This window comes from Streptomyces sp. NPDC008137, assembly GCF_042957035.1.
Classification (GTDB): Bacteria; Actinomycetota; Actinomycetes; order Streptomycetales; family Streptomycetaceae; genus Streptomyces.
On sequence record NZ_JBIBHN010000032.1, the window covers coordinates 1 to 90,280 of the forward strand.

General features: G+C 71.3%; 71 protein-coding genes and 5 pseudogenes. 28 read left to right on the forward strand and 48 right to left on the reverse strand.

All coding sequences use genetic code 11. The annotated features are described in order from the left end of the window. From ACFZBT_RS33995 to ACFZBT_RS34005, 3 genes and pseudogenes are all read left to right on the forward strand, one after another. Positions 1 to 79: pseudogene (locus tag ACFZBT_RS33995) on the forward strand (IS5/IS1182 family transposase); the annotation flags it as partial. A 127-nt stretch (positions 80 to 206) separates the two neighbouring features. Next, positions 207 to 866: a hypothetical protein gene (locus tag ACFZBT_RS34000; RefSeq protein WP_391112013.1), complete on the forward strand. Its 660-nt coding sequence runs from the start codon at positions 207 to 209 to the stop codon at positions 864 to 866. A 369-nt stretch (positions 867 to 1,235) separates the two neighbouring features. Then, positions 1,236 to 1,619: a peptidoglycan-binding protein gene (locus ACFZBT_RS34005; RefSeq protein ID WP_391112015.1), complete on the forward strand. Its 384-nt coding sequence runs from the start codon at positions 1,236 to 1,238 to the stop codon at positions 1,617 to 1,619. Positions 1,620 to 1,672: 53 nt separating this feature from the next. Here ACFZBT_RS34005 and ACFZBT_RS34010 read toward each other — a convergent pair whose 3' ends face one another. After that, positions 1,673 to 2,374 (reverse strand): restriction endonuclease, encoded by a 702-nt coding sequence (locus tag ACFZBT_RS34010; RefSeq protein ID WP_391112018.1) that lies wholly within the window; start codon positions 2,372 to 2,374, stop codon positions 1,673 to 1,675. Positions 2,375 to 3,324: 950 nt separating this feature from the next. Between ACFZBT_RS34010 and ACFZBT_RS34015 the strand changes: the two genes are divergently transcribed. The 3 genes and pseudogenes from ACFZBT_RS34015 (at position 3,325) to ACFZBT_RS34025 (ending at position 5,527) form a co-directional block, all read left to right on the forward strand. Next, a complete protein-coding gene (locus ACFZBT_RS34015; protein WP_391112021.1) occupies positions 3,325 to 4,218 on the forward strand; it encodes a DUF6192 family protein in 894 nt (297 codons plus the stop codon). A 3-nt stretch (positions 4,219 to 4,221) separates the two neighbouring features. Beyond that, the gene (locus tag ACFZBT_RS34020) at positions 4,222 to 4,632 is read left to right on the forward strand and encodes a hypothetical protein (RefSeq protein ID WP_391112024.1); all 411 of its coding nucleotides are present in this window, start codon (positions 4,222 to 4,224) and stop codon (positions 4,630 to 4,632) included. Positions 4,633 to 4,670: 38 nt separating this feature from the next. Next, a pseudogene (locus ACFZBT_RS34025) lies at positions 4,671 to 5,527 on the forward strand (IS5 family transposase). Positions 5,528 to 5,536: 9 nt separating this feature from the next. On the opposite strand, the gene ACFZBT_RS34030 reads toward ACFZBT_RS34025, so the two are convergent. The 3 genes from ACFZBT_RS34030 to ACFZBT_RS34040 all read right to left on the reverse strand — a co-directional run bounded on the left by ACFZBT_RS34030 (position 5,537) and on the right by ACFZBT_RS34040 (position 7,788). Further along, positions 5,537 to 6,256 (reverse strand): class I SAM-dependent methyltransferase, encoded by a 720-nt coding sequence (locus tag ACFZBT_RS34030; RefSeq protein WP_391112027.1) that lies wholly within the window; start codon positions 6,254 to 6,256, stop codon positions 5,537 to 5,539. 91 nt (positions 6,257 to 6,347) lie between these two features. Further along, entirely contained in the window at positions 6,348 to 6,806 is a 459-nt protein-coding gene (locus ACFZBT_RS34035) for an SMI1/KNR4 family protein (protein ID WP_391112030.1), read from the reverse strand. A 131-nt stretch (positions 6,807 to 6,937) separates the two neighbouring features. Then, a protein-coding gene (locus ACFZBT_RS34040) for an IS5 family transposase (protein WP_391112186.1) occupies positions 6,938 to 7,788 on the reverse strand; the annotation gives its coding sequence in 2 pieces (ribosomal slippage) (positions 6,938 to 7,423 and positions 7,426 to 7,788; 849 coding nt in all). A gap of 101 nt (positions 7,789 to 7,889) precedes the next feature. Here ACFZBT_RS34040 and ACFZBT_RS34045 point away from each other — a divergent pair. The 3 genes and pseudogenes from ACFZBT_RS34045 (at position 7,890) to ACFZBT_RS34055 (ending at position 9,661) form a co-directional block, all read left to right on the forward strand. Then, positions 7,890 to 8,430: pseudogene (locus ACFZBT_RS34045) on the forward strand (transposase). After that, a complete protein-coding gene (locus tag ACFZBT_RS34050) occupies positions 8,427 to 8,957 on the forward strand; it encodes a transposase (RefSeq protein ID WP_391112032.1) in 531 nt (176 codons plus the stop codon). Before ACFZBT_RS34045 ends, ACFZBT_RS34050 begins: the two are co-directional and overlap by 4 nt. 104 nt (positions 8,958 to 9,061) lie before the next feature. After that, positions 9,062 to 9,661, forward strand: a complete 600-nt coding sequence (locus ACFZBT_RS34055; RefSeq protein WP_391112035.1) for an ElyC/SanA/YdcF family protein — start codon at positions 9,062 to 9,064, stop codon at positions 9,659 to 9,661. Between the two features lie 19 nt (positions 9,662 to 9,680). Here ACFZBT_RS34055 and ACFZBT_RS34060 read toward each other — a convergent pair. The 6 genes from ACFZBT_RS34060 to ACFZBT_RS34085 form a co-directional block, all read right to left on the reverse strand. Beyond that, positions 9,681 to 10,515, reverse strand: a protein-coding gene (locus ACFZBT_RS34060) for an IS5 family transposase (RefSeq protein WP_391112038.1) whose coding sequence is annotated in 2 segments (ribosomal slippage) — positions 9,681 to 10,149 and positions 10,148 to 10,515 — 837 coding nt in all. Because the reading frame shifts where the segments join, the coding sequence is not laid out codon by codon here. Between the two features lie 69 nt (positions 10,516 to 10,584). Next, positions 10,585 to 11,250: a DUF6234 family protein gene (locus ACFZBT_RS34065; protein WP_391112041.1), complete on the reverse strand. Its 666-nt coding sequence runs from the start codon at positions 11,248 to 11,250 to the stop codon at positions 10,585 to 10,587. Positions 11,251 to 12,187: 937 nt separating this feature from the next. Continuing rightward, positions 12,188 to 13,216: a hypothetical protein gene (locus ACFZBT_RS34070; RefSeq protein ID WP_391112044.1), complete on the reverse strand. Its 1,029-nt coding sequence runs from the start codon at positions 13,214 to 13,216 to the stop codon at positions 12,188 to 12,190. 314 nt (positions 13,217 to 13,530) lie between these two features. Beyond that, positions 13,531 to 13,680, reverse strand: coding sequence for a hypothetical protein (locus tag ACFZBT_RS34075; RefSeq protein WP_391112047.1), 150 nt, complete (start codon positions 13,678 to 13,680; stop codon positions 13,531 to 13,533). 282 nt (positions 13,681 to 13,962) lie between these two features. Then, a complete protein-coding gene (locus tag ACFZBT_RS34080) occupies positions 13,963 to 15,924 on the reverse strand; it encodes a spermidine synthase (protein WP_391112050.1) in 1,962 nt (653 codons plus the stop codon). A gap of 107 nt (positions 15,925 to 16,031) precedes the next feature. Next, positions 16,032 to 16,910 (reverse strand): oxygenase MpaB family protein, encoded by an 879-nt coding sequence (locus tag ACFZBT_RS34085; protein WP_391112053.1) that lies wholly within the window; start codon positions 16,908 to 16,910, stop codon positions 16,032 to 16,034. 205 nt (positions 16,911 to 17,115) lie between these two features. Here ACFZBT_RS34085 and ACFZBT_RS34090 point away from each other — a divergent pair, with 205 nt between their 5' ends. Both ACFZBT_RS34090 and ACFZBT_RS34095 read left to right on the forward strand, forming a co-directional pair. After that, the gene (locus ACFZBT_RS34090) at positions 17,116 to 19,623 is read left to right on the forward strand and encodes a SpoIIE family protein phosphatase (protein WP_391112056.1); all 2,508 of its coding nucleotides are present in this window, start codon (positions 17,116 to 17,118) and stop codon (positions 19,621 to 19,623) included. A gap of 123 nt (positions 19,624 to 19,746) precedes the next feature. Then, positions 19,747 to 20,169: a DUF350 domain-containing protein gene (locus ACFZBT_RS34095; protein WP_391112059.1), complete on the forward strand. Its 423-nt coding sequence runs from the start codon at positions 19,747 to 19,749 to the stop codon at positions 20,167 to 20,169. Positions 20,170 to 20,239: 70 nt separating this feature from the next. Here ACFZBT_RS34095 and ACFZBT_RS34100 read toward each other — a convergent pair whose 3' ends face one another. The 21 genes and pseudogenes from ACFZBT_RS34100 to ACFZBT_RS34200 all read right to left on the reverse strand — a co-directional run bounded on the left by ACFZBT_RS34100 (position 20,240) and on the right by ACFZBT_RS34200 (position 53,595). Continuing rightward, complete coding sequence (locus ACFZBT_RS34100) at positions 20,240 to 21,295, reverse strand: FAD-dependent monooxygenase (protein ID WP_391112062.1); 1,056 nt, start codon at positions 21,293 to 21,295, stop codon at positions 20,240 to 20,242. A 10-nt stretch (positions 21,296 to 21,305) separates the two neighbouring features. Then, positions 21,306 to 21,824: an isoprenylcysteine carboxylmethyltransferase family protein gene (locus tag ACFZBT_RS34105; protein ID WP_391112065.1), complete on the reverse strand. Its 519-nt coding sequence runs from the start codon at positions 21,822 to 21,824 to the stop codon at positions 21,306 to 21,308. Beyond that, on the reverse strand, positions 21,821 to 22,903 hold the full coding sequence (locus ACFZBT_RS34110) for a 3-oxoacyl-[acyl-carrier-protein] synthase III C-terminal domain-containing protein (RefSeq protein ID WP_391112068.1): 1,083 nt from the start codon (positions 22,901 to 22,903) through the stop codon (positions 21,821 to 21,823). The genes ACFZBT_RS34105 and ACFZBT_RS34110 overlap by 4 nt, the downstream gene beginning before the upstream one ends. 113 nt (positions 22,904 to 23,016) lie before the next feature. Continuing rightward, positions 23,017 to 23,868 carry a UbiA family prenyltransferase gene (locus ACFZBT_RS34115; RefSeq protein WP_391112071.1) on the reverse strand — a complete coding sequence of 284 codons (852 nt, stop codon included), beginning with the start codon at positions 23,866 to 23,868 and terminating at the stop codon, positions 23,017 to 23,019. 251 nt (positions 23,869 to 24,119) lie between these two features. Beyond that, the gene (locus ACFZBT_RS34120) at positions 24,120 to 24,641 is read right to left on the reverse strand and encodes a hypothetical protein (RefSeq protein ID WP_391112074.1); all 522 of its coding nucleotides are present in this window, start codon (positions 24,639 to 24,641) and stop codon (positions 24,120 to 24,122) included. Between the two features lie 74 nt (positions 24,642 to 24,715). After that, positions 24,716 to 27,677: pseudogene (locus ACFZBT_RS34125) on the reverse strand (hypothetical protein). A gap of 2 nt (positions 27,678 to 27,679) precedes the next feature. After that, positions 27,680 to 29,527 (reverse strand): HSP90 family protein, encoded by a 1,848-nt coding sequence (locus tag ACFZBT_RS34130; RefSeq protein ID WP_391112077.1) that lies wholly within the window; start codon positions 29,525 to 29,527, stop codon positions 27,680 to 27,682. Between the two features lie 88 nt (positions 29,528 to 29,615). Further along, entirely contained in the window at positions 29,616 to 30,608 is a 993-nt protein-coding gene (locus ACFZBT_RS34135; RefSeq protein WP_391112079.1) for a hypothetical protein, read from the reverse strand. 124 nt (positions 30,609 to 30,732) lie between these two features. After that, a complete protein-coding gene (locus tag ACFZBT_RS34140; protein ID WP_391112082.1) occupies positions 30,733 to 31,017 on the reverse strand; it encodes a hypothetical protein in 285 nt (94 codons plus the stop codon). Continuing rightward, complete coding sequence (locus ACFZBT_RS34145) at positions 31,014 to 31,679, reverse strand: hypothetical protein (RefSeq protein ID WP_391112085.1); 666 nt, start codon at positions 31,677 to 31,679, stop codon at positions 31,014 to 31,016. The genes ACFZBT_RS34140 and ACFZBT_RS34145 overlap by 4 nt, the downstream gene beginning before the upstream one ends. 183 nt (positions 31,680 to 31,862) lie before the next feature. Continuing rightward, positions 31,863 to 33,068: a beta-1,3-glucanase family protein gene (locus ACFZBT_RS34150; RefSeq protein ID WP_391112087.1), complete on the reverse strand. Its 1,206-nt coding sequence runs from the start codon at positions 33,066 to 33,068 to the stop codon at positions 31,863 to 31,865. Between the two features lie 165 nt (positions 33,069 to 33,233). Continuing rightward, on the reverse strand, positions 33,234 to 40,502 hold the full coding sequence (locus ACFZBT_RS34155; protein WP_391112090.1) for a MupA/Atu3671 family FMN-dependent luciferase-like monooxygenase: 7,269 nt from the start codon (positions 40,500 to 40,502) through the stop codon (positions 33,234 to 33,236). Continuing rightward, a complete protein-coding gene (locus tag ACFZBT_RS34160; RefSeq protein ID WP_391112093.1) occupies positions 40,499 to 43,786 on the reverse strand; it encodes a beta-ketoacyl synthase N-terminal-like domain-containing protein in 3,288 nt (1,095 codons plus the stop codon). Before ACFZBT_RS34160 ends, ACFZBT_RS34155 begins: the two co-directional genes overlap by 4 nt. Continuing rightward, positions 43,786 to 45,048 carry an MFS transporter gene (locus ACFZBT_RS34165; protein ID WP_391112096.1) on the reverse strand — a complete coding sequence of 421 codons (1,263 nt, stop codon included), beginning with the start codon at positions 45,046 to 45,048 and terminating at the stop codon, positions 43,786 to 43,788. Before ACFZBT_RS34165 ends, ACFZBT_RS34160 begins: the two co-directional genes overlap by 1 nt. Positions 45,049 to 45,338: 290 nt before the next feature. Next, the gene (locus tag ACFZBT_RS34170; protein WP_391112098.1) at positions 45,339 to 47,501 is read right to left on the reverse strand and encodes a beta-L-arabinofuranosidase domain-containing protein; all 2,163 of its coding nucleotides are present in this window, start codon (positions 47,499 to 47,501) and stop codon (positions 45,339 to 45,341) included. 22 nt (positions 47,502 to 47,523) lie between these two features. Then, entirely contained in the window at positions 47,524 to 47,952 is a 429-nt protein-coding gene (locus ACFZBT_RS34175) for an Ig-like domain-containing protein (protein ID WP_391112101.1), read from the reverse strand. 83 nt (positions 47,953 to 48,035) lie between these two features. After that, a complete protein-coding gene (locus ACFZBT_RS34180; RefSeq protein ID WP_391112104.1) occupies positions 48,036 to 48,494 on the reverse strand; it encodes a hypothetical protein in 459 nt (152 codons plus the stop codon). Further along, positions 48,443 to 50,383: a beta-L-arabinofuranosidase domain-containing protein gene (locus ACFZBT_RS34185; protein WP_391112106.1), complete on the reverse strand. Its 1,941-nt coding sequence runs from the start codon at positions 50,381 to 50,383 to the stop codon at positions 48,443 to 48,445. Before ACFZBT_RS34185 ends, ACFZBT_RS34180 begins: the two co-directional genes overlap by 52 nt. Positions 50,384 to 50,455: 72 nt before the next feature. After that, entirely contained in the window at positions 50,456 to 51,277 is an 822-nt protein-coding gene (locus ACFZBT_RS34190; RefSeq protein WP_391112189.1) for an ABC transporter permease subunit, read from the reverse strand. 31 nt (positions 51,278 to 51,308) lie between these two features. Then, on the reverse strand, positions 51,309 to 52,262 hold the full coding sequence (locus tag ACFZBT_RS34195; protein WP_391112109.1) for an ABC transporter permease subunit: 954 nt from the start codon (positions 52,260 to 52,262) through the stop codon (positions 51,309 to 51,311). A 52-nt stretch (positions 52,263 to 52,314) separates the two neighbouring features. After that, positions 52,315 to 53,595, reverse strand: coding sequence for an extracellular solute-binding protein (locus ACFZBT_RS34200; protein ID WP_391112112.1), 1,281 nt, complete (start codon positions 53,593 to 53,595; stop codon positions 52,315 to 52,317). A 369-nt stretch (positions 53,596 to 53,964) separates the two neighbouring features. Here ACFZBT_RS34200 and ACFZBT_RS34205 point away from each other — a divergent pair, with 369 nt between their 5' ends. Further along, a complete protein-coding gene (locus ACFZBT_RS34205) occupies positions 53,965 to 54,996 on the forward strand; it encodes a substrate-binding domain-containing protein (RefSeq protein ID WP_391112114.1) in 1,032 nt (343 codons plus the stop codon). A gap of 18 nt (positions 54,997 to 55,014) precedes the next feature. Here the strand turns inward: ACFZBT_RS34205 and ACFZBT_RS34210 are convergent, their stop codons facing one another. Next, entirely contained in the window at positions 55,015 to 56,256 is a 1,242-nt protein-coding gene (locus tag ACFZBT_RS34210) for a nucleotide disphospho-sugar-binding domain-containing protein (protein ID WP_391112117.1), read from the reverse strand. A 286-nt stretch (positions 56,257 to 56,542) separates the two neighbouring features. Here ACFZBT_RS34210 and ACFZBT_RS34215 point away from each other — a divergent pair, with 286 nt between their 5' ends. Then, complete coding sequence (locus ACFZBT_RS34215) at positions 56,543 to 56,797, forward strand: EF-hand domain-containing protein (protein ID WP_391112120.1); 255 nt, start codon at positions 56,543 to 56,545, stop codon at positions 56,795 to 56,797. Here ACFZBT_RS34215 and ACFZBT_RS34220 read toward each other — a convergent pair. The 7 genes from ACFZBT_RS34220 to ACFZBT_RS34250 all read right to left on the reverse strand — a co-directional run bounded on the left by ACFZBT_RS34220 (position 56,760) and on the right by ACFZBT_RS34250 (position 63,671). After that, complete coding sequence (locus ACFZBT_RS34220) at positions 56,760 to 58,208, reverse strand: cytochrome P450 (protein ID WP_391112123.1); 1,449 nt, start codon at positions 58,206 to 58,208, stop codon at positions 56,760 to 56,762. The two genes, ACFZBT_RS34215 and ACFZBT_RS34220, sit on opposite strands and share 38 nt — an antisense overlap. A 119-nt stretch (positions 58,209 to 58,327) precedes the next feature. Then, entirely contained in the window at positions 58,328 to 59,071 is a 744-nt protein-coding gene (locus ACFZBT_RS34225; protein ID WP_391112191.1) for an LLM class flavin-dependent oxidoreductase, read from the reverse strand. After that, positions 59,068 to 60,075, reverse strand: a complete 1,008-nt coding sequence (locus tag ACFZBT_RS34230; protein WP_391112125.1) for a trypsin-like serine peptidase — start codon at positions 60,073 to 60,075, stop codon at positions 59,068 to 59,070. Before ACFZBT_RS34230 ends, ACFZBT_RS34225 begins: the two co-directional genes overlap by 4 nt. 218 nt (positions 60,076 to 60,293) lie before the next feature. Beyond that, entirely contained in the window at positions 60,294 to 60,770 is a 477-nt protein-coding gene (locus ACFZBT_RS34235) for an SRPBCC family protein (protein ID WP_391112128.1), read from the reverse strand. A 125-nt stretch (positions 60,771 to 60,895) separates the two neighbouring features. Next, on the reverse strand, positions 60,896 to 61,186 hold the full coding sequence (locus ACFZBT_RS34240) for a zinc-ribbon domain-containing protein (RefSeq protein ID WP_391112131.1): 291 nt from the start codon (positions 61,184 to 61,186) through the stop codon (positions 60,896 to 60,898). Between the two features lie 122 nt (positions 61,187 to 61,308). Next, positions 61,309 to 62,949 (reverse strand): phosphoglucomutase (alpha-D-glucose-1,6-bisphosphate-dependent), encoded by a 1,641-nt coding sequence (gene pgm, locus ACFZBT_RS34245; protein WP_391112134.1) that lies wholly within the window; start codon positions 62,947 to 62,949, stop codon positions 61,309 to 61,311. 293 nt (positions 62,950 to 63,242) lie between these two features. Then, positions 63,243 to 63,671, reverse strand: coding sequence for a hypothetical protein (locus tag ACFZBT_RS34250; RefSeq protein ID WP_391112137.1), 429 nt, complete (start codon positions 63,669 to 63,671; stop codon positions 63,243 to 63,245). A gap of 139 nt (positions 63,672 to 63,810) precedes the next feature. Between ACFZBT_RS34250 and ACFZBT_RS34255 the strand changes: the two genes are divergently transcribed. After that, on the forward strand, positions 63,811 to 63,957 hold the full coding sequence (locus ACFZBT_RS34255) for a hypothetical protein (protein WP_193482844.1): 147 nt from the start codon (positions 63,811 to 63,813) through the stop codon (positions 63,955 to 63,957). A 125-nt stretch (positions 63,958 to 64,082) separates the two neighbouring features. Further along, the gene (locus tag ACFZBT_RS34260) at positions 64,083 to 64,958 is read left to right on the forward strand and encodes a hypothetical protein (RefSeq protein ID WP_391112140.1); all 876 of its coding nucleotides are present in this window, start codon (positions 64,083 to 64,085) and stop codon (positions 64,956 to 64,958) included. A 7-nt stretch (positions 64,959 to 64,965) separates the two neighbouring features. Here the strand turns inward: ACFZBT_RS34260 and ACFZBT_RS34265 are convergent. Beyond that, positions 64,966 to 65,918 (reverse strand): annotated as a pseudogene (locus ACFZBT_RS34265) (epimerase). A gap of 116 nt (positions 65,919 to 66,034) precedes the next feature. On the opposite strand from ACFZBT_RS34265, the gene ACFZBT_RS34270 reads away from it, so the two are divergent. Then, positions 66,035 to 66,361, forward strand: a complete 327-nt coding sequence (locus ACFZBT_RS34270) for an antibiotic biosynthesis monooxygenase (protein WP_059416674.1) — start codon at positions 66,035 to 66,037, stop codon at positions 66,359 to 66,361. Positions 66,362 to 66,429: 68 nt separating this feature from the next. Here the strand turns inward: ACFZBT_RS34270 and ACFZBT_RS34275 are convergent, their stop codons facing one another. Further along, positions 66,430 to 67,782 (reverse strand): diacylglycerol kinase family protein, encoded by a 1,353-nt coding sequence (locus tag ACFZBT_RS34275; RefSeq protein ID WP_391112194.1) that lies wholly within the window; start codon positions 67,780 to 67,782, stop codon positions 66,430 to 66,432. Positions 67,783 to 68,107: 325 nt separating this feature from the next. Here ACFZBT_RS34275 and ACFZBT_RS34280 point away from each other — a divergent pair, with 325 nt between their 5' ends. From ACFZBT_RS34280 to ACFZBT_RS34300, 5 genes are all read left to right on the forward strand, one after another. Next, positions 68,108 to 68,614 (forward strand): SRPBCC family protein, encoded by a 507-nt coding sequence (locus ACFZBT_RS34280; RefSeq protein ID WP_391112143.1) that lies wholly within the window; start codon positions 68,108 to 68,110, stop codon positions 68,612 to 68,614. After that, the gene (locus tag ACFZBT_RS34285) at positions 68,614 to 69,672 is read left to right on the forward strand and encodes an LLM class flavin-dependent oxidoreductase (protein WP_391112145.1); all 1,059 of its coding nucleotides are present in this window, start codon (positions 68,614 to 68,616) and stop codon (positions 69,670 to 69,672) included. The genes ACFZBT_RS34280 and ACFZBT_RS34285 overlap by 1 nt, the downstream gene beginning before the upstream one ends. 92 nt (positions 69,673 to 69,764) lie before the next feature. Continuing rightward, positions 69,765 to 70,454: a hypothetical protein gene (locus tag ACFZBT_RS34290; protein ID WP_391112148.1), complete on the forward strand. Its 690-nt coding sequence runs from the start codon at positions 69,765 to 69,767 to the stop codon at positions 70,452 to 70,454. Positions 70,455 to 70,599: 145 nt separating this feature from the next. Continuing rightward, positions 70,600 to 70,983, forward strand: coding sequence for a hypothetical protein (locus tag ACFZBT_RS34295; RefSeq protein WP_391112151.1), 384 nt, complete (start codon positions 70,600 to 70,602; stop codon positions 70,981 to 70,983). 97 nt (positions 70,984 to 71,080) lie between these two features. Further along, positions 71,081 to 72,184, forward strand: coding sequence for a GNAT family N-acetyltransferase (locus tag ACFZBT_RS34300; RefSeq protein WP_391112154.1), 1,104 nt, complete (start codon positions 71,081 to 71,083; stop codon positions 72,182 to 72,184). 43 nt (positions 72,185 to 72,227) lie between these two features. Here ACFZBT_RS34300 and ACFZBT_RS34305 read toward each other — a convergent pair whose 3' ends face one another. Continuing rightward, positions 72,228 to 72,776: a hypothetical protein gene (locus ACFZBT_RS34305; protein WP_391112157.1), complete on the reverse strand. Its 549-nt coding sequence runs from the start codon at positions 72,774 to 72,776 to the stop codon at positions 72,228 to 72,230. Between the two features lie 188 nt (positions 72,777 to 72,964). Between ACFZBT_RS34305 and ACFZBT_RS34310 the strand changes: the two genes are divergently transcribed. Continuing rightward, positions 72,965 to 75,508, forward strand: coding sequence for a SpoIIE family protein phosphatase (locus ACFZBT_RS34310; protein WP_391112159.1), 2,544 nt, complete (start codon positions 72,965 to 72,967; stop codon positions 75,506 to 75,508). A 217-nt stretch (positions 75,509 to 75,725) separates the two neighbouring features. Continuing rightward, a complete protein-coding gene (locus tag ACFZBT_RS34315) occupies positions 75,726 to 76,388 on the forward strand; it encodes an ANTAR domain-containing protein (protein ID WP_391112197.1) in 663 nt (220 codons plus the stop codon). Between the two features lie 24 nt (positions 76,389 to 76,412). On the opposite strand, the gene ACFZBT_RS34320 is transcribed toward ACFZBT_RS34315, so the two are convergent. Beyond that, complete coding sequence (locus ACFZBT_RS34320; protein ID WP_391112161.1) at positions 76,413 to 78,545, reverse strand: SpoIIE family protein phosphatase; 2,133 nt, start codon at positions 78,543 to 78,545, stop codon at positions 76,413 to 76,415. Between the two features lie 158 nt (positions 78,546 to 78,703). On the opposite strand from ACFZBT_RS34320, the gene ACFZBT_RS34325 reads away from it, so the two are divergent. Continuing rightward, the gene (locus ACFZBT_RS34325; RefSeq protein ID WP_391112164.1) at positions 78,704 to 79,432 is read left to right on the forward strand and encodes an ankyrin repeat domain-containing protein; all 729 of its coding nucleotides are present in this window, start codon (positions 78,704 to 78,706) and stop codon (positions 79,430 to 79,432) included. A gap of 7 nt (positions 79,433 to 79,439) precedes the next feature. Here ACFZBT_RS34325 and ACFZBT_RS34330 read toward each other — a convergent pair whose 3' ends face one another. After that, complete coding sequence (locus ACFZBT_RS34330) at positions 79,440 to 79,622, reverse strand: hypothetical protein (protein ID WP_391112166.1); 183 nt, start codon at positions 79,620 to 79,622, stop codon at positions 79,440 to 79,442. A 225-nt stretch (positions 79,623 to 79,847) separates the two neighbouring features. Here ACFZBT_RS34330 and ACFZBT_RS34335 point away from each other — a divergent pair, with 225 nt between their 5' ends. The 3 genes from ACFZBT_RS34335 (at position 79,848) to ACFZBT_RS34345 (ending at position 84,060) form a co-directional block, all read left to right on the forward strand. Further along, on the forward strand, positions 79,848 to 80,660 hold the full coding sequence (locus ACFZBT_RS34335; protein WP_391112168.1) for a chitosanase: 813 nt from the start codon (positions 79,848 to 79,850) through the stop codon (positions 80,658 to 80,660). Between the two features lie 92 nt (positions 80,661 to 80,752). After that, positions 80,753 to 81,739: an EamA family transporter gene (locus ACFZBT_RS34340; RefSeq protein WP_391112170.1), complete on the forward strand. Its 987-nt coding sequence runs from the start codon at positions 80,753 to 80,755 to the stop codon at positions 81,737 to 81,739. 59 nt (positions 81,740 to 81,798) lie between these two features. Further along, a complete protein-coding gene (locus tag ACFZBT_RS34345; protein WP_391112172.1) occupies positions 81,799 to 84,060 on the forward strand; it encodes an MMPL family transporter in 2,262 nt (753 codons plus the stop codon). A gap of 109 nt (positions 84,061 to 84,169) precedes the next feature. Here the strand turns inward: ACFZBT_RS34345 and ACFZBT_RS34350 are convergent, their stop codons facing one another. From ACFZBT_RS34350 to ACFZBT_RS34365, 4 genes are all read right to left on the reverse strand, one after another. Continuing rightward, positions 84,170 to 84,937: a TSUP family transporter gene (locus tag ACFZBT_RS34350; RefSeq protein WP_391112175.1), complete on the reverse strand. Its 768-nt coding sequence runs from the start codon at positions 84,935 to 84,937 to the stop codon at positions 84,170 to 84,172. 176 nt (positions 84,938 to 85,113) lie between these two features. Beyond that, positions 85,114 to 87,105: a DUF1996 domain-containing protein gene (locus ACFZBT_RS34355; protein ID WP_391112200.1), complete on the reverse strand. Its 1,992-nt coding sequence runs from the start codon at positions 87,103 to 87,105 to the stop codon at positions 85,114 to 85,116. A 264-nt stretch (positions 87,106 to 87,369) separates the two neighbouring features. Continuing rightward, positions 87,370 to 88,053, reverse strand: a complete 684-nt coding sequence (locus ACFZBT_RS34360) for a lytic polysaccharide monooxygenase (protein ID WP_391112178.1) — start codon at positions 88,051 to 88,053, stop codon at positions 87,370 to 87,372. A gap of 139 nt (positions 88,054 to 88,192) precedes the next feature. Next, on the reverse strand, positions 88,193 to 88,825 hold the full coding sequence (locus ACFZBT_RS34365; RefSeq protein WP_391112181.1) for a GNAT family N-acetyltransferase: 633 nt from the start codon (positions 88,823 to 88,825) through the stop codon (positions 88,193 to 88,195). A gap of 288 nt (positions 88,826 to 89,113) precedes the next feature. Between ACFZBT_RS34365 and ACFZBT_RS34370 the strand changes: the two genes are divergently transcribed. Next, positions 89,114 to 90,190, forward strand: coding sequence for a YhjD/YihY/BrkB family envelope integrity protein (locus ACFZBT_RS34370; RefSeq protein ID WP_391112184.1), 1,077 nt, complete (start codon positions 89,114 to 89,116; stop codon positions 90,188 to 90,190). Positions 90,191 to 90,280 lie beyond the last annotated feature (90 nt).

The following is a 90,280-nucleotide window of genomic DNA, read 5'->3' on the forward strand; positions in this document are numbered from 1 at the left end:
GGCCACCCGCTACGACAAACTCGCCCGCCACTACCAGGCCCTGGTCACCATCGCCTGCCTACAACTCTGGCTCCCCTGACATTGCGGACACGACCTAGGCGTGAGGCCGTGATGATCACTGACTACCTGTAGCGTTCATGCCGAAGGAAGCAGGCAGCCGAACCAGCAGCACAGGAGCGAAAGTGCCAGGTGGCATACGCGGCAGCATGACCGCACCGGAGGGCAGGGCGGAGGAGCCGCGTGTCGAGGCGGTGCCACCGTGGAAGTCGGTGCGGCGTACTGTCGCGGTGGTGTTCTTCGGCTGGGCGACAGCCGCTTGCACTGCCGGCCTCGCCTACCTGACGTTGGGGTCGGATTGGATCCCCATCACCGTCGGGGTGGTGCTGTGTCTCGCCTTCGCCGTGGCACTGATTCTGCTCCACCAGGCCCTGTGGCTGACGGTCCTGTCATCGGTGCCAGCGCTCTTCGTCCTCGTCGGGGCCGTGCAGTACGCGCCTGAGGCGGCACTGGAACTGCGCGGTGTACGGGAACGTGTCGTAATCGTGGCCGACAGCGCGGCCGGAACGTCCAGTGACAGCCACCGCTTCACCCTCCGGGCCGCAGACGGAGATGAGATGGAGGAGAAGCTGGTCTTCGACGGCGCCGTGTGGGCTCCGAAGGTGGGTGACCAGCTCGACATCATGCGTGATCCAGAGGGAGCTGTGCCCATAGAGCAGGCAGATGATGTGGACGCCGCGGGTCGGCTGGAGGGCCTGATCGCCGGCACGGTGGGCTGGACGCTGATCGCGGTAATGGCAGGCTGGCGCGGCCATGTCCGCCGCCGCCGGGGCCGTGGCGAGTCCTTGCTGCTCCGACTCGCATGGTGACGGTGGCGCACGCGTGGGGACCGGGCTGTCGACAGCGTCGTGGACGCCCCGGGGCGCTCACGCCCGACCTCGAGGGCGGCGGCGGCCGTGCTCTTCGAGAACCGCACCTGGCACGCGTAAGAGGAGGTCGGCTATGGCCGGTTCTTCGCCGCCGGCCACATCGCGGCAGCTGCTGCTCCCCCGCAACCCCGGCGGGCGGTGCGGTCTGCTCAGGAGCCGTGCCGGTGGGGTGTTGTGCGCCGGGTGATGCAGTGTGTGCTCTTGTGCGCCCCTTTGATATACCGCCTCTGCGGCCGGTGCGGGGATAGCTTCGTTGCCAAATGTCCCAAGTGGCGGGCCAGGCCCGCCGGGCTGAAATGGAGTGTTGGCTTGCTGAAGCGTGCGGGGTTGTCGGTGGCTACGGCTGCCGTGCTAGCTGGGGCTGTGGTGCCGGTCGGTCTGGCGAGTGAAGCTTTCGCCACTGGGGCCAAGGCGAGGGCGTGCAAGTCGTCGGTGGACGGAACGTACTGCGGCTACTACTCGGGGTCGGCGTACACCGATCGTGGTGATGCGGGGGCCAAGGTGAAGGAGATCCAGGCGCTGCTGATCCAGCATCACGGCTACTCGGTGGGCCCGAAGGGTGTGGACGGTTACTTCGGGGCGGGAACGGAGTCTGCGGTGAAGCGACTCCAGAAGGGCCATGGGATGAAGGCCGACGGCATCGTGGGTGCGAAGACGTGGGACAGGCTGCGTGGGGAGCCGGTGGATCGCTGAGCGCGATCATCTACGGCTGAGGCCCGTTCCGCCGACGGGTAAACCGCCACAATTCAGCTCAACGAAGAGGGGCGACGCGGAGGCGGGACCGCCCGCAGCAGCTCCCACAGCGGCCGGGACACTGACGCCCACACCGCCAGCGTCTGCCGGTCGACCACGTGCAGCCGCTGCTCCTTGGCGAACTTCACGGCCGGGCCGCTCACCCGGCCGTTCGTCACGATCACCGCGACGTCCGCTCCGTGGACCTGCCGCGCCGTCCCGTTGAGCACCTGCAGGTCCGGCGTACCGACCGCCGAGCCCTGCGCGCCGTTACGGCGGTGCTTGCACTGGATCACCCAGCGTCGCCCGAAGGGATCGGTCGCCTTCACGTCTGCCCCCAGGTCGCCGCGTCCGCCGACCCGCTGGGCGTCCCGGCAGCCGTCCCGGCGCATCAGGTCCCGTACCGCGTCCTCGAACCGGGTGTGGTGCAGCGCGTCCAGCTGAGACAGCCCGTAGCGCAGCCCCTGCGCGCGTACGACGTCCCACCGGGCCTGTTGCTGTCGGTTGTAGACCCAGCCGGCGCCCGCCAGCCCGGCGAGCACCAACGCGACCACCAGGACCCACCAGTGCGCCAACAGCCAGTTGACCACCATGACCACCAGGCCGATGACCGCGGCCGCCACCATGAGTAAGCCGATCAGCTGGGCGTCCTTCTGCTGCTGCCGCCTGCTGGGCCGTCGCGTACGCCGCCGTGCTGGCGGCCGTCGACGGGCCACCGCTGACCCTCGGGCGAGGGGAACCGGATCGGGTAGGACACCGTGGGCCGCGGCTGCTGAATCCGTGGCGGTGGGGCGTTGTCGAACCGGATCGGGTACTGCACCGTCGGCTGGGGCCGAGGACTGTTGCCGTCAGGCAGGGTCACGTTGCCGTTGCCCATGCCCACGACGGCTAACCCGACGATGGCTAAGATCGTCATCTCCCGTCGGCCGCCCGCCGCCCACCGCGAATGCTGGCGAACCCTCGTGCCGTCCGACCGCTCATACTCTCTGAGTGAGTGTTTTTGAACTCTGGCCGTGAGGGGCGTACGGCTGGATGATCTGGCTCGTGGCGGCTGACGGGATGGCTCGGCGGTACTGCCGGGAGTGTGGTGATCCGCTGCCGGTGTCGATGGCGGCGGAGGCGGTGTTCTGCTCGGGTCGGTGCAGGTCACGGCGGTGGCGGAGGCTGCGGCGGACCCGGCAGCGGGTGATCGCGATGCAGCGGGGCAAGCGGGCGGAGTGCCCGGTATGCGGCCGGCCTTGGACGGTGGGGGTGGAGCGGTCGAAGTCGGCGGTGTACTGCTCGGACCGCTGCCGGGTGCGGGCCTGCCGCCAGCGGCAGGCGTCGCGGAACGGTGTTACGGAAACGCCGTAGGCGAACGCCTCGCTGTCACCGCCAACACCGCATGTTTTGCAGGCAGGGTTGGCGGTGGCCGGAGGGTGCTTCGAGCGCCCCCGGTCCGCGCTCTGCCTCCGCGTGTCGCGCCCGCGCCACCGTGGACTGTGACCGGGGCCAGCGCCTCGTTGACCGGTCCCATTGTGGGTGGCCGGGCCGTGCCCGGGGCAAGGACGGTGGTCGTGATGGCCGACCGGATCGGGAACGTCACCCGGCAGCGTTACGAACAGATGGTCACCAGGCCAAGGAACTGATCGCGCAGGTCGCGAAGGCACAGTTCGCCCTCGGTGACATGGCGTTGGAGATCGAGCCGATGAGGTCGGTGGGCGGGTCCATGCCGAACGGCACGGACGACCTGTTCACCGTGACGGAGTCGTTGCAGATATTCGCAGACGACATCGGCGTCGCCAGGACGACGGTGGAGGACTGGCGGTGGACCGCCAACCGCTGGCCGGCGGACAAACGCAGGGAAGGGGTGTCGTTCACCGTCCACCGCATCCTCGCGTCGGTCGCGGACGAGGCCGAACGGTGGGCGGCGATCGAGGACGCCCCCTTCAACCCCCGCACCGGAGCCCGCCAGTGGACACCGGACGGTGCGAAACGGCTGGTCGGCCAACGGGTCGAACACCCCGTGACGGTCGACGAGAAGGTCCAGGCCGTCGCCGACCTCACTCGGGATGACGAAGTCGCCGCCCAGGTGGCGGCCGACCTGTTCAAGCGGCCGGAGGTCACCGAGCACGTCACACCGGCCGACCGGATGCGGGTCGTCACCGAACTGACCAGGGACGACACCGTCGCCCAGAAGGTGACCACGGACATGCTGCGCCGGCCGACGGTGGCCCGGACGGTGATGCGCGATGACGCTGCGCGCATGCTCGTCAACCGCGCCCAGTTCGACAACTCCGAGGAGACCAGGGAACGGATCCGCGAGACCACACCGGCCGTCCGCAAGATCGAGCACACCATCGAGTACCTCGACCTGGTGGGCACCTGCCACGGCTTCGTGGCCACGCTGGGCCGGCTGGTCCCCCGCATGCGAGGGCAGGAGTTCACCGACGACGAGCGCGAGACCGTGAGGCGGCAGATCGGCCGGGTCCGCGCTGCGGCCGACTGGCTCGAAGGAGCCGTCGACAACGGAGAGTTCACCCTCGACGAGCAGCTCGCCCAGCTCCTCAAGGGCGAGTAGGCCATGGCCCGCAGCCCGGCCCAGCCGCTGTCGGAGCACTACGGCGACCTGGTCCGCGTCGCGCTGATGGAAACCAGGCCGGCCGGCCTGCACACCGTCCAGCTCGTTGCCGCCACGAGGCTGAAGCAGTCCCAGGTCCAGCGCGGTATCCGGCACCTTCGCGATGTCGGCGCCGCGGAGAACCTCACCCCGATCACTTGGCGGCGCAAGGACGGCTACATGTTCTCGGACGACCCCGCGGACTGGATCGAGTACGAGAAGAAACAGCTCGCCCAGGCCCTCGGCCGCCTCACCCGGATGATCACGGGCACGCTCGCCCCGCACCTGGCCCGCTGCCCCGACGACGAATGGGCCCAACTGGTATCCGCCCAGCTCACCGGGGTTACCGCGACCCTCGCCCAGCTCTCGAAGTAACCCCGCCCCTCTTCTTCTGCACCATCGACGAGTCCGCCATGCCGAACCCTGCCCGCCGTCGCCGCTACCCGTCCGACACCCGATCGCCGAATGGGCCCTTCTCGAACCCCTGCTGCCGGTCCCGGCCTGCCAGACCAAGACCGGCGGGCATCCCGAGAAGTGGCCCCGCCGGCAGATCGTCGACGCCATCCGCTACATCACCGACAACGGCGCGAAGTGGCGCGCGCTGCCGTCCGACTACCCTCCGTGGGAGACGGTTTATGGGTTTTTCGCCCGCTGGAACCGCCGCGGCGTCGTCACCTTCATCCGTGACCAGCTCCGCCGTCGTCTCCGCACTGGCCTGGGGCGATGCCCCTATCCGGTCACGCTGATCGTCGACTCGCAGTCGGTCAAGGGGGCCACCACGGTTAGCCGGGCAACTCGCGGATTCGATCCCGCGAAACTGATCAATGGACGGAAGAGACACATCGCGGTGGACACGAAGGGCTTCCCCGTGATGATCATGGTGACGCCCGCCGACATGCAGGACCGGGATGCGGCGCGCGAACTGCTCTGGCGACTGCGTCTCACCCACCCGCAGGTCACCCAGGTCTGGGCCGACTCCGCCTACGCCGGCAAGCTCGTCGACTGGGCCGAGGACTTCCTCCACATCACCCTCAAGACCGTCTCCCGCCCCAAGGGTGCCAAGGGGTTCGTCGTCCTCCCGCGTCGCTGGCGTGTTGAGCGCACATTGGGATGGATCATGAACGCCCGCCGCAACGCACGGGACTACGAGCGCCTTCCGCAGCACTCCGAGGCCCACCTGAACTGGTCACTCATCACCCTCATGACCAGGCGACTGACCCGGAAGAAGCCCACCTCCGGCTGGGCGAGGAAGCCGAAGCCCATCGACTGAGCCGTTCCATTAGAAGGCGTGAAACGCCTCGAAGGGCGGCTCGAACGCTGGGTCAGGCAAGCGCATGGCCTTGCAGCGCATCGCTGGCTCGGCCGTGACATCAGCGGCAACCGCCGTCAGAGTGCCGCCCGCGAAGGCGCCGGGAATCACCGTCCACCCCAGGTTCTGCTCGTAGTACCGGATGGCGGCCTCCACTGATGGCGCCCCAGCATCGTCCATAACGATCAGCCCACCAGGTCGGACGATCTTGCGCAAGAAGTACAGATCGACGAAGACTTCATGGAACCGGTGGCTACCGTCCACGAATGCCGCGTCGGTCACGAGACCTTCAGTGAGGAGTTGAGGGAGCGCGATCGACGAAGGCGCGGGCATGAGCGAGGCTATCGAGTCCAGTCCCGCGGAGCGCAGCAGGTCCCATCCAACATTGGACCAGTCACGTTCTTGAAACGGGTCGATAATGATGTGCCGGGGACGCGGCGCGCTTACGGTGACCAGCGCTTCGCCGATCGCGAGCGCGGAACTGGCGTAGGCGAGACCGACCTCGACAATCGTCTGCACGCCCTCGGAGATCAACAAGTCGCGCAGCTGGTCGCAATCACCTTCGGGCACCGTGACTGTCTCGAAGTCCGCCTCGCGGTCCCGCGTCCACGGCGGCCCTTCCTGCGCGAGTCGGCGACGTACCTCCTGGATCCGCGTCCTACGTTCATCCGATTTCCCAGTACTGGCCACCCCACCACGCTACGGGCACACCCTCTCTGAAGGTGAAGGATTAAAAACACTCACTTACAGCGGCTAACAAAATGAGCGTTGAGGCCTGCGCTTACAGGTATCCAGGATCACCGTCGGCGTTGAACTTTGTCAGGGAGCGCTCCAGTAGCTCCAGAAACTGTCGGAGGTCATCGGCCACCTTGTCGAACTCTGGTTCGTCCAGCGACGCCGTCCGCGTCCGGTAGACGGCCCCATCGGGCCCCGCGACGTAGATCAGGCCGCCGCCATTCGAGCCCATGACCAGGCCACGAGCCTTTTGGTCCGTGCCGACGTCGACAATGCCGTGCTCCTGGAGCCGCAGCAGGAGGTCACCGGCCGGATCGAGGAAGAGGCCGTTGCCGACGTCCTCCCAGGTGACATCGCCGATGCTTTCGTAGAAGGTGGCCAGGTCAGCTGGTGTAGGGGTGATTTGGGCGAGCGTGCGAGCCGCGGCTTGATCGTCGTGGTCGGCCGGCCGGACCTGGTTGGTCCCAGGGGGGAAGCCGTGCCGATGTTCGAACTCGCCTGTCATGGCCGTGAGAGTCCCGGAAACTCTGTCTGTCCACGAGGCCAGCCAGGCAGGCGAAAGCGATCGGTCACTCATGAGGCCGGATCATGGCATGAGCCACGGACATCCATGGAGTGCCTAGCGCGGTTCCAGTGTCAGCGCAATGTCCCGAGCTGCCGGTGGGTGATGAGGCAGCAGGCGAGTTTGAGTAACGCTTCGTGGATGTCGGCTCGCCGTTCCCAGCGGATGCGCAGGCGACGGAAGCCGTGCAGCCAGGCAAAGCTCCTCTCCACGACCCAGCGGTAGGTGCCCAGTCCGGTGCCGTGCAGGGTGCCGCGGCGGGCGATCGCGGGCACGATGCCGCGGGCGCGGACCTGGTCCCGGTAGATGTCGTGGTCGTACCCGCGGTCGGCGAACAGCGAGTCCGGCTTCCGGCGAGGATGACCGACCCGGCCGCGGACCGGCGGGATTGCGTCGAGCAGGGGCAGGAGCTGGGTGACGTCGTTGCGGTTGCCGCCGGTCAGCAGCACCGCGAGAGGGGTGCCGTGTCCGTCGGTGATCAAGTGATCCTTGGAGCCGGCTCGTCCCCGGTCGACCGGCGATGGGCCCGTGTGCTGCCCCCTTTTAGCGCCCTGACGTGCGAGGAGTTGACCACACAGCGGGACCAGTCCAGACGTGCGGCCGCGTTCAGTTCGGCCAGCAGGATCTCGTGTAACCGCTGCCAGACGCCGGCCTCGTTCCAGTCCCGCAGCCTGCGCCAGCACGTCATGCCCGACCCGAAGCCGAGGTCCTTGGGCAGATACTCCCACTGGATCCCGGTGTGCAGCACGTACAAGATCCCGCACAGCACCGCCCGGTCCGGCAACGGCTTGCGACCCGGATACCGGAACCTGCGCTCACGCTGCGGCAGCAGCGGCTCCACACGGTCCCACAACTCATCCGACACGATCCACGGCAACGTCCCCACACCGAACCGAACGCTCAACTCCCGTGCCGGACACGGCAACCAGGACTGATCCACCTCATTGTGTTAGCCGCTGTTACTGAGGTTGAACTCGTGGAGTCGTAGGGGCTGACGGCTCGTCGCCTGTGCGGTATCACCGGGGCATGCGGTATCCACAAGGGGGCGGGCTGACCGCCGAACGGCAGCAGTTCCGCGAGGAGTTACGGCTCAAGGCGGCCGAGAGGTTCGCCCGGGGCGAGGCGAGCTCGGTGATCGCCAAGGACCTGCGAGTCAGCGTCCGCTCCGTGCAGCGGTGGCGGCAGATGTGGGACGAAGGCGGACCGCGAACTCTGCGGTCACAGGGGCCGGCGTCGCTTCCGAGGCTGAGCGAGAAGCAGTTCGCCCAGCTGGAGGCGGAGCTGGTCGAAGGGGCCGGCCGCGCACGGCTGGGAAGACCAGCGCTGGACCCTGAGCCGCGTGAAGACGGTGATCGGCCGGCGCTTCCACCTGACCTACACCATCCAGGGCGTGCGCAAGCTCCTGGTGCGCAACGGCTGGTCCTGCCAGGTCCCGGCCCGACGGGCCATGGAACGGAACGACGAGGCAGTAGCCGGGGGGGTCAAGGAGGTGTGGCCCTGCGCGGAAGACTCGCGGCGGCCCGTGGAACCTGGCTCGTCTTCGAAGACGAAGCCGGATTCTCCATGACGCCGCCGCAGGCGAAGACCTGGTCACAGCGCGGCCGGACCCCAGTCGTGCGGGTCCGCGGCCGCTCCCGCAGACGCATCTCCATCGCAGCGCTGACCTGCTACAAGCCCGGCCACCGCTCCCGGCTGATCTACCGGCCGCGAAGGGACGACGGCCCACGCGACGGCCGCAAGAGCTTCTCCTGGCGCGACTACCGGAACCTGCTGATCGCAGCCCACCAGCAGCTCGGCGGCCCGATCGTGCTCGTCTGGGACAACCTCAACGTCCACAAGGCCGCCGACCTGAGGGAATGGGCCGCGACCCGGGACTGGCTGACCGTCTACGACCTGCCGCCCTACGCCCCCGACCTCAATCCCGTCGAGGGAATCTGGTCCCTCCTACGACGCGGCTGGCTCTCCAACGTCGCTTTCTCCACCCCCGAACACCTCGTCCAGCGCATCCGACGCGGCCTACGGCACATCCAGTACCGCAGCCACCTCATAGACGGCTGCCTCACCGAGACCGGCCTGACCATCAGACCCGCCTGAACAACCCAGCGACATCACGAGTTCAACCTCAGTAACAGAATGCCTCGTGTGTAGCGTGGCTGGTTCCTTCGTGGCCCGAAACTGAGGTGTCCTAGAGTCGCCGCATGCGGCGAAGGACGGGATTGGCGATAGCTGGGGTTGCAGCCCTGGCTTGGGGCGAGTGGCTGAACTGGCGCTGGTCGCGGGCGCTCGTGGGGAGTAGCGGGGGCACCTCCACGGCCGTGGTGGTGTTGGGGTACCGGAATCCCCAAGTGACGGCGAACTTGATCAACCGATGGCGAGTCCGTGCTGGAATCCGCTCCATCGCCGCTGACGGTGCGCATGGGACCTGGGTGATCTTCAGCGGCGGTGCGACCAGCAGCGGCGCCACTGAGGCCCAGCTGATGGCTGGCTACGCGAAGTCGGTGCTTGCTTTCGACGGCACGGTGCTCCTCGAAGAACAAAGCGCGACGACCTGGGAGAACATCACGAACGTGATCCCACTGCTTGAAGACGTGGATCGCATCAAGATCGCCTCCCAGCCAGCTCATGCTCTCAAGGCCCGTGCGTACTTGCGGCGACAGCGCCCTGATCTTGCAGGGAGGCTGGTGCGCGCGGAGGACTACCGCCCTGGCGAATGGATTGTCGTCAAACCGTTGTTGGCTCTGTACGGACTGTGGACACTCCGCGGCCTCAAGGCCGAAGAGCGGAGGGTCCCGCTGTAGACATCCGCTTCGCCTGGGCTCAAGCCTGATGGTTCTTGAGCCGGCGCCAGCAGATGATGCTGCATCCCAGAGTGAGGAAGGCTTCGTGGATGTCGTCGCGGATCTCCCAACGGATCCGCAGGCGGCGGAACCAGTGCAGGTGAGCGAACGTGCGCTCCACGACCCAGCGTTGGGCGCCCAGACCGGAGCCGTGCTCGATGCCGCGGCGGGCGATCAGCGGCTTCACGCCGAGATGCCAGACAAGACGGCGGTAATTGTCGTGGTCGTAGCCGCGGTCGCCCAGCACCACGTCCGGGCGACGCCGGGGCCGGCCGCGCTTGCCTCGCACCGGCGGCACGGCCTGGAGGAGTGGAACCAGCTGGGTGACGTCGTTGCGGTTGCCGCCGGTCAAGGTGGCGGCGAGCGGTATGCCGGTAGCGTCGGTGATCAGGTGATGCTTACTGCCCGTCCTGCCCCGGTCGACAGGGCTTCGTCCCGTCTTGGTCCCCCTTTAACGCCCGGATGTGCGAGCCATCGACCGCCGCCCGGGAGAAGTCCAGGGCGTTCGCGCTGCGGAGCTTGGCGAGGAGCACCTCGTGCAGCCGGGGCCACACCGCGGCCTCAGTCCACTCGGCCAGACGGCGCCAGCAGGTCATACCCGAGCCGAAGCCGAGTTCCTGCGGCAGGTGTTCCCAGGCGATCCCGGTGTGCAGCACGAACAGGATGCCCTGGAACACCAGCCGATCCGGATGCCGCTTGCGCCCGGGGTGGCGGGCCCGGCGTTCAACCTTCGGCAGCAACGGCTCGATCACGGCCCACAGCTCGTCGTTAACTTCCCACGGCTTCGACCTCGTCACCCCGCACCCCCAGATCATCAGGCTGGGAGTGATCCAACCATCTCGAAGATCATTTCGTTAGGAGTTCTTACAGCAGCTGTTGTGGTCCTACCGGTCCGTCCGTTGGTGCGAAGGAGCATGCAGCATCCCGACCCCAGTAGGCAGCGGAGACGGGTGGGCACGCTCGTACTGGTCGTGCCAAGCAGCGATCGTGAAGAACAGCGCAAGGGCTGCCAAGAGCAGTTGGACCGCACCTGCGAAAGGATGTGCGGAGCACAGGAAGATCACGGCGATCACGAGCACGCCCAACGTGAACCCGCCGAACCAGAGGACCGGAACCCAGTCCATCGCGGGTGCCGCTGTTTGCTCGTCCGCACTCCCCCATCCACGGATGATCGACGACAGCCCCAGCAGAAGGGCGACCGGGATTTCGATGAGCAGCATGATCAGGCTTATGCAGCCACCTGCAAACCCGTCGCCGCGCAAGTCCGAAGGCTTCCCGGGGCGGTCATCGTTCTCCGGCAAGCGCGTTACACGCGTACTCCGCTCGAAGCGCATGATCACACGCTCGTACGCGACGCCGTGCATTGCATCGCGATTCATCAGGCCGAGACCGAGCCGTGGCCGAGCTGAGCATCGCATCCCATAGGGCCCCTTGGCAGGTGAAGCGGGTAGCTCCAGCCCGGCGATGTAGCGGATGCGGCAGTCGCTTTGGTTTCGGTCGGTGATGTCGGTGCAGTCGACGTATTGGTCGATCGCGCCGATCGGTGGCAATGCGCGGAGGGCGGGATCGCTGATCGTGCCGATGAGGGCATCGGTGAAACGACGGGCGTCCAGGAGCAGAAACTGGTGGCTTTGGTACCGCGCCGTCGCAGGTAGGCGCGGTTGTCGCGGCTGGAGTACGCCTTGTCCCCGCGGACGCGGTCCGGTCGGCTGCGCGGTCGGCCCGGTCCACGCCGACGGATGCGTAAGCCGTCCAGCACCGGGGCGAACATCGGGCTGTCACCCCGCTGCCTGGGCGAGGTCTCCCACGTCAGCGGGCGGGGCCGGTCGTCGGAGAGCAGATAGACCCTGCAGTGCGCCGTCCGGGTCGCCACCATCCGCCTCGATCTGCAGCTCTTGCGGGACGGGTGGGCCAGGGCCCGAAGTTCCGGCAAGTCCGGCCAGGTGACTGCGGTCCGGGTCCGGAACAGCACCCCGTTGACCACCTTCCGGTGGCCCGCCCACTGCCTCGCCCGGCTTGCCGTGACCAGTCAGAAGAGGCTCGATCTCCTGCCACTGCGTATCCGTCACAGTTTGTGGCGCCGCACGGAAGGCTGCTGCCCGGTCGGCTGCGAGATCCACCCAGCCGACCAAGAGCCATCGGAAACGGCCTAAGCGTTGGCGTGGCGGCGCCGGGTCATCTTTCGTGGAGCGGCGTGGTGCGCGGGCTCGCTCGGATCGGCCGCATGCCGGCGCCACAGCCATAGCGACGTCATGGACAGCAGAGTGGTGAAGATGACCAGGAACACCGCTGATACCCACATCTGCCGGCTTCCAGGGTCTGCCCACCCCGCCGATGCTGCCGAGGCGGCCCACAAGGCGGCGCCCCCGGCGTAAAAGGTGCGGATCCTGCGCAGCTGCCGCAGGGCTCGTACGGATTCGGCGTGATCAGTTTCCGGTGCCATGGCGGCGCAGGTACCCCGATACGCGTCCCCATCACTCCGGTCGCTCAGGTCCTGTCGCGCTGGGTGTAGTAGAGACGGGTGGTCAGGTAGCTCGAGTACACGGCGGGTTCGTAGACCCTGTCGGGGTCGTATTCGATGGTGGTGGTCGTCGACGAGCCGTAGTACAGGCTGGTGGTCTCCTGGAAGCCTGTTCCGTCGCGGCGGATGTAGGTGAGGATGGTGGTGGAGCGGGTTTCGTCGGTCGTGGAGCGGTCGCCGATCCGCCAGCCCTTCTCGCCGTCGTCGACCAGTTGCCTGCGCCAGTTCCGCCGCATCCGGCGCTCCGGCTGAATGGATGTCAGTGCCAAAGCCCTGGCGAATTCCGTCCCGGTGAGGGACGGGACGACGAATCCCGGCTCGTCGAACGTACCCTCCATCCAGCGGGCGAACTGCTCGACGGTCATGGGGATGCGGCGTTCCTCGCGACGTCTTTGGTCCTGCCTTGAGATGATCACGGCTTCGTAGTCGTTCCAGACCACCTCGGACAGATCCCGGTCGGGAAAGGTGAGTTCGTTGGCGCAGAGCAAGGCGAGCATCCGTTGGTCGCACTGGCGGGCGTACTCCTCCGCGCTTTCCTGGGGGCCTGGACGCGGTGTGTGTGCGTGGTCGTGGAGGTATCGCGCCACCTCTCCCAGGGCACCGGCCCGTTCGACCTCGCCAGAGGTGATGACGGTCTCCTGCGGGACGGTACGGGCGAGGGCGGTGGACTGAGTGGTGAGGTCACCGTAGGGGACTGTCTGGAAGCGGACAGGGCCGGGGCTGAGCGTGAGGCAGGCGGCGTCCACGCCGGCCTGTGGGGCGTGGACGTATCCGATGATCCAGCCTCTTTCCAGGCCCGATTCGTCCTGCGGATCATCGAGGCCCGGGTCTCCGGCGGCGGACATGATGGCGAGGAACAGGTCTGCCCGGGGATCGAGCAGGGCGCGCAGGGCGGTCTCGAACTGCTGGATCCAGGCCGTCCGGGGTGGGATTCTGCGGCTCAACTGCTCCCGGGCCTGCTGGCGGAGGTTGTCGATATCGAATGCATCGTTCATGGGTGACCCTGTCTGCCGGAGTCGCCGGTTACAGGAGCATGCTTCCCCATCCATGCCCGGCGCACGGTGGAAATCAGGAGAGGGGAGCCCTGGAGGGGCGAAGTTGATCTCACCGAGGTGGGCCCTGCGTCGCATCTGTTCGCGCACGAGCGCTGGTGCCGGCTGTGTGTCAGTTGCCGTACGGACTCGTCACCGTCGGGCCCCGTGGATTATTTGGATCGGCCTGCGCATGCTTCGGGTCGGACGGGCTCGCTCCGGCCGGTCGCGGGCGGGGGGCGGCCCCGTCCGCGGGTCGACGGCGTAGTCCCGGTGGGCTACGCCGACGAGCGTGTGCTCGTTGAGGTGGGCCGCAGGCCGCGATGCAGCTCGGTGAATCGGGCTTGGAGGTCGAGGTGGGTGCGAGCCACGTACGCGGTGTTGTTCCACCAGAGGTAGGTGCCCTGGAACTCCTGGCGGTGCTTCATGGCCAAGAAGTCGTGCGAACTGTGCCTGGGGGTGGGCGGCGCTGTCGCGGGCAGCGACGACCGAGCCTCCGTGGTCGTCGAAGCGGTGCTGTGTGGGGCGGCGTGAGTGCCGTGTTTGTGAGGCCGGCCCGAGCGGGGTGAGGACGAGTCCTGTCCGAAGGGGTTTCATGATCCCAGGTTCTCGTTCCGGAGCGGCGTCGCCCATCTAGTGGTTCTCCGGATCCGGGGTGCGGAGGACCGCCGGCCCGTGAGGGGTTCTCCGTGCCTCGGCGGGGAGGGGACTCAGGTCCTGGAAGCGGTCGTCCCGGTGCCGGCCCAGCGCATGGCGATGCCGGCACCCAGGTACAGCACGGCTACGACCAGCAGGAGTGTCTGATAGCCCGTCAGCAGGGCCAGGTACTCGAGGGCGCCTCCGGTCAGGGCGCCCAGGAGGTTCGCGCCGAAGGCGGAGGTCGGGTCCGGGGCGAGGGCCAGGCGGTCCGAGAAGATGAGGTTGGCGCAGAAGATGGGGGCGAAGGCCAGGGCGATGGCGGAGGCGAGGCGGGCGGGGAACGGCAGGGACAGGACGGCTTCCGCCGGGACCAGCCAGGCTGCCGCGAGGGAGCTGAAGAGGAGAAGCTGCAGCAGGATCTGGTTGACGTGCCGTAGTTTGCGCCGGACTTCGACCGCGGCCAGGACCGCCAGGAGTACGCCGATGAAGACGAGGGCGTTGACCAGCCAGGTGGTGCCGAAGTAGAGCGCGAAACCGATGACGTTCTTGGTTTCGAGCAGCATGAAGGCGGCGCCCAGCAGGAACATGTCGGTGTAGCGGATGGTGTTCTTGACGCGTACCCCGGCCAGGCGCACCGACAGGAGCGTGACCAGCAGCATGGTGCCGAGCGCGCCCAGGTAGAGGGTGGGGATGCCTCGGTGGAGCAGGTAGGGGAAGGGGTGGTCGTCGGTCGCGGCCGCCGGGACCGTGCCGCTGGGGCGCCAGGTCTGGTCGCAGGACTGGTCTGCGGGGGTCATGCCGGCCACCAGCACGGCCGCGTTGCGTTTGAACGTCGTCACGCAAGGGGGGTGGCCGTAGACGTCGTCGAGGGTGCCGGCGAAGCGGTCGACCAGCCAGCTCTTCCGGTAGTAGTTGTACATGGCGAACGCGCCGTCGGGGGTGAGATGGTCGCGTGCGGCCTCGAAGGCCTCCCGGGTGAACAGGTAGCTCTCCAGGCGCAGGTTGCTCGCGCCGGCCACCAGCGTCAGCGAGTCCGGCAGGGCCAGGACGATGAGGTCGTACTTGGTGTCCGTCCGCTCGAGGAAGGCCCGGCCGTCGTCGATGTGGACGTGCACCCTGGGGTCGTCGTAGGGCTTCGCGGGGTGCAGTTGGGCGCCGATCTGCTGCAGTCGGGGGTCGATCTCGACCGCGTCCACGTGTTCCGCCCCGTATGCCAGTGCTACCGCGACGTCGTTGCCGTTGCCGGCCCCGATGACCAGCACGCGTTCGTGGGGGTTGTGGGGCGTCTGTTCGTAGGCCTCCCGGTAGGGCGAGTTCTGGCGCATCAACACCGGGAGGGGCGCGGTGCTCTGGTGCGGGACGCCGTTGGCGGAGATGTAGTAGGTCCGGGTCGTGGTCGGTGAGGGTTCGAGCTGGATCTTGTAGTAGGGCGACCAGGTGATACCGGTCGTCGTCGACTCCAGGAACAGCACGGCGACCATCGCCGTCAGGGGGATGGCGTGGAGCAGTGTGTCGCGCCGGCCGCCGAGGATCAGCAGGGCCACGGCGGCGAGTACGCCCCAGACGACCGAGGGGGCGCGGAGCCAGGACAGTACGGCGAAGGACACCGAGCCGGTGAGGCTGCCGAGCAGGTCGTAGCGGTAGGCGTTGAGTGAGGGGAGCAGGCGGAAGAGGTCGGCGGTGATCTTGCCGATGCCGGCCATGATCGCCGCGGTCAGCAGGAAGATGACGGGCAGCGTCAGCCACTCGGGCAGGCCGGTGGTCTTGACCGCGGTGAAGTAGATGACCTGGCCGCTGCTCTGACGCACCTGTACGGGGAACTCTCGGACCAGGACGACGAGAAGCACGAGCGGGACCGGTGTCCAGCGTTTGAGCCAGTGTCCGCGCTCGGCGGGAATCAGGAACCCGATGCCGATACCGAGGAACGATCCCAGCAGGATGAAGTTCGAGAAGTAGCTGAGGTGGACGACGTTGGCGCCCGCCCATCTGATCAGTGCCAGCTCGACGAAGAGCATGGTGCTGCTGGCCAGCATGAGTCTCAAGCGCACCGAGCTTTCGGTTTGCCCGGTTTCGACCCGCTTCATACGCATGCACAGTGCCAGCTTCGGAGCGGCGAGTCGAGGTGCCTTGCCGGTGAGTGCTAGGACGCGTCGCGGGGCGGGGCCATGGCCCAGCGGATGCCCGCGGTCACGGCGGTGCCGAGTGGGCGGACGCACGGGCCCTCGGCGACGGGGAGCCGGGGCAGCCGCAAGTCGCGCGAGGCCCAGAGCGGCAGGAGGGAGACGGCGTTGGCGGCGATGACGCCGTACGGGATGCGGGCGAGGAGCGGGACGGGCGGGTTCAGGAGCAGGAAGCGGGCCGAGCTGCGCGCCTCTTCGGTGGCGCGCAGCTCGCCGCGGTAGGCGGCCAGGCGGGCGGCGAGTTCGGCGGCGTTCACCGGCGGGTCCGGGACGCCGAGCGCGGTGGCGATGCGTGCCATGTCGGCGACGTAGGCGTCGCGTCCCTCGCTGTCGAGGGGGTGCGCCCCGTATTGCTGGTGGGCGCGCAGGAAGCTGTCGACCTCGGCGATGTGCACCCAGCACAGCAGGTGCGGGTCCGAGGCGGAGTAGGGCCGGCCGTCGGCGGTGGTGCCGCGCACCGTCTCGTGGACGGCTCGTACGCGGTCGCAGGCTTCCTGGGCGCTGCGGGCGGGCCCGTAGGTGGTGACGGCCAGGAAGGTGCTGGTCCGCTGCAACCGTCCCCACGGATCGCCGCGGAAGCCCGAGTGCCCGGCCACGGCGGCCATGGCCAGGGGATGAAGCGACTGGAGCAGCAGGGCCGACAGACCACCGATGAACATCGCGGCGTCCCCGTGCACCCTCCTGACGGGACGCTCGGGGCCGAACCAGCGGGGGCCGGGGGTGCCGTGAATGCGCGCGCGGTTGCCCGGGCCCTCCGGACCCGCCACGCGGGAGAAGATCCCCCTGCCGATCCGGTCACGCAGCGAAAGGCCGCCTTCCGCGAGCAGTCTCCTGGGCATCACGTCCTCCTGACCAGGGCGACGGACGGATCAGTTCCCGCTATGACTTCTTCTGCCCCGGTTCACCGTTCGGAGGCCTTTCGCGGGCGCGGCAGCCGGGTGCGGTGGCGGACCGGCTCCACTAGCCTTGACACTGCTCGACGAACGTTCTGCACGGAACCTGTGCGTCCACCGCCGGCGGTCGGACGACCTAGGTGGGCGGATCATGAGGACACGGCCCGGGGGCGGGAGCAGGCGCCTGGGGCTGACGGGCACCTCGGTCCTGGCGAGCGGCTTCCTGGCGGTTCTGATCGGTGTCGCGTTCGCCGTCCTGCTGCAGGTCATCGGTGATGCTCGCGGCTTCACGGCCGACGCGCGGGCCTCTCGCGAGGCCATCACCGACGCCAGCACCCTGGAACAGCATCTGATCGACCTGGAGACCGGGCAGCGCGGCTTCGTCATCACCCGGGACGAGGCCTTCCTTCAGCCCTGGCAAGCGGCGCGGGAGTCCTATCCGACCGAGGCCAGGCGGTTCCTGGCGTCGGCGACCTCGCCGCAGCAGCGGCGGCTCGCGGGAGAGATCAACAGGGACATCGGCTCCTTCATCAGGGACTACTCGGTACCGCTGGTCGAGGCGGCCCGGCGGGACGACCCCGCGGCCTCGAGTCCGGCGGTGACGGCTGAGGGCAAGCGGCGGGTGGACGCGCTGCGGGCCCGGTTCACCACGTACATCACCGATGAGCGGGCCGAACTCCAGGATCGTCAGGACGCCACGGACTCCAGCGCCCAGCGGGCGGTGGTCGTGGCGTGCGCCGGGCTCGCCGGACTGACCGGGCTCATCGTCACACTCACCGTGCTCCAGCACCGGGCCATCGTGCGGCCGCTGCGGCGCGCGGCCGCGGCGGCCGGGCGACTGGCGAAGGGTGACCTGGAGGTACAGGTGCCCTCCAGCAGGGTGGAGGAGGTCGCCGCGCTGGCGGCGTCCTTCAACACCATGGCGGAATCGTTGCAGGACAGCCGCGCGCGGACCGAGGAAGCGCGTGAGCGTCTGGAGTTCCTGTACAAGCGGCTGGAGCTGCTGTACGGGGCGAGTGTGTCGGTGGGCACCGGGCTGGATGTGGAGCAGACGGCACGCGAGTTGGCGCGGGTGGCGGTTCCGGGGTTCGCCGACTTCACCACCGTGGACCTGCTGGAACCGGTTCTGCGCGGCGACGAGCCGACCGCCGGAGCCGATACGCGGTTGCGCCGGGTGGCCGCTGACGGGGTCAGGGACGATGCCCCCTTGGCGGGCCCGGCGGACTGGGTCTCGCCCCCGCACGAGGCGCGGGCGACGCTCTCCGGCGGGGCCCGGCTCGACGCGGACCTCCGGAACAGCACCGAGTGGGCGTCGGACCAGCCGGAGGCGGCGGCGCGTGTCCTCGCGTACGGCATCCACTCCCGGATCAGGACGCCGCTGCAGGCCAGAGGGGTGACTCTGGGCACGGTGGACTTCTGGCGCAGCCGGCCCGGTCGGTTCGGGCCCGACGATGTCGCCTTCGCCGAGGAGCTGGCCGCCAAGGCGGCGGTCGCCGTCGACAACGCGCGGCGCTTCACCCGGGAGCGGTCCACCGCGCTGGCGCTGCAGCGTCACCTGCTGCCGCAGCGTCTGCCCTACCAGACGGCCGTGGAGGTGGCCTCCCGCTACCTGCCCGCCTGGACGCGGACCGGGGTCGGCGGTGACTGGTACGACGTGATCCCGCTGTCGGGCAGGCGGGTCGCCCTGGTCGTCGGGGACGTCGTCGGACACGGTCTGCAGGCCTCCGCGGCCATGGGCCGGCTGCGCACCGCCGTGCGCACGCTGGCCGACGTCGATCTGCCGCCGGACGAGCTGCTCACCCACCTCGACGACCTCATCCTGCACCTCTCCGAGGGCGAGCCCGGAGACGACGAAGGGGAGGACGGCTTCTGGTTCTCCTCGGCGGACCTCGGCGCCACCTGCCTGTACGCGGTGTACGACCCGGTCTCCCGCCGGTGCACGCTGGCCACGGCCGGGCACCCGATGCCCGCTGTCCTGGCTCCGGACGGCACGGCCCGCATCGTCTCCGGTCATGTCGGACCCCCGCTGGGGGTCGGTGGTCTCCCCTTCGAGGCCACCGATCTGGAACTGGACGCCGGAAGTGTGCTCGCCCTGTACACCGACGGCCTCGTGGAGGCGCGTCACCGGGACATCGACGTCGGGCTGGCCGAATTGTGCGGTGCCCTGGAGCAGCCCGCGGAGTCTCTGGAGGAAGCCTGTGACACCGTGACCGGTTCCCTGCTCACCGACCGGGCGGCCGACGACGTGGCGCTGCTGCTGGCTCGTACCCGCGCTCTGCCGGCGGGCCATGTCGCGACGTGGCAGATCCCGGCGGAGCCGGTCCAGGTCGAGCGCGCTCGCAAGCTGGTCGTCGAGCAGCTCGACGCCTGGGGGCTGACGGAGGCGACGTTCGTCATCGAGCTGGTGGTGAGCGAGCTGGTCACCAACGCCATCCGTTACGGGCAACCGCCGATCCGGCTCCGGCTCATCCGGGATCACACGCTGATCTGCGAGGTGTCCGACACCAGCAGCACCGCCCCTCATCTCCGGCGCGCCCGGGCCTTCGACGAGGGCGGGCGCGGGCTGCTCCTCGTCGCCCAGCTCACCCAGGGCTGGGGCACCCGGCAGACGACCAAGGGCAAGACCATCTGGTGCGAGCAGGCGCTGCCCGCGGTGTGACGGCGCCGTGGGCCGGCGGACCGGGCCAGGGGGGCCGGTCGGGACGCCGAACAGGTGCGTTACATTTTGCTGTTCCTTGACCGCGATCATTCACGATCTCTCACGCTACGGAGCCGCCCACCCATGATCGACATCGTCAACGGACTTGGCAGGGCCACCGCTTACGGCGGACTGGGGCTGGTTCTGCTGGTCCTCGGTATCGTCCTGGTCGACGTGCTCACGCCCGGGAAGCTGGGCCGGCAGATCTGGGAGCAGCGCAACCGCAACGCCGCGATGGTGCTCAGCTCCGCGCTGCTCGGTATCGGCGGCATCGTGTTCACGTCCATCTGGACGACCTACGAGGACTTCGGCAAGGGGCTGGTCTCGACCGCCGCGTTCGGGCTGCTGGGTCTGGTGATGATGGCCGTGGCGTTCCTGGTGGTGGACCTGATCACGCCGGGGCGCCTGGGCGCGGCGCTGGTCGAGCCGGAGCCGCACCCCGCGGTCTGGGTGACGGCGTCCTGCAATCTCGCCGTGTCGGCCATCCTGTCGGCGTCCATCGCCTGACGCGGATCTCCCGGCGAGCTGTCCTGTCGGCCCCCTGCCGGACGTCGAGCGTCCGGCAGGGGGCCGACCGCTATCCGGTCGGCCCGCCGGACCCGGCCCGCTCCCCCGCCGGCCGCGCCAGCATGCCGACGGCCGCGGAGAACAGCCACGGCAGGCGTCGCGCGACGGGCACCAGCGCCGCGCGGGCCGGGAGCGGTCTCGTCGCCCCGAGGAGCGCGAGCGTCAGCCACCGGTAGCGCCGGGTGAGCTGCCGCCACTCCCTCTCGTAGGCCGTGAGGTCCCCTTGGGTGATGGCCCGGACCGCGGCGGACGCCTGCGCGAGTGCCAGGGCGATGCCCTCGCCGGTGAGGGCGTCGACGTAGCCTGCGGCGTCGCCCACGAGCAGCACCCGGCCGGCGGTGCGCGCGCTCGCGGTCTGGCGGAAGGGGCCGGCGCCCCGCACCGGTCCGGCGGGGCCGGCCCCGGCCAGTCGCTCCCTGAGCTCGGGGAAAGCGGCGAGGTGGTCGTCGTAGGGGCGGCGGGCGGTGGTGAGGACCGCGACGCCCACGAGGTCGTCGGCCACCGGGGTCACGTAGGCCTCGGCTTCGCGGGACCAGTACACCTCGACGTGGTCGCTCCAGGGAGGGAGCGGGTAGTGGCGCCGCAGCCCGTGCCGCCGGCGGGTCGGGTGCGGCTGATCGAGTCCGAGGGCGCGGCGGATCGGCGAGTGCAGGCCGTCGGCCGCCACGAGGTGGCCGGCGCGGGTGCCGTCGACCACCACAGCGTCACGGTCCTGCTCGACATGGCGTGCGGTGCGCTGGTCGACGCGTACGCCCGCCGCCAGCGCCGCCTCGCGCAGCAGCGCGTGCAGCGTCGTACGGCGTACTCCGCGCCCCGGGCCGGAGGTGAAGTCGGCGTCGACCCGGCGGGGCCCCGCGACGTAGCGGATTCCTCGCAGATCGCGCCCCGGCGGGTGTACGCCCAGTGCCGCCAGGGCGGCGACGGCGCCCGGCATCAGGCCCTCGCCGCATGCCTTGTCGACGATGCCGGCGCGCTGCTCCCAGACGCGGACGTCGAGCCCTGCCCGGGCCGCGTGCAGGGCCGTGGCCAGGCCTGCGGGTCCGCCGCCGACGACGAGCAGATCCATGGGTGCCTCCTCAGGCCAGCCGGGCCAGGGCGGCGTCCTCGGCGCGGATGCGGGTGGCGAGCAGAGTTCCGTTCAGGGCGGTGAAGACGATCGCCGTGGCCCAGGCCGAGTGGACGAGGGGCAGCGCGAGTCCTTCGACGGCGACGGCGACATAGTTCGGGTGCGGGATCCAGCGGTAGGGCCCGCCGGTCACTCGCGCGGCGCCCGGTACGACGATCACCCGGGTGTTCCACTGTCGGCCCAGGGTGGTGACGCACCACCAGCGCAGCCCCTGCGAGATCGCGACGAGGGCGAGCATGGCCCAGGCCAGGACCGGCACGACGTCCGGCCGGCGGATCCACACCTCCAGGAGCGCGCCGACGAGCAGGCCCGTGTGGAGGACCACCATGAACGGGTAGTGGCCCCGGCCGGTCTCCACGCCGCCCCGTTCGAGGCTCCAGGCGGCGTTGCGGCGGGAGACGGCCAGCTCGGCCACCCGCTCCAGGCCCACGGCCAGCACCAGGATTGTGAACAGGATCTCGCCGGTCACCGCCCACCGCCCGGGGCGCGCAGGAGCACGAGTTCGGAGCAGAAGCCGGGACCCATGGCGAGCATGAGTCCGTAGGAGCCGGGCGGGGGCGGTCGGTTCGCGAGTGTGTCCGCCAGGACGTGCAGCACCGAGGAGGAGGAAAGATTGCCGATCCGTCGCAGCGAGTCCCAGGTCACGCTCAGCGCGTCCCGCTCGACGCCGAGGGCGTCCTGCAGCGCTTCGATGACTTTGGGACCGCCGGGGTGCGCGACGTACCAGTCGATGTCGCCGCGGGTCAGGCCGTGATCGGCGAGGAAGCCGTGGACGTCGTCGCCGATGTACCGGCGCACCAGGTCGGGGACCGCGGAGTCGAGCACGACTCTGAAGCCGCCGGAGCCGATGTCCCAGCCCATCATGCGTTCGGAGTCGGGGTAGAGACGGCTGCGCGAGGCGAGCACTTCGGGGGCGGCGGGGTCGTCGGTCCGTGCGAGAGGGTGCTCGTTTCCGACGGCGACGACGGCCGCGGCGCCGTCCCCGAACAGGCCGCTGGCCACGAAGTTGGCGACCGAGGTGTCGTCGCGCTGGAGCGTGAGGGAGCACAGCTCGACCGACATCAGCACCGCCACCGCGTTCGGGCGGCCGCGCAGCAGGTCGTGCAGGCGGGCGACGCCGGCCGCGCCGGCCACGCAGCCGAGGCCGACGAGGGGCAGGCGCACCACGTCGGGGCGCAGGCCGATCTCCGCCGCGACGCGGGCCTCCAGGGAGGGCACGGCCAGGCCGGTCACCGTGCACGAGACGATGAAGTCGATGTCGGCCGGGGTGAGGTCGACGCTCTTGAGCGCGTCGACGACCGCGCGGCCGCCGAGTTCGACGCCGGCCCGGATGAAGACGTCGTTCGACCGGCCGAAGTCCTCGATCCGGCCGTACTCCTCCAGCGGGAGCACGGTGTGCCGGGTCTCGACGCCCACGTTGCGGTGGAGCCGCTCGACGACGCCGCGATCGACCGTGTCCCCGGCCAGCGTGGTGGTGACGGACTCGGTGATCTCCTCCTGCCGGTGCCGGTGCTCGGGCAGGGTGCCGCGGACGCTGAGGACGCGCATGGTCAATGCTGGCTCCTGGGATCGGGCGTCGGGGGCCACGGGCACCCGGCTGACGCGGTCGGGGGGAGGCCGCCGGGGCGGTCGCGGCGTCTGCCACGACGTCTGGCGCGCCATCAGCCGGCCGTCAGCAGCGCGACGTCGAGCAGGGCGATGGCCACCGCGGCACGGAAGGGAGCGCGTCCGCGGGCGCACAGCGTGAGCACCGCGAGGACGGCCACCAAGGCCAGCGCCATCCAGGTCCACGCCGGAGGAGACCCGGCGGGACCGGCCGCGGCGAGCGCCGAGGCGGCGGTGAGCAGCACGGCGGCCAGGACGCGTGAGCGGTGTTCGCCGATCCGGTGCGGCAGGCCGCGGACACCGGTGCGTTCGTCGTCGGCGAGGTCGGGCAGCACGTTGAGCAGATGCGCTCCGACGCCCAGTGCGGCGCCGGCACCGGTCATCCACCAGGGCGCCCAGTGGGATGCCGGGCCGGCGAGGGTGACGACCGAGGGCAGCGTTCCGAAGCCGCACGCGTACGGCGCCCAGGACCACGGGGTCGCCTTGAGCCCGAGGTTGTAGGCGTGGCCCGCGCCGGTGGCGAGAACGACGTTGACCAGGGCGCTGCGCCAGCCGCCGAGCGCGGACAGCACGAGGGAGGCGACGGCGGCAACGGCCAGGGCGCGTGCCACCCGGCCGGGCGGGAGGGCGCCGACGGCCAGCGGCTTGTCGGTGCGGCCCACGGCGCGGTCGCGCGCGAGGTCGAGCAGGTCGTTGCCCCAGCCGATCGTGAGCTGGCCGGTGAACACCGCCGCCGTGACGGCGACGGCGTGAAACGGGTGCAGGCCGTCGCGGAGCGCCAGCAGGCACGTGATGACGGTGACCGCCAGAGCGGGCCCGCCGTGGGCGGCGGTGAACAGCGCGTGCGTGCGGGGCGGTCTGCGGCCCGCCGGGGTCGGATCGGCCGTGTCGGCGGCGTCGGCGGTCACCGGAATCGCCGTGCCGCTTCTGGTGCCTGAGGTGTCCGACGGGTCGCCGTGTCGGATGCGTCGGGGCCGCCGGGCGGCCGCCGCGGGCGACCGCCGAGGGTGTGCGTGCCCTCGGCGCGGGGGCGGCGTCCGGCGGAGCCGGTGTGTCCGGTCGGGCCGGTGAGCACGATGCGCATGGAGCATCGGTCCCACGTTGCCCGTCCGCTCACACGAGGTGGTCCGGCATCCGGTGGAACGGCGTGCCCGGAACGCTAGGCGGCGTCGTGGATCACGAGCTTGAACTCGGCGAGGGTCAGGAGGCGGGAGGCGGCGTCGTTGTGTGTGACGCGGAGTGCGACCGGGGTGCCCGGGGCGACGAAGATGCCGTGGTTCTTGACGTAGTACTGGCCTCCGGGGGTCGGCGTGCGGTGCTCGGTCGCCGTGGTGTCGTTGGGGTTGGGCGTCAGGCCCAGCGGGTCACGGACGTACTGGTCGCGCAGTTCGGTGTAGCCGCCCGAGCCGCCGGCGGCTTCCCACTGGATCATCGCGTACAGATGGCCCCAGCCGGCTTTGGACGGCCAGATCAGACCGCTGCGGTCGTCCGTCGCCCAGTTGCTCACCACGTAACCGTCCGGCTGGGCGGCCTGGTGCATCTCGAAGGCGTCCGTCGGCTCCGCCGCGCCGAAGGGGAACCGCACGATCTTGTACGTGGTTCCCGGCGCGATGAGCTGAGGGGTGTCGACCTTGAGCGAGCAGACCTGGACTCCGGGCACAACGCCACCTTCCGTAGACATGGTTCAGACTGCCCGCCGGCGGCCGACGGCATGCGCGCGCCGGTGGGCCCCGGCGCTTTCTCTCTCCCCCGGGGTCACTCCTCGTCACGCAGTCGGGCCGCCAAGGACGTCAGCGGCTCGGCCTCCTCGGTGTGGCCCAGGGAGGTGAGGCGGGAGACCGCCGCGTCGAGGCGGGTGAGGGCGGGAGCGGGGCGTTCCAGGTAGATGCCCTCCACGGCACCCGCGAGGCGGACGCACTCGGCCCATTCCCCGGCGCGGTCGTCCTCCGGCCCCGGCTCGCCGAGCAGGGCGAGGGCCTCGTCCAGGGCGGCCAGTGCGTCCTCGTACGCGCCGGCGTGGGCGTTGACCCGTCCGTATTCGTAGGCCAGGGCGGTGTCCAGGGAGCGGCCGCTCGGCTCGTACCCGGCGGCGCGGGCCTCGTCGGCGATCCTGCCCGCGTCGGCGAGCAGGGCGAGGGCGTCGGCGAGGCCGTCGGGGCCCTGCTGCTGGGCCTGGAGGCGGGCGAGTTCGCGCAGGCAGTTGCTGAGCTGCTCGTAGCGCGGGGCCCGGGCATGGGCGGCGCGTGCCTGGTCGGCGGCTTCGCGGGCCCGGCCGAACTCGCCGGACTCGCCGAGGAGTACGGCGGTCTCGGCGGCGATCATGGCGTGGCTGCCGGGGTCGTCGTCCCAGCCGGCCGATTCGGCGGCGAGGGCGATGAACTCCGCCGTGGCGGCCTTGAGGTCCTCCCCCGCGTGCAGCGCACGGGCGCGGGTCAGACGCAGCTGGGCGAGGAGCCGGTCGTCCAGCTCCCCGGCGGCGGCGTCGGGTTCGGCCAGGAGGGAGTCGAGGAGCGCGATGCAGTCCTCGACACGGCCCAGGTCCAGGCTGAGCTGGGCCGCGTTGCCGTAGGCGCAGAACGCGTCCGTGCGGCTGCCGCGGCGGAGGTCCAGTTCGGCGGAGCGCGTGAGGTGCCGCAGTGCCTCGTCGGGGCGGCCCAGGTGCATGCACACCTCAGCCAGATCGCCGTGGAGGCGGGTGGTGTCGACCGTGTCGGCCGGCCAGTCGGCGGCCCGGCGCAGGCCCTCGGTCAGGTCGGCGTGCGCGGCCTGGGTGTCCTGGAGGCCGAGCTGGAGCCGGCCGCGCAGTCCGAGCGTGCGGGGCAGGTGCCAGGCGGGGCCCCGCGTCTTCAGCCGGTCGAGGAGTGCGTCGATCTCGGAGACCGCGGTGGGCAGGTCGCCGGAGATGGCGTGGGCGCTGACCCGGAGCAGCAGAGCGCCGGAGATCTGGCCGGCGAGGTCGTGCCGGGTGGCGAACGCGTGCAGCAGCTCCACCTCGGCGAGGACCGGCGCGATGTGCTCCTCGCTTCTCGAGGTCTGCAGGCGCAGGGCGAGGGCGGTCGCCCGCAGCCGCAGCAGGCGGGCCTCCAGGTACGGGGGGAGGCCGGGCGTCTCCTGGTGCAGGCGGACCATGGAGGCGTGGGCGACGGTGAGCGCGGCGGCCTTCGTCTCCGCATCGTCGGCGTCCGGGAGTTCGGCCGTGGCGAGCAGGGCGCAGGCGCGGGCGAGCGCCGCGTGACCCGGTGCTGCGGCGTCGTCGTACAGGGCCGCGGCCTCCTCGTGGAGGGCGGCCGATTCGGCGAAGTCGTCCTTCTCGCCCGCCCGGTTCGCCTCTTCGGCGAGCAGGTCCGCGCGCAGCTGCACGAGCGGGCCCACGGCCGGGTCGTCGGGGTGGGTGTAGTCGCGGGCGGCGACGAGCGTGCGCAGTCGCGCCCAGCAGGCGTGGGCGTCCGGGTGCCCCTGCTCGTCCAACGTCCTCGCCCGGAGGATGAGTTCGGGCAGCGATTCGGGGACAGCGGCGGCTGTGCGGGCGGCGGGCTCGGTCGCCGGGGCGGCCGGGGTGACGTCGTCGAGGCTCCGGGGGCGCAGGGTCAGTTCCAGTGACTCCAGGAGCGGGGCACGGTCGAGGCGGGCCCGGCGGCGGTCGGTGTGGGCTGTGGTGCCGTTGCGGGTGTCGAAGCGGGCGGCGAGGTCGTCGGCGCGGCCGGGGTGACGTCGTCGAGGCTCCGGGGGCGCAGGGTCAGTTCCAGTGACTCCAGGAGCGGGGCACGGTCGAGGCGGGCCCGGCGGCGGGCAGTTCGCCGTGGCCGAGGAGTTCGACCCGCTGGAGGAGGACCTCCACGCCGGTGAGGAAGCCGAGCAGGTCCAGCGGCGAGTCCACCTCGTCGAACAGGCTCCGGTTCTCGGCGAGCAGTTCCAGGCCGCGTGCCTCGTTGCCGGTCAGCGCGCAGAACTCCAGGTGTCTGCCGACCTCCTGGGCCATCGAGGGGTTGCGGCGGCAGCCCCGGTAACCGGCGAGGTGCAGTTCGCGGGCCCGGTCGGTGCGGCCGGTGCGCAGCAGGGGCAGCAGCGCGTAGGACATGGAGCGGGCCGGTTCCTCCTGGCAGGACTCCTTCCCGGCCAGGACGGGTTCCCAGGCGCGGAGCGCCCGCTCGTCGTCTCCCGCCGTGAGGTGGTGGATGGCGCGCTCGCAGGTTTCGCACGCCTCGCAGTCGCTGAGCCTGGTGCGGGTGCGGCTCGCCCACAGGTCGTAGGCGAGGGACGCGTCCTCTCCGACGTGGACGGCGAGCTGGTAAGCCTGTCCGTAGTAGGGCTGGAGGCCGAGGCCGGCCTTCTCGTACCGGTCGCGCATCTCCTGCTGCCACTGGCGCAGGCTGGCCAGCGGTATCTCGGGGAGCGCGCGCAGGGCGTTGGCCACCCACTTGAACCGCCAGAACAGCATGTGGCGCAGGCGCTCGTCGAAGAGGTCGGGCTGCTCGTCGAAGAGGGTCAGCAGGCGGGCGAAGACGACGGGCGACTTCCGGGGTTCGGAGCCGTAGGTGTACGCCTCCTGCAGTTCGAGGAGCGCGTGGACGAGCGGAGCGGGCTCGGCGAACTGCTCGGCTGCGTCGACGAGTTCCTCGGCGGTGACGGTGCGCGCGCGGCCGTAGGGGCGCCGGTCGTTCTCCTGGAGCGCCTGGTACAGCTCGTCCGTGTTCTGGGGATGGGGTGCGGTGGGCATCGTCAGCTGTCCTTGCGGAGGGCGTGGGCGAGGAGGTCGAGGAAGGAGCGGTTGATGAGGCTCGACTCGGCGGGCCTGAGTGGGCGCCGGGACAGCATCACGGCCTGTCCGTAGAGGGCTTCGGCGCTGGTGCGGGCCAGTTCGGGCTCGTCGATGGTGACGGCGGTGCGGACCAGCGGGTTGAGCTGGTTGAGGATCAGCTGGGCCCGCGGGGCCTCCTGGCGCAGCGCGCCGAGGATGTCGCCCCACAGGCCGCCCTCCTGCTCGCGGGCCAGCTGGGAGCGGGTGCGTTCGTGCCGGGCCTCGCGGCTGTCGACGAGGAGGGCGGGGGCGGAGGCGGGCTGGAAGGTGCGCAGCGCCACGTCGCAGTCGAAGACGGCGAGGGCGTCGCGGGCCTGGGTGAGGTAGGCCGCGGCGGCCAGTTCCGTCTCCCGGTCGACGGGGTCGAGGTGGGCGGTGAGGGTCTCCGGGTCGAGGTCGGCGACGGCGGCCTCGGGCCTGATCTCGGGCAGTCGGTGGACCAGTTCGCGGTCGTAGGTGTAGCCGCCGTTGACGACGCCGAGCCCGGCGGCCGAGGCGATCGCGGCGACCTGCCGGAACTCCTCCACGGTCGAGGTCACGAGCACGGTGCGGTGGGTGCGGGCGAACTCGTCGAGGGTGGTGTGCCCGTCGGTGGTCTCGAACGGCAGCCAGGGCAGCAGCATCCGCAGGATCTCGTCGTCGTGCACGGCGAGGGACTTCACGGCCAGGTGGTGGGCCTGGAGGAAGCGGCCCAGCAGGTCCGGGTCGCTCGCGGCGGCCCGGGCGATCCAGGCGCGCAGCCGCTCGGCGAGGGCGTCACGGACGGCGGCGAGGGTGTCGTCCTCGTACAGGGACTCGCGGGACGCCGTCGGGCGCAGGCTCTCGGCGTCGACGACGCAGCGGACGAAGAAGGCCCACTCGGGCAGGATCTCCTCGGCCTGCTCGGACAGCAGCATGCCCTTGACGTGCACGCGGTGCCCGTGCCGGCGCCCGGCCGGCACCGTCTCGGGCAGCACGCAGGCGATGCCCTTCAGGCCTACGGCCGGCAGGTCCAGTTCGATGGTGTCCAGCGGAGTGAACCCGAAGACCTCTTCGCCGTACGCGGCGAGCGCGCGGGAACGGGCGCCGGGGGTGGCGTACGTACGGGACCAGGGGGCGGGCTCGGGGTTCACGGAGGCACCCGTGCTGCCCGGGCCGCCCGTGCCGTCGTCGAAAGTCACCGGATGGCGCAGCAGAGAACCGAAGTGGCGAGCCAGCGCGTGCACTTGCGCCGGGCGGGTCCACTCGCCCGCGTCGGCGCGCGGTGTCAGGGTGACGGTGGTGCCGGGGCGGGGGCGGGCGGAGGGCGGCAGGGTGCGGACGGAGTAGCTGCCGTCGCCGCGGCCGCGCCATTCCACGGCGGGTGCGTCGGGGGTGCGTGCGGAGCGGCTGAGGACGTGGATCTCGTCCGCGACCAGGAAGCAGGAGAGCAGGCCGATGCCGAACTGGCCGATGAAGTCGGCGCGTTGTTCGGCTATGCGCTCGGCGCGCTTGCTGCTGCGGCCGATGGTGGCGAGGAAGGCGTGCACGTCGGCCTCGGTGAGACCGACGCCGTCGTCCTCGACGCGGACCACCGAGCCGTCGGCGTACAGGCGGATGCCGAAAACGCCGTGAGGCTCGACGGCGTACCGTGCGGTGAGGGCGTCGACCGCGTTCTGCATGAGTTCGCGCAGGTAGACGCGAGGGCTGGAGTAGAGGTGGTGGGAGAGGAGGTCCACCAGGCCGCGGAGGTCGACCTGGAAGGTGCGGTCGGTGGCGGCGTGGTCGGCGGTGTTGTCGCGCAGGGGCATGGGGCAGTCCGGGGTGAGGGGAGCGGCAGGAGTGGGCGGTGGTCCGCCGGACCGGCCGGAGACGGGTGGGACGGGGTGGCCGGTGGGCTCAGAAGGCCTTGCGGAAGCGCGCGTACGCCTTCTCCGGGTCCGCCATGAAGGTCCACGGCCACTCGGTGATCACACCGTCCAGCTCGCGGAAGACGTTCGAGGCCTTGCTGCTGCCCGCCAGCGAGAGGGCCATGGCGAACATGTTGTAGTCGCCCTGCCAGCCCAGACGGCGCTCGTACGCGTGGTGCAGGATGCTGCGCTCCGCGGCCTCTCTCAACTCGGTCCGGATCTGCGGCTGCTGGAGGCAGTCGCGGTCTTCGGACTCCACCCAGTCCTCGATGTGCGCCATGGCGACGGCGCAGCCGAGCCGGTGTCCGTCGGGCGCGGCGGCGAAGGCCTTCCGGGCGAACTCCAGGGCCTGGCCCGGCTCTCCGCCCCAGCGCGGCTGGAGGTGCGACACCCACTCCAGATGGATGTCCAGGTTCAGCGGATCACGGCGCAGACCCGCCGCGAGCCGGGCGGACTGGACGCTGTCGTCGACGGACATGCCGCGTCCCGAGGTGAGCAGGTGACGCCACGGCGTGACCCAGTCGGGCCGTAGCTCGGCGGCCTCGAGCAGGTGCTCCTCGGCGATGCGCAACCGCTCGTAGAAGGTCTGCCACTGCTCGCGGCCGACGTCCACGGCACGGGCGGAGGTGCGCGCCTCCCAGCCCCAGGCGACATGGCGCGCACCCGATATCAGCAGTGCGGTCGCCCGGAGCTCCTTGTCGTCCTTGTCCTCCTCGGCGGCCCGGACGATCCACTCCTCCACACCGTCCACATCGGTGAGCTGCCCCAGAACTGCCTGCTCGCGGCCGAGGTCGAAGGGGGCCAGCGCGGCCTTGACCGCCTCCCAGTCACCGGCGTCGGCCGCCTCCACCAGGGCGAGCACCCGCGCGTCCCCGAGCGCGCGCAGTGTGTATGTGCCGTTCTTCTGTCTGCGCGGGACGGGAAGGGCGTGCGGATCCGCCGCCGGTCTCTCCTCGCCCCTCCCGAACAGCTTGCCGAACATGCCGCGCCCTCCCCTGGTCCCGCGTGATCGTCCGGAGCAGCATAGACGGCCCCACCGACACCGCTTCCACAGGGTTTTCACCGGTACTTCACAGGACCGGTGCACCGTACGGCGGCCGATCGCGTCACGGGCCCCCGAATGACGCCACGACGAAGGTCAACGGCAGCGCGGCGAGCGCGAGGGCGAGCCCCGCGGCCGCCATGCCTGCACGGATCTCCCGCCGGCCCCGGATCCCCAGAAAGGCGGCGATCGGCGGCAGAACGCAACTCAGGACGAGACCGAAGTGCCAGCCCTCCTCCTTGATGAAGAAGACCGTGGCGGCGAGACAGACCGGCACGGAACCGACGGTCATGACGCGGCAGCGCGAGAGGAAGAGTTCAAGGCCGTCGGCCCCACCGAACACGCTCACGACCTGGTGAAGACCTTGTCCTGGGTGTCGCCGGCGGAGCAGAGCTTCTTCTCGTCGGCTGTCATCTTGCGGGACTTGACCACGACCGCGCTGTGCTTGCCGTCCGTGCCGTTCGGGGCCGGGCCGGTGACCACGTCGGGGACGAACCAGTAGTAGTGATCCCACTTGGGGTCGTCGTAGTGGGTCTGCCAGGTGCCGGATATCCGCTGCATCACCTGGGCGCGGGAGATCCAGCCCACTTCTCCCGGCTTCACGTTCACGGTGAAGGAACTCGTCTCCGTGTGCGAACTCTGCCAGGTGTAGTTGTACGTCGCGGTGACACTGGCCGTGATGATGCCTTCGATGCCTCCGCCGACGGTGACCGAGCCTCCCACCGAGTGGGAGGAGCCGACGGTGTCGGCCCATGACATCGACTGGGAGGCGGGCGAGTCGGTGCAGTTGAAGAGCAGTTCGGACACCTGTCGCGGCTCACCGAGGTAGGCCTTGCCGAGCTCCGGGGAGTTGAAGGAGCACTTGCCCTCCCCGGAAGCGCAGTCGGCCATGATCTGTTCCGCGGTGGGCTGTTCCTCGGCCGAAGCGGGCACGGCCGCCGTCGCGATCACCCCGAGGGCCGTCGCCGTCAACGCCATCGTGCGGCCGCTGTACCGCAGGGTGCGATTCATCGTCATTTCGTTGGTGCCTCTCACCATCGCATGGGGGACAGTGACCCGGACCCTCGTGTTACGGGAGGGTCCGCAGTCACCGCGTGGTGTCAATGAGGCTCACGTAAACCGCAGTTCATCTACACCAAGGAACAGTAAAGTTGTATTTGATTTTCAGAATTGCTTAACCGTCAACTTTCGCTGTCAGTTGAACGGGTCGAGGGTGAGATAGGCCTGGCGCGGACTGCCGTCGTGGACGAGTGACTCGTGGTGGCCGACGTCGTCGAAGGCGAATGCGTAGGCCTTGCCGTCGACCGTCTGCGCGTGGATCTTGCGCGCGTAGTGGTTGGTGACGTCGTCCTTGTAGAAGGCGTCCGCTCCGGAGTCCGGCTGGTTGGGGTTGACCAGCAGAGTCGAGCGGTTGAAGCCGGCGCACAGGGTGCGTGAGATCGGACCGCGGATCAGGTCGTTCGGCGCGTCCAGCTTCCTGTGGCAGCCGAAGACCGAGGAGGCGTCCGGCTTTTCGAAGCGGGTGACGGTGGCACCGGCGCTGTCGGTGAAGTTCATGACGCCACCGGAGACCCGGCCGTAGTACTTGGTGCCGGGCTGGTCGGCGAACGGTGTGACCGTGAGGGTCGAGGTGGAGTACTTCTGCCAGACTCGGTTGATGTAGTCGTCCATGACGCCGGCCGGCAGCGCGCCGGTCTCCAGTCCGTACAGTGGCGACAGGGCGCGCAGTACGGTGCCGTCGGAACGCGTCTGGATCAGGTTGGCCCAGCCTCCGGGCTGTCCCCTGAGGGCGTTGAAGAAGCCGTTGTATCCGCCGGGCTTGAGCCGGCCGGTGCTCGCGGTGCTTCCGTCGGCTCGCTGCACTCCTACCGCGTAGGGCGCGGAGAACATGTCGACCTGTGTGCTGTTGATCCACAGGCCCGAGTCGTTGAGGGTGTACTCCGACCAGTTGAACAGGATGTTCCGGTTGGGGTCGGTGGGGTTCTGCACGGCGGGCTGGACCAGGCCGCCGGTGGTCAGTTTGAACACCAGTTTCTGACCGTAGGAGAAGTACACGCGGCCGGAGAACTTCGGCATCCGGATGGTCGTCGACTGGCCCGCAGCGGGGCCCGGGATCGATGCGTCGGGGGCGGGGGTCGGCGGGTTTCCGCCCGCAGGCCAGGGGTGGAAGGTGCCGCTCGCGTCGGCCCAGCCCTGCCGTCCGGTCGACAGTTCCGTGCCGAGGTTGTAGATGTACACCTGCTCGCCACGGGCCGAGTTGTTGGTGATCTTCAGGGGGATCGTCGCCGGGACGGCGGCCTGGGCCGGTGCGGCGACCCCGGTTGCGAGCAGTGAGCCGCTGAGGATCGTCGCGAGGGACAGTCCGGCGGCCGCAGCCCGGCGCCTGAGGGTCCGTAACATGCTCTTTCTCCGTTCGACGGGGGCCGATGCGGGAAGCCTTGAGAGCGCTCTCAGAGCGTGGCGTGTTGGTACGGACCTGTCAATGAGTCGGGACGTACGGTCTGGCGCGCGTGGTCGAGGGGGTGTCCGTGCCGCCGCCCCGGGGGACGGCGGCACGGACCCGGGTCACTCCCCGAGCGCGCCGCCGGTCTCGTCGCGCAGGAGGGCGACGTAGTCGCGGGTCCAGCCCTCGATCGTGGTGCGGTCCCAGAGGTCGGCCGAGTACTCCACGAAGCCCTGGAGCCGGTCCCCGGCCGGGACGAGTCCGAAGGTGAGCTCCGTGCGGGACGCGGCGGGCGCGAGATCCTCGACGGCCGTGGTCAGTCCGGGCAGTTCGATCTCCGCGTCCAGGGAGTTCTGGTACGCGAAGCCGACGTCCAGCCGGTCCGGCACGGCCACGCCCGTGCGCTCCCGCAGCGCGGGGGCGATCAGGCGGACCGGCATGGCCCGGTCCATGCACTCCACCGCCGTGCGGGCGATGCGGTCCGTGAGGCCGGCGAAGGAACCGGCCGCTCCGTCGCGCACGGGCAGCGCGAAACCGGTGATCGTGCAGGCCAGCAGGGATTCGAACGCGCGGCGTTCACGGTTAGCGTAGGAGATGTTGAACACGACGTCGCTCTGCCCGGACTTGCGCGCGAGCAGCCGGCCCAGGGCCGCCGCCGTGACCACGAAGGGCGTCGTGCCCCGCTGTCGCGCCAGACGTTCGACGGCGGTCCGCACCTCTGCCGGCACGGTGAACATCACGGCGCCGCCCCGGCCGCTCGCCTTCTCGGGCCGGGGCCGGTCCAGGGGCAGGTCGACGCCGAACGGCACTCCGTCGAGTTCGCGCAGCCAGAACCGCAGCTTGCGTTCGTCGGCGGCCTTGTCCTTGTCCTTCTGCCCCTGCTGCCAGTGGGCGTACTCCACGGGCTGGCACTCCACGGGCGGCAGGGCGTGGGGTTCGCCCCGTACGGCGGCGCCGTAGAGCGCGGCCAGTTCCTTCAGCAGCAGGCTGACGGACCAGCCGTCGCAGGCGGAGTGGTGCAGGACGAGGAGCAGGACCCAGGTGCTCTCGCCGGTGCGCAGGAGGCGCGCGGCCATCGGCGTGTCGCGGGCGGGGTCGATCGGTGTTTCGGTGACTTCCGCGCTTGCCCGGTCCAGGACGGTCTGCCGCTCCCCCGCGGGCCGTGCGGTGAGGTCCTGGACCGGCAGTTCCACCGCGCCGGGTCGGAGCACCTGCTGCTCCCAGCCGTCCCCGCTGGGCACCAGACGGGTCCGCAGCCCCTCGTGCCGCTCGACGAGGCCGGTCAGGGCCGCGCGCAGGGCCGCCACGTCCAGGTCTCCGGAGAGGGTGATCCGCAGGGCGACGTTGAAGACCTGGGGCAGGAGGTGATCGGCGTGCACGGCGGCGAAGCGGGACTGCTGGGCGGTGGCGGGTGCGCGGCGTTCCACCGAGCCGGGTCCTTTGCCGGACCCGGATCCCGTAGCTGATGACATCTCGCCGACTTCCAGGGCCAGTTGCGTCGTCATGGCCCGCAGGGTCGGCTCCTGGTAGAAGCTCAGCATCGGGTAGTCGGTGCCGAACTCCTCCCTGACCTGGTTGACCAGCCGCATCGCGGTGATGGAGTGGCCGCCCAGGTCGAAGAACGAGGCGTCGGCCGCGATGGCGTCCGCGTCGATGCCGAACTCGTCCGCCCACAGCTGCCGTACGCGACGCTCGACGTCCGTGCGGTGACCGGCTTCCGGGGCGTCGCCGGTGGTGGTGCCCGGCTTGGTGGCAGGGGCCGTGGTGACCAGGTCGGGCGTCGGCAGCGCGGTCCGGTCCAGCTTGCCGTTGCCCGTCAGGGGAAGGGCCGGCAGGACGCGCCAGGCACGCGGTACCAGGTACTCCGGCAGCCGGGCCGCCAGTTCCTCGGCCACGAGGTCGGCGAAGGCCTGCCGGTCGTCGGCCGTCGTTCCGACCGGGTCGGCGGGGACGGCGTAGGCGGCGAGATACGCCTCGCCGCGGTCGTTGCGGCGGGCCAGCACGGCCGCCTCGCGCACTCCGTCCAGGGCGTTGAGCACGCGGGAGACCTCTTCCGGCTCGACCCGGAAGCCCCGGATCTTCACCTGGTCGTCGGCCCGGCCGCAGAACTCCAGCGTCCCGTCGGCCCTCCAGCGGACCAGGTCGCCGGTGCGGTACCGGCGGGCGTCAGGGCCGCCGAGCGGATCCGGCGGGAAGCGCTCCTCCGTGAGTTCGGCGCGGTGCAGATAGCCGAGGGCCACGCCGGGGCCGCCGACGTACAACTCCCCCGCCGTGCCGACGGGCACCGGGGTGCCCGACGCGTCGAGGACGCTGAGCGTCACGTTGTCGACCGGGCGCCCGAGCGCGATCGCGGCGGCGGGGTCCTCGCCCCGGGCGGGCACGGTGTGCGTGGTGCACAGCACGGTGACCTCGGTGGGCCCGTACACGTTCACCGTCTCGTACGGCGCATCGGGCCGCGGCCTGGTGCGCAGCACATCGCCGCCGAGCAGCAGGTGACGCAGCGGCGGCTGGTCGGCCGGAGGCAGCCGGAGCACTTGTTCGCCGAGCGCGGTGGGCAGGATCGAGAAGGTGATGCCCTGCTCGGCGTACCACCGGGCCAGGGACCGCGGATCCCTGCGCGGTTCCTCGTTGGCGATGACGACCGACGCTCCCGCGGTCAGCGCCGGCCAGATCTCCAGGAGCGAGGCGTCGAAGCTCTGGCTGCACACGACGGCGCTGCGGTCCGCCCGGGTGAAGGCGAAGCGCCGGTGCTGCCATGCGCACAGGTCGACGACGCCGCGATGCGCCAGCACGACGCCCTTGGGCGTGCCGGTGCTGCCCGAGGTGTAGAGGACACAGCAGGGGGAGCGGTCGTCGGAGGTGGACGCCACGTCATGCCGGGGCGGTGCGGTCGCGTCCGGCGGTACGACGGTCACGTGCCCGGGCAGGTTCAGGGCCGCCGCTGCCGCGCGCGTCGACACCAGCGTCCGGGCCCCGCACTCGGCGATGACCTGCTCGGCGCGCGCCCGGCCGAGGGAGGGGTCGAGCGGGACGTAGGCGCGGCCCGTCTTCAGCACGGCGAGCATGGCGACGACCAGGTCGGCGGAGCGCGGCAGCCACAGGGCCACCGTCCCCGGCTCGTCGGCGCCCGTCGTGTGCCGCGCTCGCAGGGCGGATGCCAACTGCTCGGCGCGGTCGCCCAGTTCGCGGTAGGTCAGCCGGGAGTGGCCGCTGATCACCGCCGTGTTGTCCGGCTGGGCGGCCGCCTGCCGGGCGAAGAGGGCGTGGACGGTGGTGTCCGCCGACGGGCGGGAAGGGCCGTGCTGCCAGGACCGCGGGACGGGGTCGCCCTCGGCCGCTGGGTCGACGGCGGTGGCGGCGAGCTGGGACAGGGGTGCCTCGGGGGTGTCGACCGCGGCCGTGAGCAGGTCCTGGAAGGTGGCGAAGAACCGGTCGACGGTGTGCTGGTCGAACAGGTCGGTGTTGTACTCCAGATGGCAGCGGATGCCCTGCGGCTGGTCGGTGAAGTAGACGGTGAGGTCGGTGAGGGACTTGTCCGGGCCGGCGTCCAAGGGGGTCGCCTCGATGCCGGGCAGGTCGAAGCGGAACGGTTCCGCGCGCTGGAACTCGGCGAAGGCCTGGAACACCGGGGTCCGGTCGGCCGCCCTGGCCGGGGCCAGCTCGCGCACCACCGTCTCGAAGGGCACCCGCGCGTGGTCGTACGCGTCGAGGGCGACCGTGCGCACGCGCTCCAGCAGCGCGGAGAACGCGGGGTCTCCGGACAGGTCGAGGCGCAGCGCGAGGGTGTTCACGAAGAAGCCGAGCAGGTGCTCGGCCCGTTCGGGGCGGTCCGAGATCGGGGTGCCGACGACGATGTCCGTCTGTCCGGTGATCCGGTGCAGCATCGTCGCGTATCCGGTGAGCAGGGTCATGAACAGGGTGCTGCGGCGGGTGCGGCTCAGTTCGCGCAGGCGACGGGAGAGTTCCGGGTCGAGGGTGTGGAAGACCGCCCGGCCGTTGGAGGTCATCGTCGCGGGGCGGGGCCGGTCGGTCGGCAGTGCCAGGACGGGCAGCTCGCCGCCGAGGGTGCGGCGCCAGTAGGCGAGGTCCTCCTCGGCCTCGGGGCTGTTCGCGGACGCCGCCAGTTCCCGGGCGTGGTCGGCGTAGCTCCAGGTGAGGGCCGGGAGAGCGGGGGTGGTGGAGCCGCGTTCGGCCCGGTAGAGGGCGGACAGGTCGCGGGCGAGGACGGTGGCGGAGGCCGCGTCGACCACGATGTGGTGCAGGGACAGCACGAGGACGTGCTCCGCCTCGGCGAGCCTGACCAGCCGGGTGACGAACAGCGGGCCCTCGGCCAGGTCGAAGCGGCGTGCGCTCTCGGCCGCGAGGACATCCTGGAGCGCGCCGTCCACGAGCTCGAAGTCGGGCTCGGCTGACGCCCGCACGACCTGCCGGGGCTCTCCTCCGGCTTCGGGAAAGACGGTACGCAGCCCCTCGTGACGGGTGACGAGTCCGCGCAGTGCCGCGCGCAGAGCGGGTACGTCGAGTGGTCCTTCGAGGCGGATGGCCTTGACCTCGTTGTAGGCCGTACGTCCCGGAAGGAGCCGCTCCAGGAACCAGATCCGTCGCTGGCCGGGTGACAACGGCGCGTCACTGGGAGCGGAGGGAGCCGGTTCCCGGTAGCGGCGGCGCAGGGCGTCGAGGTGCGGAAGACCCCCGCGCAGCGCGTCCTCCGCCATGCCGAAGTCGACGAGGGCGACGAGCTCGTCGGCGCCGGCCGCGGTCACCGCGTCCACCACCGGCCGTACGCTGTCCGCCGTGCCGATCAGGGCGCGCTGATCGCAGTAGCGGCCGTAGGCGCGGCGGAACACGGCGTCGAGGTCGTCCTCGCTCAGGTCGGCCAGGTCGATGCTGTGCCCGAGGCTGTTGGTGACGCCGCTGAACACGGACAGGGACGCGCGCATGTAGCGGGACAGCGGTTCGTACGCCTCGGTCCGCGCGGTGTCGTGGTCGTCCGCGAGGTAGGTGTGCAGCAGGACGGCGACGCGCCCGGCGTCCGGGTCCAGGCCGTGTGCGGCCCGGGTGCGGCGGTAGAGGGCGATGTTGTCCCGGAGCTGTTCGACGGTCTGGGTCATCAGGTTGGTGACGATGCCCAGGTCGTGGCGGGCGGCGAGTTCGTACGAGGCGGGGTTGCCGACCACCGCGGTGTACAGGGGCGGGGCGTCCTGCACCGGCCGGGGGAAGAGCCGTACCTCGGCCTCGCCGTCCCCGCCGGTCCGGCGCACGGCGTCGCCGCGCCAGAACGTCCGGACCTCTTCGAGCTGTTCGTACATCAGCTCCTTGTGCCGGCCGAAGCGGTCGGGGAAGAAGACGAAGTCGTTGGCGCTCCAGCCGCTGGCGACACCGATGCCGACGCGTCCTCCGGAGAGGTTGTCGACCATCGACCATTCCTCGGCGACCCGGATGGGGTCGTGGAGGGGCAGGACGACGGAGCCCGCGTTGAGCCGGATGCGTTCTGTCTCGCGGGACAGCGCGGCGGCGAGCACCGCCGGGTTGGGGAAGAGTCCGCCGAAGGAGTGGAAGTGCCGTTCGGGCATCCACAGCGAGTGAAAGCCGTGCCGGTCGGCGAACCGGGCGACATCCATGAGGAGTTCGTACTGGCCCTGGCGGGGTGCGGCCGACGTGTCCTGCGGGTAGTCGCCGAAGAAGTAGACGCTGAAGTCGGGCGGGCGCGGGACGACTTCCTTTGCAGGAGCCGTGCGAGGCGCGGTGACCGCCGCGGCGTTCCAGGCCATGGAGGCCACGGGGGCGGCTGTCGCTGCGGCAACGGCCGATGCCGGTTTCGGCAGTGCTGTCTTCGACGGTGCTTTCTTCGGCGCCACGGGCCGCGTCCCCGGGAAGAAGCCCGCCGACCGCAGCTCGCGCAGCGAATCCTGTACGGCGTCGGCGATGAACTCGATGTCGCCGTCCGAGTGGGCGGTGGACAGGAAGAAGTTGCGCCACTCCCAGACGTGCACGCCGCGCAGCATCAGGTGGTGGTAGAGCAGTTCCATGTCGGCACGGTGCTCGAAGCGGAACTGGGAGCCGAAGTGGCTCATCCGCAGCGGGTACTCCTCGGCCTCGAAGAAGCCGTTGAGCGTCGTGGCCAGTTCGGCGGTGCGCGCGTTGAGGCGCTCCTGGAGGCGGGGGCTGTTCTCCTTGAGGTGGGTCAGGACGGCGCGGGCGGCGACCATCGACACCGGGTGCTGGATGTACGTACCGCCGAAGAAGGTGGTGTCGGCGGGCGGGTAGCTGTCGTCGCCGTAGGACCAGTAGCCGCCGTCGACGCCGTCCATGATGTCGGCGCGGCCCGCGATGGCGCCGATGGGGAAGCCGCCGCCGAGAAGTTTGCCGTAGGTGGCGAGGTCCGGGGTCACGCCGTACAGCTCCTGCGCGCCGCGCGGGGCGGGGCGGAAGCCGGTGAGCATCTCGTCGAAGAGCAGCACGATGCCGTGGCGGCGGGTCAGCTCCCGGAGCCTGCGCACGAACTCGACGGGCTGGAGTTCGGGGTGCCTGCTCTGCACAGGCTCCACGACGACCGCGGCGATGTCGTGGGCGTTCCGGGCGATCGCCTCCAGGGCGGCCTCGCTGCCGTAGTCGAGGACCAGCAGATCGGAGACGGCGGCCTGCGGGATGCCCCGGGAGACGGGCACGGTGATCTGATCGGTGCCGTTGTGCGAGGACCGGCCCAGGACGTTGTCGGCGTGGCCGTGGTAGGCGCCCAGGAACGAGACGATCTTGTCGCGGCCGGTGGCGGCGCGGGCGAGACGGATGGCCGCCGAGTTCGCCTCCGTGCCGGAGTTGGCGAAGGCGACCCGCTCCAGTCCGGTGAGGTCGGCGAGGAGTTCCGCCGCCTCGCCGGTCTCGATGGTGCGGGGGCCCAGCTGGATGCCCCGGGACAGGTGCTCGCGCACGGCCTCGGTGACGAAGCCGGGCTCGTGGCCGAAGAGCAGGACGCCGAAGCCCATGGTGATGTCGACGTACTCGTTGCCGTCGACGTCCTCGAGCCGTGCCCCGCTCGCCCGGCGGCCTGCGATGGGATACAGCATCTCCTTCGTGGCGCTGCGGAACCCGACGACGGCGCGGCTGTCGGCCAGGACACGGCGGTAGCGCTGGGCGATCCGCTTGGAGGTCGGCGTTCTGGAGGTGTAGCGGCGTACGAGGTCGGTCAGGTGCTCCTGCTGGGTGTGCGGCGAGACGTCCTGGACCATGCCGGAGGATTTGGCGACCGTCACGCGGGGTCCGTGGATCCGTGGCGGCTGCGGGGCTGCCGGAGCGGGGGTTTCGCCCATCTGCTCGGCGATACGCCGCGACAGTTCCGTCATCGCGGCCAGGTCCTGGTCCAGCGCCGCGGAGATGCCGTTCAGCCCGGTCACTTGGCCACCTTGCCGTTGAGCCGGTCCGTCACCGAGGCGGTCTGGAGGGCGAGCAGCTGGGAGAGCTGGGACATCATCTGCAGCTGTATCCGGGACATCTGCTGGATCTTCGCGGCGAGGTCCTCGAGTTCCTCGCGGGTCGCGTACCCGGGAGCGGAGGCCGTGCCGGCGGGGGCGGGATCCGGAGTGGGTGCCGGTGCCGGTGCCGGTGCCGGTGCCGGTGCCGGTTCCGGTGCCGGTGCCTCAGGCTGTGCCGGCTCGGCCCTCTGGACCGGGGGTCCGATCGGCGCTGTTCCGGTCGCGTCCGCCATGTGGGCGACGATGAACTCCGCCAGCCGGCGCGGCGTGCCCGTCTCCTCGAGCAGTTGTCTCATCGTCACCTTGACGTGATGGGCCTGTTCCAGTTCCCGCAGCACACTGATCATCTGCAGCGAGTCGGCGCCGAGGTCGAAGAAGTTCGCGTCGCCGACGATCGCCGACGGATCCGCTCCGAGGTGCCGGGCGGTGGCCTCGACGATGCTCTGGATTACCCGTGCGACCGCTGCCTCTTGCTGCACCACTTCGGTTCCCTTTCTCGCTGCTGTTCTCGTACTCAGGGGCGTCGACCGGTGCCCCGTCCAGTGGTCCCTGTGCTGGAATCGGTATCCGGGCAGCGGGACGCGTCTGCCACCGCTGCCCGCCAGGAGCGCGTCCCAGCTGAGGTTCGCTCCGGCGCAGTGCAGTCCCGCCGCCGCACCCCAGAGCGCGCCGAGTCCGGTGCCGCGCCGCAGGGACGCCAGCACCGTTACGTCGGGCAGCGCCCGGCGGGCCAGTCCGCTGAGGGTGGTGTGCGGCCCTATCTCGAGCAGGGCGCCGGGCGACCCGGTGGCGATGCCGCGCAACGCCTCGTCGTAGCGGACGGGCTCGCGGGTATGGCGTAGGAAGTAGTCCGTGTCGGGGATCCAGCCGGGCGGGCGGGTCGCGCCGTCCAGGGCGCTGACGAAGGGGAGGCGCACCGGCCGGCACTTCACGTCGTCGAGGACCTTCTCGAACTCCGCCAGCATCGGTTCCATCGAGGCGGTGTGGAAGGCGCGGTTCACCGGCAGCCGCTGCCCCGGTGTGCCGCGTGCGTCCAGCAGCGCGCACGCCTGCTCGACGGCGGCGACGGGCCCGGCGAGCACCTGGGCCCGGTCTCCGTTGCTCACGGCCGCCTCCAGTGCGGGCACCTCGGCGGCCAGGGCGAGGGCGGCCGCCCGGTCGAGCGGCGCCGCGAGCATCGCGCCCGGTGCGCAGCGCCGCCGCATCAGCCGGCCTCGCTCGGTGGTGAGGCGCAGACCGTCCTCCAGGGACAGGGCCCCGGCCGCGTACAGCGCTGCGTACTCCCCCACGCTGTGCCCGGTCACGGCGTACGGTTCGACGCCGGCGTCGTGCCACAGCCGGACAAGGGCGCACTGCAGGGCGAACAACGCGGGCTGCGCGGTGTCCGTGTCCCCGAGCGGCCCCTCCCCCGGTCCGTCCGCGGGGTCCGCCGTGCGCAGTGCGTCGAGCAGGGAATCGCCGGTGAGGTCGCGGTAGTGCCGTTCGCAGGTGTCGAGCACGTCGCGAACCGCGGGGTAACGCGCGTAGAGGGCGTCGGCCATCCCGGGGTACTGGCTGCCCTGTCCGGTGAACTGGAACGCCACGCGCGGAGTGCCCTGGCCGGGCGCTGTCCCCGTGGTGACCGGCGCCGGGGCGGTTCCGGTCAGCCAGGTGTCGAGGGCGTCGGCCAGGGCTGCCGGGGTGGAGCCCCGGACCGCGAGGCGGTGACGGCCGTGGGCGCGGCCGACGGCGGCGGTGGTGACGAGGTCCGCCAGGTGCGGTGCGGGCGGCTGCCGTAACCGGTCGCGGAAGGCGCGGGCGTTGTCCGCGAGGGCCTCCCGGCTGCTCCCCGCGACCAGCAGCACGTCCGGCGGCGCGGGGTCGACGGTCCTGGGCGCCGGCTCGGGGGCCTGTTCCAGGATCAGATGGACGTTGGTGCCGCCGACGCCGAGTGAGGTGAGGCCCGCGCGGCGGGGTACGTCGCTTTCCGGCCAGGGCCGCGCGGCGCGGGGGACGTAGAAGGGGCTGTGGTCGAAGTCGATGAGGGGGTTGGGTTCGCTGAAGTTCGCCATCGGCGGGATGACTCCGTGGCGCAGGACCAGCAGGGCCTTGACGAGGCCGGCCAGTCCGGAGGCGGCGTCGAGGTGGCCGATGTTGGCCTTGGTCGAGCCCAGGGCGCAGTAGCCTTCGCGGTCGGTGTCCTCGCGGTAGGCGGCGGCCGCGCCGTCGAACTCGATCGGGTCGCCCTTGAGCGTGCCGGTGCCGTGGGTCTCCAGGTAGCCGATGGTGTCGGCGCCGACACCGGCGCGTGCCAGGGCCTGCCGGACGGCCGCGCGCTGGCCCCGGGCGCTCGGGGCGGTGAACGCCTTCTTGTCCGCGCCGTCGTTGCTGATGCCCCAGCCGCGGACGACGCCGTGGATGGTGTCGCCGTCGGCCTCCGCCCGTGCCAGGCGCTTCAGGACCACGGCCAGGACGCCCGTGCCTCCCACGGTGCCGTCGGCGGCGGCGTCGAAGGCGCGCAGGCGGCCGGAGCGGGAGAGGATCGAGCCCTTGACGTAGCGGTAGCCCAGGACCTGCGGCACATGGACGGCGGTGGCGCCGACGAGGGCGATGTCGCAGTCGCCCATGATCAGCGACTGGGCGGCCGACTGCACGCCGACCAGCGAACTGCTGCAGCCCGTCTGGACGTTGACGGCGGGTCCGGTCAGGCCCAGCCGGTAGGCGACCCGGGTGGCGGTGAAGTCGGCGTAGTTGCCCACCGTCACCTGCATGCCCGAGGTCCAGTCGGGCACCGGCCCGCTGGGCAGGACGTTGTTGAGCAGGTAGTTCTGCATCGTGTAGAGGTGGTAGCCGGTGCTGGCCCAGACGCCGACACGGGTGCCGTACCGTTCGCCCGGGTAGCCGGCGTTCTCCAGGGCGTGCTGGGCGCATTCCAGGAACATGCGGTGCTGCGGGTCGGTGAGCTGGGCCTCGCGGGGGCTCATCGCGAAGTGCCGGGCGTCGAAGCCGGCGATGTCGTCGAGGAGCCCGGAGGCGCCGACGAAGTCCTCGGCCTCGTACTCCTCGGCGGGCACACCTGCGGCGGCGAGTTCCTCGTCGGTGAAGCGGGTGACGCAGTCGGTGCCGTCCCGGATGATCCGCCAGAAGTCCTCGGGCGTGTCGGCGCCGGGCAGCCGGAAGGCCATGCCGATGACGGCCATCCGCGGGTCGGGTTCGCCGGTGCTCATCAGCCGCGTCCCTCCGTCACCGTCGGCCGGCCATGGCCGGCCGGTTCCTCCGCGGGCGGGTCGGGTGCCGTTCTGCTCCGGCGCAGCAGCCAGCCGAGCAGGATCAGGCACAGGACGATCGCGAGGCCGTGGAAGGCACCCACCACCTGCAGCGGCGAGAAGGCCTCCAGGAGCGCGCCGCTGACGAGCATGCCGAGTCCGAAGCCGAAGTTCTCCACCGAGGCGGTGAGGCCGAAGAGGCGGCCGCGCTGCTCGTCGGGGGCGGTCTGCAGCCTCGACACGTAGACGATCTCGGTGAATCCGTCGGCGGCTCCGGCGACGAGCGCGGCGATGACGGTGGGCACGGTCGGCAGTCCGCTGAAGACCACGATGAAACCGGCCGACATCACACAGGCGCCGAGCGCGAAGGCCCGCTCCCCCGGTGTCCGTCCGGACTTCTTGGTGACCCGGCCGATGACCTGCTGGGCGACGATGTTGCCGATGGCCCAGGTCGCCCAGAACTGGCTGATGAACGTGGCCGGATGGTCGGGGTCCAGGCTGCTGGAGTAGATGGGCAGGGCGACGTTGTGGGACGAGGAGCCCAGCCCGTCGACCGCCCGGACGGCGACCATCGCCATGAGGACCGGTGCGGTGCCCAGCAGCATCCGGGCCGTCCAGCGCGCGGCGCCGGAGTCCTTCGCGGAGCCGGCGGCCGTGGCGGCGGCGGCCGACCGGGTGCGGACGGGCAGCAGGAAGAGCATGGTCGCGGAGACCAGGAAGGTCGCGGCGTCCAGCGCGAACGCCGCGGAGTAGCCGAGTTGCGCCACGACCACGCCCGACGAAGCGAAGCCGGCGATCATGGCGAGCGAACGTCCGGTCACGAGCAGCCCGTTGGCCCGGACGCGGTGTTCCGCGCCGACGATCTCGGGGATGCTGCTGCGCAGGGCCACCTGGGAGAGCGTCGAGCAGCCGCCCGTGACCACGGCCAGGACGTACAGCAGTCCGGGGCGTATCCCGTCGGGGGCGAGCAGCAGCGACAGCAGGGCGACGGCCTGGCACAGGTCGGCGCCGACCATCAGGCGCTTGCGGTCGCAGGCCGAGACGAGCCGGCCGCTCACCCAGCCCGACACGACACTGGTCGCCAGGCGTACGGCCATGAAGAGGCCGGCGGCCAGCGCGCTTCCGGTGGCGTGGTAGACGAAGACGTTCAGCGCCACCATGTTCAGGTAACTGCCGTACGCCGAGATGCCGTTGCCCAGAACGAGCAGACGGAAGTACCTCATGCACCTTCCTCAGGTCTGCATCAAGGGTGTGAATGGTGTGAGACCGGGATCGCCTGGCCCCGCCCGCTCAGTGGCGGTGCGGGATCCAGGCGGACGGAAGGGGCCGGTGAGGTCGCTCGTCGTACGGCGTGTTCATGCCCCGCTGCCGGCCCAGCACAGAAACCATTCCCCCCAATACGCCACCGGATGGCGGCCATTGAGTCGTCACCCAAGCAGATCCGGACAGGCGTGTTCAAGACTCGGAAGTGGTCCAGACGACTTCCGGTCCGGATTTGGCGATTTCGGAGCGTTCAGCGCCTCAGGTCCGCGTTGTTCGCCGCCGTGACGACGCGGTCGCGTTCGGTGCGGGTGAACAGGTTCTCGGACAGCCAGCGGTCCGCGAGGGTGTGTACGGCGCGTACGAAGGAGGCGGAGGACGGGAAGGGGGCCTGTAGCCACAGGGCGTCGAGGAAGGTCTGGCCGTCGGGGCGGGCGCGGTTGGGGACGCCCGAGTCGGCCGCTCCGAACACGATGGCGGGTTCGGAGCGCTTGAAGTAGGCGTGGTAGGGGGCGTCGTTGCCCAGGTGGAAGGGGGCGAGGGTGAGGTTGTGCGTGGTGAAGTGCAGGGGACGGGAGGCGGGTTTGATCGCGTCGGCCAGATCGCCGCGGAGCGTGAAGTCCTTGTAGAAGGAGAAGGTGCGGAATCGCTGCTCCGGGCTTTGGGCCGTGAGGAGGAGCGGGCCGTGGAAGAGTGCTTGGACGGTCCGGTCGTCCAGGGCTCGTTCGATGTGCAGACGGTAGGGCGCCGAGACGCGGACGCGGTCGCCTCGGCGCCAGTCTCTGTCCAGGGTGAGGTAGGTGCCGGGCACTGCTTTCGCCCGGTGCGGAGTTCCGTTGACCGTGACCGTGACGCCTGTCGTGGCCCAGGAGGGGATGCGGAGCTTGACCGCGAGCCGGCCGCCGCCCTCACGGAAGGTCAGGGTGCGTACGCCCTCGGCCGGGTAGTCGCTCGTCTGCTCGATGACGAGGCCGCGTTCCGGCCAGCGCAGGGTGGAGGCCAGGTACAGGTTGACGTACAGGGTGTTGCCGTCGGCGGAGCGGAAGTAGACCGAGTCCTGGTACTTGGTGTGGTTCTCCATGCCGGTGCCGCCGCAGCACGTGCCCGTGTTGCCGTAGCCGCGTCGTACGCCCGGGCCCATGCCGACGAAGTAGGTGACCTCGGGGCTGTCGGTGCTGGGAGTGTCCCGGCGGGAGGCGAGGATGTGGTTGGTCAGGCCCCGCTCGTAGTAGTCCATGTAGGCGGGGTCCGGCTCGTGGAAGAAGAGCTGCCGGCTCAGCTTGAGCATGTTGTAGGTGGCGCAGGTCTCGGCGTTCTTGTCGTCGAGGGTCGCCGCGATGGCGCCGCGGGCGCGGAACATCTCGCCCTGACCGGTGCCGCCCAGGGCGTAGGTGCGGGAACTCTGCACCATCCGCCAGAAGTTGCGGGCCGCGGCGGCGTAGGTCTCCTCGCCCGTGTGGTCGAACAGGCGGAGGTAGCCGGTGAACTGCGGGATGTGCTGGTTGGCGTGCTTGCCTTCCAGGACGTCACGGTTCTCCGCGCAGGCGTCGAGCAGTGCGGTGTTGTCGAAGCAGCGGGCGACCGCGAGGTGTTCCGGCCGGCCGGTGAGGGCGTACAGGTCCGTCACGACCTCGTTCATGCCGCCGTACTCGCCGGCGATGTAGATCGACCACATGCGTTCCAGCTGCGCCTTCGGCAGCCGGGCCAGACGGCTGTGCACCCAGTCGCCCATCTTCGCGGCGATGGTCAGCGCCTGTCCGTTTCCGGCCAGGATGTGCGCGTCCAGGAGGCCGCGCATGATCTTGTGGCAGGTGTAGTACGGCGCCCAGATGGTGGGGTACGTCGTGTAGCTCTCCAGGAGGATGAACTGGCTCTCCGGGTAGGCCGCCAGGTAGCCGGGGTGGCTCGGTCTCGGGTCGCCGTGTTCGGCGAGGGCATGCTGGCACTCGCCGAGGGCCGTGACCAGGTAGTCGAGCTTGGACTTGAGGGCTGCCTCGCGGGTGTCTGCGTACGCCTGTGCGATGAGGGTGAGGAAGTGGCCGCCGTAGTGGCCGCGCAGGTTGCCGTCGGTGGTTTCCCAGCCGCCCGGCGGCCGTGCGCCGCGTGTGTCCAGTCCGGCGTTCGCGCGGAAGACGGCCAGGACGCGGTCGGCCGGGTAGGCGCGAGCGTAGTCGAGCATCAGATCGCGCTTGGCCCGGAAGACTCCCGCGCCGAGGGTGACCTGATCCAGGCCGAAGGGCCGCACCGCCCAGGCCGGCTGGGCGGGAAGCGCTCGCGCGGCGGCCTCGGGGGCCTCGGCTGCGGAGCCGGTGGGGGCGGCCTGGGCCGGCGCGCCGGAGGCGATGAGCGGGGTCGCTGTGGCCGCGGCCCCGGCGGTCAGGCTCAGCACGCGGCGTCGGGTGGGTGGCTGGAACATGGCGCACTCCGATCGTCGTGGGTCATCGGCGGGCGGGAGATGTCCCACCCGGGTCGCGCGGGGGTGTCACGGTGATCGTGGCCGTGGCGCCGTGCGAGGTGTCCGGCACGGTTCCCCCGACCTCGAAGGTCCCGGGTCCGGCGTACTGGTCCGGATCGACCGGGTCCCAGGTCACTCGGGTCCGGCTGTCCCTGGAACCGTCGTTGTAGGTGGCGACCACGGTGGCGGGGAGCGTGGGGGCCCTGCCGGGGCGGGTGGGGACGCGTTCCTCGGCGATGCCGGTGATCTCGACCGCGTCGGTCTGCCGTACCCACACGGTGGCGGTGACCGGCTGGGCGGTGCGGTCGGCGAGACCGGTGATCGTGACGCTGGTGCCGCCCTCGGCGACCTGGTCCTCGGTCAGGGCCGGCCGGGCCACGGGCGAGCGGGCCGTGGAGCCGTCGGCGTACACGAGCGTCACCTGCTCGGGCAGGTCGGGAGTCTGTGTGCGGGCGGCGGTGTTCTCCCGCAGGGTGCGGCTCTCGCCGTCGACGTTCAGGGTGATCGTGTACGCGGACCGGTTGTCGATGCTCTCCCAGTAGGCGACCTTGCCGGCGAAGCCCAGCTGGGACAGTGTGTGTGTTCCTTCATGAACACGGCGCGTCCCCGGGTGAACAGCCAGTGCCCGGCCGGGTCCTCGCCCTTGCGGGCCAGCATGCGGTCCATCCAGAAGTCGGTGCCGTCCCCGGTCCTGCGGTCGGCTTCGTACTGGGCGCGCAGGGTGCGGTGGACGGTGAAGCCGGCCGGGAGCGTGGGGACGGGGTGGCCGGATCCGGAGTAGACCGGGTAGCCGATCGCCGTGTTGTCCGCCGCCGCGGGGGCGGTGGCCGCGAGCGGGGCCGGCAGGCCCAGGGCCAGCGCCCCGGCCAGGATGCCGCGGCGGTGTCGTCTTCGCTGTGCGGTCACGGCTGCCTTCCGGTGGGCGTCGTCGGGGGCGGGGTCGTCGGCAGCCACACGCGCATGGTCGAGGGCCCGCGGTTCGCCCAGGAGTGGTAGGGGACCAGGGTGATCGACTCGAGGACGGCCGCGGCTGTCGTGGCTTCTTCGAGCGGCGGGTACGGCCAGGCGGTGTCATGCGGTTCGGCGACTTCCCCCGGCGCGAGGACCGTGCCGTCCGGACCGTCCTCCGGTTCGGCGGACGGGTCCACGCGGAGCGCGTCGACGTCGTGTCCGTCCGGCAGGTCGGTGGATTCGGCGCAGTAGACGAGGGGTCCGCGCTGGACGGCCACCGTGCCGCGTGTCGCGTCGATGCGGGGGTCGGACCGGATCCAGCGCGGGGTGACGGGCAGTTCGAGGCGTAGCTCGTCGCCGGGCCGGAAGACCCTGGTGACCAGTGCCGTGCCGGGGGCGACCGTACGGCGATTCCCGTCCGGGTCGACCAGCCGGGCCGTCTCCCCCGCCGTCCACGCGGGGACGCGCAGGGACAGGGTCCAGGGGCGGGCCGGGGAGCGGCTGATCCGTACGGCCACGGTCCCGCCGGACGGGTAGTCGGTACGGACCCGCAGCGCCACGCCCTGCCCGTCGCCCAGGGAGGTGGCGAGTTCCGCGTCGGCGTACTGGTGCAGTTGGAGGCCGTCGTCGTCCGCCGTCGCCAGGTACGCCGGCAGTTGGGCGAGAGTGCGCGCGACGTTGGTCGGGCAGCACGACACCGCGAACCAGGGGGCGCGCAGGCCGGAGTCGGCGCGCGGGCTGACGCGGTCCGCCGGCGGCACGGTGCCCCGGTGCCGGCGGTGCAGGGTGTTGGCGTAGAAGAAGGACCGGCCGTCCTCGGACGGGGAGGCGGCGATCACGTTGAACAGCGTCCGCTCGGCCAGGTCCGCGAAGCGCGGCTCGCCGGTGGCCAGCAGCAGCCGCCAGGCGAGCATCACCGAGGCGACACCGGCACAGGTCTCCGAGTAGGCGCGGTCCGGCGGCAGCACGAAGTCGTCGCCGAAGGACTCGTCGCGGTGGTGCGAGCCCATCCCGCCGGTCAGATAGGTCCGCCGGGCGACCGTCGCCTCCCACTGCCGCACGACGGCGGCGAGCAGCTCCTCTTCGCCGGTCTCCACGGCCACGTCGACCGCGCCGGCCGCGAGGTACAGGGCACGCACGGCGTGGCCGCGCAGCGCCGTGGCCCGGCGTACGGGCAGGTCGTCCTGGAAGTAGGCGCGGCCGAACTCGATGTCGGCGAGGGTGCCGTGGCCGCGTCGGCCGAGGAACAGCGCGGCCTGGTCGAGGTAGCGCTGCTCCCCCGTCAGCCTGGCGAGTTCCACCAGGGCCGTCTCGATCTCCGGGTGCCCGCAGAGGCCCTGGTTGCCGCCGGGCCCGAAGTCGGTGCAGATGTGATCGGCGGCCCGCCGGGCGATCTTCGTCAGCTCGCCCTCGCCCCGGGCGCGGGCCTGTGCCACACCCGCTTGGACGAGGTGCCCGTGACAGTAGAGTTCGTGGCCCCATTCGAGGTCGCTGTAGCGGGGCTGCTGTCCGGGGCGGCCGAAGGCGGTGTTCAGGTAGCCGTCCGGGTGCTGGGCGGGGGCGATGACGTCGGTGAGCGCCGCGACGTCCCCGTCGTACGCGGCGCCCGCCCAGGACATGGCCTCCAGGAGCTTGTAGATCTCGGAGTCGGCGAACTCCCGGCCACGTCGGTCGGTGTGGACGCGGCCCTCGGCGGCGGCCCGGAAGTTGCCGGTCCAGCCCTCGCGTTCCATCCAGTCGCGGCAGTGGCCGAGCGTCGCGGTCGCGTTGGTGTGGCGGCGCCTGGCCCAGAAGCCGCCGGTGATCCGGACCTCGTCCAGGCCGAGCGGGCGCAGCCGGCCCCGGGTCGGCGCCACCGGCAGCACGAGGGGGCGTGCCGTGTTGTCCCTCACCAGTCCATGCCTTCGTCCACGTCCTTCCGGTGGTCCGTCTTGTCCGTAGAGGCGGCTCTGCTCTGTTCCGGCTCAGCCCTTGAGGGCGCCGGACATGAAGCCTCTGATGTAGTGCCGTTGCAGCAGCAGGAAGAGCAGCAGGCAGGGCACGGCCAGGACCACCACGCCCGCCTCGGTGGCGCCGTAGTCGACGGCGCCCATGCTCTGCTGCCGCAGGTTCGCGACGGCCAGGGGCAGCGGTGCCTTCTCGCTGTCGGAGATGAGGATCAGGGGTGCGATGAAGTCGTTCCAGGCGGCGAGGAACGCGAACAGTCCCACGGTGATCAGTCCGGGCCGCACCGCCGGAAGGAGCACACGGCGCAGCGCGCCCGCCGTGCCGCAGCCGTCGACGAGGGCCGCCTCCTCCAGTTCGCGGGGTACCGCCTCGAAGGAGATCCGCATCATGAAGGTGGCGAACGGCAGTTGGAACATGGCGAGGACGAGGCTCAGTCCGATCAGCGAGTTCTGCAGCTGGAGGCGGCCCAGCAGGACGTAGAGCGGGATGAGGAGGGTGGCGTAGGGGACCATGAGGATGGCCAGGGTCAGCAGGAACAGCAGGTTCTTGCCGGGGAAGTCGAAGCGGGCGAAGGCGTAGCCGCCCAGCAGGGACACCCCCAGGGTCAGGGCGACGGTCAGTGCGGAGACGACCGTGCTGTTGAGCAGGTAGCGCCACAGGCCCGCGTCGTACTCGAGCAGCGTCCGGTAGTTGCCGAGGCCGTAGCCGGACTGCTGGGCGGTGCCGGGCTGACCGCTCACGGACGCCCAGGCGTTCCACAGCAGCGGGAAGAGGAAGATGACGGCCAGGGAGCCGGCGACGACATAGTGGGGCGTCCGGCCCAGGGCGCGGGTGAGCACCGTGGTGTCCCTTCTCATGAGGCGGCGGGTGTCATGACTCGTCGGCGCGGCGCAGGCCCCGGAACTGCAGGGCGTTCAGCAGGAGCAGCGCGGCCAGCACGAGGATCGAGAGGGCCGCCGCGGTGCCGAGGTTCAGCCGCTGGAACGCCTCCCGGTAGATCAGCTGGACGACGGTGACCGTGCTGTTGTCCGGTCCGCCCTTGGTGAGGATGAAGAACTGGTCGAAGGCGAGCAGGGAGCCGGTCACGCACAGCAGGAGGCACAGGGCGAGGGAGGGCCGCAGCAGCGGCAGGGTGATGGAGCGGAAGATCTGGGGGCGGCTCGCGCCGTCCGTCCGTGCCGCCTCGTACACCTCGTGCGGGATGCGCTGCAGGCCCACGAGCAGGATCAGCATGTAGAAGCCGGCGAACTTCCAGACGATCAGGAACACCGTCGACCACAGGGCCGAGGTCGGTGAGCCGAGGAAGGACACCGGGTCGTCGACGAGGCCGAAACCTTCGAGGATGCGGCTGAGCGGGCCGGTGGTCGGGCTGTACAGGCCCCAGAACAGCAGGGACGCGGAGGCCAGCCCGAGGGCGCCGGGGAGGAAGTAGACCGTGCGGAAGAAGCCCGCGCCGGGGCGGGACTCCTGCACCAGCAGGGCCAGGAGCAGCGCCAGGGCGAGCAGGACGACCGTGACGATGACGGTGTAGAGGAGGGTGAACCGGATCGCGGGCCAGAACAGGGTGCCGTCGGTGATGTCGGTGTAGTTCTCGGGCGCGTTGACGCCCCGGTCTCCCCCGAGCAGCGGCCAGTCGCTGAGCGACATCTGACCGACCAGCAGCAGGGGCAGCAGGAAGAAGACCGCGACGAACACCGCCGTGGGGGCCGCGTAGGCCAGGCCCTTGGCCTTGCGGGAGCGCCATCGGGGCGGGGGTGTGCCGGCCCGCCGCCGCGGCGGTGTCAGGTGCTCGGCCGTCGCCCGGTCGGCCACTCTCACCGGCATGGCTCTCCTTAGCCGTAGAAGGTCTCAGCCGTAGGACGTCGCGAGGGTCGGTTCAGTCGGCCAGTGAGGCGGTGACGGCGTCGTTGTCCTTCTCGACCGTCTTGCCGTCGCCGAAGGCGGCGTGGCGCATCAGCTCCAGCCAGGGCCCGTTGGGGTCGTTGAAGGTCTGGCCGAACTTCATGGCGTACGGGGTGCGGCCCTCGGCGACGAGTTCGTTGATGGTGACGAGGCGCGGGTCGGCCTTGGAGTGCTTGTTGGACGCGAGGTCGGTGCGGGCCACCACGTCCTTGTGCGCGGCGACCACGTCGACCTGGGCCTTGTCGCCCAGGGACCAGGCGAGGAAGTTCCAGGCCTGGTCGGCCGACTCGCTGGTGGCGGAGATGCCGATGGCGTCGCCGCCGACGAAGGTGGACCTGCCGCCGTCGGGGCCGGGGATGGGCGCGACGCCGAGGTCCAGGTCCTTGGGCATCAGCCCGAGCGTGGTCGACGGCATGGGCATCACGCCGACCTCGCCCTTGGGGAAGACGCCGGTCCAGGTCGTGCCCGTCTCCTCGCGGGCGCCGGGCGCCACGATGTCGTCGCGCACCCAGCCGCGGTAGGTGTCGTAGACCTTCTTCGAGGCGGTGGAGGCGAGATTCGCCTCGGTGCCCTCCTCGTTCAGGACGTCCTCCCCGGCGGCCCAGACGGACGGCCACCAGGTGAAGACGCCGCAGCCGCCACAGTTGCCGCCGAAGAAGGTGCCGTGGACACCGCCGCCGAGCGCGTCCACGGCCCGGGCCTGCCGGTCCCACTCGCGCAGGGTGGTGGGCGGCTTCTCGGGGTCGAGCTTCGCCTTCCGGTAGAGCTCCTTGTTGTAGAAGAGCACCGACAGGTCGAGGGTGTGCGGGACCACGTACTTCTTGTCCTCGTACGTGCCGGCCTTGATGTGCGACTGGGCCAGGTGCTCGGCGAAGGGCAGGGCGTCGACGCGGTCGGTGAGGTCGGCGAAGAGGCCGCTGGAGGTGTAGTTGGGCACGAACACGACGTCGGAGGCGAACAGGTCGGGCAGGTCGCGTGATCCGGCCGCCGCGCCGACCTTGGCCTGGTAGTCGTCGGTGGGGACGACGGTCAGTTCGATCTTGTTTTTGTGGTCGGCGTTGTAGGCCTCGACCAGGGCCTCGCTCTGCGGCCGGGTCGCCGCGCGCGTCCACATCGTCAGCTTGGTGCCGTCGTCGACACCGCCGGCGGCCGCCTTGTCCCCTCCCCCGCCGGAGCCGTCGTTGTCCGAGCCGCACGCGGTGACCAGGCTCGCGGTAACGAGCAGGGCGATGGCACCTGTGACGAGGCGGCGCATGTGTCCACGCGGTCCGGCCGTGCTCCCCGTGCTCCCCGTGCTCCCCGTGCTCCCCGTGCTCCCCGTGCTCCCCGTGCTCCCCGTGCTCCCCGTGCTCCCCATGGTCGATTCCCCTTGTGTCGCGGCGGGCCGTGCGCGGGCCTGCCGGTCGGGACAATGATGTGGTGGCACTGAACTGAGTGGCGGAAACGGGCCGAAAAGGCTTTCTGAGACGCTAAGGACGCATCCCAGGACCCGTCAATCCCCTTGCGTGAAGCGGTTTCTGAGCTGAACTCGAAAACCCGGACCAGGGCGGGACCGAAAATTTCCGCGTACTGTTTGGACTGCCCTCGACGGCGTCGGCAGGCGACGCGAGACAGGAGAAGACCCATGGCACAGGCCACCGGCCCCTCGCGTTCGCAGCCCGCCACCCTCAGCGATGTCGCCCGGCTGGCGGGCGTGTCGATCGCCACGGCTTCCAAGGCCCTCAACGGCCGCAGCCAGGTGCGGGCGGAGACCAGAACGCGCGTGATCGAGGCGGCCGAGCGCCTCGCGTTCCGGCCCAATCAGGTGGCCCGGGGCCTGCTGGCCGGCCGGACGGGCACCGTGGGGCTGCTGACCAGCGACCTGGAGGGCCGGTTCAGCATCCCGATACTGATGGGCGCCGAGGACGCCTTCGGGGCGGGCGAGGTCGCGGTCTTCCTGTGCGACGCCCGCGGGGACGCGATCCGCGAGCAGCACCATGTCCGCGCGCTGCTGGGCCGCCGGGTCGACGGTCTCATCGTGGTAGGCAGCCGGACCGACCCGCGTCCGTCCCTGGGACGGGAGTTGCCGGTCCCCGTGGTCTACGCGTACGCGCCGTCTGAGAATCCGGAGGATCTGTCCATCGTCCCGGACAGCGTCGGCGCGGGCCGGATCGCCGTCGAGCATCTGCTGGCCTGCGGCCGTACCCGCATCGCGCACATCACCGGCGACCCCGGGTACGCCGCCGCTCAGGAGCGGGCCGAGGGCGCCCGGGCCGGGCTCGCCGGCGCCGGTCTGGCGCTGGTGGGTGAGCCGCGGTTCGGGGCGTGGTCGGAGGGCTGGGGGCGGGCGGCCACCGCGATGCTGCTCGACCAGCACCCGGAGGTGGACGCCGTGCTGTGCGGCAGCGACCAGATCGCCCGGGGCGTCATCGACGTCCTGCGCGAGCGCGGCCGGCGGGTGCCGGAGGACGTGGCGGTCATGGGCTTCGACAACTGGCGGGTCCTGACGTCCGCGTCCCGGCCGCCGCTGACCAGTGTCGACATGAACCTCGAACAGGTCGGGCGGGCCGCCGCTCACGCCCTGTTCACGGCGATCTCCGGCGGCACCCGCCGCTCCGGCGTCGAGACCCTGCCCTGCCGGGTGGTGATCAGGGGGTCGACGGTGCCGCTGTCGTGAGTCGCGGCGCCCCGCGGCTCACTTCGCGAGTCGGCCGAGTGCCGCCAGGACCGGTGCCACGCCGTCCTCCTCGGCCAGGTGGCGCGCCACCTCCCGGGCACGGTCGCGGTGGGCCGGTTCTCCCACGGCCCGGCGCAGGGCGGGGGCGAGCGTGTCGGCGGTGAGGCGGCGCAGGGGAACGACGCAGGGGGCGGTGCCCAGGGCGACGAGACGGGTCGCCCAGAAGCCGGCGTCGAACTGCACCGGCACCGGCACGGTCGGGACACCCGCGCGCAGGACGGCGGCGGTGGTGCCGGCTCCGGCGTGGTGGACGACGGCGGCCGTCCGGGGAAACAGCGACGCGTGCGGCACATCGCCGACGGTGATCACGTCGTCGGTGCGGGCGGCGAGGCCCGCCCAGCCCTGCTGGATGATGCCGCGCAGTCCGGCAGTGCGCAGGGCGCGCACGATCTCGCGGCTGAGACGCTCGGGGTCGGGCACGGTGGCGCTGCCCAGCCCGATGAAGACGGGGGCGGGCCCGGCGGCGAGGAACTCCTCCACGTCCGGGGGCAGGCTCCGGGTGTCGTACGGCCACCAGTACCCGGTGATCTCCAGCCCGGGCCGCCAGTCCCGCGGCCGGGACACCACCACCTCGCTGAAGCCGTGCAGCACCGGCCACCGCGCCCGCTCCTGGGCCCGGCGGATCGCGGCGGGGCCGGGCAGCGTCATGCCGTGCCGGGTGCGCAGCCGACGCACGGCCCGGGTGAAGACCTGGTCGACGGCGGTGGTGACGGCGAGTCCGCCCAGGTGGTTGCCCACGGTGCCGAGCGAGCGGCCGCCGAGCATGGGTGCCCCGAACTCCCGTGTCGGATGCTGGGGTTGGAGGAACAGGCCCAGGCTGGGCAGGGTCAGTCCCTCGGCGATGGCGCGGCCCAGCGGCGCCACGGCTCCGGCGGCCAGCACGGCGTCGGCGCCTCGTGCCGCCCGGACCAGGTCGTCGGTCATCTCCTCGGCCGCCGACCTGGCCATCGAGACGACGCGCAGCAGCTTGCCGAGCCCTGTCGTGCTGGCGTGCAGGCCGCGGCCGCGCTCGGAGTGCAGTTCGGCGTGCGGGTCGACCGGGGTCGGGTGGAATCGCACCCCGGTGCCGGCGGTCAGCGGCTCGAACAGGGCGTGGGTGACGAGCGTGACCTCGTGCCCGCTGCGCGCCAGCCGCGCGCCCAGCCCGGTGTACGGCGCGACGTCGCCGCGCGATCCCGCCGTCATGATCACCAGCCGCATGGGTCCCAGTGTGGCCCGGCGGGGCGGACGACACGCGGTGGACGCCGGCAGAGGTCCGAGAATCGCCGGTGCGGGTGAGGCGCGGAGAGTGGTCGGCGCCGCGGCGGCTCAGGGCCGTGGGCCGGTGCCCAGCTCTTGATGAGCCCGTTGGCGGCGACCCGGTTGTTCCGAGACCGAGGACGGCCTCGGAACGGGCCCCACGTGGCAACCCGGTCGCCCCGCAAGGCGTCCTCCCCGGTGAGCGGGATGGATTCGCCGGCCTGCCCGAGTTGTGATGGGGACAAGGATGAGTGACAAGGCCCGCAGACTGTTCGAGGCGCTCGACCTCGACCATGACGGGGTTCTCACCCGGGAAGAGGTGATCGTCGCTCTGCGGACGAACGGACCGTCTCTGGCGGCCTCCGGCGTCCTGCCGTACTGGGGAGTGCAGGACGCCGACGCTTCCTCCGCGTTGTTCGACACCGCCGACCAGAACGGGGACGCGGTGCTGACCCTGGACGAGTTCACCGTGGTGGTGGACCGTCGGTTCGGCTGGAGCTGACGGCGTCTTCCGGCCGACGGCCATCGCTACGGCGGAACTCCATGGCCAGCTGGTCCGGCTTGACCGTGACCACGGCCTGGGGCCGCGGCGCGCGGGAGGTGAGTTCGAAGGACGGCCAGGTCCGCAGGACGGTCGCCAGGATGATCTGGAGCTCGGCCCAGGCGAAGTTCTCGCCGATGCACTTGCGGCGGCCGTCGCCGAACGCGAGGAACGAGCCCCGGGTGGCCGACACCTTCTCGGGTGTCCAGCGGTCCGGGTCGAAGACCTCGGGGTCGGCGAACACGTCGGGATCGTGCTGGTGGAGGTAGGGACTCCAGACGACGTCCGCGCCCTGGGGCACGAGGTGACCGCCGAGATCGATGTCGCGGGTGGCGGTCCGGGTCACCAGCCAGGCCGGCCCGTACTTGCGGATGACTTCCTGCAGCACCTGACGGGCGAAGGGCAGGTGTTCCAGGTCGCCGTAGCGCAACGGACGGTCCGCGCACACCGTGGTGAGTTCCTCGCGCAGCCGTCGCTCGATCCGCGGATGACGGGTGATCTCATACAGCGTCCAGGCCAGCGTGGTGCCGGTGGTCTCGATCGCCCCGGTCAGCAGGGTGATGGCCTCGTCCTGGAGCTGCTGACGGGACAGCGGGTCCTCCGCCGTCAGCAGGGTGTCGAAGAGGCCGGTCCGCTGTTCGCGGGCAGCCGCGTGCGGGCATCCGGCGGCGTCCGGGGCCGCCACGTCGGAGGCGGCGGCGGTCCGGTTCGCGCGGTGGTCGATGGCCTGGTCGATGAGGGCGCGGAGCCGGGCGACGCGCTGCGCGTGGGCCCGGTTGGCGGGCAGCGGCAGCCGGGTCGCCCAGGGCGGGAGGATGGTCTGCCGAATCGTTCCTTTCATGATGTCCGGCATCAGCGAGGTGAACTCGCCCGCCAGGTGCTCGGGCAGGTCCGCGCCGAACAGGGCGACGAGGAAGGCCGCGAGCGTGACTTCGTTCATGTCCTCGTAGACGTCACGCGGCCGCCCTTCGGGCCATGCGCCGACCATCGCCGTGACCTGTTCGATCATGGCGTCGCCGCGGTCGGCGATATGGGCCTTGTTGAACATGGGCTGCATCAGACGTCGGTTGCGCAGGTGGGAGTCGCCGTCCGCGATCGTCGCGAGTCCGTCGCCGAAGAACACGCGCAGCGCGTCGATGATCTTGCCGCCCTTGGCGTAGTGCGCGGCGTCGGTCACCAGGACCTTGCGGGTCAGGGCGGGGTCGGTGACGACATAGGCCGGTGTGGGGCCGATCCGTATGCGTACGACGGGGCCGTGCTCACGCAGGGAGCTGATGAACGGCAGGGGGTTGCGGGCGAGTTGGACGCCGTGACCGATCAGGGGGAGCCCACCGGGGGCGGTGCGGATGCTCGACGTCGCGGGAGCGTTCATGGCCGGTTTCACTCCTTGTGGGGGCGACAAACGATCGATGCATGCCCAGTACACGGTCGCGGGATTCCCCTCCTCTGCGATCCATGTGTCACACGGGTTGGGGAGGCACCGGCCTCGGCTCACTGGAAGGCCGGCATCACTTCCTTGATGAACAGCTCCAGGGACTTGCGCTTCTCCTCGTGCGGGAGGCCGGTGTCGATCCAGAAGCTGTACTCGTCGACGCCGAGTTCCTCATAGGCGCGCAGCCGCTCGACGACTCGGCCGGGGTGCCGATCATCGCGGTCCTGTGCGGTGACTCCGGCAGGAACTCCGGCCGGTCCTCGAACTTCGACTCCGGGCTGGGCGGCAGGAACCCGTTCCGCGGAGTGGTCTCGTTGCCCGAACCAGGCGTCGAAGGTGCGGTAGAAGCGGTTGATCGCCTCGGCGGCCGGGCGCCAGCCGTCGGGCTCGTCAGGAGAGTGGACATGGGTGTGCCGCAGCACCATCAGGTCGGGCCGTAGCACCTCTGGGTGGCCGGCGGCCGCGGTGTCGAACGTCGCTTTGAGGGCGACGACTTCCTCGTCGCCCTTCATGAGCGGCGTGACCGTGACGTTGCAGCCCTGCGCCACCGCGAAGTCGTGGGAGGCGGGGTCGCGGGCGGCGATCCACACGGGCGGGTGGGGCCGCTGCACCGGCTTGGGGACGCTGGTCGAGGTCGGGAACCGCCAGATCTCGCCGTCGTGGGCGTAGTCGCCGGCGCCTTCCTCTCGTGCCAGGTCGCGTACGACATGCGGGCCGGTTCCTGATACCGACGCGGGGAGCCGGGTCCTCCGCCGCCGTTCGGCGACGCGAGGACCCGGCTCCCCGCTGCTGCGGAGGATCAGGACGACTGGGCGCTCTGGTACAAGTTCTGCGCGTCGGCGCCGAAGTACGGGCCGTACATGGCGTTGGGCAGGAAGTTGTACTTGAAGCTGTTCACCGAGGACTGCAGGCCGGTCCCGGTGGCCTCGTCGAACTGGGTGAACCACGGGCCGCCGCTGGAGCCTCCGGTCATGTTGCAGGTCAGGCCGTGGTCGCTGGAGAGCAGGAAGTCCCGGAAGGTGGTTCCGCTGCAGTAGATGAACTTCTCGCCGTCGTACGGCGCGGCGGCCGGGAAGCCGAAGGAGTACATGGCCTTGCTGTAGCCGGTGTTGAAGGCCAGCCCCTGGCCGCCGACGACATCGGTCAGCCGTTTCCCGTCCAGCGGGGCGACTACGGCGGCGCCGATGTCGTAGTTGATGTCCTCACTGGCCGTCCACTGCGGCGTGGACAGGGTCTTGGACGCGGCCCAGGTGCCGTACGGGCGCTGCCCGTCGTGATAGCCGGGCACGAACACCCAGTTGGTGTGCCAGGCTCCCTGCATCTTCACGCAGTGCCCGGCGGTGATGACGGTGCTCTTGTTGGCGCTGGTGACGGCGTTGCCGGAGCAGGAGGCCGTCCGCCCCTGGTAGGTGAAGAACACCCGTCCCGCGGTCTTGGTCACCGCTCCCCCGCCGGACCAGGGGCCGCCGCCGTGCGGGATCGCCAGGGGTCCCGCGTCGGAGCCGGGTGCGCTGGGTGCCACGACGGTCGCCTTGCCCTTGCGGGGTGCGGAGGCCCGTACGTCGGAGCGGTCGACGGACAGGATGTCGAGCGGGGTGGCCGCGCGCATCCGCTGCGGGGTCCAGAAGTCGAGGGCGCTTGATCTCGCCGAGGGCGCCATGGTTCCCGCTTCGGGCGCGGCGCTCGCCGGTGCGGCGGTGACGCCGGTCGCCAGAAGGGCGGCGACGCCTGCGAGGGTGCCGAGGAGGGTGTGGCGAGTGCGGGTGGTGCCGCCGGACGGGCGAGGGCTGCGGGGTCTGCCTATCACGCGGTCTCCTTCTGCTGCGGGGGCCGGGCGGCGGGGAACCGTCCGCCCGGTCAGGCAGGGGCGTCACTGCGGACAGTCAGAGGGCAGCGTGCCACCAGGAGGCCGATATGGACAGGTGCATGTCATAACGATGGCCGAATCCTCACCTCGCTCTCCGCCCGCGCGCAAAAGGACCCGGCCTCCACGGTGGAGGCCGGGTCCGGGACGGTGCGTGAGGGTCAGAGGGCGGGGCCGGTACCGCCGGGCTGGATGCGTCCGCGCCAGGCGCCGGACTCGGTCCCGCGCTCCTCGATGTACTGCTTGAAGCGCTTCATGTCGCCCTTGACCCGGCGATCGATCGTGCCCGTCATGTCCGCCGCCTTCTCCGCGGCTCCGCTGGGCTCGATGTCCATCACCAGCTCGACCCTGGTGTGCGTGTCGTCGAGGCGCTCGAAGCGGACGGACCCCCTCTGGTTGGTGTCCCCGCTGGTCGTGCGCCAGGTGACGCGCTCGTCGGCCAGTTGGTCGACGATCTCGGTGTCGAACTCCCGCCGCACTCCGCCGATCTTGGTGGTCCAGTGGTTGTGGCGGTCGTCCAGTTGCCTGACCTCCTCGACGCCCTCCATGAAGTTCGGGAACTCCTCGAACTGCGTCCACTGGTTGTAGGCGGTGTGGACGGGAACGTCGACTTCCACGGTTTCCTTGACGGTGCTCATCCTCATGCCTCCGTTTCGCTGGTCGACTGCGGGAGGCCCATCAGCCCCGCTGCACAGGTCCGGGCCCGTGGCGGGGCGAGTACCCGAGATCTTGGGGTTGCCACACGGATCTGTGCCTTCGGTGCCTAGAAACGGTGCTGCCGCTGCTCCGGCTGCCCGTACGGCTGACCGCCCTGGCCGCCCGCGTCCTGGGTCCGCAGCTGCTCCGCCTGCTCCTTGGTCACCTTCTGTTCCGCGCCGCAGAAGGTGCACTGCGTCAGATACTTCGTCGAGATCGGGAACAGCGGCACGAAGAACAGCGTGAACTTCGTGACGCGCTTCCTGAGCGTGTGCGCGGCGGGATTGCCGCACTGCCCGCACACCAGCGTCAGTATCGCCAGCTGGTACAGGTATCCCTTGGTGCCAAAGATGATCACGTGACGGTCCTTCCCGGATCGGATCTGTCCCCAGTGTCCTGTATCGCGGCCCACCAGGACGAGCCGGCAGCCCGTTCGGCCCGGGCCCCGTCATCGCGGCCCGGGCCGAACGGTGCCGGTGCTCAGCCCGACAGCGCCGTCAGCACCACGCTCTTGGCCTCTTCCTGGACCCGGCCGAGGTGGTCGGGGCCGAGGAAGGACTCGGCGTAGATCTTGTAGACGTCCTCGGTGCCCGACGGGCGGGCCGCGAACCAGGCGTTGTCCGTGGTCACCTTGATGCCGCCGATGGGGGCGCCGTTGCCCGGGGCCTCGGTGAGGACGGCGGTGACCGCGTCTCCGGCCAGGGTGTCCGCGCTGACCTGGGCCGGGGAGAGCTTGGCGAGGAGGGCCTTCTCCTCGCGGGACGCCGGCGCGTCGATCCGGGCGTAGGCGGGCTCGCCGAAGCGGGCGGCCAGCGCGGCGTAGTGCTCCGACGGGGTCCTGCCGGTGACCGCCGTGATCTCGGAGGCGAGCAGCGCCAGGATGATGCCGTCCTTGTCGGTGGTCCACACGGAGCCGTCCCGGCGCAGGAAGGACGCCCCGGCCGACTCCTCCCCGCCGAAGCCGATGGTTCCGCCGGCCAGCCCGTCCACGAACCACTTGAACCCGACGGGCACCTCGACCAGTTCGCGGCCCAGGTCGGCGGCGACGCGGTCGATCATGGCGGAGGAGACCAGGGTCTTGCCGATGCCGGTGGCGGCCGGCCAGCGGTCGCGGTGGGCGTACAGGTAGGAGATGGCGACGGCCAGGTAGTGGTTGGGGTTCATCAGTCCGGCGTCCGGGGTGACGATGCCGTGCCGGTCGGCGTCGGCGTCGTTGCCGGTGGAGATCTGGAAGCGGTCACGCTGCTCGATGAGCGAGGCCATCGCGTACGGCGACGAGCAGTCCATACGGATCTTGCCGTCCCAGTCCAGCGTCATGAACCGCCAGGTGGGGTCGGTGTGCGGGTTGACCACGGTGAGGTCGATGCCGTGCTGTTCGGCGATGCGGCCCCAATAGGCGACGGACGCCCCGCCCAGCGGGTCCGCCCCGATCCGCACCCCGGCCACCCGGATCGCGTCCAGGTCGAGCACGCCGGGCAGGTCGGCGACATAGGTGCCCAGGAAGTCGTAGCGGCCGGTGGCGGGGGCCGCGAGGGCCCGGGCGTAGGGGATGCGCCGTACGTCCTTCAGGCCGCCCCGGATGATCTCGTTGGCCCGGTCCTGGATCCACGAGGTGGCGTCGGAGGCGGCGGGGCCGCCGCTGGGCGGGTTGTACTTGAACCCGCCGTCGGCGGGCGGGTTGTGGGAGGGCGTGACCACGACACCGTCCGCGAGCCCCGTGGTGCGGCCGCGGTTGTGGGCGAGGATGGCGTGCGAGACGGCCGGGGTCGGTGTGTAGCCGTCCGCGTCGTCGATCAGCACCGTCACCTCGTTGGCGGCGAACACCTCCAGGGCGGTGACGCGCGCGGGCTCCGACAGGGCGTGGGTGTCCGCGCCCAGGAAGAGAGGGCCGGTGATGCCCTGCTCGGCGCGGTACTCGCAGATGGCCTGGCTGGTGGCGGCGATGTGGTCGTCGTTGAACGCGCTCGCCAGGGACGATCCGCGGTGTCCGGAGGTCCCGAACGTGACGCGCTGCCCCGGATCGTCCAGGTCGGGGTGGAGCGCGTAGTACGCGGTCACCAGCCGGGCCACATCGACGAGATCCTCGAAACCGGCCGGGTTGCCCGCTCGCTCGTGCTGCATGGGCCCGCTCCTCCGCGTGGGTTGATCCTTCGCTTGCGGGTCTCATCCTTCCTCGTCACGGCGGTGCCGCGCGAGGGGGACACCACTACGAGGGCCGGATGTGGGCCAAGCCACGAGAACGAGACGTTTCGGACGGCGGGAGTTGCCAGGGAGCACGGGCAGGCGGTGCCTGCGGACGCCGAGGCGCACCGGAGCCCGCAAGGAGGCGGCGCCGCGGACCACCGGGACGCCCGGTGATGCGCGCCGCGCCGCCTGTCCTCCGCGTGGCCGTCACGTCGACGCCCTTACCGTGGTCAGATCCGTCCGCCGGTGAACCGGGTGACAGGGCCGTGCGTGCCGCGTTCCGTGCGCCGCCCCACGGCGTACGACGCGGCGCTCAGGGCGGTCAGGCCGGCTCCGACGCCCGCGGCGACGAGCTTGCGATGGGCGATGACCGTCCAGGCCGTCTTGGCCGTGGCCGCGACGTGGCCCGAGGCCGTGACGACCGCCTGGCGGCCCGCCTCGACGCCCTTGGCGGCGGTCTGCATGGCCGCCGTCGTCGCCTCGGCGGAGCGCTCGGCGCCGGCCTTGACCGCTGACCCCGCGTCATCGACCTTGGTCGCCGCACGCTTGGCGGCCTGGGACGTCGGCGCGGTCGCCTTGTCCGCCGCGTTGCGCGCCTTGGACTCCGTCGTCCGAATGGTGGTCGGCTTCTGATTCGTGCGCTTGTTCTGTTCAGTCATGGACACCGACTTGCCTCTGACTCGGTCGGCAAACACGTTCGGTCGCGCGCTGTCGGGTCGGGTGAGGGCTGATCCCCACGTCGGAGGGGTAAGCGAGCTACAGACAACAAGCACGTCACAGCACGAGGGAAGGTGCCTCATGGCCAACATCCTGGATCGCATCAAGCAGTTCGCCCGGAGTCCGCAGGGGCGGCGGGCCGTCGAGCAGGCGCGGCGGGCCGCGGCCGACCCCCGCAAGCGGGCCCAGGCCCAGCGCCTGCTGGGCAAGCTCCGCGGCCGCCGCTGAGCCGGCCCGGACAGCCGCACCGGCCGCGCCACGTACCTCCCGGTGGCCAACTCCTCGTACCGACACGTGTGTTCATGTCCGGTCAGGGCACTTGGGTCGCACCACACCTGAGAGGAGCTGGTTCGATGAGCAGGGCAGGGAACGGCAGGAGGGTCTGCGCCTTAGGCGTCGCCGGTGTCCTGGCGGGAACGGTGCTGACCGGCTGCGGCGAGGACGGGGACACCGGCGGCGACGGCGCGCGGGGTACCTCCTCCGCCGGCGGCGCCACACAGGAGCAGGGCACCCAGGCGGTGCGCTCGGCCTACGACAGGACGGCTGAGGAGGACACCGCCAAGGTGAAGCTGCGGGTGCGGACCTCGGCCCAGGGCGCCTCGGAGTCGGCCGACGGGCAGGGCGTCGTGGACCTGGACGACGGCGACAGCGTCATGACGCTCACGGTGCGGGGGCAGCGGATCGAACAGCGCGTGATCGATCAGGTGCTGTACCAGAAGATGCCGAAGGGGCAGGCGCCGGACGGCAAGCCCTGGATCAAGATCGATCTGGGGAAGGTCGCCCGGAAGCAGGGCGCCGGCGACAACTCCATGAGCGATCCGGCGCGGTCGGCGGCGTACGCCAAAGCCATCACCGACAAGGACGTGACCAAGAAGGGCACGGCCACGATCGGCGGGGTGCGGACCACGCACTACCGCGTCTCCGTCGACGTCGCCGAGCTGCCCGACGGCGAGACCCTGCGCAAGCAGGTCGGCCCGGCCCTGCCGATGGACGTGTGGCTGGACGACGAGGGCAGGATGCGACGTCAGCAGCTCGACATGACCCTCAAGACGCCGACGTCGGCGGAGCGGTCCGCCGCCGATGCCTCGTCAGCGCCGCAGCGGGTCACGGTGCGCACGGTCATGGACTTCACCGGCTTCGGCACCGCGATGGAGGCGGACGAGCCGCCGGCCGGACAGGTCACCGACATGACCGGCAAGGCCCTGGAGCAGGGCAAGGGCCAGAGCTGACACCGGTTCACCCCAGGTCACGGCCGCGGACCCGCCGTACTACGTCGTCCGCGGCCTCCGGCCAGGCGGGGTGGTCGAATCCGAAGCCCGCTGCCAGCAGACGGCCTGGGACGACACGCCTGCTCTTCAGCAGCAGTTCGGTGTCCGAGCGCAGCACGAAGGCGCCGGCCTCCCCGCCATCCGGCGTGTCGCGGGCAGCCCCACGGGCATGCCCCAGGCGGTACGCAGGGCGCGCATCAAGTCCCGCTGAGGCAGGGGCGCGGGAGCCGCGAGGTTGACCGGGCCCTGGATGTCGTCCCGGGCGACGAGGAACTCCACCGCCCGGACGAAGTCCCGGTCGTGTATCCAGGACACGTACTGCGCACCGCCGGCGACCGGGCCGCCGAGGCCGAGCCGGGCCGGCCGGAGCAGGACGTCGAAGACACCGCCGCGGTCCGGGCTCATCACCATGGCGGCGCGCAGGGCCACCTTGCGGGTGTCCGGCGTGTCGGCCGTCTCCTGCTCCCGCTCCCAGGCCTTGGCGATGTCGACGCTGCAGGCCCAGTAACCGGGGGTGCCGGGTTCGGCTCCGCCGATCACGCCGCCGGCCTCGTCGTTGGGCGCGTCGAAGCGGTGGGCGTAGATCCTCGCGGTGCTCATCCGGAGCCAGAGCCGGGGCGGCCGGGCGGCCTTGGCGATGGCCTCGCCCACGACCCGGGCGGAGTCGACCCGCGAGTCCATCATGCCGCGGGGGTTGGCCGGGGTGTACCGGCAGCTCACGCTCCGCCCGGCCAGGTTGACGACGACGTCGCTGCCGTCGATCTCCTCCGTCCACGGCCCCGGGGTCGCACCGTCCCAGCGCACTTCGCCCGGGCTCGCGGGGCTCCTGCTCAGCACCACGACGTCATGTCCTGCGGCGCTCAGCGCGCGCTTCAGGACCGTGCCGACCTGTCCGGTCCCGCCGGGTATCACGATCTTCATGAAGGTCTCCCCCTCGACGTGTGGGACCGACCCCAGCCCACATTTGAAGGCGTTCAAAACCTCTCGAGGGTGCAGGTCCCGGCCGGACCGGCGGTGCCATCGGGCAAGATGGGGCCATGAGCGTAGTCAAGATCAACGTGCTGACCGTGCCCGCCGAGCAGCGGGAGACGCTGGAGAAGCGGTTCGCCTCCCGCGCGCACACCGTGGAGAGCTCCGACGGGTTCGAGTGGTTCGAGCTCCTCCGCCCGGTGGAGGGCACCGACACCTACCTCGTCTACACGCGGTGGCGTGACGAGGCGTCGTTCCAGGCCTGGATGGAGGGGCCGATGAAGGCCGCGCACCAGGGCGGCGGCGAGGGCGGTGAGCGGCCCAAGCCCGCCGCGAGCGACTCGACCCTGTGGTCCTTCGAGGTCGTGCAGCAGGCGGGCCCGAAGGGCGCGTAGCCCGCTTGAGCGCACGCGCGAGGTCCCCCATGCCGCTTTCAGGCACGGGGGACCTCGCACATACAGGCTCAGGAACGCCGGGAACGCGTGGGCGCGGCGGTACGGCCGACCGCGGCCGCCAGTTTGCGGAGCCGGCGCCAGTCCAGGCGTGGCGGCGCCTCGGGGACTCCGGGGCGGTCGCGGGGCACCCGGACGCGCAGGGCCCGGCGGGCGATGCGGCAGTGGACGGGGGCGGGCAGGGTGAGTGCCTCGCCGTCGAGGCCGACTTCGAGATGCGGTTCGTCGGAGTGGACGACGACGTGCTGGGCGGTGAGCACGGTGAGGCCCTCCGGCCGCGGGGACAGCAGGAGTTCGGCCGCTTCCACGGCGCTGTCCACACGGACCGCGAGCACGCCCAGCTTCCCGGAGTTGAGCCGCTCGCGCCTGCCGAAGCCGAACGGGTCGTCCATGCGGTAGGCGTTGTTGCTCACCAGGACGGCCTGCGGGTCGGCGATGGTGGTGCCGTCGGCGCTGGCCGTCAGCCGCGGGCCGCTCTGCCGGGTGAGCAGTTCGGGCAGCCGCTCCAGCGCGGCACCCACCTTGTCGTCGCGGTAGCCGGGGCTCTGGACGACAGCCCCGTAGACACCGAACGACGCGTTGTTGACGAAGGGACGGTCGTCGGCGAAGCCGAGGTCGACGCGGAGTTCGACCCCGTCCGTGAGGGCGTCGAGGCAGGTGGACGGGTCGTCCCGGTCCAGGCCCAAATCCATGGCGAAGTGGTTGCGTGTGCCGGCCGAGATGACGAGGAACGGCAGGCCGTGCTCCGCGGCGACGGCGGCGACCATCGCCTGTGTGCCGTCGCCGCCCGCGACGCCCAGGAGGTCGGCTCCGTCGGCCACAGCGGCCTGGGCCAGGGCGGTGACGTCCTGGTGGTGATCCGGGTCGAGCAGGACGACCCGGGCACCCAACTCCTCGGCCTTCTCCTTGAGGGAGAACTTCTCGACCTTGCCGCCGCCGGAACGCGGGTTGAGCAGCAGGAAGGGGCGCTGCGGCGGCGGTGTCCGGTACTCCTTGACCCGTACCGGCCGCAGTCCCGTGCTGCGCAGGGCGTAGCGGCCGCTCCAGACCGCGAGACACCACAGCAGCAGCGAGGCGAAGACCACCCAGATCAGATTCGCGGCCGCGAAGAGGATGATGACGCCGACGGGGGCGACCACGGCCAGTACGGCCGCCGCCATGCGTGCCGGTCCGCGACGGGACAGGACCCACCAGAGCGCCGCCGCGGTCAGGGCGAGTCCCGCCAGGCCGGCCAGAAGCAGGAGCAGTCCCTTCAGGCCGCCGGAGACGAGGGGCAGAAACGCGGCCAGCGCGACCGCGGCCAGGGCTCCCCTGGCCGCCCATCTCTGCCGGCGGTGATCCCGCTCGCCCATCGCCGATCCCATCTCGTTCCTCCGCTCGAAGGCCGGCTCGGGCGCCCCTCGCTGCCACGCCCTGCCGTGCGTCATGGTGCCCGCCGACGGATCGGCTCGGCCACTGCCGTCCCTGATGACTCCCCACCGGCGGGCACGTCAGACGTGAAGATCCCCCGGGGCGGAGCCATCGGTAGCGTACGCGGCCCCGCGGGCTGGGTTCCGCACACCGGGGCACGCCGGTGCGCACCTTCACCGCCCGTTGGGCAACCGGACACTCACACCCCCTTGACCCAGTGAGTCTCATTACGCAACTCTGCTGTTCACAGTCCCTTTCCGACGAGGAGGCCGGCACGCGATGGAGTGGACGGGCGCACGGTACGCGGATCAACCGACGGTCGAGGTGTCGACCTGGATCGCCGCTCCGCCGGGGAGAGTGTGGGCGCTCGTGTCGGATGTGACGCGGATGCCGGATCTGAGCGAGGAGTTGCAGTGGGCGGGGTGGACCGGCGGGGCCGCCGGGCCTGCCGTCGGGGCGCGGTTCACCGGCCGGAGCAGGCACGAGTCGCTGGGTGAGTGGGAGACGACCTGCACGGTCGTCGCCTGCGACCCGGAGCGGGTGTTCGCGTGGGCGGTCGGGGATCCGGCCGAGCCCAGTGCCGTCTGGCGGTTCGGGCTCGAAACCAGGGACGGCGGGACCGAACTGTCGCAGTGGATGCGGATGGGGCCGGGGCGCTCCGGCCTCTCCTTCGCGATCGACGCCATGCCGGAGAAAGAGCAGAAGATCGTGTTCGTGAGGTTGCGGGAGTTCGAGCGAGGCATGACCGCCACGCTGGAGCACATCAGGCAGCGGGCGGAGGCGTGATGCGCACGGCGACGACCGTCGAGGCGGCGGCTCTCGGCTCCTGGTCCCGGCAGGCCGACTTCGTCGTCGAGGCGGAGAAACTGGGGCTCGACGTCTGCTGGGTGGCCGAGGCGTGGGGGTCGGACGCCCCGTCCGCCCTGGGCTTCTACGCGGCCCGTACGGAGCGGATGCTGCTGGGCTCCGCGGTCATGCAGGTCGGGACGCGCACGCCGGTGGCCCTCGCCCAGGCGGCGATCACCCTGTCCAATCTGTCCGGCGGGCGCTTCCTGCTGGGTCTGGGCCCGTCCGGACCACAGGTGATGGAGGGGCTCCACGGGGTGCCGTTCGCTCGCCCTCTGGCCCGGACGCGCGAGACGGTGGAGATCGTGCGGCAGGTGGTCGCGGGCGGCAAGATCTCCCATTCGGGGGCCGAGTTCAGGATTCCGCTGCCCGGCGGGGAGGCGGTGCCGATGCGCCTGTCGATGCGGGCCGAGCACCCCGTCCCCGTCTACCTGGCCGCGCTGTCGCCCGCCATGCTGCGGCTGACCGGCCAGGTCGCGGACGGCTGGCTCGGCACCAGCTTCGTACCGGAGGGCGCGGCGGAGGCCTACTTCGCCCCGCTGGACGAGGGGCTGGCCGCCGCCGGGCGCGGCCGCGCCGGGTTCGACGTCTGCCAGGGCGCCGAGGTCGCGTTCGCCCGGGACGAGGAGGCGCTCGGGCCCATGGTCGCGGGCCGGAAGAAGGAACTCGCCTTCAGCCTGGGCGGCATGGGTTCCGCGTCGGCCAACTTCTACAACCGGGCCTACGGCCGTCAGGGCTGGGCCGAGGTCGCGGCGGAGGTGCGGGAGCGCTGGCAGGCGGGCGACCGGGACGGCGCGGCGGGGCTCGTCACCGACGACATGGTGCTGGCCACCACGCTCATCGGCACCGAGGAGATGGTGCGACGGCGGCTGCGGGTCTGGCGGGACGCCGGTGTGGACACGGTCCGCCTCTACCCGGCCGGGGAGACCCTGGACGACCGGCTCGACACCCTTGGCCGGGCGATCGAGTTGGTCCGGGAAGCCGGTTCCGGAGCATGACCCCGGCTTGTCCGCCGGGCCCACCGGCGGACAGGTAGGCTCCCGTGCTGATCATCGGCCGACATGAATATCAGGGGGGCTCCGTGCGGGCCATGGCTACCGTGACGACGACCGCGCTCGCGTGCCTGCTGGCGGGCGCGGCCCTCGCGGGGTGCGGCTCCGGCGGCACCGGCGAGGACAAGTCCGCGGGCGACCTGCTCGACGAGGCCAACGCGACGATGCGAAAGCTGGACTCCGTCACCGTCGACATCACCAACCGCACGACGAGCGGCGCCACCATCACCAGCCATCTCGTGACCGACCTGGACAGCCGGTGCAGGTCGAGGACCGAGATGACCGGAGGCGCCGCTCTGGAACAGATCCGGCTGGGCAAGACCGACTACGTCCGGCCGAACCGGGCCTACCTGCAGAAGTGGAAGAAGGTCCCGGGTGCCGCGGGCGAGCAGAAGCTGTGGGTGAAGACGCCGGTGGACCCGGCCGCTTCGGGCAACGGCCTCACCTCCTGCGAGCGGCCCTTCGACTCGTTCGGCACGGCGAAGAAGGGCGGCTCCACCCGGGTCGGGGGCACGAAGGCCGTCGAGCTGATCGTGACCGACAAGGCGGACAAGGGAGGGACGTACACCTTCTACGTGGCCGAGGAAGGCGAGCCCTACCTGCTCAAGACGGTCTACAAGAACGCTGCGCAGCACACCACCACGGCGTTCAGCGCCTTCGACGAGCCCCTCGGCGTCCGGGCGCCGAAGGCGAGCGAGGTGCTGAGTCTGCCCGGCGGCAGCCGCTGACCCGGTCCGGCGAGGAGGGCGGCAGCGCTTTCCGTTGAATATCGGCAGCAACTGGCCGACCGGGGCGAATCAGCCCACAAGGGCTTGACGGGGGCGAGACGCGCTCGGCCTACTGGTAGGCGCAGCGGCCGTGTCGGGGGGTCTGATGGTGCGGCGACGATGGGCGGTGGTGGTGGGCCTGGTGGCCTGTCTGCTGCTGCAGCTCGCCGCCCCGGGGCTCACTCGGAGCGAGCGCACGGCGGAGGCCTGGGTCACCGCAGCCGTGGATGTGCGGGCGACCGGTGCGGCTTCGACACCTGATGCCGAAAGAGCCGGGGAGCCCGGTCCGGGCGAGGAGGAGCCGTCGCTGCGCCACCTGGCGGCACGGACACCGAGGGCCGCGGGCGCGGCCGGGGCGAGCGCGGTGGTGACCGGGGCACCCGGCGCGGACCGGGGCGGTACGCACATCCGGGCGGCGGGGACGAGCCGTTGTACGGGGACGGTCGGATCCGCCCCGGACGCCGTGGAATTGCAGACGTTCCGCTGCTGAGTGACGGCAGTACCGACAAGGGCCTGCGCCGTGCGGCCTGAGTACTGCCTGGTGCCGATTCGCGGCGATGAACAGGCCTTCGTGTGTCCCCATGCCGATGACACAGGAGGCAGAGTTGCCTGGAAAGCGCGTTCTCGTTCTGCGGCCGGACGAACTGGGCCCGAGCGACCAGAAGATGTGGCGGGAGATACGGACGGAGTCCGCGGCCCCCGCGAATCCCTTTCTCGACCCGGCGTTCACCACCGCGGTGGGGCGGGTCAGGCCGGGAGCGAGAGTGGCGGTGCTGCTCGACGACGACTCCCCGGTCGGGTTCTTCCCGTACGAGAGGGGCCCTTTGGGGCAGGGCCGGGCCATCGGGCTCGGGGTCTCCGACAGCCAGGGGGCCGTGCTGCGGCCCGGGATCCGGCTCGACGCCCGTGGGCTGCTGCGGGCCTGCGCGCTGTCGTCCTGGGAGTTCGACAATCTGGAGGCAGGCCAGGGGCTCTTCGTGCCCCACGCGGCCGAGGAACTCGCCTCCCCGGTCGTCGACATCGGCGAGGGCTTCGAGCGGTACACGGAGCGGCTGCGGGCGAAGTCGCCGAGCTTCCTCAGACAGACCCTGGCCAAGGAGCGGAAGCTGGCCCGGCAGGTCGGCGACGTGCGGTTCGTGTACGACGCCCGGGACCCCGGCGCTCTGCGGGCGCTGATGGACTGGAAGTCGGCGCAGTACCGGCGGACCGGCCGGCGCGACCGGTTCGCGCAGGAGTGGATCACCCGGCTGGTGACGCTGCTCGGGGAGAGCGAGGAACCGGAGTGCCGCGGCGTGCTGTCCGTGCTCTACGCCGCGGACCGGCCCGTGGCCGCGCACTTCGGTCTGCGCTCGCGCACGGTGCTGTCCTGGTGGTTCCCGGCGTACGACCGCGCCTGTGCCAAGTACTCCCCCGGCCTTGTGCTGCAGCTGAGGATGCTGGCGGCCGCGGCGGCCGACGGTGTGGAAACGGTCGACCTGGGGAGCGGTCCCGCCCGCTACAAGGAGTCGCTCAAGACGCGTGACCTGCGGGTGTACGAAGGTGCGGTGGTACGGCCCGTGCCGGGCGGAGCCGTGCACTGGCTGGGCCGGGAGCCCGCCCGGGCCGCCCGCCGCTTCGTACGCAACCGGCCCCGGCTGGCGGGCGCCGCGGCACGGACCCTGGCAGAGCTGGGGCGGATGCGTGGCCGGTGAGAACGTCCGCGCCCGGCTCCGGAGAACCGGGCGCGTGGTGCCGTCACCTCGTGGCGGTCCAGCTGTGGGCGACGTCCACGATGAGGCGGTCTTCCAGCTGCAGCACCCGGAAGGGCAGCCGGGCGCGCAGGCCGAGTCCGATCTGGGTCTCCCCCTCGAAGCTGCCGGCGAAGCGGGTGTCCCGGAACGTGCGGTAGCCGGTGAGGTCCACGCCCGGCAGCGGGCGCGCCACCCGGCCGGGATAGGTCGGGGCGCCGGTCTCCGGGTCGTAGGCGGGCGCGGCCACCCGGACCTCGAGCACGGCCCCGCCGGCCACGGGAATGTGGCGGCCCGATCCGTCCTGGTGGAGCCGGTCGACATAGCGGACGGAGTAGCCGACGTCGGCGCCCGCGCCGGGCAGGTCGACGACCATCCGGTCGAAGCAGGTGTGACGGCCGGTCCTGATGTCCTTCACCGGCGCGATCACGGCGCTGCTGTCGGTCTTGGCGAGACTCCCCCAGCCGGTCGGGCACGCCGCCGCCCGGGTCGCCTGCGGCGCGGAGGCCGGAGCCGCGCCGGCCGGGACCGCCGCCACGCCCACCGTGGCGCCCATGAGCGCGAGAGTCGCGCATGCTGTTGCGATTCGTACCATTTCTGCCCCCGAGGCTTATGTGTTGCTGATATCGGGTGAGACGGCCGTGACGACCGAAAGGTTGCACTTGCCGCGCCGGAGTGCCGACCATGGCACATCCTGATGGGGAGCGATTGGTGTCCGGTGCGTCCGTACCGGGAGGACGCGAGATGGATGAGGCAGCCGCCGTACCGGACGGGCCGCGTTCACCCGGCGGTCCGGGCGGGGGCGGCGGTGACGGCCGGATCGAGGATGCGCTCACCGCTCCGCTGATCGCGGCCGTACGGGACCTCGGGGGCTACGGCGGCCTTGTCTACCTGCGCTCCCGCGACCGTCGCTCGCTGGTGCTGGCCCTGGTGACCGGGGTGCCCCGGTCGCTGCTCAGGTCGTGGTGGCGGGTGCCGACGGGCGGGGCGCTGCCCATGGCCGACGCCTACCGGCGTGACGAGCCCCTGTGGCTGCCGGACGAGCGCGTCACCATGGTGCGGTTCCCGCACTTCACCGCCGGGCTGCCGTACTCCTTCGGCTCCGCCTACCAGCCTGTCCGGACCGGCGGGGAGGCCGTGGGCGTGCTGGTCGTGCTCCGCTCGGCCGCCCTGTCGCCGATGGACGCGGAGGCGGTGGATCTCGCGCTGCGCCCCGCCGGGCGGGACATGGAGGAGCGCCTCGGCCGCCTCACCGCCGGCCGGTCCGGCTCGGACCCCGGAGCGTTCCGGGTGGAGTACGACGACGAACCCGTCAGCGTGCGGCTGCCCACGGCCGCCGTCCGCCCCGTGCGGGTCGGGCTTCTCGACTGGGACCTGGACAGCGGCCGGTGCACGCCGGACGACGAGGCCCTCGCGCTCCTCGGCATCGCCGGCCCGGACTTCGACGGCACCATGGCGGCCGTCGAGGCCCGCGTCAGCCCGGACGACCTGCACGAACTGCGCGCGAGCCGGCGGGACGCGCTGACGCGCGGCCGGGTCAGGTCCCGTCGCTTCCGGGTCCTGGACGAGTCCGCCGGCAGCGGGGAGATCAGCTACCGGCCCGTCGAACTGTGGGGCCACCTCGTGCGCGGCGGCTCCGCCCGGATCCTGTTGGGCGCCCTCGTCGACGCGGCCGGCGGGCTCACGGCGGCCGAGGCGGCGGAGCGGCTGCCCGACGGGCTGTTCTCCCTGGACCAGGACGGCCGTCTGACGTACGCCAACCGCCGCTGCGAGGAACTGCTGGGCGCCGGCCGGGAGGAGTTCCTCGGCCGCTATCCGTGGGAGGTGATCACCTGGCTCCGGGATCCCGCGTACGAGGACCGCTACCGGGCGGCGATGCTGTCACAGGAGCAGGTGTCCTTCCTCGTGCGGCATCCCGCCGGGAACTGGCTGAGCTTCGTGCTGTACCCGGACGTGCACGGGCTGACCGGGCGGGTCCATCCGACCGGCCCGCCCACCGGAGGCGAGGAGGCGCGCGAGGCCGGGTCGTCCGCCGGTCCCGTGCCGGGCGCCGCGGCCGTGGCGCCGCCGCCCGGGCCGGTGGCGGCGGCGCGGGCCGGGGCGCTGTACCACGTGGTGCAGATGGCGAGCGTGCTCACCGAGGCGGTCACCGTGCAGGACGTGTGCCGGGCCGTGGCCGAGCAGTTGCTGCCCGCGTTCGGCGCGCGGGAACTCGCCCTGTACACCGTCCGCGAGGGCCGGATGTACCTGCAGTGGGAGTCCGGCTACCCGGAGGGCTTCCTCACCCAGTTCGAGGGCGTCGCCCTCGACACGAACCTGCCCGGCGTCCATGCGCTGACCACGCGGCTCCCGCTCTTCTTCGAGTCGCCGGAGGACCTCTCCGTCGCCTATCCGGGCATCGCCCTGGACCGGATGAACGCCTGGTCGTTCCTGCCGCTGATCGCCTCCGGTCGTTCCGTCGGCTCCTGCATCCTCGGCTGGGACGCCCCGCACCGGTTCACCGCCGACGAGCGCTCCGCCCTCACCGCGCTGAGCGGGCTCGCCGCCCAGGCCATGGAGCGGGCACGGCTCTACGACGCGGAGTCCGCAGTCGCCCGCGGCCTCCAGGAGGGGCTGCTGCCGCACCGGCTGCCGGCCGTCGAAGGGCTGCGCACCGCGGGCCGCTATCTGCCCGGCACCCAGGGCATGGCCATCGGCGGCGACTGGTACGACGTGATCACGACGGGTCGTGGCGTGGCGCTGGTGATCGGGGACGTCGAGGGCCACAGTGTCGGCGCGGCCGCTGTGATGGGCCAGCTGCGCAGTGCCGTGCACGCCTTCGCCGCGAGCGAGCGGCCTCCGCAGGAGGTCATCACCCATACCAACCGGCTGCTGGCCGAGCTGGAGTCGGACGCCTTCGCCACCTGCTGCTACATCGAGCTCGACCCGCGCACCGGGCGCGCCCTCGCCGTGCGGGCCGGTCATCCCCCGCCGCTGCTGCGCCACCCCGACGGGCACGCGGAGACGCTGGACCTGGCGGGCGGGGTCATGCTGGGTGTGCAGCCCGACTCGGTCTATCCCGTCACCGCGCTCACGCTGGCCCCCGGCAGCGTCCTCGCCCTCTACACCGACGGACTCGTGGAGCAGCCCGGCAGCGACATCGAGACGGGGATCGAGGAGGTCCGCGGCGCCCTGGCCGACACCCCGGCGGACTCGGTGGAGCTGCTCGCCGACCGCCTGGTGAGCACTGCCCGGCGCGCCCGCGAGCGGCCGGACGACGTGGCCCTGCTGCTGACGGCGTACCGCTGACGGGCCGAGTTGCCGGGCGAGGCCACGGGTGTGGGACCAACGGCAGGACCGGCAGGGCCGGCAGCGGAGGCCGTGTCAGGGACTGGGTCCGCGGCCTCTTCGGGCCGGGGCTCGCGGCTTCCCGCCCGCACGCGTACGGTCGGGCGGCCGGGCCCGGAGTACGGTGGGCGGGAGCGAGGCGGTGGTGGCGGTGGAGTGGCAGCGGTATGCCGAGCAGATGGCGCAGCTCGCCCGGGATCTGGTGGCCCAGGAATCGGTGCAGGCGACGCTGGACGAGATCGCCGCTTCGGCGGTGAAGCTCGTCGAGGGCTGTGACGCGGCGGGGATCCTGACGGTGTCCAAGGGCCGGGCCGTGACGCTGTCCGTGTGCGGCGACATGGTCGAGGAGTCCGACCGGCTGCAGGGCGAGCTGGGCGAGGGGCCGTGCTTCGACGCCGCCCGCCGGGTGGACGGAGAGCGGCTGTTCCGTATCGCCGACATGACCCCGCCGCAGCCGTCCTGGCCGCGGTTCTCCCGGGCGGCCCGTGATCTGGGGATCGGAAGCATGACCGGTGTGCTGCTCTACACCGAGGAGGAGGACTTCGGCGCGCTGAACCTCTACTCGCGCCGCCCGGGGGCCTTCGGAAAGGACATCGAGGCCGCGGGCTGGCTGCTCGCCTCCCATGCGGCCGTGGCGCTGGACACCGCCCGTACCGTCGACCAGCTGGAGCACGCCCTGGAGACCCGGCACGCCGTGGGAGAGGCCATGGGGATCCTCATGGAACGCCACCGCCTGAGCGAGGACGAGGCCTTCGGCGTGCTGCGGCGCATCTCGCAGAACCACAACATCAAGCTGCGCGACGTCGCCCGGCACGTGCGCCCGGACCCCGGCCGGGCCTGACCGGAGACTGTTCCGGCAGCGCCCTCAGGCCCGGTCTCCGTCGGGACGGTGCGCGCGCAGCAGGAGCACCGCGATGTCGTCGGTGTGCCGTCCGGTGGGCGTCGTGTGGTGGACGAGCCGGTCGATGAGCCCTTCCAGGTCGTGGCCGTCGGCGGCGTCCAGCTGCCCGGCGAGGTCGGAGGTGGTCCGGGTGGCGTCGGTGCCGGGGAGCTCCACCAGGCCGTCGGTGTAGAGGGCGAGGGTGGTGCCGGGGAGCAGGGGCGCGGTGGTGACCGGGTAGTGGCCGCCGGTGTCGATGCCCAGCAGCGGGCCGGGCTCGACGTCGAGGACCTCGGCGGGACGGCTGGTGTGACGCAGCAGCGGCGGCACGTGTCCCGCGCTGGCGAAGGCCACCTGGTGGCGGGCCAGGTCGAGATGGGCGTAGAGGCAGGAGACGAGCAGTTCGGAGTCGAGGTCGGCCAGCAGCCGGTTGGTGCGGACGAGGACCTCGCCGGGTGCGGCGCCCGCGGTGGCGTGGGCGTGGATGGCGGTGCGCACCTGGCCCATGAGAGCGGCGGCGGCGATGCTGTGGCCCTCCACGTCGCCGATGACGGCGGCCGCGGTCGTCCCGTCCAGGCGCAGGAGGTCGAAGAAGTCCCCGCCGACCTCGATGCCGTGACCGGCGGGCAGGTAACGGGCGGCGACGTCGAGGCCGGACAGGTTCGGCAGGGCCCGGGGCAGCAGGGCGCGCTGCAGTTCGTGGACGAGCCGGTGTTTGGTGTCGTAGAGCCGGGCGCGGTCGAGGGCCTGGGCGATCAGACCGGACAGGGAGGTCAGGACGGCGCGTTCGTCGGCGGTGAAGGTGTGCGGGTGGTCGTAGGACAGGATGCAGCAGCCCACCGGCCGGCCGGAGATGATCAGTGGCATGAAGGCCCAGGCCTGTTTGCCGCTGATCTGGAGGGCGTCGGGGTAGTTGGCGGCCAGCTCGGCCGGGGAGGCGAAGAAGGCGGGGGTGCCGCTGGCGAGGACCTGGCCGGCCGGGGTGAGGTCGGTGTCCAGCGACAGGGCGTCGAGGCGTTCCATGACGTCGGCCGCGTAGCCGTGGTAGCCGGTGATCTTCAGCCGCCCGGCCTCGGCGACGGACAGCACGAGGCCCTGGGCGCCGAAGGCGGGCAGGATCTGGTCGGCGCTCAGCGCCACGAGGTCGCGCACGGTCACCGCCTCGGTGAGCGCGGCGGCCAGGTGCACCAGTTGGTAGAGGCGTCCCGTCGGTGCCGCGGCGGGGCCGCGCGCGGCGGCGGGCGGTGACGGGGTCTCGGTCCGCTCCCCGCTCGGGACGACGCGGACGCTGATGCCGCTTGTGTCCGGGTAGAGCTGGAAGGTGAGCCACAGGTCGGGTGGGCGGAGCGCGGTGAACGACACGGGGGTGCGGCCGACGACAGCCGTGCGGTAGTGGTCCTCGTAGACGGGGTCGTCCAGCCAGGGCAGGGACTGCCAGGGCCGGGTGCCGAGCAGTCGGTCGGCCTGACGGCCGAGCAGGCGGGCCGCGGTGGCGGTGGCGAAGGTGACACGGCCCTCCAGGTCGAGGGACAGGGCGCCTTCGGGGAGGCGTTCGAGGTAGTCGGCGGCGGCCAGGCCGGTCTGCACGGGGTGGTGCGCGGCGTCGACGGGGACGACGCGCGGCTGGTCGGGCAGGGCGGGCGGCCCCGTGGCGTCGTCCAGCAGGCGGGCCATGCGGCGGGCGCTGGAGGTGAGGTGGCCGCGCACGCGTGGCGTGATGCCGCGCGGCCGCACGGCGGGCCACATCAGGACGATGCCGCCCCAGCTGCGCCGTACGCCGGCCAGCGGGACGGCGGCCAGGGCGAACGGGTAGGGCAGGACCGCGGCGGCGCGGGGGTAGCGGCGGGCCATCTCCTCCTGGCTCGCGACACTGACCAGTGTGTCGTCGTGGATCGCGTCGGCGACCGGGACCGGCGCGGTAAGGGGCAGCCGCTGCCAGGGGGCGCTGAACGCGATCGGCAGGCCGCACAGCGCGACGAGCCGCAGCACGGGCTCCGCCTCCTCGATGAGGTACAGGCCGCCGATCGAGGCTCCGGTTCCGCGTACGGTGTCGGCCAGGGCCGTCCCCAGGGCGTCCAGCGTCCCGGCGCCCCCGGGCGGCTCGTTGCTCGCGGACATGCTGTCCTCCCGCTCCTACCCGGACGCTACGCCTCACGGGGCCTGCGGGCATGTCGTCGGGCATGACTCCGGGGATGAGTGCTACGGGCACGGAGCGTGGTGCGCGGGGGTGTATTCCTACAGAATCGGAGGCCCTGGACGGCGATCGGGAGGCCGGCTTGCAGACGCTGACATCACAGGATCCGCTGGCCGTCGCCGTCACCGCGGCGATCCGGGCCGGGGATCTGCCCGGGCTCGGGCAGCTGCTCGCCGACCATCCCGGTCTGGCCGCGGCACGCGTCACCGAGCACGGGGAGAACGGCAAGGGCACACGCGGTCTGCTGCACATCGCGACCGACTGGCCCGGCCATTTCCCCCGCGGCCCCGAGGTGGTCGCCGCCCTGGTCGCCGCTGGCGCCGATCCCGACGCCCGCTTCGGCGGTGCGCACGCCGAGACGCCGCTGCACTGGGCCGCCAGCAGCAACGACGTGGCCGTGCTGGACGCGCTCATCGCCGCCGGGGCCGACATCGAGGCGCCCGGGGCGGTGATCGCCGGTGGCACTCCGCTCGCCGACGCCCGCGCGTTCGGCCAGTGGCGTGCCGCGCGCCGGCTGGTCGAGCACGGCGCCCGCACCACCCTCCAGGACGCCGCCACGCTCGGCCTGCTCGACCGGGTGCGGGCGTACGTCGAGGCCGGGGAGCCACCTTCGGCCGACGAGATCACCAGCGCCTTCTGGGGCGCCTGCCACGGCGGGCATCTGCCCACCGCGCGGTATCTCCACGAGCACGGCGCCGACGCCGACTGGTGCGGCTACGACGACATGACACCGCTCGACATCGCCCTCGCCCACGACGCAGACGACGTCGTGCGGTGGCTGCGCGAACTGGGCGCGAAGAGCCGCTCGTAGGGCCGGGTCACAGGCAGTAGCGCACGAGCCACTCGTCCTGGTTGTAGGCGGTGCGCGCCGGGTCGGGGACGCCCGCGGCGCGTTCCTCGACCATGTCCTCCACGCGCACCGGCTCCGGCAGTGCGCCGAAGCGGGTCCGGCGTGCCACCGCCTCCGCCTCGCTCCCCTGCTGCGACGTCGTGTCGTCCACCGCGATTCCCCTCTCTCGCCGGCCTCCGAGGCCGATCGGCCTCGCTGCGCAATGAGTTGACGTGCGGGGCGGGCTGTCGGTTCCCGTGGCGGTGCTCAGTCGGCTCGTTCGAGCCTACGAACTTCGCCGCCGACGGTTCCCGGCACACCCGGACAGTGATAGTAAACCTTCCTGTCAGTTCTGCACGGCCCCCGCTCTCCCCGCCCCCCATTGCCTGGAGGCCTCGTGAGACACCCGACCCCGCGCCGCACCGCTCTGGCGTTGTTCGGCGCCGCCCTCGCCGCCGCCCCGTTCCTGAGGCCGCCGCACGCCACGGCTGCCGTCCGTGCGATCGGGCTCGACGACCCGGCGAAGAAGGAGATCGCCATGCGGCTCGTGTCGAGCGCGGAGAACTCCTCGCTCGACTGGAAGGCGCATTACCAGTACATCGAGGACATCCGCGACGGCCGCGGCTACACCGCCGGCATCATCGGGTTCTGCTCCGGCACCGGCGACATGCTCGATCTCGTCGAGCTCTACACCGACCGCGAGCCCGGCAACGCCCTCGCGCGGTACCTGCCGGCACTGCGCCGGGTCGACGGTTCCGACTCGCACGACGGGCTCGACCCGGGCTTCCCCGGCGACTGGCGCCGGACGGCCCGTGACGCCGCGTTCCGGCGGGCGCAGGACGACGAGCGCGACCGGGTGTACTTCGGCCCGGCGGTCCGGCAGGGCAAGGCGGACGGGCTGCGGGTGCTGGGCCAGTTCGCTTACTACGACGCCATCGTCATGCACGGCGACGGCAACGACCCGCTGAGCTTCCGCAATATCCGAAAGCGTGCGCTGCGTACGGCTGAGACTCCGGCGTCGGGCGGTGACGAGGTGACCTACCTCGACGCCTTCCTGGACGCGCGGGTGTGGGCCATGAGGCAGGAGGAGGCGCACAGCGACACGAGCCGGGTCGACACGGCGCAGCGCGTCTTCCTGCGCAAGCGGAACCTCGACCTCGACCCGCCGCTGGACTGGAAGGTCTACGGCGACAGCTACCACATCGGCTGACCCTCGGGCGGCGGCCCGGGGCGGATTGGTCCAGCAATCCGGCACCAGAGTGGACCTCGAACCGGGCCGCCGCACTGCCTAGCGTCGCCGGCATGAACGTCACCACCACGCGGGGAGCCCTGCTCGCCGCGTTCGCCTGTGTCCTCGTCGGAGCGTCCTTCACGGCCAACAGCGTCCTGGGCGCGTACCCGTACGCGGGCGGCCAGTTCCTGCGCTACGGGCTTGCCTGTCTGCTGCTCCTGCCCCTGGCCGGGAGGGGCTCGTCCGCCCTGCTGCGGGCGCTGACGCCGCGTCAGTGGGTCCGCCTCCTCCTGCTCGCCGCCATCGGCATGGTCGGCTTCAACCTGGCCGTCATCGCCGCGGAGCGCACGGCGGAACCGGCGGTTCCCGGCGTGTTCGTGGGATGTGCGCCGGTCGTCGTCGCCGTACTCGTGCCACTCCTGGACGGGCGCGGGCCCAGGCGGGCGGTCCTTTGCGGGGCTCTGCTCGTGGCCGTCGGCGCCTGCGCGGTCCAGGGCTGGGGGCGCACCGACGGCGCGGGGCTGGCCTTCTCCGTGTGCGCCTTGGCGGGGGAGGTCGGGTTCGCCGTGCTCGCCGTACCCGTGCTGCGGCCGCTCGGGCCCCGGCTGCTGTCCGCCACGGTGTGCGCGGTCGCCGCGCTGGAGTCGGCGGCGGTCGGTGTGCTCGTCGACGGGGCCGGGTGGCTTCGGCGTCCGGACACCGCCGAAGCCGCCGCGCTGCTGTGGCAGGCGGTGGTGGTCACCGTCGTCGGGTTCGTGTGCTGGTACATGGGCATGCAGCGGATCGGCGCGGAACGCGCCACCCTGTTCTCCGGCCTCATCCCGGTCGCGGCGGCCGGCACCGCACCACTCGTCGGCACTGGCTCCTACGGCTTGGCGCAGGCGGCGGGCAGCGCGCTGGTCGGCCTAGGCGTCGCGCTGGGGTCCGGGGCGCTGAACCCGACCGCCGCGCGCCGGCGCTTCGGCGGGCGAGCCCGGCGCGCCGCCCCGGCGACGACCTTTCGGGGGAACGCCCACCCGGAGTGGCAGGGCGTCCGCGCGCCGGAAATGCCGGAGTGATCCCCCGCGCATCTAATGGACGGCACCCGATGTCTCACCCGTACACAGGAGCCTCCCAGATGCCGCACTCCCGCACCGGTGAAGGGGACAGGAAGGCCGCGCGTGCGGGTCTGCTGCGGCGGCTGGGCGAGTGGTGCGCACGCCATTTCGGGATCGTCATCGGGGCCTGGCTCGTGGCGCTGGTGGCTCTCCAGGTCGTCAACCATGTGTCCGGGGGTGAGTACTCCGACAACTTCTCCCTGCCCCAGGCGCAGGCGCAGAAGGGCCTGGACGTGCTGAAGGAGCACGATCCGCAGGCCGGCGGCTACAGCAGCCAGATCGTGCTGCGCGACGACAGCCAGGAGCTGACGGCGCTGAGCTCGCAGATGTCCACCACGGTCGCCGACCTGGAGAAGCTCCCGCACGTCCTGTCGGCCCAGAACCCGCTGTCCGCCCCGGACTCGTCCTCTCAGCAGTCGCAGCCGAACGTCGGGCCGCTCTCGGACGACAAGAAGACGGCGTACATCACGGTCCGCTTCAATGTGCAGCCCTCGACCCTCGGCGCCGGCTATCTGAACGGCGTCGACACCGCCGTACAGCCGCTGCGTTCGGCGGGAGCGGAGGTCGAGTACGGCGGGCCGCTCGGCGAACTCGCGAGGCCCCCCGCCGACGACCGGGTGAGCGAGCTGATCGGGTTCGGTGTCGCCATCATCGTGCTGCTGGTCGGCTTCGGCAGTGTGTTCGCCGCCGGCGTCCCGCTGCTCACCGCGCTGATCAGCGTCGTCGGCGGTCTCGCCATCCTCGGGTTGCTGGCCGCCGCGTTCACCTTCGCGACGGTCTCGCCGACCCTGGCCACCATGATCGGCCTCGGTGTCGGTATCGACTACGCCCTGTTCATGATCACCCGGCACCGGCAGAACCTCATCGACGGCATGGACCCGGTACGGGCCGCCGGTCAGGCCGCGAGCACCAGCGGCCACGCCGTCCTCGTCTCCGGCTGTACGGTCATCATCGCGCTGGCGGGTCTGTCCGCGTCCGGGGTCTCCTTCATCTCCCTGCTCGGTCTCGCCGCCGCCGTCACCGTGGTCTCGGCCGTCGTCGGCGCGCTCACCCTGGTCCCCGCGCTGCTCGGGCTCATCGGCCGGCACATCGACCGCTACCACGTGCGCCGCCCCGTGGCCGAGACCGACGCCGAGGCGGGCGAGACGGCGCAGGGCACCTGGCACCGGTACGCGCAGCGGGTGGAGCGCAGGCCGCTGTGGTTCCTGTCGGGGGGCGTCGCCGTGATCGCGGTGCTCGCGATCCCGCTGTTCTCCATCCAGCTCGGCCACATCGGCGACGGCGCCGACCCGACCTCCTTCACCGACCGGCGGGCGTTCGACCTGATGACCGACGCGTTCGGGCCGGGGTCCAACGGTCCGCTCACCGTCGTCGTCGACCAGACAGACGTACCGGACTCGCAGCGCGACGATCTGGCCTCACGCGCCCAGACCACGCTCGACTCGGTCGAAGGGGCCGCCGCCGTCACCCCGCTGACGCCCACCCAGGACGGGGACGTCCTGGTCGGCACGGTCTACTCGACCGTGTCCCCGCAGAACTCCGCGACCACGGACCTGACCAACCGCCTCGTCGACGACACGCTGCCGGACGCCGTCCAGGGGACGGACGCCAAGGGGTACGTCACCGGCACGACGGCGACACAGGTCGACTTCCGTGACATCGTCGCCTCCCAGCTGCCCGTGATCATCGCCGTCGTGGTGGGCCTGGCGTTCCTCATCATCCTGGCCGTGTTCCGGGGGCTGCTCGTCGCCGTCAAGGCGGCCGTCCTGAACGTGCTGTCGATCGCCGCGTCGTACGGCGTGGTCGTCGCGGTGTTCCAGTGGGGCTGGGGCGGGCCCGCGCTCGGCGTGCACGGCAAGGTACCCATCGAGAGCTACGTGCCGATGATGATGTTCGCCATCATCTTCGGCCTCAGCATGGACTACGAGATCTTCCTGCTGTCCCGCGTCCACGAGGCGTGGCTGCGTACCGGGGACGCCAAGGGGTCGGTGGCGCACGCGCTGGAGATCACGGCGCGGGTCATCACCAGTGCCGCGCTGATCATGGTGAGTGTGTTCGCGGCGTTCATCATCAGCGACAACATCGTGGTCAAGATGCTGGGACTCGGGCTGGCCGTCAGTGTGCTCATCGACGCCTCCGTGGTACGGCTGCTGATGGTGCCGGCCGTGATGACGCTGCTCGGGCGGCACGCCTGGTGGATGCCGCGCTGGCTGGACCGGGTGATGCCGCACATCGACGCCGAGGGGGAACACAAGGCGGAGGGTGCCCGTCCGGCGTCCTAGGCCGTGTCCGCAAGTCCCGCCTGCCCCGCGACGCCTGGCACCAGACGCCGCGGGGCCCGCCCTCCGGGCGGACGACGGGACTTTGCGGACACGACCTAGCGAGCCGGCCTCAGTGGAGCACGAGGTGGACGAGGGCGACGGCGCCGACCGACACGATCAGGGTCCGCAGGACGGCAGGGCTGAAGCGGCGTCCCGTCCTGGCCCCGACCAGGCCGCCCAACGCGGACCCGGCGGCGATGAGGACGACGGCCGTCCAGTCGAACTCCGCGAAGAACAGGAAGAGCAGGGCGGCGACGGTGTTGACGACGGCCGCGAGCACGTTCTTCACGGCGTTGAGCCGCTGGAGCGTCTCGTCGAGCAGCATGCCCATCAGGGAGACGTAGATGATGCCCTGCGCTGCCGAGAAGTAGCCGCCGTAGACACTGGCCAGCGTCAGCCCCGTGAACAGCAGCGGACCCCCGTCGGGACGGGCCGGGCCTCCGGTACGGCGACGTCGGCGGCGCACCCGCCGGGCGATGAGCGGCTGGCAGGCGACCAGGACGAGGGCGAGCCCCACCAGGGCGGGCACGATCCGCTCGAAGGCCGCGGCGGGCAGGGTCAGCAGCAGCACGGCGCCCGCGAGGCCGCCCAGCACGGCAGCGATGCCGAGGAGGAGGACGCGCCGTCTCTGACCGCGGAGCTCCTCGCGGTAGCCGATGACCGCGCTGATCGAGCCGGGCACCAGCCCGAGCCCGTTGGACACGGTCGCCGTGACCGGAGGCAGTCCGGTGGCGAGCAGTACGGGGAAGGTGATCAGCGTTCCCGAGCCGACGACGGCGTTGACGGCACCGGCGCCCGTACCGGCCGCGAACACGGCCGCCATCTCCCAGGGCGTCACGCCGTGACTCCCCCGCCGGCGCCGCGTCCGGCGTTCCTGGTGCTGTCCATGGGGTCACCGTAGAGGGTGCGCACTTCGGCGTGCGCCGCAGGGTGACGGGCCCCGGAACGGAACGGCGGCGGGATCCGAGGAGGGATCCCGCCGCCGTTCCGGTGGCACGTCAGGGCGTTGCCGGGTCAGCCGCGCCTGGCGCGGCGGAGGACCACGAAGCCCGTGATGAGGAGAACGGCGCCCGCCGCGGCCGGCCACAACTGGGCACCGGTCTCGGCCAGGCTGCCGCTGCCGACCGCCTGGGGCTCGGTCCGGGGCGGAGCCACCGGGGTGGCGGCGGCGCTGGTCGCCGTGCCGACGGCCTGGGACTCGCCGAGGCCGTCCGAGTCCTCGCCGGTGCCGGCCTTCGAGCCGCCCTGTTCACCGGAGTTCGCCGAAGGAGTCGCGTACACCTCGGCCTCGTCGGCGGGCGAGTCGCTCGGCTCCGGCTCGGGGGCGGGCTTGTCCGTCGCCGGCGGCTCGGCAGCCTCGCCCTTGCCGTCCTTTCCGCCGTTGCCGGTGTCGCCGGGCTTGCCGCCCGCGTTGCCGTCCTTCGGGGCGTCCGGGGTGCGGGTGGGCTGCTCCTGCGGCGCCTCGGGGTTCTTCGTCGGCACCTCGGTCGGCTCCTCGCTCGGTTCCTCGCCCGCCCCGGTCTCCTCGGCCGGCTCCTCGGTCGGCTTCTCCGTCGGCTTCTGGCCGGGTTCGGCTTCCGCTCCGGCTCCGCACTTCCGGCCGTCGTTGATGCAGTCGACCATCTCCCCCATCAGGTCCTCGTCGAAGACGTTGATGAAGTCGCCGTGGTCCGTGACCGGCTTGTGCAGCTGCTCGGGGAAGGAGTCCACCGCGAACAGCGGTGTCGTACGACCGCCGTCCTGCAGGCTCGGCGCGTCGACGTCGTAGACGATGCGCTGGACCAGCTGCGGGATCGGGCGGAAGCCGGACGGGCAGGCGCCGGAGGCGTCGGTGAACGCCACGTGGGTGCGGTGGTTGGCGCTGTCGATGTTGCGGCCGTCCCAGCAGCTCTGGAACTTGAAGGAGCGCACCACGTTGCTGCCCTTCGGGCACAGCGGGTACTTGTCCTTCAGCTGCCGGTCCTCGAAGCCGGTGCAGCTCCAGGAGGCGTTGGCGTTGGCCGGTCCGTTGACGAACGACTTGGCGTCGCCGGTGATGATGCGCAGCAGCCGCGGCATGGCGGTGACCTTGTCGCGCGGGTTCCCCACGAAGTCGAGCGTGACCTGCTTCGGCGTGACGATCGCGCCGGCGTTGCCCTCGATGCCGCCGCCGGGCGAGTTGGCGTCCTGCTCCTGTGTGCCGTTCTGCACGCGCAGGACGGGCCAGTAGTAGGAGGACTTGTCGCCCTGGTCGTCGCAGCTGGTCTCGGCGTCCGCGAGGTCCTGGTCGCTGGCGAAGGCGTTGTTGGCCTGGTTGCCGACGTAGTCGTGGAAGTGGTGGGCGCCGTTGGTGACACCCGGGGCGGCGATGATGTTGTCGGAGTTGAACAGGCCGTTCTCGTTCACACCGCAACTGGTGGCGAAGGTGCCGCGTGAGGCGTTGCCCTTCTGGCGGGGGCTGTTCACGTTGGGCTGGACGCCGGTGATGTCCGCGAAGTCGGCGGCGACCGGACCGTTGCCCGCCTGACCGCCGTTGTTGCCCTGGTCCTGCTCCTGGCCGTCCTGGCCCTGCTCCTGGCCGGGCTGCTCCGCGCCGTCGCCGGCCTGGCCCTCGCCCTGCTCGGGAGCCTGGTTGCCGGAGTCCCGGACGGTGCAGGCCGCGAGGGCCTCGAGTCCCTCGGGGCGGTCGCCCACCCGGTCGATGGCGATGGCGATGCGTTCGAGGGTCGCGCCCCGCTTCTCCTTCAGCGGGTTCATGATCGCGTTGTCGGCGAAGCCGGAGTCCTGCTGGATCTGTCGCGCCGACGCGCTCAGCCGCTGGTAGGCCTTGGCGATCTGCTCGTCGAGGAGGGCGAGTTCCTTGTCGACCTCCCCTCTCGCCTGCTCGGGGACCGAGGTCAGCTTGCTGCCGACGTCAGGGCAGTCGATCGTCGCGCCTGCGGTCCGCACCCCCGTACCGGACCGCGTCTCGGCGGGCTCACCGCCCGAACCGCCGTCCGTCGCCGAGGCGTAGACGTTGGCCGCCATCAGGCCGCCTCCGCCCAGCATCAGCGCGACTGCGGCGAAGGTCGCGCGCCGTGGGCCTGTAGGGCGTCTTCGCGTATTGCGTGCCAAGGGTGCTCTCCTGCGCTTGAGGCGTTCCGGGCATGAAAATCCCCTCGCCCCATACGGGCGCGGGCGCCGGAGCGTTCAGCCGTCCCTCGAATTCTTCGGGAACTCTCAGAAAGCCCGCACGACGGTACCCCGCCGGACTCGCCCCGTCCGGCGGGGTACGGCACACGAAACCGCAGGTCAGCGGAAGTTCACGTCGCTGCACAGGAAGTAGGTCTGGTCCATGTGCGACGCCTGCCAGATCGTGTAGACGACATGCCGCCCGCTCAGCCCCGAAGTGCTCACGGGGATCTCGTAGTTCTGGCTGGGCGCGTACCTTCCGGTGCGGGTGACGAGCCGGAGGTCGTTCCAGGTCAGCTGCTGGGTGGCGGGGTTGAAGCCCTGCCGCGTGACATACACCAGGAAGTAGTCGGCTCCATGGCTGGCCTGGTCGTACAGCTTCACGGTGAAGTTGCCGCCGATGTCCGTCGTCTTCCAGGCGCCGACCGTGTCGAGGGAGTTGTACCGGCCGCCCTCGGTACGGCCGCCGCTGCACAGCTGGCCGTTGGGCACCACGGCCTGGAAGTTGCCGCCGGAGCCGTTGCGGTACAGGCCGTTCCAGTTCCACATGGCGTTCGCGTCGCTCCGCCACGCCTGCCAGCACATGGGGTCCTGCTGGGCCATGGCGGGGTTGAGGTGGTCGCTCCCCCAGCGCAGCCAGCAGCCGTGGTTGCGGGATGCCGGGTCGACGACCGAGCCGTGGGCGACGGCGGTGCCGCTCCATGGGATCAGGCTGAGCAGCGCGGCGACCAGCGCGCTCAGGGCGAGCGTCAGGCGGGAGCGGACCGGACGGAACTCTTTATTGACATGACCCTGACAATTCATGATCTCCTCTTTCGGTTGTGGGGGTTGCGTTGCTCGCGGTGCGCCTTGTGTGGGGAGGGCGGGCAGTTTGGGAGCGCTCCCGCACTTCCACGCTGGGGCCGATGGCGCGGGCCCGCAACGCACGATTGCGCCACTTCCGTCAGAGCCGGTCGAGTTCCTTCGTGGTGCGGCCGAGGTAGGTGGCCGAGCCGGGCTCCGGAACGTCGATCTCGCGGAACCCCAGGCGGTCGTAGAAGGCTCTGGCCTCGGTGTTGGCGGTCGCCATGGCCAGGTGGACGGCCGGGACTCCCCTGCCCTGGAGGGCCCCGAGGAACGTCCGCATCAGACGGCGTCCATGGCCCCGGCCCTGCCAGCCGGGCAGCAGGTCGATGTGCAGATGCGCGGGATACGCGGCCAGTTCGGGCCTCACCATCCGTTCCGGGTGGTACAGCAGGTGGGCTATGGCCTCGTCCGGAGTGCGCGGCGGCTCGGGCGGTTCCGGGTAGCGGCCGGCGACCAGGGGCAGCCACGTGGCGCGGAACTCCGCTGCGAACCGCGGGGTGTCGGAGGTGCCGAGGATGTAGCCGACCGCCTGCCCCTGGCCGTCGTCCAGCACGAAGGCCAGTTCCGGCTCCAGACGGACGTAGGGAGCCGCGAAGGTCACCGGGAAGATGCCCGGGTCCGCGTAGTGGGGGCGGCTGTCCCGGCCGGCGTGCGCGGTGCGGATACAGATGTCGTCGAGGGCCGAACGGTCCTCGGGGCGGTAGGGGCGGATGGCGGGGGTGGTGGTCATGGCGGCATCCTGCACGGCGTGGGAGCGCTCCCTCAACTCGCTCGGCCGAGGTGATGTCGCCTTCTCGGTGCGGGGGCAGGGGCTTCGCCTCCCGGCCGCGTCCCGAAGCGGCTCGCCGCGTCCCTGGCCACGCCGGAGGCGGTAGGCCCCACTCGGCGCCGGTGCGACGACGCTGGAGCAGCGGCGGGTCGCGCTGCGGAGGGGGCGGCATTCCGGCCAGGCCGGGTGATGCCGACACGCGAGGCATCCTGACCGCTTGAGGGCAAGGACCGGGGTTACCCGGTCCCCATGGTGAAGCCGAATATTCCAGGACGAAAAGAACATGAGGCGACGGAGACTCCGTCTTCGGAACCGTCGGAGAGGCCTCGGCCGGCGCCCGGGACGGCGGGTCCGGGGCCCGATGTGGAGCGGGCGGCGCCCGACACGCCGAGTGAGCTGCCCCGGACGTCGTGGGGTGCGGTGCTGAAGGGGAGCGTGCGGGAGTTCAAGAAGGACGAGCTGACCGACCGGGCGGCGGCGCTGACGTACTACACGGTGCTGGCGATGTTCCCGGCACTGCTGGTCCTGGTCTCGCTGTTGGGGATCACCGGCAAGTCCACCACGGACAAGGTGCTCGAGAACGTCCAGCAGTTCGCTCCCGGCGCGGCGCGGGACATCATCACCCGGGCCGTGGAGCAACTGCAGGGCAACGCCGGCATCGGCTCACTGATGGCGATCGTCGGTCTCCTCCTGGCGGTGTGGTCGGCCTCCGGCTACGTGGCGGCGTTCATCCGTTCCGCCAACGCCGTCTACGACATGCCCGAGGGACGGCCGGTGTGGAAGCTGTTGCCGGTGCGGGTGGGCGTGACGGTGGTGCTGATGGTGCTGGCCACGATGAGTGCGCTGATCGTGGTCTTCACGGGCGGGCTGGCCCGTCAGGCCGGGACGACTCTGGGCATCGGCGACACCGCGCTGACGGTGTGGTCGTTCGCCAAGTGGCCCGTTCTGGTCGTGCTGGTCACGATCATGATCGCGCTTCTGTACTGGGCGACCCCGAACGCCAAGGTGAAGGGGTTCCGCTGGGTCACGCCCGGCAGTGTGCTGGCCCTGCTGATCTGGCTGCTCGCGTCGGCGGGCTTCGCCGTGTACGTGGCCAACTTCGCCTCGTACAACAAGACCTACGGCACGATGGCCGGTGTCATCGTCTTCCTGGTGTGGCTGTGGATCACGAATCTCGCGATCCTGCTGGGCCTGGAGTTCGACGCGGAGACGGTACGGCAGCGGGCCGTCGCCGGCGGGCATCCGCCGGAGGACGAGCCGTACACCCAGCCGCGCGACACCCGGGCCTGGGACGAGGAGGACCGGCGCCGCGTCGAGGACACCTAGTAGTGCTTCGTTAGGTTGTGGGCTGTCTGCGGCTGCTCCGAGGGCGGGGCAGGGGGCGGCCGCAGGTGGTGCAGGTACCGGTCCAGCACC

What these genes read in the sequence shown, in the direction of transcription:
- ACFZBT_RS34085 (WP_391112053.1), bottom strand. Translation starts at nt 16,910, where the DNA reads ATGCCCAGGAGACTGCTCGCGGAAGGCGGCCTTTCGCTGCGTGACCGG.
- ACFZBT_RS34195 (WP_391112109.1), bottom strand. Translation starts at nt 52,262, where the DNA reads ATGCCGGTGAGAGTGGCCGACCGGGCGACGGCCGAGCACCTGACACCG.
- ACFZBT_RS34145 (WP_391112085.1), bottom strand. Translation starts at nt 31,679, where the DNA reads ATGAATCGCACCCTGCGGTACAGCGGCCGCACGATGGCGTTGACGGCG.
- ACFZBT_RS34120 (WP_391112074.1), bottom strand. Translation starts at nt 24,641, where the DNA reads ATGTCTACGGAAGGTGGCGTTGTGCCCGGAGTCCAGGTCTGCTCGCTC.
- ACFZBT_RS34310 (WP_391112159.1), top strand. Translation starts at nt 72,965, where the DNA reads ATGGATGAGGCAGCCGCCGTACCGGACGGGCCGCGTTCACCCGGCGGT.
- ACFZBT_RS34075 (WP_391112047.1), bottom strand. Translation starts at nt 13,680, where the DNA reads ATGAAGCACCGCCAGGAGTTCCAGGGCACCTACCTCTGGTGGAACAAC.
- ACFZBT_RS34095 (WP_391112059.1), top strand. Translation starts at nt 19,747, where the DNA reads ATGATCGACATCGTCAACGGACTTGGCAGGGCCACCGCTTACGGCGGA.
- ACFZBT_RS34160 (WP_391112093.1), bottom strand. Translation starts at nt 43,786, where the DNA reads ATGAGCACCGGCGAACCCGACCCGCGGATGGCCGTCATCGGCATGGCC.
- ACFZBT_RS34300 (WP_391112154.1), top strand. Translation starts at nt 71,081, where the DNA reads ATGACACAGGAGGCAGAGTTGCCTGGAAAGCGCGTTCTCGTTCTGCGG.
- ACFZBT_RS34255 (WP_193482844.1), top strand. Translation starts at nt 63,811, where the DNA reads ATGGCCAACATCCTGGATCGCATCAAGCAGTTCGCCCGGAGTCCGCAG.
- ACFZBT_RS34035 (WP_391112030.1), bottom strand. Translation starts at nt 6,806, where the DNA reads ATGACAGGCGAGTTCGAACATCGGCACGGCTTCCCCCCTGGGACCAAC.
- ACFZBT_RS34000 (WP_391112013.1), top strand. Translation starts at nt 207, where the DNA reads ATGACCGCACCGGAGGGCAGGGCGGAGGAGCCGCGTGTCGAGGCGGTG.
- ACFZBT_RS34015 (WP_391112021.1), top strand. Translation starts at nt 3,325, where the DNA reads ATGGCGTTGGAGATCGAGCCGATGAGGTCGGTGGGCGGGTCCATGCCG.
- ACFZBT_RS34250 (WP_391112137.1), bottom strand. Translation starts at nt 63,671, where the DNA reads ATGACTGAACAGAACAAGCGCACGAATCAGAAGCCGACCACCATTCGG.
- ACFZBT_RS34270 (WP_059416674.1), top strand. Translation starts at nt 66,035, where the DNA reads ATGAGCGTAGTCAAGATCAACGTGCTGACCGTGCCCGCCGAGCAGCGG.
- ACFZBT_RS34055 (WP_391112035.1), top strand. Translation starts at nt 9,062, where the DNA reads ATGCGGCGAAGGACGGGATTGGCGATAGCTGGGGTTGCAGCCCTGGCT.
- ACFZBT_RS34070 (WP_391112044.1), bottom strand. Translation starts at nt 13,216, where the DNA reads ATGAACGATGCATTCGATATCGACAACCTCCGCCAGCAGGCCCGGGAG.
- ACFZBT_RS34080 (WP_391112050.1), bottom strand. Translation starts at nt 15,924, where the DNA reads ATGCTGGCCAGCAGCACCATGCTCTTCGTCGAGCTGGCACTGATCAGA.
- ACFZBT_RS34370 (WP_391112184.1), top strand. Translation starts at nt 89,114, where the DNA reads ATGGTGAAGCCGAATATTCCAGGACGAAAAGAACATGAGGCGACGGAG.
- ACFZBT_RS34260 (WP_391112140.1), top strand. Translation starts at nt 64,083, where the DNA reads ATGAGCAGGGCAGGGAACGGCAGGAGGGTCTGCGCCTTAGGCGTCGCC.
- ACFZBT_RS34090 (WP_391112056.1), top strand. Translation starts at nt 17,116, where the DNA reads ATGAGGACACGGCCCGGGGGCGGGAGCAGGCGCCTGGGGCTGACGGGC.
- pgm (WP_391112134.1), bottom strand. Translation starts at nt 62,949, where the DNA reads ATGCAGCACGAGCGAGCGGGCAACCCGGCCGGTTTCGAGGATCTCGTC.
- ACFZBT_RS34100 (WP_391112062.1), bottom strand. Translation starts at nt 21,295, where the DNA reads ATGGATCTGCTCGTCGTCGGCGGCGGACCCGCAGGCCTGGCCACGGCC.
- ACFZBT_RS34340 (WP_391112170.1), top strand. Translation starts at nt 80,753, where the DNA reads ATGAACGTCACCACCACGCGGGGAGCCCTGCTCGCCGCGTTCGCCTGT.
- ACFZBT_RS34360 (WP_391112178.1), bottom strand. Translation starts at nt 88,053, where the DNA reads ATGAATTGTCAGGGTCATGTCAATAAAGAGTTCCGTCCGGTCCGCTCC.
- ACFZBT_RS34205 (WP_391112114.1), top strand. Translation starts at nt 53,965, where the DNA reads ATGGCACAGGCCACCGGCCCCTCGCGTTCGCAGCCCGCCACCCTCAGC.
- ACFZBT_RS34215 (WP_391112120.1), top strand. Translation starts at nt 56,543, where the DNA reads ATGAGTGACAAGGCCCGCAGACTGTTCGAGGCGCTCGACCTCGACCAT.
- ACFZBT_RS34020 (WP_391112024.1), top strand. Translation starts at nt 4,222, where the DNA reads ATGGCCCGCAGCCCGGCCCAGCCGCTGTCGGAGCACTACGGCGACCTG.
- ACFZBT_RS34165 (WP_391112096.1), bottom strand. Translation starts at nt 45,048, where the DNA reads ATGAGGTACTTCCGTCTGCTCGTTCTGGGCAACGGCATCTCGGCGTAC.
- ACFZBT_RS34220 (WP_391112123.1), bottom strand. Translation starts at nt 58,208, where the DNA reads ATGAACGCTCCCGCGACGTCGAGCATCCGCACCGCCCCCGGTGGGCTC.
- ACFZBT_RS34210 (WP_391112117.1), bottom strand. Translation starts at nt 56,256, where the DNA reads ATGCGGCTGGTGATCATGACGGCGGGATCGCGCGGCGACGTCGCGCCG.
- ACFZBT_RS34050 (WP_391112032.1), top strand. Translation starts at nt 8,427, where the DNA reads ATGACGCCGCCGCAGGCGAAGACCTGGTCACAGCGCGGCCGGACCCCA.
- ACFZBT_RS34285 (WP_391112145.1), top strand. Translation starts at nt 68,614, where the DNA reads ATGCGCACGGCGACGACCGTCGAGGCGGCGGCTCTCGGCTCCTGGTCC.
- ACFZBT_RS34275 (WP_391112194.1), bottom strand. Translation starts at nt 67,782, where the DNA reads ATGGGATCGGCGATGGGCGAGCGGGATCACCGCCGGCAGAGATGGGCG.
- ACFZBT_RS34170 (WP_391112098.1), bottom strand. Translation starts at nt 47,501, where the DNA reads ATGTTCCAGCCACCCACCCGACGCCGCGTGCTGAGCCTGACCGCCGGG.
- ACFZBT_RS34365 (WP_391112181.1), bottom strand. Translation starts at nt 88,825, where the DNA reads ATGACCACCACCCCCGCCATCCGCCCCTACCGCCCCGAGGACCGTTCG.
- ACFZBT_RS34290 (WP_391112148.1), top strand. Translation starts at nt 69,765, where the DNA reads ATGGCTACCGTGACGACGACCGCGCTCGCGTGCCTGCTGGCGGGCGCG.
- ACFZBT_RS34345 (WP_391112172.1), top strand. Translation starts at nt 81,799, where the DNA reads ATGCCGCACTCCCGCACCGGTGAAGGGGACAGGAAGGCCGCGCGTGCG.
- ACFZBT_RS34320 (WP_391112161.1), bottom strand. Translation starts at nt 78,545, where the DNA reads ATGTCCGCGAGCAACGAGCCGCCCGGGGGCGCCGGGACGCTGGACGCC.
- ACFZBT_RS34200 (WP_391112112.1), bottom strand. Translation starts at nt 53,595, where the DNA reads ATGCGCCGCCTCGTCACAGGTGCCATCGCCCTGCTCGTTACCGCGAGC.
- ACFZBT_RS34280 (WP_391112143.1), top strand. Translation starts at nt 68,108, where the DNA reads ATGGAGTGGACGGGCGCACGGTACGCGGATCAACCGACGGTCGAGGTG.
- ACFZBT_RS34130 (WP_391112077.1), bottom strand. Translation starts at nt 29,527, where the DNA reads ATGCCCCTGCGCGACAACACCGCCGACCACGCCGCCACCGACCGCACC.
- ACFZBT_RS34110 (WP_391112068.1), bottom strand. Translation starts at nt 22,903, where the DNA reads ATGCGCGTCCTCAGCGTCCGCGGCACCCTGCCCGAGCACCGGCACCGG.
- ACFZBT_RS34235 (WP_391112128.1), bottom strand. Translation starts at nt 60,770, where the DNA reads ATGAGCACCGTCAAGGAAACCGTGGAAGTCGACGTTCCCGTCCACACC.
- ACFZBT_RS34305 (WP_391112157.1), bottom strand. Translation starts at nt 72,776, where the DNA reads ATGGGCGCCACGGTGGGCGTGGCGGCGGTCCCGGCCGGCGCGGCTCCG.
- ACFZBT_RS34150 (WP_391112087.1), bottom strand. Translation starts at nt 33,068, where the DNA reads ATGTTACGGACCCTCAGGCGCCGGGCTGCGGCCGCCGGACTGTCCCTC.
- ACFZBT_RS34355 (WP_391112200.1), bottom strand. Translation starts at nt 87,105, where the DNA reads ATGGCGGCCAACGTCTACGCCTCGGCGACGGACGGCGGTTCGGGCGGT.
- ACFZBT_RS34295 (WP_391112151.1), top strand. Translation starts at nt 70,600, where the DNA reads ATGGTGCGGCGACGATGGGCGGTGGTGGTGGGCCTGGTGGCCTGTCTG.
- ACFZBT_RS34135 (WP_391112079.1), bottom strand. Translation starts at nt 30,608, where the DNA reads ATGTTCGGCAAGCTGTTCGGGAGGGGCGAGGAGAGACCGGCGGCGGAT.
- ACFZBT_RS34315 (WP_391112197.1), top strand. Translation starts at nt 75,726, where the DNA reads ATGGCGCAGCTCGCCCGGGATCTGGTGGCCCAGGAATCGGTGCAGGCG.